The organism is Paenibacillus sp. P32E (assembly GCF_001909085.1).
GTDB classification, from domain to species: Bacteria; Bacillota; Bacilli; order Paenibacillales; family Paenibacillaceae; genus Paenibacillus_AQ; species Paenibacillus_AQ helianthi.
Genome location: NZ_LVYY01000011.1, coordinates 1 through 115,343, shown reverse-complemented (window position 1 = coordinate 115,343; position 115,343 = coordinate 1). Strand labels below are relative to the sequence as shown.

Below are 115,343 nucleotides of genomic sequence, written 5' to 3'. Positions count from 1 at the left end.
GATACATATAGAAGTTACGGATCGATTCCATCCGCTTATCGAGATAATAGATGGAATATAGAACTACGAGAGCCCCCATCCCTGTGATCAACAGGGCGAATACCAGACTCAGTCCATCCAGCACCAGGGTAATATCCATTCCCAGTGAAGGTATCCAGGATACCGTGGCAACCGTATTTTCTCCAGCTTGAATGCCGGATACCTTCATCAGGAAGTACACAAAAAGAGCAGCTGGAACTGGCAGTACCGCCCACCCTGTATGAAGACGCGGAATACGTTTAACGAGCGGGATCAGAACAGCCAGCAGAAATGGAATCCAGATTACAGCATGCAGCACAGCTAAGCACTCCCCCTCTTCACTTAAGTAATCTATTTGCCCGGCTTTACCCAGACACCTTGCACAATCCGCAAATACTGCGCTTCACCCGTCTCCCACCCGGAGAGATATTGCTCCTTCTCATGGTTGTACTCATTATCCTTAGACGAATCTACGGTGAGCACACATAAAGGAGCGCTGAGCAACTTAGATAACTGGCTTCCTCTTTGAATCAGCCGCTGTCCGTGCGGGCCATAGTGGACACATACCATAATGCTTTCGCTGCTCGGTCTAAGGGTCATCCCTCTTCCTCCTGGCTTAAATTTCCATAAAAAAACGCAAAAAGAGCCCGCTGTTGGCAGGCTCCTCCGGGTACATCTGTATACAATTACACTGATTATATAGGTTACAAGGATGATTGTAAAGGAACAGCGGGTCAGCTACCAGCTTTGAGATCAGGAATCACTGTCTATCCACGCCTATAATATCCCCTTTCCCCGGATAATTATGATCTATTATAGAGTTACTCAGAGATTAGAACAGAGTAGTTACCGTTTCCTCAACCTGAACCAGAATTTCATCCAGAGCAGCCTGGCCGACTGAAGGAATGCTTCCAAACAGCAGGTGCTCTACCATTTCGATGCCTGTAAACTCGAAAATCCCGGTATCGGATGTGATTTTGAGTCCCGCTGTCATTCCGATTGAGTCATAGATTTCTTTTGGCGTGCCGTGTGTATTGATAATGAGCCCTTTCTTGCCTGTCAGCAGCTTATCTATACCAGTTGCCCCATAAGCATATGCGAATCCGTAGGAAAATACCCGGTCCACGTAACCTTTGAGCATGGCAGGCAGCCCGGTCCACCAGATCGGGTAGATAAAGGTCACGACATCCGCCTCAGCAATAAACTTCTGTTCGGTAAGAATGTCAACAGGAGTGTTCCCGCTGCGTATCGCTGCAGTATCCTCAGGCTTCAGCACGGGCTGAAAGTCAAGATCGTACAAATCGCGCACAACAACTTCATGTCCCTTTTTCTTCAGTGCCTGGACAGTGGTTTCCAGAATTGCATGGTTAAAGCTCTCAGCACTAGGATGGGCATAGACAACTAGATGTTTCATTTTGATTACCTCCGGTTTATGGTTGGGTTGAACTGGTCTATCCTTATTTTGCATAGATATCTATATACTTATACAAAAAAATTTAGAATCGTCTATAGATATGCTCCAAAAGACATTCGAGATCCTCCTGCTGGGCAGGATTCAGACCTCCATACAGGGCCTCATTCAGCGTATCGGATATTTCCCGGAATGCTTGCTGCAGTGAAATACCTTTATCTGTAAGTTTAACAAAAGTTATTCGGCTATCCTCCCCGCTCTTGACTCTGCAGACATATTCCAGCCGCTCCAGCTTGTTCACCAGAACTGTTACTGTGGGCTGTGTGAGATGAACCTTAAGCGCAAGCTCCTTAATGGAGAGGCCGTCCTGCTGGTACAGATGCACCAGAACATCTCCGTGGGAGGGGACGATATCTTCGATGCCGCGCTTCTCAAGCTCTGAGGCGATCAGCTTGTGGGCCTCGGAGCGGATCTTGCTGATAAGTGACAGTGCATTATAGTTAGGCATGGCCCTATTATACATAGATATCTATATGTTTTCAACTAAAAAATAAGCCGAAGAACTTCCCGTCTTCCTCAGCGGGGGAGTCCTTCAGCTTACTATCACATTAAATTCGGCAATTAAATATTTTTGACCACTTCATAAGCATCCCAGACCGCATACATAATATTCTGCACCTGCTTGGCATCTCCCAGCAGATACGTTTCCGGAAGCTCTTGACTCAGCTCGTCATACAATTTCTTCTGTGGGGCATAACCTACGGCCAGAATCGCTGAATCCGCAGCAACTACTCTTTCCTCGCCTGCTTTATTTCTCAGTACAAAGCCCCCGGCATCCGCGCCGGCTACCACGGTATCTGTAAGCAATTCGATGTCTTTAAAAGCCACCAGATCGCGAAGCATATCTTCATTGGCATGGCATAGCGGGCCGCCAATGGTCAGAATGTCATCCTGCATTTCTACGAGAGTGACTTTCTTTCCTTGCTCTTCGAGCCATAATGCCGTTTCGCAGCCAACCAGTCCACCACCGATGATGATCGTGGAATCTCCCGCATCCTTTTGACCCAGCAGAACCTCTTCCGCAGTATACACGTTGGAGGAATCTCCGATGGTGAAGCTTTTGGGCGTTGAGCCTGTGGCAAAGATCACAGCATCCGCTCCGCTGGCTGCGATGATGTCCGAAGTAACCTCACTGTTCAGACGAAGGTCAATACCCAGCGCTTTCAGTTCAACTCCATACCAGTCGGCCAGCAAATGGTCATCTTCCTTGAACCCGGGTACTCCGCCGGGGATCAGATTACCTCCCAGACGATTACTCTTCTCATGCAAAGTGACCTGATGCCCGCGAATAGCAGCCACACGCGCTGCTTCGCAGCCCGCCGGACCCCCACCGATGATGAGCACACGCTTCGGCTGCTCAGCCTTACCGATGGCATAATCCTTCTCGCGTCCGCAGGCCGGATTGACGGCACAGGAGATAGCAGCATAGGAAGCGAGCCGGCCCATGCAGCCCTCCTGGCAGGACAGACACGGACGAATCCGCTCGATTTGACCCGCCCAGATCTTGTTTGGAATATCGGCATCCGCCAGCAGCGGACGGCCCAGCGCGATCATATCGGTTGCTCCGTCACGAATGGCATCGCTGGCCCGGTCCGGATCATCCAGTCTTCCGGCGGTGATCACAGGAACCTTAAGAATGCTTTTTAGAATTTTATTGTATGGCAGATAGAGTCCCTTCTCCTGATACATAGGCGGATGCGCCCAATACCAGGAATCATAGGAGCCCACATCCCCGTTAAATGCATCGTATCCGGCTTCTTCCAGGATCAGTGCCGCTTCAATCCCTTCTTCAATATCCCGGCCCTGTTCCGTGAATTCCTCACCGGGAAGCCCGCCCTGCCGCCAGTCCTTAATGAAGCTCTTGATGCTGTAGCGCAGCGAGACCGGATAATCCTGACCGCATTCCGCTTTGATCGCCTGGACAACTTGGGTGGCGAACCGCAGACGGTTGCGCAGGCTTCCACCATATTCATCGGTCCGCTGGTTGAAGAAGGAAATGGCAAATTGGTCGAGCAGGTAGCCTTCATGCACCGCGTGAATCTCTATTCCGTCGAACCCGGCTTTTTTGGCAATCGCAGCAGATTCGGCAAATTTTCTTACATAGGTATGGATTTCCTCAATCGTGAGCTCACGGCAGGTCACATCCGGCAGCCAACGGTGAGGAATCGGCGAAGGTGCTACAGCAGTCTTGCCTACAATCGAAGGAATGCTTACACGCCCGAAGCCTGCGGACAGCTGCAGAAAGATTTTTGCCCCATAGGCATGAATCCGTTCGGTCATCATCTTGCCGGTTTTGATGAAATGGTACGGGTTGAGCGTTGGACAAGGCATGGACGGCAATGCGCATTTCTCAATCTCATTCTCGACCATCGTAACGCCTGTCATCAGCAGGCCGGTGCCGCCTTTGGCACGTTCCACATAATATTCCACGCCGCGCTCATTGAATGTTCCATCCGCATTGCAGAGTCCGCCGGGTCCCATCGGGGCCATCACGAATCTGTTTTTCAACTCCAGCTTGCCGATTTTGAACGGTTCAAATAAAAGTCTGTGGCTGTCCTTCACTGTAAGTCCTCCCAGAAATCATATCAGGTTATTTTCGGTGAATACATTCACTGAATATATTCATTATAGATCCATAACACACTAAATAATGTGATTATTTTCACTAATTTGAATTGACAAAAGAAAGTCAAACCCCTACATTTAAAATAGATTATCCAGGACGGAGTGTACCAAATGCTTAAGAATAAACCTTTAACCTCCAGGCAGCTGCAGAGTATCCAGACCAAAAGCAACTTGTTCGAAAGTGCCGTTAAGCTGATGAAGCAGCACTCCCTGGAGGACATTACGATCGCTGAGATTTGCCGTGGTGCCGGTGTTTCCGTAGGTTCCTTCTACAACTACTTCTCCACCAAAAGTGACATTCTCGTGGAAATGTACGAGCAGGCTGACGGATTTTTTGACCAGAAATTCAGAGGACTTGAGCCTTCGGCTTCGATACAGAATGATATTGTGGACTATTTCAAAATCTATGCGGAATACAATCTAAATGTGGGCATCGCAACGATAAAGCAGCTGTACACCTGCAACAATAAGTTGTTCATCGCCAAGGGACGCTACATGCAGAATGTTCTGCAGGCGCTGCTGGAGAAAGGGCAAGCAAATAGACAGCTCATAGACAGTATGTCTGCTGAGGAAATGACGGAGTATCTATTCATCGCTGCACGCGGCGTCATCTACAATTGGTGTCTGCACGAAGGCGGCTACGATCTGGAGCGGAAAATGGAAGAATATATGGCCCGGCTGGTAGTAGTTTTGTTAAAAGTCCCTACTCTCCCCTGACCAATGAGCGGTAGGCTGCCGGTGTCAGCTGCTCGTGTTTTTTGAAGATTTTGATAAAATATCCGGCATCGCAAAAGCTGAGCTGATCACTGATCTGATTGATTGACAGCTCCGTCGTTTCCAGAAGCTGCTTGGCCCAATTCATTTTGAGCCGGGAGATGTAGACTGAGAAGTTCTCTCCGCTCTCTCTAACGAATAACCGGCTAAAATAACTCGGACTGATATGGCAGAGCTGCGCCATCTTCTCCAGCGTGAAATTCTCGTGCTTGTGGCTGTAGATATAATCGAAGGCCGGTTGCAGGACTGGATTGGAACAGCTTGCCATGGGAACGGCTGGAGTCATTAATGATGGAACTCCGCTTCCGGTAAGTACACCTGCACCGCTCTGCTTCTTATCCCCCGCTTGAACAGCTATATACCTCGAATCTGCCAGTGCCTTATTGGACATAATATGAGCTGATGGTGCAGCTTGGGTCTGCTGGTACAAATCCATAATTTCATTCTTCCGGCTCGCTTCTTCAACAATATAATTGCACAGATGGGACAGCATCCCGGCAATAGACTCCACTTGTGAATATGGCATCACGGGCAGCTGAGCATATTCCTCTCTTAAGGCTGCGAATGTGCCAGTGCTCCCCGGCGTATCCGGACGGGATACAATTTGCTCAAGCTGCGAGTCATCGTTCCCGGCCAGCCTAACCTGCCCCGCCATCACAGCTCCAACATACTGATTGTCAACCGTTATGGGAATCGCTATATCCAGAATGTTGAAGTGGCATAAATACACATAAGGCTCGTTCAGCCGGACAGCCTCCAGTCCCCCGCGCGCATCACATTTCTGGCAGTAAGAGGATAGCTCCGCATCCTGTCGCACCGCCTGACAGAAGGATTGGCAGCGGCTGTGCCGGGAGACCGGAACCCCTTTATAATCCACTGTGATTATAGCCATTTGTGTGACAAGGGACAGGGAATCCTGAAGCGCATTCCATTTCTCGAGATCAATAATCGACTTTAGATCATATTTCGACTGCATCATCATCCGGTCCCCATCTCTGGCAGAATAACACCTGTTCTATTCTTGAATTATATCGAATCCTGCCGCCTTAGGACAAGATAATTATATTTTCATGGAAAATAACAAGAATTTACGATCTGAAAACGCTTAAACTCGCTAGTTTCCTTCCATGCATCTGTCACAGCCCCTGTCTATAATGTAGATATACGAAAGCGTACGCTTCCTAAGCCAGCTTTGTACAAAGCCTATTCAAGGAAGCGTTGCTCACAAAACTAAGCATAGGCTTCCGAGGCCTGTTTTGTACGAAATCTGGTCAAGGAAGCGATGCTCACAAAACTTTAGGAGGAACAAGTCATGAGAAAAGTGTTCATCAGCCCAACCAAATATATCCAGGGGGAAGACGAGCTACTTAACCTGGGGTATTTTGTGAAAACCTTCGGAGACTCGGCCCTGCTGATTGCCCACCCGGACGATGTGCAGCGGGTCAAAGCCAAGCTGGATGCCACTAGCAGTAAGTTCGGGATCACTTTGATTACGGGCAATTTCCACGGAGAATGCTCCCGCCAGGAAGTTGCCAGGCTGCAGGCACTGGCCCGTGAACATGCTTGTGCCTGTACGATTGGCCTTGGCGGAGGCAAAGCAATTGATACGGCCAAATGCGTAGCCGAAGGCGATGCCTTAATCATCGTTCCCACCATTGCTGCAACTGACGCTCCAACCAGCCATTCTGCTGTCCTATACACACCGGAAGGCGCATTTGACGAATATGCATATTTCAAACAAAGCCCATCCGTAGTTATGATCGATACAACCATCATCGCGGAAGCCCCTACGAGGTTCCTGGTATCCGGAATGGGAGATGCTTTATCCACTTATTTTGAAGCCAGAGCTACTTCGCGGTCCTTCTCCAATGTAAATGCCGGGCTCCCCTGCGGTGTGCGCGAAGGCGTGAGTACAAAGGGCAAAGGAACCAAAGCCGCTCTTGCCCTGGCCCGGGTATGCTATGAAACTCTGCTGGAGGACGGCGTTCAGGCCAAGCTCGCTTGTGATCAGAATGTGGTTACGCCTGCACTGGAAAATATTATTGAGACCAACATCCTGTTGTCCGGTCTCGGCTTTGAGAGCAGTGGACTTGCAGCAGCGCATGCCATCCACAATGGTCTGACGGTGCTGGAAGGCAGCCATCATTATTACCATGGCGAGAAAGTAGCCTTCAGTACCCTGGCCCAGCTGGTGCTGGAGAATGCCGACAGCCGCGAAATCCAGGAAGTACTCGCTTTCTGCGTTTCGGTAGGTCTTCCTGTGTGCCTTGCAGACATCGGCGTTCAATCCATTACAAAAGAAGAACTGCTGGACGTCGCACGCAAAGCCTGTATCCCGGAAGAATCGATCCATTCCATGCCATTCCCGGTCACACCGGAAGCGGTAGCTGCGGCGATTACGGTTGCCGATCAGCTGGGTCAGGCCTTCAAGAAAGGCAGGGTGTAGACGCGCATGAAAAAGATAATCAATCAGCCGGAAACCTTAGTCCGCGAAATGGGTAATGGGCTGGTGATGGCCCATCCAGAGCTGGCTTTTGACAGCAAACACAAGGTCATTTCCAAAAAAGCGCTCAACGAACAGAAGGTTACCCTGATCAGCGGCGGAGGCAGTGGACATGAGCCTGCCCATGCGGGCTTTGTGGGTCAAGGGATGCTGGACGCTGCAGTCTGTGGAGATGTATTTGCCTCCCCCTCCCAGATCCAGGTGTATCAAGCTATCCGCAGTACCGCAGGCAGCAAGGGTACTCTCCTGATCATCAAAAATTACAGCGGCGATATGATGAACTTCCAAAATGCGGCGCAGCTGGCCATTGAAGACGGCATTCAGGTCGACTATGTGAAGGTGGAAGATGACATCGCGGTGGAGGATAGTCTGTATACCGTCGGCAGAAGAGGTGTGGCCGGAACCATTTTTGTGCACAAAGTCGCTGGTGCCGCGGCGGAGGCCGGCCTGTCCCTGGAGGAAGTGAAGCGGGCAGCCCAGCATGCAGCGGATAAGATTCGCAGCATTGGCTTCGCTTTTACCTCCTGCACCGTTCCAGCCAAGGGAACACCTACCTTCCAGCTGGCGGAGGATGAAATGGAATATGGTGTCGGCATCCACGGTGAGCCGGGTATCCGTAAGGAAAAGGTGGTCAGTGCCGATGAGCTTGCCGGACGCATGATTTCCTCCCTACTGGCAAATCTGCAGCTTGAGGGTAAGACCGGTCAGGAAGTAGCTGTTCTTATCAATGGCTTCGGAGCCACGCCGCTGCAGGAATTGTATGTTCTGAACAATGCTGTCATGCGGGAGCTGTCCGAACGCGGCATTACGGTTCGGCGGACGCTCGTTGGCAGCTATATGACCAGTATCGATATGGCCGGTGCTTCAGTGACCCTGATGCATCTTGACGATGAGCTGAACCAATGGCTGGCCGCCCCCTGCGATACACCTGCCTTGAGAATCACCGGCCCCTCAGAACCTGTTTTGTATACCGATCCGCTGGAACAGCAGTCTGAGTCCAGAGAAGTAAGCTATACCAATGAAACAGATCCTGCGCACGCAGTCATCCAGAACGAAAGCCTGTCGCTGTATAACATCATCTATCTCATCGACCAGATGAGCCAAATTATCATCGAGAACGAAGTACCGTTCTGCGAGTTGGATGCCCATGCAGGAGACGGCGATTTCGGTATGAGTGTAGCCAAGGGCTTCAAGCAGCTGAAAAAGGAATGGCCTGATCTCCTGGAGAATCACTCCAAGGACATCGGCAGCTTCCTCAAGGCCTGTTCCTTGATTATTATGGAGCACTGCGGAGGCGCTTCCGGTCCGATCTGGGGCTCTGCGTTCCGTGCGGCAGGGAAAACTGCTGACAGCAAGACCTCCCTGTCCATTCATGAAGTGGCTGAACTGCTTGCCGCCTCTGTCAAGGGCATTCAGGATACCGGCAAGCGCTCCTTCGGCCGGGGAGCCGTAGTCGGCGACAAAACCCTGATTGATGCTCTGGTTCCCTGCGCTGAATCGTGGCAGAGCAGCGCCGGGCAGGGCGACACACTGCATGACGCTTTCACCAAGGCCGCCGAAGCCGCCGTTCAAGGCGCCAAAAGCACAGAGGCCATCGTGGCCCGGATGGGCAGAGCCGGCACCGTCGGCGAACGCAGCATTGGCTACCCGGATGCCGGAGCCTACGCACTCGGTGTAATCTTCACGGCGCTTGCAGAAAGCGTGAAATAAATTTCAGTTAACATTGTAAATAAACAGCGCGGCCGTCCACTTGGGACGGCCGCGCTGTTTATTTACTTATTTCATGAATGGACGCCGATTTGCAGGTTTTTTTTGGATACTCCGCTTTTGAATGCCGCTTCAGCAACGGCCACGCGGATTCTCTCCACCACCCGCGGGTCAAAGGCATCCGGGATAATATATTCCTCATGAAGATCCGCAGGATCAATAACCGAGGAAATCGCCTCAGCCGCCGCCAGCTTCATCTCGTCATTAATGTCTGTAGCTTCACAATCCAGTGCCCCTCTAAAAATACCGGGAAAGCACAGCACGTTATTAATCTGATTCGGATAATCTGAACGGCCCGTTGCCATCACTCTTACATGCGGCGCAGCGATCGCGGGATCAATCTCCGGCATAGGATTCGCCATGGCGAACACGATGGGGTCCTTAGCCATGTTCAGCACATCTTCCAGCTTCAGCACATCCGGTGCAGAAACTCCGACAAAGACGTCCGCACCTTTGATTACATCCGACAGCTGGCCGCTCTCAAGGTTGGGATTCGTCAATTGGGCAAATTCGCTCCAATGTGTCCGGCTATAGGAAACCGTCCGGCTGATGGCACCTTCCCGGTCCACACCGATCAGGTTCACAGCCCCGGCTTGCAGCAGCATTTTGGAAACAGAGATGCCGGCTGCGCCTACGCCATTCACCACGATTTTGACATCCTTGATCTGCTTGCCGCATACCTTCAGAGCGTTCAGCAGCCCGGCAAGCACAACGATGGCTGTACCGTGCTGATCATCATGAAATACCGGGATATCCAGTTCATTCCGCAGTCTCTTTTCGATTTCAAAACAACGGGGCGAGGAAATATCCTCCAGATTAATGCCTCCGAATGTAGGGGCGAGTGCTTTTACAATCGTAATAATTTCTTCCGTATCTTTCGAATCAAGGCAGATCGGTACAGCATCCACATTGGCGAACTGCTTGAACAGCGCCGCTTTGCCTTCCATAACGGGCATGGCCGCTCTCGGGCCTATATCTCCCAGACCGAGCACTGCGGTTCCATCGGATATCACGGCTACCGTGTTTTTCTTTGTCGTCAATTCATAAGCCTGAGCCTGATCCGCAGCAATCGCCTGACAAACCTTCGCTACACCTGGGGTATACACCTTGGACAAATCCTCTTTCGTCCGGATCGGATTCTTTAAGGTTGTTTCAAGCTTCCCTCCCTTGTGCAGGAACATGATTTCTTCCAATAATTCCACAATATCTCCCCCCATTAATCCACTGATTCTCCATCCCGTTATTGAGCCTCTGTATGTATACCTAATAGTTATCGGTAGTACCCACCAGATTCACAAGATAATCGTTCTAATCTATTGGAGTTTTGATAGCTTAACTTCTTCACTCTACATCGCTCGTTCATTCTTTTCGCTGAAGTACATCACACTCTTAACTTCTTTCGCTTTTTTTCGACAATAATAATGGCTATCAGCAATTCAAGTTAGACACATGCCCAAATAACCCCACGGGGTGGGGTTATGGCTTGGGATTCTTATAGAGCCAATTCAAGCGGCAGGTCGATCCAGGGTGACAGCTTTATTTTTTCATGCCAAACCGCCGGTACCTCATTACTTTTCTGTACATGGATTTATCCTTAAGCTGATTGAAGATATAGGGGTCCGGATTCATGTTCACTTCAATAATCCATGGCGTCAGGGACCGGTCCAGACCAACATCCACGCCGATTTGGCGGATACGGGGATAGGTTTTCTGCATATGAGCAGCCATCCGGGTACCCAGTCTATTCAGTTCCTCTGTCAGCAGCCCCAGCCGGTGCGAAGTCAGATGAGTGGAGAGCAGGGTTTCTATAGCCATTGGTTTGCCTCCGCTGTGGTAGTTCGTAACAATTTTCTGCGGATGTCCCAGTCTTCCGATGATTCCCGTGGCTTCCCAGACCCCCTTCGGGCTTAGCTGAACCATTACCCGGATATCGAAACGGCGCCGGTTATGCTTAAGCAGATGAATACCTTTTTGAATCAAATAGCTTCTCCCGCCTGTCTTCTTCGCCAGACTCTTGTGAAAGGCTTCAAAGGTGTCAAAGTGACGGACCTTCTCCTCATATTGGTACGTGAATCCTTTCTTTCCGCCCCGCTCAGCCCGAATGACCCCGATTCCATAGGTGCCCCGTTCCGGCTTCACATAGATCATTCCGTAGCTGTGAATCATCTGCTCCAGATTTCCTTTGTTGAATTTTCGGGTATCGGGGATAAAAGGTTTGATCGAAGCATTACGGAGCAGCAATTTGGTCTTAATCCATTTGCTTTGTACAGCGTTCACCGGTTTTGTCTTCACTCTTTCACTCTCCTGTCTGAGAGGGGTTTCGCCCTCGCTGAGTTACATAGTCACTGCATTGTATGCAGGATCAGCTCCGGCTGAATGAAGCAAATATCCCATTCAGAAAGATAAACTTTACAGGGGTCTTTGCCCGGTCATGCAGTACGTATGAAGCATACATTAGTTCAGACGCCCTAAGTGTCAATACGTGCACGGAGATGAAGCTATGTCAGCAATTACAGGTTTAACGACCAGTGGTCCCGCGATTGATGTCCTTATCCCGGCCATTGAAAAGGATCTGGCGACCCTCCCCTATGTCATCGATAGTCTTCGCCGTTATGTACGGCATCCCATCAGCCATATCTACATTGTCTCGCCGAACAGCAGCAGAATCAGGAATCTGTGTGCACGCAAAGGCTGTATTTTTGTTAATGAAACTACCGTTCTTCCCTTTACCAAAAAGGATATTCACTATTCCTCCTCCCGTTGGAACCGTTCCGGCTGGCTGTATCAGCAGCTGCTGAAGATGAACGGCGATCAGATCTGCCGGGAGAACTTTTTCCTGGTCATTGATGCCGACACGGTGCTAATCGGTCCCCACCGTTTCCGTTCCGGGGGCAAAAGCATCTTTTACTGCCGAAGCTGGAGCCAGCCGGAGTATTTCCGCACGTACCGGAAGCTGCTGGGCGTTGCCGCACCTTCTCCCAAATCCTTTGTCACCCATTACATGCTGTTTGAAAGGGCAAAGCTTGCGGGGTTAAAACGAAAAATCGAAGCCCGGCACGGGGTATCGTGGCATGCCGCCATTCTACGCAGTATCGACAGGAAGAAACAGTTCGGCTTCTCCGAATTTGAAACCTATGCCAATTATGTTTACAGCAGGGATAGCACCTCAGTCCTGCTCAAGAAGGCCAATAATAAATCTCTGTCAACATCTGCAGCCGCCCTGGGTACCGCGCGGCTTCAAAAACTGGCCCGCACCTACCGCTCGCTTTCCTTCCATCATCGAAAGGGTTATTCCATTCCAGCCAAGCGCTAAGGAGGCAGACAGCCTTGCATACCATTTTTTTATGCGGCGGTTCCGGACAGCGTCTATGGCCACTGTCCGGAAGCATCCGTTCCAAGATGTTCCTAGAGCTGCTTCCTGCTCCGGCTGGAGGTACGGAGTCCATGATCGGGCGGGTATGCCGCCAGCTCCACCAAGCCGGACTGGATCAATCGTCCTTATTCGTCACGCATAAGGATCAGCTGGGTCTGATGCAGCGGCATACCCGTGGTGAATATCCGGTGATTGGGGAGCCCTTTAAACGTGGTACATTCACGGCTGCCGCACTGGGGGCCCTCTATTTATATTCCTCAGGGACAGCTAAACCGGAAGACACCTTGTGCGTGGCTCCGGCGGATATGTATGCGGATGACGGATTCTTCCGGTTATTTCATCAATTTTCGGATGTTTTAGCTGAATCTAAGGCCGACCTTGTGTTGCTTGGGACAAGGCCCGCCCACCCCACAGACCAGTATGGCTATATTGTCCCGGGAAACGCCGCTGGCAAGCGGTATTCTCCGGTGATCTCTTTTGCAGAAAAACCGGATACCGCCAAGGCTGAAGAGCTGATCGGGAGAAACGCCTTATGGAACTGTGGTGTTTTTGCTTTTCCGTTACGTTTCATGCTCGCCCATTTGCAGCAGATGGGTCTGCCCGTGGAACTGGCTGCATTTACAGAACGGTATCCCGGATTCCCGGTCCGCAGCTTTGACAAGGAGATTGCTGAACGCAGCAGCAAAGCCGTCGTACTGCGGCATGAAGGTGAATGGCTGGATCTGGGAAGCTGGGGATCGCTCACCGCCCAGCTTGCTGAGCCGGTTGTTGGAGCAGGCGGAATCTGGGGGGAATGCCGGAATACCCACATTGTTAACGAACTGGACATTCCGCTGCATGTAATCGGTTTATCCGGCGTAGTTGCTGTAAGTGGTCCGGAGGGGATCCTGCTTGCCCGAAAAGAGGACGCAAACGGGATAAAAGAAATCATCCAGGACGCTTCAGCAGAACCCAGATATGGCGAAACCAAATGGGGAAGCTATACTGTCCTCGACCGGACCCCAAGTCGTGCCGGCCTTATTCTTACGCTCAAATTATCCCTGCTGCCTGGCCAGACCCTGCCAGAACAGCTCTGCCATCATTCCAGCAAGAGCTGGATGATCTTGTCCGGAGACGGAGCCGTCATTCTGAACGGCTTGACCACTGAAGCACAGTCAGGCAGAATATTTACAATCTCCAGGGGAGACAGCCATGGAATCACAGCTGTTACCGCTATGAAGCTGATTGAGATACGGGTACTTGAAGAAGAGGATGATCAGCCGATCTACAGCTCATCAGTTCATTTATAACATTAAATCTTACTTTATTGTGGCGATGATCCACCATTTGAATCCAGCACTTCCTCCATCTTCTTTAACTTTCTGTAGATAACCGAACGGTCCACACCCAGTTTTTTAGCCGCCTCGGTGCCGTTACCCTTACATGCTTTCAGTACTTGTCTGATGTAACGACCCTCTACAACTGCTGTGAAGTCTTTTAGATTCGAGAGGTTATGTTGATTTTTATCTATAAAGTGGTCGATTGAAAACCAATCTGCCACATTCTCCTCAGGCTGCGGGTTGAAATCTATAGGTTCCGTTACAACAAGTCTCTCCACATAATTTCTTAACTCTCTTGCATTTCCTTGCCAAGGCTGTACTAACATGTTCTGGAATTCTTCTGCACTTAACTTGAATTTTTTCCCGTACATTTGATTGAAGTTAGCGATAAAACTTGAGATTAATCCCACAAGGTCTAATTTCCGGTTGCGAAGCGGTGGAATATGAATCGGAATCACATTAATCCGGTAATACAGATCTTCCCGAAACAGGCCTTTTTTCACCAATGCCCATAAATCCCGGTTCGTCGCTGAGATGATTCGGCAATTGATGGGAATATTACTAATCCCGCCGACTCTTCTCACTTCATTGTTCTCCAGAACACGCAACAATTTGACTTGCATATCCAATGGCATTTCAGCAATTTCATCCAGAAAAAGAACCCCGTCATTGGCGATTTCGATCATGCCCTTTTTCTCTTCTGCCTGGCCTGCAAAAGCTCCCTTTTCATAGCCAAATAATTCATACTCAAAAACAGCAGAAGGAATGGCCGCACAGTTAATGGCAATAAAGGGCCCTTTCCACTTTTCACTCTTCCGGTGGATATATTTCGCTATGACCTCTTTACCCGTTCCGGATTCACCATAAATTAACACCTTACTGTCGTAGGAGGCGATTTGATTGCAGACTTTAATAATTTGCTTCATGGCTAAGCTCTCAGCAATAATTCCTGTCGCTTTCCCCGCAGCTGCTTCTTCTAATTTCTTGCTGATTTGGGGGGCAGTAAGCGTGTCTGCTTCTAAATTTATATTTTCCTGCTTAAATTCATTGGAAGAGGTCACAACAAGCTGTACCTCCCCATCCTTGTCCAAAATAGGAATAGCTGTAGAAAATACATGAAACCCTCTGGCTGTATTCACATTCCGCGACACTTTTTGTTTCGTTTGAATGGCTTCCATCGTAATGGAAGGATTATAAAAGCCTGCCTTCACCAAATCCTGAACATTGGCTTTGAGCAGCTCTTCCAGCGGAACCCCAATGGTCAATGCCGTAAATTCATTTGAAATTAATATATTTCCATTGGCATCAGTGACAAATAAAGTAGAGGGCAATTCCTGATTCATTTCGTCTACAGGACGTTTAGCTGTCTTTTTGTTTTTTTTAGTCAAAGTTATCAGTCCCATATCGTTATATTAAATGCTTACTCCATTATAAAATACCGCTTTCATATATGATACCGCTTAGAAAAAAAGCCGAGGGGTATCATCATGTACAGATACCGCTCAGCTTCTTTTATACAGAAATTAATTATGCGCCAATAACAGATATTTTACTCAGGTTCTGCAGAACGGCTTGAGCTTCTTCAAACATCGTGGTAATCATTTCTTCAACCGTTGTAATTTCATTACACATCCCGCAGATTTGTCCGGCCATTACTGAACCATGTTCAGTATCGCCCTCAAAAACGGCTTTTCGCAAAGATCCCAAGCTTAATTTCTCTAACTCTTCACGGGAAGCATTTTCGTTTTCAAGTTTAAGAAATTCCGCAATCATACTATTTTTAATGCTTCTTACAGGCCCGCCTAGACTGCGTCCAGTAACCGTTGTGCTGGTATCATCCGCTGCAATTACGGCTTGCTTGAAGTTCTCGTGAGTAGGGCATTCAACGGTAGCCAAGAAACGGGTACCCACTTGAACTCCCTGAGCTCCCAGAGCAAAGGCTGCTGCAACTCCACGGCCATCTGCAATCCCCCCGGCGCCGACAACCGGAATGGAAACCGCACTAACCACTTGAGGGAGCAGGGCCATCGTCGTTGTTTCACCTACATGTCCGCCAGCTTCAGTCCCCTCAGCTACAATTGCGTCCACCCCTAAGGCTTCCATCTTCTTAGCGATTTTTACAGATGGCACTACTGGAATAACGATAATTCCATTTTCTTTAAAGGTTTGCATGTATGGGGCAGGAGTGCCTGCGCCTGTGGTAACAATTTTCACGCCTTCTTCAATAATGACTTCAATCAGTTCCGGGATATTGTTCATCATTAACATCAAGTTAACAGCAAAGGGTTTGTCCGTACTGGCTTTGGCCTTGCGGATCTCATCACGAAGACGTTCCGCTGTAAATCCGCCTGAGCCGATGACGCCGAGTCCTCCCGCATTCGAAACAGCGCCCACTAGAGGAGAGACGGCAATTTGAGCCATACCTCCTTGGAATATTGGATATTTAATCCCTAATAATTTGGTAATAGACATGTTTGAAATCCTCCATTTTTTTAAATATGAACCTATTGAAGCGTACTATGCTGCTTTTGTTGACTCCTGTTTGGGCTGTTGTTTTTCCATTGCTTTGAAAACAAAGGTTAAGGCAAAACCAACCAAGGAGATCACCAAAGCGATGTAAAAAGCATTCGTGAACATTCCATCGTTCGCTGCTGCAACCTTATTGGCAATTCTCGGTCCGAAGAACGCAGCCCCTGAATACCCGATAAACGTTACACCATAGTTCACACCGTAGTATTTCATACCAAATTTCTCACCAACAATAGACGGGAAGATCCCCATCGTTCCTCCAAAGCATAGGCCAATTCCTACGATTGCAATCCCAAATCCGGCTACTGAATTAGACAAAGCTATGGTCAACATCATGCCGGCAATGACCAGATAGATCATGAGCAGACATTTTACACGTCCGATTTTGTCTGACACGGCCCCCCAGAAGATACGGCCCATGCAGTTACTGAAAGCATATAAACTTACATAGAGGGCTGCAGCTGCGGCTGAAAGACCAAACATTTTCTGGCCGATTACGGAAGCATTTGCGGTTACCATCATTCCTGACAATGCACCGATCAGGAATAGACAGGCGATTACATAAAATATCGGCTTCTTGATCATTTCGTACCATGGGATATTAACCCCGCCCTTAGAAGCTCCAGCAGTTGAAGGTGTCCAACCCTGAGGGATATAACCGACCGGGGTTGGTTTAACCAACAGACCCAGGCTTAAAATAAGAGCTAAAAAGGCAATACCGAGTGTAATGAGTGCAGACTGGACACCATTGCTGGAAATTAACGCATTAGCTATGGGAGCAATAACGATGGTTCCACCGCCATATCCCGCTGTTACAATCCCTGTAGCCAGCCCTCTTTTATCCGGGAATAGCTTAACTGTGTTACCAATGGTAGCAGAATACACAATCCCCTGGCCCACTCCGGTAATTACTCCATAGGTGATATACAGCATCCATGGTGCGGTTGCCAAACCGGATAGGATAAATCCAAGCCCAAACATGGCACCGCCAATGAATATGGCTCTTTTGGCTCCCCCTTTGTCCACCAATTTCCCGCCCAAAATCATTGGAATAGGAGCGATTGCTGCGTTAATGGTAAATGCCAACATAATATCCGGCATTGTAACATCGAATACTTTGGTTAAAGGCAATGCAAAGATACTAAAGGCGTACACTGCACCCACACAGATATTAATGATCACTGACGCGATCAGGATCCTCCACCGGTTCAACACTACGTTCATATCATCTTCCCTCTCTATTGTACATTTTAGTTTTTCCCGTTAATAATAGACTTCAGTTTTCCCCAATGTTCCTCGAACATGGCAGAGTCCATTTCTTTGAGGTCTGGTGAGATAACCGGTTCAAATTCCATTTGGTCTAAAATATGCTTTTGAAGGTCAATCCCTGGTGCGATTTCAGTTAACGTAACTTTTCCGTCCAGCAGTTCGAACACTGCCCGTTCAGTCACATATACAACCGGTTGTTTTACTTTCGCGGCATAGGAACCACTAAACGTAATTTGCTGCACCTTTTTAATAAACTTCTTTGCTTTTCCTTCTTGAACGATTTGCAGTTTTCCATTCTCCACCTTGATCTCAAGACCACCCGCGGTAAATGTACCGGCAAAAACAAGTTTTTTGGCTGCCTGGGAAATGTTGATAAACCCACCGCAACCCGCTACACGAGTGCCAAACTTGCTCACATTCACATTGCCATATTCGTCGGTCTGAGCTAGGCCAAGCACGGATAAATCAATCCCGCCGCCATCATAAAAATCAAACTGCGCATCATGATCTACAATGGCCTCGGAGTTAAAGGCATGTCCGAAGTCCTTCAGACTGGCAGGCACACCGCCTATGGATCCAGCCTCTGTGGTAAGAATAAGCTGTTCGCTTACTCCCTCTTCCGCTGCTATTGTGGCAACATTAACCGGAATCCCAACGCCAAGGTTCAAGATCGTGTTCGGTACCAGTTCAACTGCTGTCCGGCGGGAAATGATTTTACGCTCATCTAAAGGTATGGTATCTATGTTCTCAATAGGTACCTTTACATGACCGGAGAATGCCGGATTATAATAGGTGTTTTCAGTCTGGAAGTGATTTTCCGGTTTAGAAACCACAATATAATCCACTAAAATTCCTGGCACCTTAACATCTTTCGGATTCAGTGTGCCATTCTTGGCAACCGTCTCCACTTGAGCGATGACGATGCCTCCGGAGTTCCGCACAGCCTGGGCAATAGGAAGAACCTCCATATGAAGACCTTCCTTTTCAAGCGTTAAGTTCCCCTTTTCATCAGCCACGGTTCCGCGGATCAATCCAACCTGAATCGGAAAAGATTTATAGAATAGCCACTCTTCACCTTCGAGTTCAATGACCTTTACAATGTCTTCCTTTGTAGATGGAGACATTTTACCGCCCTCTACCCGGGGATCCACAAACGTCTCCATACCCACTTTTGTAATGACCCCCGGACGTTTACCTGCGATTTCACGGTACAACTGAGTGATTACGCCTTGGGGCAAATTGTATGCCTCACATTTGTCTTCTTCGATCAGTTTCGCCATGCCAGGGGAAGCGATTGCAATCCCGCCGATCCAGCGTTTAATTAACCCCTCATGACCCAGGTGGGTCATTCCCTTATCACGGCGGTTGCCTACTGCACTAGCGTGCATCACCGTCAAGTTCTTCGGATGTCCGGTTTGTAAGAACCGCTCTTCAATCGCAATACCCATTTCTTCTGCCCAACAGGATAATCCAAAACCGCTTGCTGCGACTGTACTTCCATCTTGAATCAGTTCTGCAGCTTTTGCGGCTGAAATTACTTTTGTCATTTCCCCACTCCCTCTTTCGTGAACATTTTCACATTCATAACAAAGTCAATAAATCCGTAGTATGCCTAAGGTCAAAAGTGATTGTGAAACATTTCACACCGTCATAGTATTACAGAAAATATATAGGGTCAAGGCTCCTAAAACCGCTTAAAATCCTTGCTTTTTTCTGTAGATAAATTGCGACTCCCCTTGTTGAAAGCAACCTTTTGAGGAGCATTCCCCCCCTAATCATATCTACCCCAGGCAGTATAGACAGGTAATATGAATCCCGCTTTTCCCGCTATCGCTTTCAGCAACAGTCGCAAATTTGCAACACCCGGACATCCTATAATGGGCAGAGATAAAAATAACCGGGAAAGTGATCCTTCACATTCAGTAAATCTTACAGATCCCGCCAGAATGAACACCGGTTATTTAATAAATCTAACAATAAAAAATAAAATATTTTTCTTATTCTGCTGAATTTGCATTTTCACAACAGCTGATCACACTACCAAATTACATTATTATCCATTTTTCCATCGTTCACATACACAGGGGGAATCATCAAAAATAACGCTTGTAGTGTAAAAACACAAAGATATAATTGATTTAACGGCGCCGTAATAAACTAAATAGGAGTTTTACTTATGGAGTTATTTACAGTTAAATCAATTGGAAAAGTTTGCGTAGATAAAAAGGGAACTCGCTTAGAACTGGATAAAGAATATATCCTGGCTCTTACCAATCTTGAGGGATTCAGCTATATCAATATTCTCTGGTGGTTTGATCAATGTGACCATTCAGACTCTCGCTCAAAACTAATTGAAAAAAGCCCATACAAAGACTCACCGGAGATGTTGGGAACATTTGCAACACGCTCTCCAGAACGTCCCAACCCTATTGCACTAACTTGTGCTAATATTACGTACATTGAGGCAGAAAATGGTGTGATCGGGTTAGCCTATATGGATGCCGAGCATGGAACCCCCATTTTGGATATTAAGCCCTACACACCAAGTCTTGACCGAGTAGAAAATCCTTCTATGCCTCAGTGGTGTGCTAGCTGGCCAAAAAACGTGGAGACTTCAGGAGATTATGACTGGAGTAAAGTCTTTAACTTCTAGCTATAATAAGGTCTGGGCGATTTGATACTTACCTTTATGAATGCATTTCAGATACATCTCTCATCATGCAAAAAAACGGGGGCGTCCCAAAAGCCATGAATGGCTTCTTGGGACGCCCCTTGGTTTTGGAGTAGGATGTATGTTTTCGCTTGGGTGGACGCTGCGCGAACGGACCGTTGTTCCAATCGCTGCGCTCTCCAGATTTTTCCATTCCCCTTAGCGGTGAAAATCCGGAGACCAAGGCGACCGCTGCCGCTTTTCCACAATCAGTCCGTCCTCTGCTGAAGTATGAGCAATATCAACACCCGCTTGGGGACCGAAACAGCTTCAGTAAGACAGACCCTCCCCTACACTAGCTCGCTCCCAATCCCTTTTTCCTTTGCAATCTTTACGTAATATACCGCTATAGCGATGTCGAAGACGGCCATACCCATCGGGCAGAAAAGAACCGGCTCATCTGCGGAGAAATCCGCAAAGCAGCGGCGGCTGACGACATCGGTAATCGTTCGTGTGCCTTCACGAGTCAGCCCCTGCTCCAGATGGAGCCGCTCGATATCCGTATTCTCGCGGCACACTTCATCCCAATCGTCGACGATGATGGCTTTTACCGAAGTCAGCGCCTCTGGATGGTAATCACGCAGCGAAACATTCAGCAGAAGGCTGCCCTTGGCCGGGGGAATATCAATATACCGGTGTTCTGACACGGTACATGTGATGAAGATATTGGAATGCCGGTAGACGTCCGCCCAAGTCTTTGCTACTTCAATCCTGTCCCTGTATCTAGGCAGGATTCCTGACAAATCTGCTCCCCTTATGTCAAAGATACGGATAGATTCGATCCGGTCCCCATACAATGCTGCAGCCATTTGAAAATGATACTGTCCAATCGGCCCCCAGCCGATAATGCCGAGATGAATCCGGTCCAGCGGGCGTGCCTCCATAAAATAACGAATCATCAGCCCGCTGATGGAGGCCGTCCTTACAATGCTGGGGATCGGCGAGTTGAGGATCGCTGAAGGTTCGCCCGTAGCGGGATTATTGATTACGATAATGCTATGCGCGCGGGGAAGACCAGCCTGGATATTATCCGGGAAGCTGGAAATCCACTTGATCCCTGCTGCATTCACCTCTCCCCCGGCGTATGCGGGCATGGCAATAATGCGGTTCCGGGCATTGTTATACCTTAGATAAGGCTTTACCGGCTGGGCGTAATCACCGGAATCCATAATGCGCACTGCAGACTCTACGGACTCCACAAGGGCAGGCCAATCCAGGCCAACTTCCCGAAGGTCCCGGTCGTTTAAGTACAGCATCCTGCTTCCTCCTCATATCCTGTCTTATCTTCCAAGGTCGGTTCTGTCCTCAGCTGAAAGCTCCCGGCCGAATTGGCCCTGAATCCAGGTGTCTGAATATACAGTATCGAGGTAACGTTCTCCCTTGTCATGCAGAATGACCGCACAGACCGATCCTGGTGTCAATTCCGGCTCCATCTTCTTAACGGCTGCAATAATTCCCCCGGAGGATGCGCCAGCCAGAACCGATTCGCTCCGGGCAAGTGCCCGGCAGCCTTTGACAATATCCGAGTCCGAGACATGGATGATACGGTCGATCAGACCAGTTCTGCAGAAGGGCGGTACGATACCGGCACCGAGTCCCGGGAAGCGCCGCTGCCCCTTATTTCCGCCAAAAATAGCGCTCCCCTCTGCGTCAACAGCCACGATTTGGGTCCTAAGCCCGTGATCCCTTGCATATTCCGCGAGGCCCCGAATCGTGCCGCAGGTACTGACACTGCAGAACAAATAATCCACCCGCCCAAGCTCTGCCACAATTTCCTTCATGGTCGTATGGTAGTGGGACAGATAATTATGGGGATTTGCATACTGATTCGGCCAGTAACTGCCCGGTATTTCCACCAGCAGCTGCTGCACACGGTTCAGCCTGGCAGGCAAAAACTCGCCTGTTTCGGGGTCAGGACCCCGGACCAGATCTATTTTTGCATCCAATGCCTTCAGAATTTGCAGATTCGTGTCTGTTGTTCTGGGGTCGACCACGCTGATAAAACGCATCCCCAAAACCTTGCAAATCATCGCCAGGCTGATTGCCATATTTCCCGAGCTCGATTCAATGACGGAAGTTCCCGGCCCGATGATCCCTTCCTTCCAGGCTTCCCGGATCATCCGCAGAGCCGGACGGTCCTTCGCACTTCCGCCCGGGTTCAGCAGCTCCATTTTCGCGTAAACCTCAAATCCGCTTTTCTGGAACAAGTGATTCAGCTTGATTAAGGGCGTGTTTCCGATGGCCGACAAAATTCCGCCATTCAGGTATATATCAGGCCCGCTATTATCTTTGTCTTTCTGGTAATACAGTTTTTTGTTCTTCACCTGCCCGCGTTCCAGCGGCTCCTCCGCAGCTACGATGATGACCTCAATCGCATCAAGCAGATGGTTACGAATCATTCTGCCGATTTCGGGAATGCACTCCCCGATTTCCTCCCGTATGGCAGGAATAACCGAGTTTTCCGCAGATTTGCTCTGAATATACACAGTCAGTGCATTGTCCTCTACGCTAACGCGGATGATCGCATCCTCAAGATGACGGTATACAACCCGTTCAATATCGTACAGGCTGATTTTTTCCCCGTGCTTCAATTCCCGGCCCACCCGTTTGACAATAGACGCAAAGCTCTGCCTCTCTACACCGCCATCCATCACAGGCCTGAAGTCTCTTACAACGTCATAGGTAACAAAACGGATGGCAGGCAGCATCTTGCGGACGCTTGAGGTAAGCACCAGGATACTCTCGTCCTTTGCCAGCGGTCTCCATTCCCCGTCTAACCTCTCTGTCCCGATCCCTTCCGCATAAATGCCGTCAGCGAGAATATACCGGCCAAGGTCATGGGAGTAATAAGCAATCGTCCCGATTTCAATGGAGCCGTACGTATCGATGATGTCACGCGGCTCCAGACCGAACAGGCGGGCCATGTTGCACTGCCACTCAGGTGTGGCGATTTCCCCGACCAGAATGATCTTGCGAATTCCGAAGGCAAGCGGATTGTCCGTAGCATATACGATATGGTCAAGGATAGAAGGCATCGTATACAGCAGGTCCGGCTGGAACGCCTCAAGCTGTTCAATATGCTGCTGAATCGGCAGTTCAAAGGGGATCGAGCTATTTTCCAGGCCCAGCCGTTCGAATATGGTTAGCGCAGTGTTCGCTGCATGTCCGGTACCCATGTCTGCCAAGGCTCTTGTGCACCCGCTCCCTGCGATAAGCTCACCGAACAGCTTTGTTTTGATATCTATGTAGTGCTGGTCATCTTCCTCAGAGTAGAGAATCGCCTTCCGGTCGCCAGTGCTTGTGCCCGATGTCCTGTACACGGCAAGAGAAGGGTCAGCTGGCTCTGTATAATAATAGGTTTCAAGAATCTCCGTCGTCAGCAGCGGAAGCTTCTGAAGGCTATAATTGGTTTGTCCGCCGCCGATCAGCCCCTTGTACCAAGGAAATACCCCGATAACCTCATGCACCTTATCCTGTAATTTGTCCAGCAGCATCTTCGCCGCCTCCCGCTCTGCTGCAACCTGCAGCCTCTTTAGATAAACACCTTCAATTATCATATGTAGCACGCTCCGGGTGTGTTCTTTTATCGTCTGCTGCCCAATCAAAAGTTCAACGATCCCCGTAAGATAGCCTATAGGCTTATTGCAACGGAGGGACATAATGAAGGAACAAATCACACGTATATCCAACAAGCTGACGAAGACAAAGGTGCTCGCTGGAAGCCAAGAATTAAGGATGCATATCCCGGTAACGAGAAAAATGAATCCTAGCGTGCTAAAAGAGATGCTGCAAAAATATCAAATGGTGTATATTAAGCCATGCTGCGGTTCATTGGGGCAGGGCGTGATTCGGGTTGACAAATTTCCGGTCAGCCGCTTAAATCGCAGCAGCAGAAGAGATCATGACCCGAGGGATGAGATGTCCTACCGCTATCAATCCGGTACGCAAGTGCATAGATTCTCCGATTACGACACCGCCTATCGCGCAATCTATAGGGAAATCAAGGAAAGATCCTATTTAGTCCAAAAGGGAATCCGGCTGCTTACCTATAATGGCCGGCCCTTCGATATCCGGGTGATGGTGCAGCGGAATCTCAAGAGGGAGTGGGAAGCTACGGGGATTGCAGGACGCGTAGCGCATCCTCACAAGGTGGTGACCAACGGCAGTCAAGGAGGGACCATATATCCGGTTGAGGTGTTGTTGAACGCCTACACAAACCTAGAAAAGCGTGCAGCATTGATCGCGGCAATGAAGGAAATTGGAGTAAAGTCTGCCCATCAGTTAAGCACTGCCTTCCCCGGCCTTCAGGAAATCGGTGCAGATATTGCCTTGGATCGGCATCTGAAGCCCTGGATTCTGGAAGTGAATACAGCCCCCGATCCCTGCCCGTTCACCAAGCTGCAGGACCGTAATATGATCAACCGAATCGTAAGGTACGGCAAGGCCTATGGGCGGACTTACAATCTGAAATGTATGAAGGCGAAGCAAGGTGTGGTGTGACTCCGAGCGAAGAGGCAGGGGATCGATTTTCAGATTCGTATGAAAAAATAGAGGTTGGAACAACTAATAGACCGCCCCGGAGGAGCGGTCTACTGATTACGTTATAATCCCATCGCGGAAGAACCGGACACAGGCTCTTCTGTATACAACCTTATACACATCACGATATTATGCCTCTTGTGCAACATGTGAGTGATCCGGCGCTTTTTGGTTCATAATCGGCACCATGACCAATGCGCCAAGAAAAAATAATAATCCTGCTCCGCTATAGATCGTACCTAGCGAAAAGGCATCCTTTAACGCGCCAGCGAAAGACATGGAAATGACCATCATGCCTACGAACATCGGATTCAGAACCCCATTTACGCGGCCGACAATGGAGCTATGTGACCATTTCAGGATCATTGTGCTGATCCCGATATGAATGCAAGGGAACACAAGCCCATTCAGAAATTGAACGGTCAGCGTGAGCGGAACACTAGTCGAATACCCGACAATGACAGTGCATATTGCGCCTGCCAGCATACCTATTGCCAGCAGAAGCTGCGGCGGAACCCGCTTGGCGAAGACGGCTACGATCCCGCCACCGATCAGCATGGCTGCGCCATTCACCATCAACAGATATTGCAGGAACTCCTTACTTTTGCCTAGCCGCTCCGTTACGATAAACAGGTTGAGCGCTTGGGCAACCCCAACTGCGAGTCCGGCGAGAATAAATGCGAGTCCGAGCATACGCAGCACTTGGCTGTGCCAGACATAACGGAAGCCTTCATTGAAATCTTTACGGAACTGCCCTTTTCCAGCGGTCGTTTGAGGTTTCAAATGATCCTCAGGCAGGCGAATAAGGACGAGTGCGGACAGCAGAAAGACCACGCCCATTATAGCAATCGACGTTTCAAGGCCAAACGTGCTGTACACGAAGGTGCCGAGCATAGGGCCGAGCACCATGAAGATAGCCATGAGTGATTGGAATAGAGCCATCCCTTGCTGCAACTGTTCTTCCGGTACATGATACTTAAACAACCGCATGCTTGAAGGCTGTGAGAACTGCGATAGAATCGCTGAGATGAATGCTACAAGATAGACAGAATGCCATGAACCGAAATGTATGGTCAAAAGTACTGCGAATACAGATACCGCAGATAATAAATCGCACCAGATCATCGTTCGCTTCGGCTTCCAGCGGTCGGCAAATGTACCTCCGATGAACGAAAAAACAAAAATAGGTGCGAACTCTGCTACGCTGATCAGCGAAATGGCGTAGGGATCATTGTTTGTTTTTTCTGCAACATACAGGAGAATAGCGAAATTACGGACCCAAATGCCGATCTGCAGCAGCACGCTTGATAATAGAATGGTCTGCAGGAACCGATTGCGAAGCAGGCTTGGTGCATTGCTGCTTTTTTCATGCCTATTCAATCTTATTCAACCTCCAATTGTTTGCAAAGATGCCCATTTGGATTAAATGGTATAACTCTCTTTTCATTAGTCTCACCTTTTCATATAATCTAAGTCGTATTTGTCAATTATAATATACTTAAATAATCTATATTTCTTTTTTTTTGCTAAGTTGAGTAACTTTTTTATTTGCTGGCCCATTATATATAAAAACGCAAAACAGCGCTTCTCCATTAACGGTAGAAACGCTGTTTTGTATACTATTACAGCCCCTTGACTTCAAACTCATAGATTCGCGCGGCTGTATCGGCACCCTGCGAGGGCTTAGTGATGATTAGTTTTACATAGCGGGCTTTAACTAGCGCAATCGCCTCAGTCGTCTCCGCTGCCGTGTTTCCTTGGACCTTGACGGCATCGGTCCAGTTCGTACCGTCGCTGCTCACCTGAATGGTATAATCGCTGGTATTAAACCCGGACCACTCTCCTCCGCTCTCAGCATGCTTGATGACAAAGGCACTGATTGGATGCTCGGCGCCCAGATCGACTTGAAGCCAGTGAGGCAGATTGCCAAGCGCGCACCATTTGCTGTTGTCCGTCACTTTACCGTCTACGGCATTCGGTGCTCCTTCCTTATCCCCGCAGGCCTGATCGGCTGTTACAGCTTTGCCAAGTGCCAGATTCTTCACTGAACCGGCTTCCTTGCTTACTGTGATTAGTGCCTTTTTCGACATTGTGTCTTGGCCCGAGCTGTTAGTTGCAGTCAGTGTCACGCTATATACACCTTCCTGATTGAACATTACCACCGGGTTCTTCGTGGTGCTGACAGCCGGGCTTCCGCCGTCGAAGGTCCATGACCAGCCTTCTGTCACTTCAGTCGACAGGTCGGTGAAGTTTACACTCTCACCCGGAGCCACCAGCGTCCGGTCGGCCTTGAAATCCGCAGTCGGCTTCGGATAAGCCGGCCAGCTGATCTTCACGCTGGAGGCCTGACCTTGCCCGTATCTTCCATTGACCGCAACGACCTTCAATACCGTTACCGCTTCCTTGTCAATTCTTCTCATCTCAGGGACGTAAAACACATGATTCGGCGTTGCCCCCATTAGCACCTCATTGCCATCGGGCAATACACGGTAGATTTCATACTGCTTCACCTGCTGATCAAGTGGTTTCCACTGCAATCTGGCATCTCCATAGATTCCATTGCGGAAGTCAGATGAAGTGGCTTTCAGCCCACTAACCGCCGGGAGCGGCTGAATCGGGTCGTTGGCATTTTGGATGGCGAGCTGGCCAATGTGTATGGCATAATCACTTATCGTATCCGTGGTGTCAAAATACAGTGACAACGCCACGATCCGTTTCCCTTTATACGGGGTCAAATTCAGTGTTTCTGTAGTCCAGCCTGGTGATGTTTTATCCTTCACGTTAAGAAAGACAAATTGGTCGGGATGGTCTGCAAAAGCAAGGCCAACCTTCAGGCTAGGCTTGTTCTGCGTTTTGTACGTAACCGACAGCTTCGTACTTGCTTCGATCTTTAGATCTGTCTTATAGAGCTTCAGATGTGTCGCATTGTCATGGCTCAGCACACCTGATACCTTCAGCGAGCTGCCACCGTAATACGCATCGGACCAATCCAGCACCGGTGTGAGCGGTGTTCCTTTGCTGTCTGCGATCCAGCGCCATGTCGGCAGGATATCCTGCAGGCTCCGGTTATTCCATCCCTTATCCCGTACCTGCTTCCCGAGAACATAATATTTCTGTCCGCTTCCAGTGTTGAAACTGGTGATGAAGGGCAGTTCATTTACAGGGGATGCTTCGACCACATCGTTCGCGATTCCTTTCCAGGTCTGGCTGCTCGCGGTATTGCCCGGATTTCCGTTAGGACCCACCCAGAACTTGTTCTCGCGGCTGAAGAAATCCTCCATACTCTCTGCACTGTTAAAAGCCCAGTCCGGGCGGTAAATCCCCAGAGATGTGACTGCAGGCTTCCCTTCCGGGAACAACAGATTCCAGTTCACCTTCGTATCGTAACCTTTGGCTTCAACGTCAATGCCTGCATACAGGTCAAATGGACTTCTGCCCAAGCTTTTGGCCTTTTCCGCCGAGCTTCCAAGATCCTTCCACCAGAAGTTCAGGAACATACTGTCTGTTATCTGCTTTCCATTGTCCTGCAGGAACATCGCATTCTTATCATTTAGTGCGTTCTGCCAGCTGATACTGCCTTCTTTGGTCATGGAATCGTACCATACGAAGTGCATAGATGCAGATTTGTGCACTTCAAGATAACGCAGGAAAGCTTTCATTTGCTGTGCGTCAGCCGGCGTCCCACCCTCTGTCTCCTGGTTAATGAACCAGCCGTCAAATCCGTAATACTCCGCAACCTGGATCAGCTTGTCAGCGGCAGGAAAGGAGCCGTCACTCTTCTGCTCTAGCATCTGCTTCACCCATTCATATTTACCGCCATACACGGCTGGCGGGAAGAACACCGTTCCGAGGATCGGCACGCCATTCTTATGGGCAGCGTCGATCGTATCGGCACTTGGAGGCACGATGATCCCTTCGCCGGCCGAGCCGCCCCAATAGACCAGTTGGTCAACATATTGCCAATAGGTAAACGTGTTTGCCCCGAATTTGTCCGAGCCCTGCGAGGGTACTCCGCTTGTTCCCGGATTCAGTGCTGATAAAGCCATGACTTTCGGCGCTTTAGTCGCATGAGAGTTGACTCCTGCTCCCACAAAACGGTCCTGCAGCGGGACAGTACTACGGTTGAAAGCCGCGTCCGGGTCTGATGCCGGACTCCACTGAAGCAATTGCTCTGGAAACCAATAGGATGAATAAGGCTGTTTGGCTAACGCAGAAGTGGATAATGCAGCACATATCACAATTAAGAAGATAAAACCTGCACCTATCTTTTTCATGCCATCCTCCTCCAATGGATCAATTGATGTGAATGTCAGCCTATTTATGGGCCGCTTTCCACTCGTCATATTGCTTCTGTGCTTCCGCAATGACTTTATCCAGTCCGGCATCCTTCATCTTGGCGATTGCCTTCGGCAGATGTTCATCCGGGTCGACTGCACCTGTCATGATAGGTGGATAAAATTCTTTTACGATCGCCGAGATAGACGCCACTTCTGTCTTCACTGGATCGGGGTTGAAGTTGAAGCCAAAGCTTGGTGCCACCTTGGCGGAATTGTTGAACTCCTTGAACGCTTCCCATTTATCTGCAGGATCTTCCTTGTGGCTGTAGGTCAGGAACAGATTGCCTAGTGCGAATCCCGGCATCTGGTAACCGTCTTTCATAGCCGGCAGATCTTCAATGACGTCTTCAGAGATCTTCTTGTAATGTGTGCCTTCGATACCGTAGTTGATCAGATTGCGCAAATATTTGTCCGAATTGAGCAGGTTCAAGAACATCATCGCACGCTCCGGATTTTTGGAATTCGCCGAGATTGCGTGCATAGAACCGGTAGCGGAGCCTGTGAAGATAACCGGATCCTGCATAGGTGAGGTCACGATGTCATAGCCCGCACTTCTCGACCAGCCCAATTCTGCATAAGGCTGCGTTTGCTCGCGGTCCGCGAACCATTTGCCTGTCTTGATGTTATCAATGCCTTCCAGAGTTGCGACATCTTTGCGCAGATAACCGGCTTGATAGTATTTCCGAATGGTTTTGAGCGAGCTTTTCAGTTCGTCGGATTCAAGGATATTGACGTACTTCCCATCCGTTGAGTTCATATTTATCCCAACCGGGAATTCATCGCCCAGGAGGAAATCGAACGGCATATAAGGCTTGAAGCCTTTCGGTACAGCCAGTGGTGTGATGTCAGCCGGCTCGCCTTCCTTGATTTGTTTCAAATAAGGTTCGAGATCCTCTAGGGTACGGATTTTTGTAATATCCATCTTATACTTATCAACATACTGTTTGTTGAATCGCCATACCCACTGCGAGGCCAACTCCTTGTTGACCGGCACAGCATAATTTTTACCATTCACCTGCGATCCAGTCAGGAAACGCGGGTCGAGCTCTTTTATGATATCCTGACCGTATTTTTCCAGCAAATCATTGATTGGCAAAAACGCACCCCGAGTCGCGTTCGGCAGGTAGTCAAAAGCCCAGGAGGAGGTAAACGCAATATCGTAATTCTCCCCGGAAGCAGTGATTACCGGCAACCGTTTCGAGTAGTCGCCCCAGTCAATCATTGTGATATCAACGGTTGCGTTGATTTTGTCCGTCAAATATTTATTCATTTCCTCTTGAACCATTGGCAGGTCACGCTGTGGACCACCAATCAGGTATACCTTAAGCTTCACCGGGTCCAGCTTATCCCCAGCCTGATCGCCGGATTCCGTTGGACTAGCCGATTGGGTCCCGGACGGGGTGTTCCCATCACTGCTCTCTTTCGTGTTATTGCTGCCACAGCCAGCCAACCCGGAAGCGAGTGCAAACAGAAACACAACCATCAGCAATACCATTTTCTTGGACTTCATATGTCTCCCCCTAATCAATATAAATATCTATTGTTACTGCCCTGGATCAGGCAGATACAACTTATCCAACTTATTCTTTAACCGAACCAATCGTAAGCCCTTGGATAAAATACTTTTGGAAAAAAGGATACGCCAGCGCAATTGGCAGCGTAGCCAGCACAACCATAGCCATACGTACGGTCTCTGTCGGCAAGGTCGCAGCAATATCGTAAGATACTACCTGGCTGCTGTTCTGTACGATGAAGTCCATATTGTTCTGAATCCGGATTAAAAGTGTCTGCAGTGGTATTAAATTGGGATTATCAATATACAGAAGCGCATTGAACCAGTCATTCCAGAAGCCAAGTGTACTGAAAAGCCCGATAGTCGCAATACCCGGCAGCGAGATTGGCAGCACAATACGTGTGTAAATGCCGAATTCGGTTGCTCCGTCGATCTTGGCCGATTCGATAATCGCATCCGGTACAGTCGTCGTAAAAAAGGTACGCATGACGATAATATAGAATGCGTTCAGAATAGATGGGAAGATCAGCGCCCAAAGGGTATCCCGCAAATGAAGTACTTGCGTAACGACGATATATCCCGGGACCAGCCCCCCGGAGAACAGCATGGTGAAGAAAGCGAGAAAGCTGAAGAACCGGCGCTGGTCAAAGTTCTTGCGTGAAATTGCGTACGCATATGTAGAAACGAGATACAGCGTCAGAACAGTTCCAATCACCGTTACGGCTAAGGTCACACCCAAGGATTGCACCATTTGCTCGCCGGACCGCATCAGAAACCGGTAGGCGTCCAGACTGAGCACCTCGGGCAGAATGCTGAAGCCGTTGAGAGCCAATGTCTTCTCGTCCGTAAACGAAATGACAATGATAAAAATAAACGGGAAGATACAGGATAGGGCGAATAAGCCCACACCCACATTAAATATAAAATTCCATAATGGACTAATCGCATTGATGTCCCTGGTTTTCTTTTTCCCGGGAGCAGAGAGCACTGTTCTCTCTATAGATTTGCTTAAGTCATTCATTGCAGCACCCCCTTGCCGATTTTTTAGAATACGGCATAATCCTTTTCAATTTTGCGTACCGCATAATTCGCGAGCAGAACGAGAATCAGACCAACAACGGATTGATATAGACCCGTAGCCGTACTCATACCTGTATCGCCCATGATCGTCAGTCCCCGATACACGAATGTGTCAATAACGTTAGTGACCGGATACAGTGCGCCGGAATCCCGCGGAACCTGGTAGAACAACCCGAAATCCGACCGGAAGATGCCGCCGAGTGCCAGAACTGTCAAAATGATCATAAGCGGCTTCAGCATCGGCAGTGTAATAAACCGGATCTGATTCCATTTGGTAGCACCGTCGATCATTGCCGCCTCATAATAAGAGCGGTCGATGCCAGCGATTGCTGCAAGATAGACGACGCTCCCGTATCCGGCATTTTTCCAGAGACCCAGAAAGATAAGAAAATACGGCCAAAATTTCGTCTCACTATACCAGCTGACCGGGTCTTCGCCAAAGAAGACAAGGAGCTGGTTGAACACGCCCTTTTCTACATTGAGGAACGAGAACACAAAATAGCTAATAATAACCCATGAGAGGAAATACGGCATAAACATCGCGGTTTGGTAAAATTTCGCCAGCCGTTTGTTTAACAGCTCATTCATAATGATGGCAAGCGTAACCGCGAGCACCAGTCCAAGCATGATCAAACCGACGTTATACAGAATGGTATTGCGCGTTATGATATAAGCATCATCTGTCGAGAACAGGAACTCGAAATTTTTGAAACCGACCCACTCACTTTTTAAAACGCTTTCAAAAAACCCCCCCGGATGAATCCGGAAATCCTTAAAGGCAATAATCGTCCCAAACATCGGCAAATATGCAAAAATAATAAACCACGCTGCTCCCGGTAATACCAGCAGAAGAAACGCCCTATTCTTTATCAGTTTCTTCAAGATGCCTAGCACGGCTGTCCCTCCTTTGATTCACTTGCAGCTGAGTTCATCCACTGTTCATCCCCTATAATCAACAATGGTTAGCTTCAGCTCATTTGGTGTTTTGGATCTTCCCGTTCACCCCTGTCTTTATTATGAAAGCCGGGCAGCCGCCGTGAAAGTTGAAAAATACAATAAAATGATGGATTAATTAAAGATAGCGCCTTCATTTCACAAAAAAACACACCTCTGCAAGGTGTGTTTTGTTAGAAGACAGGTCGCCGCCTATTTTTTCATATACATCGAACGCAGCTCCGTAGGGGAAACGCCGGCATATTTCTTGAACTGCCTGTAAAAGTAAGAAGTATCCCAATAGCCTACCTCCGCCGCCACTTCCGCCGTCTTTTTGTCCGAGTACAGCAGCAGATGGGTGGCACGTTCAATCCGGTACTGATTGACATAATCGGAAAAGCTCGTACCCGCCTCCTGTTGAAACAACTGCCCCAGATAGTTGGGATGAAGGTCCAATTTCTGGCTGAGCGTCTTCAGCGAAAGCTCCTCTTTGTAGGTGTTTTTTACGAAATCCAGTACAGCCATCACATGGGGGCTATAGTCTCTTTCTGCCGCATGGTAAGTATCAAGTGTTTGATGGACCACACTTTTCACCAGTTGCTTCAGCCCGCTGCGAGTATGAATTCTGGATAAGGGACCGAAAACCCCGCCGTAGTCCGGTGTCTTTTCCAAAGTCTTGGCCGCCAGCATAAGCTGAATTGCGGAGTTGAAGAACGGCATTCTTGCGGAGTGCCCGGCCTCTGCCTGAACATCAAAGAAGTCGTCGATGAACCCGTCAACCTCAAGACGCTGCCCGTCCCGGAGCAACTTATGGAATTGATCCATAGCGGGCTCCCTATTTTCATACGTATGAGCAGCTTCATTTCTGTCGTCCAATGACTCTAAGAGAGTCTCTGAGTCGCCTAACAAATGATTCTGAAACCACAGCTTCACTTGTCTGCAGCTTTGCGGAAATCCCAGATAGGATTGCTCGGACTGTCCCTTCACCCCCCATACACAGGCTCCTGTATCAGAGACGATCCACTGCTTCATCCCGTAAAGCGCATGATATTTCCATTCTTCTCCTTCCCTCCCGGTTGAAGCGAACAGCACAATGATATCTCCTTCCTGATCAGGGAAACAGATGATCTCACAGCCGTCCGGTACATATTTCCCGCCTATGATTTCACATTGCTCAGCGATAATGGGTCTGTACAACTGCGGTTCCTCCATATCGTGACCGGTTACAATCCGCAGCGCAGCAGCACTGTAACGTGACTTGGTCAAGGGGATGTCCAGCAGCTGTGCGCGCTCCCGGAACTCTTGGGCATTAATGGTTTCGTTCGCCCACCGTTGCAATATATTGGTTCTCAGAATCCTCCAGCTCTGATCCATATGGATTTGTCTGACTTCCTCCCGCTCCCAATCGTGCTGCATATGCTTAATCGTCGCTTCTAATTCGCCGATATTGACCGGCTTGAGCAAATAGTTCTCGACACCCAGCGTGATGCCTTCCCGTACGTAGTTGAATTCCTCGTAACCACTCAGAATGATGAACTTAGTGAGGGGACTGCGTACTTTGACTTCCCGGATCAGCTCAAGTCCTGTCATCCGGGGCATCATGATGTCCGTGATAATTAAATCTACGGATAAGCCGTCCAGCGTTGCTAGCGCTTCCACGCCATTTCGCGCTGTACCTGCAATTTGCATTTGATTCGCATTCCAATCGATGATGGACTGCATTCCTTCGACAATGAGTGGCTCATCATCCACCAGCAATACGTTCCTCATTCAGTTAGTCCTCCCTTGTGAATGGTATTTCGATGATGACTTCACAACCTTTACCCTGCTCGCTGATCACACTTATTCCGTACTCGCTGCCATAATTCAAACGGATACGTTCATGTACATTTTTTAGACCCAGAGAATCACTGGATAGCAAAGGTGCTCCCCCCTCACTTTGCAGTGCCTTGTGCAGCTCGGTCATTTTCTCAGGCGCAATGCCCTTGCCGTTATCCTTCACACGAATAATGATGTGTCTCCCCTGTTCTGCAGCCGTTATGGAAATCCGGTTATCGTCGTCATCCGCCTGAAAGCCGTGAACGATGTAATTTTCGATAATCGGCTGTATCAGCAATTTCACTACGATGCTGCCGGCGACCGCCATCTCGATGTTCGTTTCCACCTGCAGCTTATTCTCGTACCGGTATTGGATTAAGGCCAAATACATCCCGCACAGTTCGATTTCTTCGGCCAATGTGACATGGGTCTGTTTTTTGACCAAATGCCTGAACATTGTGGCGAGAATATATATCATTTGACCGACATCCCTGGCCCCTGAACTGATGGCCTTCATGCGTATACTCTCGAGCGTATTGTACAGGAAATGCGGATTAATCTGCGCCTGCAAAGCCACGAGCTGTGCATTCTTCTGCTTGATCTCAGAGATGTAGACGGTCTGGATATAGGACTCCAGCCGGTCACACATATGGTTAAAGCTTTGCGAGATCTGCTGCAGTTCGTCCTCCCCTTCCATTTTGATCCGCTTGCTCAAATCACCCTCCTGCCAGCGCCGCATGTAGACGATAATTCTGTGGATTTTTTTGGAATAGCGGCGGATAACGGTGAACGTCACGGAGATGCTGATCATGATGCATAAGATCACAATCCCTGTAAGACTAAAACGTAAGGTTTGAAGACTCTGTACGATTTGAGACTGCGGAATAATGGCAGCAGCGACCATCCCTGTGTTCCCGATATTCAGCAATTGTACTTTTGAACGTTCCTCCAGATTCACCCAATCTCCAGGCTTCGTTATCTGCTTCCAGTAGGGATAGACAGTATTATCGTATCGCCCCTGCGAGTCAAAAATCACTTGCCCCTGCGACGTGATCAGCATGATACGGCTGCTCGTATTTTTCAACTTTTCCTGCAGCAGCCCTTTAATACGGTCGGTGTTGAGTTCGAACAGAATGGCACCGTATTCTTTCAGCGTCACAGGATCTTTGAGCACATTCACGTAACTGTAAGGTGTTGATTCCCCGATGGCTTTTCCCTTGAATAGCGGCTCGTTGCCCATATACTGCCAAGGCTGATTCCTGAACCGTTCGTACCAGTACTGGTGCTCAGAGGATAACGGCGGTTGATCGTAAAAATGCTGTGTTTCCCGGTTCAGAACGTAAAAAAAGTCCTGATCTGAGCTGTACAGGACAATGTTCGAGATGGATGCCTCCTCCTTCAGCAGCTGTCGTAAATGATAGTCAAAGCTGTTACGTTCTGTCCTGTAGCTGTTTGCATATTGATTCAGACGCCACTTGAGGAAGTTCTCATATTCATGAGTCAAAAAATACTTCAGATCGTCTCCAATCATCGCATCCGTATAAATCTGCTGCACCGCACCATACATCCGTTCGTTCTGCTGATTCAGACTGATGCTGATGATGTCCAGTTCCTGAAGACTCGCATCCATCTGCTCCCGTACGAGCCGCTGCTCGTAATAGCGGTAAGCCAGGATAGAGACACTTATAAACAAGAGAACCATGACCATGGAGTAGAACAGGAGGATCTTGTTAAACATTTTTTTCTTCAGATGATTTTGATAAAAAATCCGTATCTTGGACATTCGCGCCTGACCGCCTCCTTCGGAGCCAATTTTCAACTCAGTGTATCACCGTTCGTTAAATTTAGGCAATAAAGAGAACATGCAGTGCCTTCCACTCAACTTTCAATTGTCAAAAGGAAAGGAAACCGCTATAATGAGCGCATTCCCCTAAGTTATTCACTTTTACCCCATTTGGATCTATCCCTATAAACTATTCACCCTCCGATTATATGAATTGGAGGTCCACACGATGTTCCTTACCGAAAACAAGCTGCAGGCACGTATTCATGAATTATCCGCACTCCGTTACCGGGACCGGAAGACGCTGAGCGTATTTCTTGCTTGCGAAGACCACCGGGAAGATATTAATCCTACGGTGCCAGGTGCCGAAGCCCATTGGCAGACAATGCATATTAACGAGACCTGGAGTGGCCGGGATCTCTATTTGTGGCTACATACTCATGCTGAAATCCCTTTATCATGGGAACATAAGCGCATCGTCGGGTTGTTTGATTTTGGCGATACCGGGGGTGGAAACAACTCCGGATTTGAATCCCTTTTCTATTGGGAAGGCAAACCATTTCAAGGCGTCGATTCCAATCACAAGGAAGTGTTTCTTCCGGCTTCGGCGGCAGGCCACTCTGCTGAGCTGGTCTTCCGTTTATGGTCGGGTCTTGAAGGAGGCGGACAACCGCGCAATCAGACCCATACCCTCAAACAGGCGGAGTTATGTTGGCTGGATGAGAAAATAGATGATCTTGTGTTCACCGGGACGGCCATTCTCGAAACCGTAAAAATCCTGGACCCCAATGCGCCGGAGCGGACCAAGCTGCTGCAAGTGCTCCAGCAATCCTTCCGTATGATCGACTGGGCAGACCCTGAATCAGAGGCGTTTTTCATCTCTGTCTACGAAGCCAGAGACCATCTTACCGCCTGCCTGGAAGCTATGGACAAACTATCCGATGTAAGCATCACCTGTATTGGCCATACCCATATAGACGTTGCCTGGTTGTGGCGGCTTAAGCATACGCGAGAGAAATGTGCACGGTCCTTCTCTACGGTGATGCGGCTGATGGAAATGTTCCCGGAGTATGTTTTTTTGCAGACACAGCCTCAGCTATATGAATATGTGAAAGAAGATTACCCGGAGCTCTATGAATCCATTAAAGAGCGCATTGCGGAAGGACGCTGGGAAGCTGGTGGCGGCATGTGGCTTGAAGCGGACTGCAATCTGACCTCTGGCGAATCGCTAGTTCGGCAATTGCTGATCGGTACACGTTTCCTTAAGGAGGAGTTCGGTTCCGAATGCAGATACTTATGGTTGCCGGACGTGTTCGGTTACAGCTGGTCCCTGCCGCAAATTTTGAAAAAATCGGGCATTCATACCTTCATGACCACGAAAATCAGCTGGAACCAGTATAACCGGATGCCTTTCGATACGTTCCATTGGCGCGGCATTGACGGCTCGGAGGTATTGACCCATTTCATCACAACACCTGAACCGTGGTCGGAGCCAGGGTCATGGTTCTACACCTATAACGGGAAAATCATCCCCAAGACGGTCAAAGGAATATGGGATGCCTACCGCGACAAGGAGATGAATCAGGAACTGCTGCTGTCCTATGGCTATGGTGACGGCGGTGGCGGCGTGAACCGTGAAATGCTCGAGATGCGGCGGCGCCTGGATCAGTTGCCCGGGCTCCCAAAGGTAACTACCGGACGTGCGGATGCCTATTTCGACAAGCTGCAGCAGACGGTGGCGGATACCGATTCATACATTCATACCTGGGACGGCGAATTGTATCTGGAGTATCACCGCGGAACGTATACCAGCCAAGCTTATAACAAACAGATGAACCGTAAGCTCGAACTAGCCTATCGTGAAGCCGAGTGGCTGAACGCTCTGCAAAGCATTTTGCAGGAAGACTGGAATCTGTACCAAGCCAAACCGCTGACTTCAGGCTGGAAAATCATTCTGCGCAATCAGTTCCATGACATCATTCCCGGCTCTTCCATCCAAGAGGTGTACGAAGACAGCAGAGTCGAATACGGAGAAGCGTGGCAGATCGGCAGTCAGATCGACACACAAGCCCGGGCTGCGATCGCAACAGGGATAACAGCAGGAAGCTTTTCGGTGTGGAATTCCTCACCATGGAGTATCACAGAGCTTGTGGCTATTCCCGCTTCTACGGAGATAAAACAAGGATACTGGTTAAGCGATGCAGGGATACGCTTGAATGCCCAGATGGATACAGGCATTTGGTATATTGAAGTGAAAGATATACCTTCGCTCGGGTATACAACGATTCATTTCCAAAGCGATGCCGAATCCGTCCATTCCGGGCTGGCACCATTCAGCCATACAGAACGTGGAATTGAAACCCCTTTTTATCAATTGGCGTGGAACGAAGCCGGGCAGTTAACCCGCATTTACGATAAAGCAGCACGGCGGGAAGTACTGGCTAAAGGAGCTAACGGTAATCTGTTGCAGGTGTTTGAGGATAAGCCTCTGGCACATGAAGCTTGGGATATTGATATCTTCTATCAGGAAAAAATGACTGAGATTCGAGATTGTTCGTCAATCGAAGTCATTGAGACCGGTTCGCTTCGGGCCGTCATCCGGTTCCATTGGCAGTACCGGAATTCCACAATTACGCAGAACCTGATTGTCTATGCCGCGAACCGGCGTATTGATTATGTGACCGAAGTCGATTGGCACGAGAAGCAGCAATTGCTGAAGGCAGCTTTTCCGGTTGGCATCCGGTCTACAGAGGCAACCTATGACATTCAGTTCGGCAACGTGAAACGGCCGACTCATTGGAATACGAGCTGGGATTGGGCGCGCTTCGAATCGGTCGGGCATCAATGGGCTGATCTGTCTGACAAAGGGTATGGTGTCAGCCTGTTGAACGACTCCAAGTACGGTTATGATATTAAAAACAATGTCCTGCGGCTGTCGCTGATCAAAAGCGCTACACATCCTGATCCGCATGCGGATCAGGGGCTGCACCGCTTCACCTATGCCCTTCTACCGCATCAGGGGGATTGGCTGGCCGGACAGACCGTCAAGCAAGCCTGGTTCCTGAATGCCCCAATTCGCTATACGAAGGGGCATGCAGAACAGCCAAGCCGCTCCATGTTCGCCTTGTCGGGCGATACTGCTATGATCTCGGCAGTCAAAAAAGCAGAGGATTCAGACTGCATCATCGTGCGTATTCACGATTACTCCGGAAGCTCCAACACGCTGGAGCTGACGAGCGGTCTGCAGATTCATGGATGGCGAGAAACGAACCTGATGGAACAATCAGCTGGCGAAATGCATAACGATGCTGGTATCTGCTTTGTCCTTGAACCTTATGAGATTAAGACTTTTGAAATCGACTTGCGGCGTTAACTGTCAAGCCTGTAACGAACTTTCACCGCCAGGTTATCGCCCGTGCAGGGCGCACCACACGCCAAAAAGCCCGCGTTTGTGCGGGCTTTTTGGCGTACAAATCAAACCTTACGGTGCTACAAAGAAGAATAGCTGATTGTCCGCTCCGAAATAGGACCACTGCTGGATTTTGGTACCGTTCATGGTTGAAGAGCTTGGAATATCCAGCACTTTGCCGCTTTGTCTGTTCACAACCTTATAATAGCCGCCGCCAACTGCTTCAAGCTTCCACTGCTGATTATATCCTCCTGTACCCGTAAGCGCCCACTGCTGAACGCCCGCACGATCCGCGGTGGAGCCATCTATCACATCCAGGCCTTTACCGCTGGCTGTGTTAACGATGTTGACATACCCGCTTCCTGCATCGCTGATCGTCCACCGCTGGTTATTTCCGCCTGCATATTCCCATTGCTGGACAAGCGCGCCATTCTCCGTAGAACCATCAGTCACATCCAGGGCCATTTCGCTTGCTTTGCTCAAAATCTTATAGGTGCCGCCGGTCACCGGGGCCGAGTTGGACCACCATTTGAATGTGATCGCACCACCGGCAGGAACCGTGTACGTGAATGACTGGGAATTCCACTGAATCTTGACGGTTTTAGTGCTGGAGAGCCGGTTGGACAACACAAGCGCAATGGAGCCGTCCGGATTTTTATAGGCTACGTCCTCCATGCTGTTCTCAAACGTATTCGAATCAATACGGGACGCATTCAGGTCGACAAATTTACTGCTGTGCCCCAAACCGTAAAATTGCGGATTGTAGGTTACTGAGTCCGTAGTGTCAGAGCGGATGGTCAGCAGGCCGCGGTTGGCCGTATCAATTCCGGCGAGCGCAGGGCCGCCATTCTGATCCAGCGCGACATTCCACATGATATAGGACTTTGCCCAGTTTCTGGGGAAGCGGATCATATGCATCATCAGATCCTGGAACATTCCTGCGTTCGTCCCGCCGCCAATCCACGTTCCGCTGCCGCCTTCCGTGAACCAGATCCGTTTGGTCGGAAACAGGTTATGCAGCGTGGTCAGGTTGGGATGGCTGAGGGCTGAATAATAATGAAAAGCACTGCCCTGCGTATAGACAGATGCGTCAGATTCCAGCACTGACTTGGCATAGCTAATATCGTCATAGTTATGGTCATAAGCCATAATTTGAGTGTTAAGTCCGTTCTGTGCAAGCTTCGGTCCCAGCACTTTGATCAGATTGCTTTGTTCACCGGCAGACATTAGAAGTCCGGGATAGTGTGGGGCATTTTTCGGTTCATTCTGCAGGGAGAGGGCATAGATAGGCGTTCCAAGTGCGGCATACTGCTGCAGATATTTCACCAGATAATTGGCATAGGCATCATAGCATTCCTCACGCAAGGTGCCGCCCATATCACCGTAGAGGCTTTTTGGTGTCTTCTTCATCCAGGCGGGAGGACTCCATGGGGCGGCGAACAGCTTGATGCGGCCCGGATTAATGTTATAGGCCTGATTAAGCATAGGGCGGATATAGGCTTCATCCCTCCAGAGGGAGAAAGCGCTCAGGTTCATATCATCACTATTCCCGTACGTATCATCATAAGTCCACATTTCCCAGTTGAAGTCAGTAGCGCCGATCGGCTGGCGGAGGGCGCTGATGTTGATTCCGCCAGCGCTGAACAGCTGGTTCATGACCTCGGTTCTTTTGGCTGCAGACAGTTTATTTTGCAGCAGCCAGCTGGATGAATCTGTGAGTGAAGCTCCGAAACCGTCCATCGTCTGATACGTTCTTCCCTCATTGACACCAATCGAATAGTCGGCACCTGCGCTGGATGCAGAGAAGCTGACATCCGATTGTCTTGCCAACCAAGTATTTGTATTGGGATTGGACAACCATACCTGTACGTTTTCACCTGCAGCCTGCGCCTGCTGCGGTGAGGACACCGCCCCCATGGGCACGGAAATAGCCAGAACAACTGCCAGAGTCAGCATTTTTTTGATTGCCATAACAGTTCACTCTCCCTGAATAATATGAACTTCTCAAAATGCCCTTATAGTGCTAACAGTTTGGATGACTTGACCCTTTCTTCTCTGATTATGAACGGAACAGCGGCGAAATTGCCTCCGCCGCTGTTCCTCATCATTCCAAGTTTTATTTAATTCCTTTTTCGTCAAAATACTGATACGATTGTTCCTTCACATAAGCCAAGAGTTTATCGATCCCGGCTTTTTTCAGCTTGTCGCGGTAGGTCTTGAGTGCAGCATCCACATCAGGTATCAGTCCGAGCATCAGCGGTTTGCCGTATTGCTCAAACACCTGGTTAACTGCTGCAAGCTCGGTTTTGACCGGATCATAATCCATATAAATAGGTCCGAAAATATCCGGCTTGCTGATTGGCTTGAATTCTTCCTTCAGCTTATCGAGACCGTCCCAGCCTCCTTCTTCTTTCAGCATGTTGGGCTCATAGCGCCAGCCCCAGCTTGCGATATCGAAACGAGGCGTCACATTAAGATCGACACCCGGTGCCGGAATGACAATCGATTTGGGATCTTTGCCCTTGGCCCAGTGCTTGCCTTCGATCCCGTAGGTCATCAGATCAAAGTAAGCAGGGTCGTTGCGAAGCTTGTCGAGCACCATCAGCGAGCGTTCCGGATTCTCCGAGCTCTTCGGAATAGCCATCGCGTTCGAGCTTGGCAGTGTCGGCATTACATAATTGTGGAACCGGGTGAATGGGAAGTAGCCGATATCCATATTCAGTTTTTTGGCCTTCACCTCATTAATAAAGCCTCCGGCACTGGACGGGTTGCGCCAGTAGATCGCACCTTGTCCGGTCTTGATGAAATCGCCGGCTTCCTGCTTCGAGGACAGCGAGTTTTTGTTCCAGTAGCCCTTGTCTGCCCACTCCTTCATCTTCTTGACCCAGGCTTCGTACTTGTCGGTAAACGGTACGATTTGAATGTCACGCGGAGTATCGTAAGAAGTGGCTCCGATCAGCTCGGTTCCGCCAATCATCTGGAAATCATTCCAGGATTTGAACAGGACGTTCACGTTATCATAGACCAAGCCATTGATCGGGGTAACATGCTTCTTCGTCTTCACGGCATCCATGTAAGCCTCAATCGAATTCAGGTCGCTGAACTCCGGCAGACCCAATTCCTTGCGCCAGTCCTCCCGGTAGACGTAGCCGGATGGCGTATATTCCGGATTCGTATTCGGCACTGCGTAAATACCGCCGCCGACCGTGACGGAGCCCCAGTCATCCTTCGGCACATTGCCCCAGGTTACCGGCGCATATTCAGGGAGCAGCTTCGTCAGATCCAGGAACGCTCCCTGCTTGGACAACTTGTAGAAATCTGCCCAGCTTGATGCGAAGATCATGTCAATCTTCTCACCCGAGGTTAGCAGCAGATTATATTTAGTCTGCCAGTCGTTCCAGGTAGTAAACTTGAGATCGACCGTAGTGTTCAGATCCTTTTCCAGCATCTTGTTCCATTTGGCCATCACCTCGTCCATATCCTTATGCGTATCGCCGACCAGATACCAGGTCAGTTTTACCTTTTTTGCTGTAGCCTCACTTGCCGATGGGCTGGCATTGCTTCCAGACGGATCCGGATTGTTCTTTCCCGCCGCATTGTCATTCGATCCGCCACAGCCTGCCAGCAGCGATGCCAGCATGGAGAGCGAGACGAGCAGCGTCCATCTTTTTTTGATTTTTCCCAACTTGATTCCTCCTCAATTAATGTTCTAGATGCTTCGAGCCTGTCTGACCTGCCCTTTACTGCTTAAAAAAATACTATGTTAGCCGGCAAGCCGGTTCTAACCTTTGACCGCTCCAACCGTAAGCCCTTTCACGAAGTAGCGCTGAACGAAAGGATACAGCAGGATAATTGGCCCTGTCGCCACTACAGCAACGGCCATTTTGAGTGTTTCTGTCGGCGGCACGACATTAGCGGCCAGGTAGGCCCCGTTATTCGACCGCAGCACCGCTGCGCTGGACAGGATTTTATAGAGCAGGAATTGTAGCGGATATTTACTATCCGTTGTAATGAACATATTGGCATTGAACCAATCGTTCCAGTAGCCGAGTGCTAGAAACAGCCCGATTGTGGCCAGTCCCGGCGTCGACAGCGGCAAAATCAGCCTCTGGTAGATTTTGAAGTCACCGGCGCCATCAATTTTGGCGGACTCTACAATGGATTCAGGGATCGACTTCATGAAGCTGCGCATCAGGATAATGTTCCAGGCACTCAGCAGCGGAGGCAGAATTAGCGCCCAATAGCTGTCTTTGAGCCCCAGATTTTTGGTCATGAGAATATACCAGGGAATCAGGCCGCCGCTGAACAGCGTTGTGAAGTAAATAAAGAACGAAATACTGTTGCGCATCGCGAAATCCTTGCGGGAAAGGACATACCCTGCCATCGAGGTCAGGAAAATGCCCAGCAGCGAACCGGCGATGGTCACACCGATTGTTACACCATAAGCCCGGTATATTTGCGCCGGCGTACTGAATAAGGACTTGTACGCCTCGAACGAGACCGTGTCCGGGAACAATTGAAAGCCTTTTGAGATAATCTCCATCTCATCGGTAAAAGAACCGGCGACGATTAGCCAGAAGGGGATGAGACAGATCAGGGAAACGAGTGTTAACAGCATGTAGCCGATGATATTAAAAAAGATGGTCTCCTTGTCCTGCTTGATCCGGCTGCCTTTGGAGGCATCCGCCTTGGCTAGTTGTTTGACTTGGGTACTCATGCGTATACCTCCTTTCTAAAACAAAGAGTAGTCCTTGTTCGTCTTACGGATGATGTAATTGACAATCATAATTAAAGCGAAGCCGAAGAATGATTGATACAGGCCGGCTGCCGTACCCATACCGATGTCAAAATTGACTGTCAGGGAACGGAACACAAACGTATCGATAATATCTGTGGCATCGTAGAGCATACCATTGCTGCCGATAATCTGATAGAACAGGTCGAATTGCCCCTTCATAATGCCGCCTAGACTGAACAGAATCAGCAGAATGAATGTAGGCTTCAGCAACGGCAGCGTAATATTGCGGATTTGCTGAAAGATAGTCGCCCCGTCGATTTTCGCTGCTTCGTAATATTCATCGCTGATCGCCATAATGGCTGCCAAATAAATGACAGTACCATAGCCAAGTCCTTTCCAGACACTAAAGAACACAATAATGAACTTCCATGGTGCCGTATGCAGGTAGAAATCATAGGAATGAAGTCCAAGCTGCTTAAGTACACTGTTGACTACCCCAAGATCTGAGAACAGGTTATAGACGAACGCGCCTACCAGCACCCAGGACAGAAAATAGGGAAGAAACATCAGCGACTGGGCTGTCTTCTTAAACAGCTTGCCGGACAGCTGAGCAAGGAATACGGCACAAATAATCTGCATGATATTACCCAGTAAAATGAACGCCAGATTATACAGCACGGTATTCTTGGTCAGATTCCACAACACTCCAGTATTAAATAAGAACTTAAAATTCTCCATCCCGACAAATTGGCTTCCAAACAGCCCTCCGTCAAAATCAAACTTCGTAAAGGCGTAATACACGCCTATCATCGGGATGTAACTAAACACAATGAAAAACACAATGGTTGGTGCAATCATTAGCAGAAGCGTCTTGCTCTGACGCAGCTCCCGGATGATCCCGCCCTTTCCGGACATCGAATCGGCCTCCTTCTCCTTCTGTTTGTATGTTCCGCCGGTACTCCCGGCTACAAACTCTATACTAGGATAGAGACTATTTCCGGGCAACTTACCATATGCGATATGACTCACTTTCCGCTTAAAAAGCAGACTAATTTTTTCCGAACTGACTGCTTAATTGCTACTTCTATCCGTTAAAAAAGGCGTTCCTATGCGGTTTTCCCGCCACGGAACGCCTCCGTCTATTCAGCAGCAATGCCTGACTCTACACCATCCTCATCCGTTCGGTCCCGGCCCGTTCTGCGGTATTCCGCAGGCGTTACACCGTTATACTTCTTGAACGCTTTAAAAAAGTACGGGCTGTTCGAGAAGCCGGCGCGTTCTGCGATTTCTCCGACAGGGGCATCCGTATGCAGGAGCAGCTCGCGCACTCTGCTCATCCGCACCTCCTGGATATAACCGAGTATCGTCTGCAGCGTATGCTGTTTGAACACGCGCCCGAGATAGGTGGCGGACATGCCGAGCTCGTCTGCCAGCATGTCCAGAGACAGATTCGGATCGGCATACCGTTCATCGAGAATTTTTTTGATCCGGCACGGCAATTCATCATGCCGGCTCTTTTTCCGTTCATTCATCTGATTCTCCAGCTGATCAAACAGGGACATACAACGTTCAATGAACTGCCCCATCGTCTCTGCCCGGGAATGAGGCATATACAGGTGCAGGTTAATGAACTCCCAGTCCTCGTTCGACGGAGAATGCTGCCGGATAATCCGCAGTGCGTTCTGCAGCGCAAAGGTCAGGTGTGAAACGGCAAACTGGTAGGATATATAGGTATAATCAGCCGTATCTATAATGATCTCACGGAACAGCTGCCTTACATCAGCTATCCGCCCCAGCATCAGCTCATCAATCATCTGCTTTTCTTTCTGCAGCGGATATTCATAACGTTTGGTCTTGTTCTGTTCCACTTCTTCGGCTTCGATATGGCTGCCGGCTCCGCTGAATACCCAGCTGTATGAGGCTTCCACTGCTTGCTGATACAAGGCATGCACCGCTTCGATCCCCGGACCGCTTAGGCTTGAGGATACAGTGACCGATAGCTTTAAATATTCGCTGACCGCAGTTTGAATCCAAGCGGCATAATCTCTGCACCGCTCCCGGTCACCTTCGGCTTCGCCGGACATCTGAAGCAGCACCGCCGCCTGTTCATCCCCGATATCCGCCGCAGCGGCTGGAATGCCAGCGGCGGCGAAGAGCTCCTGGGCAATGTTGAGCACTCCGTAGAGCAGCAGCTTGCGGTCCTCCGCTTTGTACCGGTTCACGAACAGGAGGTGATCGTCCACCAAAATCAGCAGGACACGGACCGGCTGTGCAGGATCCAGCGGAATGCCGTACCGTTCAAACCGCGCGGCTGCATGCCCGGCGTTCATCTGTGTATACCCGTTCAACAGGCTGCGGAGATATTCCGAGCGCATCGCCTGGACGCTCTCCCGCTGTTCTGTTTCCAGCTTACCCAGCCGGGAGAGCTTATGGTTCAGCCCGCTGAAGATCCGCTGGGACAGCAGTGAGGAGATTGCGAGTCCGGCGAACAGGATAGCCCCCGCAACGATCAGCGTTTTGATCCGCATACTATCGATATTCCGGCTGATCACTGAATAAGGCACAATGCGGATATATCTCCAGCCCAGATAGTCCGGACTGCTGTAGGTGACTAGACTTTTGACATGATCCACCTCAGCGGCAAAATACCCGGAATCGTCCGGTCCGCGCAAGATCCGGTCAATATACGGCGTTCCCTTAAGGTTGGTCAGCATCGGTGTCTTCCAGCTGTTTGTAACAAGCGTGCCGTTCTCGTCGATCAGAAAGGTATTCGTCGGATCATTCGTCAGCGAACCGTCGATATGTTTTTGCAGCTGCGTCTCCTTGATGTTGACGACAACCGCATTCTTCCGCGGCTTCTTGCTGAGCGTGTCATATAGCAAAAATGTATACGTATCCCTTTCCCGCTCCGCGATATTTCCAACGAGCCCGTCGATCTTCAGCTTACGGGGAATCGGCATCAGTGTTTTGTAATCATTCACATGCTGGAGCATGCTGCTCAGTTCCTGGTCGTAAAATTCCGCCTCGCTGAACACCGAGGGCACGCTCATATCCGAAGTGATATAGAAGGTGCGTGACTCGGCATTATAAACATAGATGGAATCGATAAACGGCGAGGTTTCACGGTAATTGGTTAACTGGCGGATGGAACTATCGATGTCCTGAGCGCTGAGGTCGGGAAAATTAAGCAGATTGGCGATATTCTGGTCGCTATGAATCTGCTTGGCGAACGTGGCGGCGGTCACAGCCATCACGGAGGCTTCCTGAGTCGTCTGCGCCAGATTGTCCATCGTCTGATCGTAGGACTGGCTGAGCGCGATTTTCTCAAAATTCATATACAGAATGATGGACAGTATGGAAATAGTCAGAAATATCGTAACTACCATTACAGAAAAAAACTTCCCGAAGTAGCGATCTACTTTTCTGTGCGGCATTTTCATGTATGATCCCCCCTCAAAAGATAGTGTTGTTCTTAGCCGCGTGAGTAGGCATTCATATCGAATCAGCTCCTTTTTGCGAAGAACCTTTGACAATTAGCCTGGAATTGATCACAAAATCCTTTTGACCCGGCTGGAGATCACCGTTGATTTGATCAATAACCTTGTCCGCCAGCAGCCCCCCCAACTCGTACAGCGGCTGTTCAACGGAGCTAATCTTAGGCGAAACATAGTTGGTAATCCGGATATTGTCGACACCCACCACCGCCATGCGGTCTGGAATTGCAATCCCATACTCAGAGCAAGCTTTGTATACTCCGAGTGCCATCTCGTCATTGGCGGCAAATACCGCTGTAAAATCGCTGCTCTCTTCCCATAAACGACGGAAAGCCGCGTATCCTCCATCTTCGGAAAAATCTCCTTTGTCAACTAGAGTTGGCAGAAAAGGTAGTCCCGCTTCAGCCAGCCCCTCCTTGAATCCTTGCAGCCGCTCGATGCTGTCCAGCGCCTCCTCGTAGCCGTTCAGATAAGCAATCCGCCGGTGCCCGTTTGCCACCAGGTGAGTGACCACATCATGGCCGATTTTCCAGTTATCCGTAGTGGAACAAGGAATGTTAAGATGTCCAAGGCGCCGTCCGATAACCCCAATGGCATAGCCTTCACCTGCGAAGGATGCGATCTCCCCGTCGCTCAGCATTGGCGACACCAGGATAATGCCGTCCACAGTCCGGTTCTGAAGCAGCGACAAATACTCCAGTTCCTTCATCTTCTCATTTTGTGAGTTGCAGATGAGGATTTTGTAATTCATTGCGTTTGCCTTTTGTTCTATGCCCTTGATAATCTCGGCATGATAAGATATCCCGATATCGAGTACGACGACGCCGAGCGTCATGGTCTTTCGGGATCGGAGTTGCTTGCCCATGGCGTTCGGTGTGTAATTCAATTCCTGAATGGCCTTCAATACCTTATTTTGCGTTTCCTTGGTTACCAGCGGACTGTCGTTCAATACACGGGATACCGTCGCGGGCGAGACATTGGCAATCCGGGCAACATCGATAATTTTGCTATCCTTCATTTGTTCACATACTTTCAAGGTTTGATAAACCCATTATAACATCAATGAAATCGATTTCAATAACCTTTCGTTCCCTTCTTTCAGCCCTTATCTATACATATGAGATTCGTAAGCTACTTGGGTCGACGCACCGTGAACGGACCGTTGTTCCAATCGCTGTGGTCCCCAGATTTTATGTATTCTCCTTCGCGGTGAAAATCCGGGGATAAAGGCGACCGCTGCCGCTTTTACGCGGGTCGTTCCGTCCTCTCCGCTGTTTAAGCGGGAAATGGAGCTACAATCTTTAAAAAACGCAAAAAAGAAACCATCCTTTGGTAAAATGAAGTACTGGACGTGCCCAGCCGGGAAAATGCTGCATTTCCACTGGGAAAGCAAGGAGACCTTAGAGAGCGGCTATGAAATTCGTAGACGTCATTACCGAAGCAGTTCTTGTGACGGCTGCCCCCTAAAGGAGCGTTTCACGAAAGCGGCAGGAAATCGGGAGGTGGCCATCCGTCTGGAATGGCTACGATACCAGTACCAAGCGCGGGAACAGTTGCGGAGTGAAGCAGGAGCTGTACGTTGAATGACGGAGCCGGAAAGTGTATTTGGACCACTGAAAAATAACCGGAGCTTCCGGCGTTTTCTGCTTCGGGGCATCGGCAAAATGACGCTAGAAGTCGGTTGGCTTTCACTAGCCCACAATCTATTGAAGCGAGAAGCCATGGACCAAAAAATGGAGCAGCGCTCCTCCAATAACAGGAGGAGCGCTGCTCTTATTAACTTTTATGCTTTTAAACTTGATGGTGGCCTGTCACCGCAAAACATTCGCAGAAACGGCCCGCCAATTCAACTAATACATGATTCCATACAACCGGTAAAGCGTGACAGCAGCTTCCGCTCTTGTGATCGGCGAAACGGGCTGCAAGTAACCGTTATAGCCCTGGAACAAACCAGCCGAAACCGCACGGGCTACACTTTCCCTGGCATAAGCGGATACCTTAGAAGCATCCCTGAATTCCGGCAATGCCTCCCCGCTGCCCACGGAGTGCTCCTTGCCTGCCGCAAGCATGGCGTTGTCCATCATCATTATCATTTCCTGACGGGTTACCGGCTGCTTCGGCCGGAACTCATCACTGCCCGTACCGCGAACAATGCCCAGCGTCCGGGCAGCATTCACATCTTCATAGTAATAATCAGCCTGCGCTATATCCGTAAAGGAATTGGAGGCTTGCGCCTGCAGATCAAACAGCCGCATAATCATGACCACCGCATCTGCGCGGGTAATAGTCTGCGCAGGCGAATACGATTGCTCCGAGACTCCCTGGATAGCTCCCTTAGAGGCAAGAGCTTCCACCGCTGCCTGCGCCCAGCCGTAGCGGCCCAGATCGCCGAAACTCTTGGCTACAGAGACAACGGCATAGCGGCTGAAGTGATGTGTGGTGAATTGCATCTCTCTGCCTGTGCTGTCATATCGTCCGCTGACTACCGGCTGTCCCTTGCCGTTTGCCCCGATCTGCCAGAACGTCAGTTGAGACGGGTTGAGCGCTTCGGCGGAGGAAAGCTGGTAAGGCGTGCGGAACGTAACCGTCGCTAGATTGTTCTTCCAGCTGACAGGGTTGCCGTCCACGGCTGCGCCAAGCTCGACAACCGGACGACTGCCCGCAGCCTGCTTAACGTCTCCATCCGCACCGGACAGATCCGCGAGCTTAACGGACACTGCAATCTGCTTCGCGTCTTTAGCCATGCCCGCAAACATATCCCCCGGAAGTAGCAGACTTCCTGCAGAGGTAACGAATTGGATCCGCACCTGCTTCATCGAGGCCAGATATGAGGCAGGCAGCTGCAATTCGAATGTTGTTTTACCCGCAGCTGATCCAGCCTTAAACGTAAGCGTCCGCACTCCATTGGCATCTGCCTTAGCGGCAGCGAGCGCCTTCGTAAGCTCCTCTGTGCCGGGAGCAAGAACAGACTTCGTACTGTCTGTTGCGCCTACGGTAACGGAAGGGGTCGCTGTTGGTGTTCCGGCATCAGGAGTGGGAGCCGGAGTCGGAGTCGGAGTCGGAGTGTCCGTTCCCTTCTTACTGATAACCAGCATTTGCGTTCCAGGCACGGCTTCGTAATAGACGAATGCACCTTCACCTTCCCGGACCGGCTTCAGGTTATAAGAAGTAGCTCCCCGTGTGAGAGTAACCTCGTTCCACTCTGCCGGAACCTTCGTTCTCAGGGTTAACGGCTCATTGTATACTGCCGGGTCCAGTGTACCCTCCAGCTTAACCTCGATTGCACCGGAAGGGGCTTTCGTAACCTTTGCTGTAGCGTTCTGTCTTTCACGCAAATATTTGCCCACCTCGGCAAAGGTACCGTTCCAAAGAGCATCTTTCCGCTGGGCTACATATCCGTAATGGTTGTCATACAGGCTGAGCGGAGGTGAGGACCAGCCTTCACCATCATTGCCATGGCCGGTCAGAATCAGCCAGTTGCCCTTGGCAATACCAAAGTCGGTCCAATCATCCAGTTGAACAGCTGTTGTCGTACTTTCAACCATTGTACTGCTCAGATTGTAATACTGCTCTGTGCTGCTGGCGTTGCCGGCATTGTTACCCCCCTGGCGTGCAGCAACGAAATACTTGGCTGCTTCTGCCGCAACCGCTGCATTGCCCGTATTGTACGGGAGCGCCAGCGATTCCGGCTTATAACCAGTCTTCTCCTTGATCCGGGCGACAGAATCCTTTAACTCGGAGGACATCTCTGACGCGCTGAGCGTGGTCAGATTGCGGTGAGTAACCGTATGGCTGGCTACATCGAAAATCCCTTTATCCAACAGCGCTTTCCACTGCTCCCATGTACCCGTGGAAGCGCCAGTGTCATTATAGGCATTGTCGATCCAGCCGCTGATCAGCGCGAGCGTTCCTTTCAGCTTGTATTTTTCATGCAATCCGGCAAACCGTAAATCAGATTCGTAGATACCATCATCATACATAATCGAATACGCGCCGGCCTTGCCGTCTTTCCAGGTAGTGACCTCCGTATCCCCGATGTTGTAAAGTTTGCCCCGGATAGCTTTGGCCACTGTATCGGCTAAAGTCCAGGCTCCTTTCGGATTCGGATGAATCTTATCCGGGAAGTCGCTGCTGCTTCCGGTTGTGGCCGCGTTCACGTCGATCAGGGTTGCGCCTGTCGCTTCAGCCGCCTTCCGAATCAGAGGAATGACCCCGTTTTGCAGGACGGAGTTGACAATGCCATAAGCCTGGTTCGGATCGTCGTTGAATATTGCCGGAGGCAGATTGACAAAGACCTTCGGATGACTTGGCAGCGCCTGATACAATTGAATCAGCTCTTTATAGTCGCTCAGGAAGTGGTTCTGCCCCTCCTTCCAGTTCCAGGCTTTCGTATCATTGGTACCCAGCTGGATAACCACGACGTCAGGAGCATAGGTCTTGCTGGCCGCAAATGCGGCTTCATTCCAGTACGGATCGTCGCCGTCCTTTTGCAGCGTGCGGCCGCTGACGCCGAAGTTCTTGACGGCAAAGTTGCTGCCGAGCAGCGACTGGAGCTGTGCCGGATAACTCGTTACCCCGGCATATTTCAGCCCGGCTCCCGCTGTGATACTATCTCCGACCGCTGCTACCTTGATTTGACCTTCCGGGCGGTTCTTCTCTGGAATCTTTTCCGTATATGTGGCGGGAATTTCATCCGACGGATACTCAGCGAAGTACAGATCGTCAAAATAATAGGTGCCGGGATTCCACTCCGACAACCGGATTTCCTTCAGACTGCTGATATCCGCAGAGGTCTTCATCAGCGGAAGATACACTTTCGTCCACTGCCCCTTGACGGAACTGACATCGGTCCAGTTGTTCACGGAGACCGTGCCGTCCGTATCCACAAAGGTAACGTGGACGGTGTTCGATCCCTGCATATCCTTTACATAGAAGGCCAGATAATTGAAGCCGGAAGCATCTATGGAAGCTGCACCGCCCTGTGGCTTAATGATGACAGATTGCTTATCCGCTCCCGGTGAGCCGGCGTCTCCAGTGACTTCCAGCTTCACACTTCCCGTTCCTCCAGGATTGACCCCGAATGTCCGGTCCACCGTCGCGGTGGCATTCACACCCTGGCCGACCTGCACATCTGGCTCCTCAAAAGATTGGAACCAGCCGCTGGAACCAACAGGATACGAAGCGGGCTCCACGCCGGTCTTGTAGGTTGCCGCGAAGAAGTTGTCGACCCATAACTGCTCAGAAGCGTTCATGCCGATCCTGATCTGGGTAATCGCCAGCGTATTCAACTGCCGGCTGGACAGTGGAACGCCCTGCGACTTCAGAAGCGGAACACTCAGCCGTGTCCAAGCGTTTTTCACCGTCTTCCCATCCGTCTCCGTTGTCCAGGAATGCCCCTCGGCATCCACGAGCGTCACGGAAAGAGGTCTGTCCCCCACGCTGTCCTTGGCGTAGAAGTTCAGGTAATTGTAACCTGTCAGATCACTGTTGATCGCGCCGCCCTGCGGAACAAATGCGGCATAAGTCCCGTCGGCGCCGGAGCCCGCTGTGATCTTAAGACTCTTCGTGCCGTTGCCGGCCGCACTGTCTGCTGCTGATTCCAGCTGCAGCTGAGGGGAGGAAGCTAAATACCCCCGGCCTGACTCAAAACTCTGGAACCAAGCCGAGATACCGGCCGGGTTCGGCTGCGTTCCGGCTGAAATCCGGTTATACCGGTTATACCGCTCGGCCAGAATATCCTTCACTTGCTTCGGCGTTGTACGGTCCATATGATACAAGCCCATCGTCTGCAGGCCTGTAATATTGGTATACCAGTTATATGCAGTCCACCAGGCTGCACCGCTCAACAGTCCACCCGGGTTCGGCGTTCCGTCCTCCGCCCGTGTAGCTGTCCGGGCAAATGCATTGAAGGTACCGGTGAACAGCGTCGTCTGCCTTGTGTCCGAGGCGGTTTCATCCCCTGACCAGTAGCCGTACTCTGTAGCAATGATCGGCTTACCTGGATGCAGTGCATGGATGGCCTCAATTTCCTCCTGTGTCTCTAAATCTGGATTTGCACCATAAAAGGCGCCGAAATACATGGTCATTCCGATGATATCGGCCGGGGAATGCGAATGGTCGCTCACCCCTTTGTACGGATTCGCCACGGCGGACTGGCCGACCAGTCTTGTTCCATCGATGGCATGTGCAGCATCCCGCATCTCTTGGATAAAGTTGACACGCTCCAGCTGCCCGCCTGACTCATTGCTGACCCCGTCGAACCAGACGGAAGGTCGGTTGTAATTACTGAAGATCATTTCCTCCATCATTTGCTTGGCCTGGCCCCGCTGACGCTGCAGGTCAAAGGCTTCTCCGCTGAACCAATAGGCCGGAATTTCCTGCCAGATGGCCAGACCGATCCGGTCGGCAAATTGATAGGTCGGCAGGCTGTGCGGAAAATGCCCGGTCCGGACGAAATTAGCCTTCAGCTCCTCCTTGATCTTCAGCAGGTCGCTGTACCGGGTTGCATCATTCAGTGAAGGTCCTTTGTCGCTGCTGTCCTCCGTATAACCGACCCCGGTGAGGAACGGGGCCAACTCTCCGTTCAGCTTAAGCTGTACACCATCCGCTTCCAGTGTACGGATACCGAACTGGGTATAGAAGGTGTCCGTTACTGCTCCGCCGGTCTTCTGCTCTACCTTTAAAATATACAGATTCGGTTCAGACGGACTCCACAGCTTCGGTTTAGGTACTTTTACCTTGAGTGTTTGTACCGCCTGCCCGCTGGCTGGAACCGTTAATGCGCTTCCTTGGGCCGCTGCCGCTTCCGTACCCGTCAGATCCTGCGCATATTCGCTGAGCCGGTTACTCTCTCCGATCTTCGCTTCATAGATTGTATAGGACAGCTGAACCTGTTCAGCTGTTTTACCCGTATGATTCAGAAAGGTTCGGACTGACAGATCTCCATCCGTACCCAGCGTACGCACATCACTGCGCACCACATAGGTGTCCGGCATAAATTCAACGTAGGCGTCCCGCAGGATTCCTGTGTAGTTGAACCAGTCGGACGTCGCGTACGGCACGATTTCCCCGTTATTGAACTTATCCCATTTCGGATTGTCAACACGCACAGCGATCACATTGTCGCCGCCATAATTGAGTAGATTGGATGCGTCCAGTGCGAACGGCGTGTAGCCGCCCTGATGCCCGCCCGCATATTTGCCATTGATCCATACATCCGCGAAATAGTTGACGCCGAGGAAAGTAAGCTGTGCAGGCTGCCCCGCAAGAGAGCTATTCACCTCAAAATGCTTGCGGTACCATACCCCGCCCTGATAACCCGACTTGTCACTCTTGTTCTCCGGTCCGCTCAGCGATTCGTAAGCTGTGCTCTCATCCTCCGGGAGAGGCAGTGTCTTACCAGCCCAGCCGGAATCGTTGTAGCCAGTCTCCTGTCTGCCGCCCGCCTCATCTTCAAGGCCGGCAGTTCTGGCACTGTCCCGTGGTGCTGCTGACAGATTGGAATCCAGCGTGGTTCTTTCTTTTTTCCAGTCTCCGTTTAAGGAAAGGTACGTTCTGTCCTTCTGCTTCTCGAAAGAACCCAACGGCAGACTGCCTGAATAAGGCATCGCTTCGCCGTCCACATCCTTCAACACCAATTGCGTAAAGCCGGCATTCGGGAAGCCTGCACTTTCTTTTTTAGCGAAATAAAACTCATCCAGATAATAGGTCCCCGCTTTCGCAGGCGTCACCGTCACCGTGCTTAGGCGTGCAAATTGGAAGTTCAGACTCTTGTCCAAAGGCATGGCGATCCGGTTCCAGCCGGCTGTTGTCGTCTTTCCGGTCTGCCAGTCTACCGTTTTTCCGCCAGCATCCTTCAACTGTACGGACAGCGTCTGACCGCCCTGCTCATCCCACACATAAAAGATCAGATGGCTGAAATTTGTGGCGTCGAACTCCGCCTTATAGTCGTAAGGCTGGTTCTTGTCCGGAGACTCTTCGAGCGCCTGCGGCTTGACGTTTATGCCATTCGTGGCAGGGTTGGTTGAATCCTGGGACAGCACTGCCCGAATGCTCGCAGAGTTGTATGGATTGGCTGACTTATCCATACTGAGTGTGGTACTCACCCCTGTACCTGCCGTAATCCCGTATTGTCCGTCCTGCCCTTTCGTCTCGAAATTCTGATACCAGACCGCTCCGATATTCTGGTTTCCGCTGATGAAGCCGGCCAGTACATCGTCTTCGGCCATGGCAAAATACATATCATCGAGATAATACACTCCGGCATTGTAAAAGCCGATATCGACGGATACGATTTTTGTCAGGTCAATCTTCGAGGCTTCTTTCAGCGAAAGCTGCATATTGACCCATTTATTCTTGGTCGATTTGGCGGTTCCCCACGTGTCCCAGACGCCCCCATTGGCATCCTTGATACGGAATTCCACACCATTGCTGCCCTGGGTGTCCTTCAGATAGAAAGCAAGATATGAATAAGCTGACGCATCGAACGTCCCGCCTGCTTTGGGCTGTACGCTCAAGTAACTCCCAGCCGCATAAGGCCAGTCATTTTTGACAGTCGTGACCTTGACACCGGCCATGCCCGCTGCGTTGGCTATATCTGCTGAGGTCTCGGCGGTAGTAGCGCTGCCTGCAGAGTAGCCGGTTCGGCTCTCAAAATCATTGAACAAGGCCGTGCGCTCTGGCTTAATGGCAGGCGAAGCATCCGTTTCCTTCTGGGCCAGATAAAGATCATCGTAGTAATATACATTACCGTAACCCCAGTACGATCCAAGCTCAATCTGCTGCAATCTGGACAAATTAATTTTTGATTTGTCCAACTTTACGGTCATTTTCACCCATTGCTTCGACTGCGTCTTGACCGCTGCGCTTGTTTCCGTATCCCAGACCCCGCCTTCGGTATCCTTGAATACAACATGTATACTGGATCCGGCGGCGGCTGTCGTATCCTTGACGTAGAACAACAGATAACTGAAAGGGGAAGCATCCATATACGTTACACCGGATACGGTCGAGTTGCCTTCAGGTTTAATTCCGGCTCCATAAACGCCGGTGTTCCAGGCTTCGTTCCGTTCCTTCCCGTCCCCGTCCGTATAGGTATTCTGCACCATTTTTAGACTGCCGGAGCTTGAGGAGTAAGCAGCATCAGCAGTGACACGCTGGGCAATCGTCGCGGTTCCCTGACCTGCCAAGCCATAGCTGCCATCACTACCGGGTTGTTCGAAGCTCTGGTACATAACTGGCGCCGACGGCACATTGCCATCATCCGGATAAGCCGGCGGCAGAGCGGCAGCAGATTTGGAAAAGTACATCTCATCAAAATAATAGATGTTGCCCCAGCCCCAATACTCGCCCAGCGAAATGGAGACAATCCGCGAAAAATCGAGTTTTGTCTTATCGAGCGGAATCGAAAGCCTCGTCCACTGATCCTTCACGGACAGATTCTGATCCGTATTGGCATTCCATTCTTTCCCATCTGCATCCCGGATAACAACATTCGGGTTATGAACATCGGTGTCCAGAACGTAAAAATTTAAATAGTCATAGGCAGAAGCATCATAATAGGTCCCTTCTGTAACTGTATCCTTCTGTGGCGATACCGTGAATCCGTAAATATCGGTGTTCCAGGCTCCGCCGCTGGGATTATTGTCGTTCGTCTGGGTCAGGCGCACACTTCCCCGACTTCCGCCTCCCGGTGTCAGGTCTGTAATCGAAGCTGTTGATGAGGTACCGACGGCAGAAATCCCATAGGTCTTCCCCTCTCCGGCCTGCTCAAAGTTCTGATACCACTTGCTGTCTGTCTGTGTCTGCGGCGGTGTCTGTGGTGGTGTCTCCTGCGCGTAAGCGGTATCTCGTGCCATTCCCCCGAATACTCCCGGCAACAGCAAAACCAGTGCCATGACGGCCGCGAAATATTTGTTATGCCCCCGCTTGCGCTTTACCGATTTGCTTATGGACTGCATACATGACTCCTTTCGACTCTCTTTATTTGAAATCGATTTCATTAAGATAAAAGAACACAGAATTATTTTTTCATTCCTCCCTCTCTCAACCGTATAAAAAGTTTGAGTACCTAAGTCATCCAATGTAGTATGACTCCATTCGACTCCATTTTCTTGAAATCGATTTCATTTTGATATAAAAAAACAGATTCCCCCCTGTTCATTCCTTCCACTCTCAAAACCTTATAAACCAGCTGAAGCGAATAAGGCTACAAATGAAATCGATTTCAAATCTATTATATGAATACTCTATTCAAGATGTCAACGCTTTCTTTGATGTTTTTATTCTCCACTTTCCGAGTCGAGTCGACTGGTTTCGATAAGATTCTCCCTTCACGCAATAGGTACACTAATATGTGTGTGTTCAAAAGGCGGCCGAACACCTTAAGTGTTTGTTTTATCAAAGTTTAAGGGACATGACCTTTTAAGAGCATTGGATCAAATCGCTGCTTCTATTGACGCTGCCTGCCATTACAATCAATAGTATATACGCCGAAAAGCCCCGCTTCATGTTCAGAAGTGGGGCTTCCTTGTTTGTTATCCTTCTAAGTCTTTTACTCGCTCTGATCTGCTAAAAAAGAGAGTACCGCAGTTTCAGCTTCATTTATGTTATTCACCTTAAATACAACCTTTTCTACGTCCTCATACTGATGGGATGAAAATACGTACTTGGGATCATAGTAATGCTCTAAAAGCAGTGCCACAGCCTCTCCGAACCTATCTGCAAGCAGGTTCCGCTCAATTTCTGCAGCCACTGGAATATGGATACGGGATTTAATATTCCGAAAAGCAGCAATATACTCTCCTTTAAATTGCTCCGGCTTATAATCCTCCAGAATTTGGTTCACTCTCGAATGCAACGGCATCTCGATCCAAAGCTGTGTAGCCGAATCTTTGTGCTGAGCCAGGAACTGAGGCATAACAACCTTTCCTATTCTCTTGCTCTCTCCTTCAAACAGAATGTAAGGTGATTGCTCCAGTGCCATCAAATCCTCCAGCAGAAGACTATCGAAGGTTCGCTGGTTATTCGCATGAAGTCCGATTTGTCCAAATATAGAGCCGCGATGCCCCGCCAGCCCCTCTAAATCCAAAACAGGATGACCTGATTTCTTCAACTTATTTAGGAGGTTCGTTTTACCTGTGCCGGTATTGCCGTGAATCACGTACGACTTGAACTTGAAATCATAGGTTTCCAGCTCGTCTATCACCCATTTACGGTATGCCTTGTAGCCGCCGAGCAGCCTGTAGGCATGAATATCCATTAAAGAAAGTACGGTTGCTGTGGTACGGCTTCGCATCCCTCCCCGCCAGCAGAACACCGCCTTATCTCCCTGTATGGCTCCAAACGATTTGATGAAGGCAGGCAGCTTGGCCGAGACAATCTCCAAACCGCGTTCTTTAGCGGCCTGAACGCTTACCTGCTTGTATAGCGTCCCCACTTCCGCCCTTTCCTGATCATCAAATAAAGGGATATTAAGACTACCCGGGAGCGTTGAATCTTTATATTCAGAAGGAGAACGGACGTCGATAACCGTAATTGGTTTCCTTGTTTGTAACAATCTTAATTCTTCCAATGAAATATCCTGAAACAATTGCTCTCTCTCCTCTTGTAGCTTGCTGTCAAGAATGAACGAGGCTCAAATCAGATTCTATGGTGCTGAAATCACTGCAATCTGACCGGGATGCTCTTCTGTTACTTCTCCAATAAGCGCTGCTTCAACTCCGGCATCTATCAGCTCATTAAGCAGCTGCTCACTCTGTTCAGGCGCGACAGAAATCAACAGCCCGCCAGATGTAACGGCATCGCAAAGGATGTACCGGTCAAGCTGATCCATGGCTTCCGGATACAGAATACTGCCTTCCAGATGCGCAAAGTTGTTCTTAGTCCCGCCAGGGACAAACCCCTTTTCGGCAAGCTCTCTGACTCTTGGCAGCATAGGTACAGATCCTTGACGTATAATTAGCCCTAATCCGCTCCCTTTTGCCATTTCTGAAGCATGACCGAGCAGTCCAAAGCCCGTAACATCGGTACAGGCATGCACTTCGTAAGAGGACATAATTTCAGCCGCTGTTTTGTTCAAGGTAGACATTACAGAAGTCAGGCGCTTGGTTTCTTCAAGGGACAACTGATCCTTTTTAATCGATGTCGTTAAGATCCCTACACCAATTGGTTTGGTCAAAATAAGTTTATCCCCTGCTTGTGAAGCTGCGTTCGTTCTTACCTTGCCGGGATGAATAAGTCCCGTTACCGCCAAACCAAACTTAGGTTCTTTATCGTCAATGGAGTGCCCTCCTACAAGCGTAGCTCCAGCTTCCTGCACCTTGTCTGCAGCTCCCCGCAATATATCTGCTAGAATACTCTTGTCCAGAACGGAAATAGGAAACGCTACAATATTCAGTACGGTAAGCGGTTTGCCGCCCATCGCATAGATATCACTTAGTGCGTTAGCGGCAGCAATTTGTCCAAAGGAATACGGGTCATCTACAATCGGTGTGAAAAAATCGACGGTCTGCACTAAAGCCAGCTCATCACTAAGCCGGTATACCCCCGCATCGTCACTTGTATCCAGTCCCACGAGCAGATCCGGGTTAGGGACCGCAGGCGGCAGACTGCGTATTACCTGCATGAGATCGGCAGGGCCAATTTTACAACCGCATCCTCCTTTTGAGGACAATGAAGTCAGTTTTATGGTATCCGCTTGTGACATTGAGACACAGCTCCTTAGACTGAAATGAACAACTTCTATAATTTTACACGATGTAAGGATTAATGTACAAAAAACAAAGGCTCACAAAAAAACGGCAGCAATTAGGCTATGCTGCCGTGTAAAAGTTGATATTGTAATGATCTTTGTGATGGATCACGAATACTGCTAATTCCTGCTATGAAATCCCTTGATAAACAAGCTCTCAACGTTACCGATCTGCTATTAGCTGCCCCCCAACTCCAATATTCTCCAGGTCATTCTCCTTAACCAATACGATAAACGCTGACTCGGGTACATTCATGATGGTTGCAGCTGATGTGGTGAGTTCTATGACCAATAGCTTTTTCTGTTCTTTATTTAATTTGGCTGCTTCAATGGTGATTACTGGCATGATCATTCCTCCTTATTTCTTCACATTCTTATTTATTAATGCATCGGTTTTTCCCATGAGCCTCTGACTTCAACATGGGTTTCTTTCGCTGCAATTTCAAGCTCACGGATTTCTTCCACAGTCAGCTCGACCTCAGCAGCTTTTATGACATCCTCAATATGAGCTAATTTTGTAACACCGATTATCGGTACTGTTCCTTTAGCTATGGCCCAAGCTGTTGCAATCTGAGCCGTAGAAGCATTGTACTTGCTTCCAATTCTTCTCATAACGTGAATTAAGCTCTCCAGCTTGCCAAGTGTATCTGGCTTAAAGGCTTCTCCTCTTCTCGTGCCGCTAGGGAAAGGCTGTTGCGCACTGTATTTGTCAGTTAATGCACCTTGCTCCAATAACATGTACGAAAAGAACACGATATCATTCTCATTGCAGTAATCAATAATCCCTGCTTCTTCGGAAGAACGGTACAGTAGACTGTAATGGTTTTGTACCGCTGAAATTTTCAGGCCTTCTTCTGCCAAAATACTTGCTGCCAGTTTAATCTCTTCCAAGTTATGATTTGAGACACCTGCGTACTTTACTTTTCCATTTTTCATTAGCGGGATCAGTTTTGGTGTCCATTTATTCACATCATCCGGGTTGTGTATCCAATAAATGTCTGCATGATCTGCTCCCAGGCTGCTTAGACTTCCCGCAAGCAGTTCCTCGACAGCATTATCGTTTCCCCCAGCCATTTGGGGAGTGAACTTCGCTGAAATTAATACATCATTACGGGCATTTGTGAAACTTCCGAGTATACTTTCGGAGGCGCCCATTCCATAGACAGCTGCTGTATCCCATAGATTGAATCCTGCGTTCATCGCCGCTTCAAACACCGGCTTCAAGTCTGCATCACTAAGATGATTTCCAAAAATGGCATCTCCGCCACTTGCACCAATGCCCCATGACCATGTGCCAAGAGCGATGGATGGAATATTGATATTCTGCATTTTAATCATTCTCATTACTTTTCACGCCTTTCAATATTATGAATTGCTTCCGCATAGTCAATCCTTCATCAGTAATGATGCAATTAGCGTGCGGAGAGCAGTGCAGCTTCAGGATTGAGTACATAAGCCAGATAGTCTTTCGTAGTTTGCTCTATTTGTTCATCGGATAGCTGCATAACTCCGTAGGCTGCGTAAGGCGCTAGATAGCGAGTACCGATCATATTGCTCGTTGCTTGAAATGGTCGCAGCAGTTCTACAAGTGTATAACTGAATGCACCCTCAGGAGTATAAGAAGATTCAGGGGCTCCTACGCTAACAGCGAGCAATAACTCCTTACCATGCAGCTTGCTGCCGGTGCTTCCATAGGCCCATCCATAGGTAAGAACCGCATCTTCCCATTTTTTCAGCAAAGAAGGTGTGCTGTACCAATAGAAAGGAAATTGCAGAACGATGCGGCTATGCTGTTCTAATAACTTTTGCTCCGCTGTAATGTCGATCTCCTCGTTGGGGTAAGCTTCATATACACGGTGCACAGTTACACCGGCTTGCTTGTCCATTTCTTCCGCCCAGTGGCGGTTAAGTCTGGAATTAGATAGGTTAGGATGAAATACGAGTACTAGTGTTTTCATTTAGAATCTCTCCTTTTTCTGTTTAGTAATCTCTTTTGGTCTACTGCATGAGATAAGAATAACAAGAAAAACCCTTCCTTTCTTTGCTCACAGGCTCATTTGGTTTGTTCATTTGGCCCATTTTCCACAAAAAAAACGTTCCACGGTAATTACCGCGAAACGTTAACACTTATCTTATATTCTCCACTTCATTCTCCTTGGGCTTAAACTTCAATCTAAACTCTGAAGGAGCGAGTCCAAACCGAAGCTTAAACACTTTGGAAAAATGGGTGATATTCTCGAATCCGGTGGAGTAACAAATATCGGTAACGGAAAGCGAAGTTTCCAGTAACATCTTCTCAGCCTTATCCAATCTCCGGTTACGAATCCACTTCAAGGGAGATGTATGATAGGTTGCCTGAAACTCCCGTTTGAACGTTGACAGACTTCTGCCGGACAAATAAGCCAGATCCTGAAGGGATACAGGATTCGTGAAATTCTCCTCCATAATTCTGCTGATACTGTTATTATCATTAATACCCGGTTGCAGCAGCTGATACAAAAACCGTTCATTTGAATCTGCCAGATGATGCAGTAATTCCATCAGTTTGATCTTAACGAGTCCGTCACTGACCTGTCCAGGCTTATCGAAATAAGGCTGCAACGACTCAAAATAAGTTCGGGTAAGATCATTAATCGGAATAATGGATACCGGAATAATATCACTCACGGGATATATCGGCTTCACCCCAGCGAACTGCACAAATTCCTCCAGTAATTTCTCGTTTAGGAAGAACATCATATAATCCAGTATATACTCGGAACCGGGTTCTCCCGACTTGTCATACTCAATTAGAGTTGATTTGTGAACAAACATCATTTCGTTACTCCGCACGGTATATTCCCGATCTCTGAAACGAACCTTGTAATTGCCTGATTTCACGTACAGCAGCAGATGATCCTTTAGAAAGTACGACCCTTTCCTCCCTTGAGTATGCAGGCAGAAAGTAATTACAGATAATCCGTTTTGCTGCAGGCTTCCTGTTTTATCTGGTGCATTGACCAGTTCTTGCGGTGCCTTGATTGTTTTGCCGATGCTAATGGACATGAGCAGTTCCGCCTTTTTAGCTTTTACCAATACGATAACAGAAAACTAGAAAAGAAACTTTGCTGCTTAGCTCAAATCTTTTGTCTATTTAGTCCAAAATACAAAACCTTATTCATTAATCATCTCAAGTAGTGCTTCTATCGGTTTATTATAGCTAGCCAGTTTCTTGGCATTATACTCTATACTTCCAAGCTTAATTAGTCCCGAAGCATATCCGGAGCTTTTGTAAAATATCGCAAGGTTCCCCCAGGGGGCGTAGTAAGCAAGGTCTCCTATTGATGCAGCTGTCCCTGGCGGAGAACCCTCGGCAGATAGACGTGTTGGGAGATCACTGATCTTCTCAGCACCCGCATAGTCCTGTAAGGTTAGCTTTAAAGGAAGCTGGGTGATGAATCCTTCCACTGCTTTACTATCTATTAATGTGGCTATATATTCATCCTGCCCAATTGATATTTTTAATTTCATATTAGCTTACCCCCATTTACCCTATGGATTGATTACATACTTTGAAAAACTCAATCCCCCGCTTCAAGCGCTGCAAACCATCTTCCAGACGCGTTTTTGGGCAGGCGTAGTTTATTCTTATAAACCCTTGTCCATTCCCACCAAAAATAGCTCCTTCAGAAATGTACAATCCGGTTTCTTTTCTTATACATTCGCATAGAGCTTTCGAATCATTAGTTACAGCTGTGCAATCAATCCACGCCAGGTAGGTAGCCTCTGAATGAATGACCTTAAGCTCTGGAAGCTCTGCTGCCATAAAATATTCAATCCATTGCTTATTGACCATTAAATATTCCAGCAGTGCGTCAAGCCAAGGTTCCCCTTCTGTGAAAGCAGAAATGGCCCCTTCAATGGCAAAAGCATTAGGTTCAGCCACTTCATCGGTATTGATTCCACGATTTACAAGCGCCCTCAGCTCCGGATTAGGTACGATAATAGATGACGTTTGAAGTCCTGCCAGGTTAAATGTTTTAGTTGGAGCCACACATGTGATGCTATTCAGGGCTATCTCTTCGGATACCGAAGCAAAGGGAGTATAGCGGTAGCTTGGATGCGTTAGATCACAATGAATTTCATCCGAAAGGATCAGCACATGATGTTTAATACAAAGGTTGCCGATAGTCTCAAGTGTTTGTTTGTCCCACACCTTGCCTATTGGATTATGCGGATTGCAGAAAATCAGGAGTGTTGCTTCGGGATCGGCCAATTTCTCTTCCAGATCGGTGAAATCGATGGAATACCTTTGATCCTTATAGACCAGCTCGCTCGTAAGAACCTTTCGCTGATTATTCACGATCGAGTTATAAAAGATATTATAGACTGGAGCCAGCACCAATACTTTCTCATTCACTTTGGTCATTTTACGTACAATGGAGGAAACTGCCTGGACGACACCAGTACAGAACATAATCCATTCCTGTTGTATCTGAAATTGATGCCTCCTACTCCACCACCCTGCAACTGCATTGTAGTACGTATCAGGAACCATCGTGTAGCCAAAGATCTTATGGTCTAATCTCTTCTGCAGAGCTTCAACAATTGCCGGAGACGTCTCGAAATCCATATCTGCCACCCATAGCGCAAGCTCGTCCGAATGAACATCCCATTTATAAGAGTTCGTACCCAAACGGTTGGTCATTTTATCAAAATTAAACACGGAATGTTTCACCTGCTACCTCCGAATTAAACGAGTTGCTTCGTTGGACGAATTAAAATTTCACTTACAGCAACCGTTTCAGGTGTACTAATGACATAGGCTACTGCGTCAGCAATATCACTTGGACTCAAACCCACACCTGCAATTTTTGCGTTATTTTTCAGCCATTCTCGGTTTTCACCGTCATTGACCGTTGTGTACAGCTCAGTATCCACTAATCCTGGGGAAATAATTGTGCTGCGGAGATTGTTCTCACGTTCTTCCTGACGCAATCCCTCCATGATAGCACGGACAGCAAATTTGGTTCCGCAGTATACAGCAGAACCGGGATATACAACATGTCCTGCCACGGAGTCCGTTGCAATAATGTGCCCGGATTGCTGTTTTTTCATGATAGGCAAAACTGCAGCAATCCCATTCAGAACCCCCATAATGTTGATATCAAGCATTTGACGCCATTCATCAAAACGGGTTGCTGACAGCGGTGCTGTCGGCATAACTCCAGCATTATTGTATAGAACGTCTACACGGCCATACTTCTTAACTGCTAAATCAATAACCGCTTGAACTTCTTCTTGTTTGGTTACGTCCGCAACGGCATAAGAAATTTCAGCATTAGGCAAGGATTCAACAAGAGATTTCAGGCGATCTTCACGTCTAGCCGCAATCACTAATTTTGCGCCTTCCCCGGCAAGCTTCTTCGTTGTGGCTTCGCCAATCCCGCTTGATGCCCCCATGATAATGACAACTTTCCCTTTAATATTAGTCATGTTAATTCCTCCTCAGTTTTTGATACAGGCCAAGTTTACAACTTCAAGTTAACTTGAAGTCAAATTCCTTTTTTTGATTTACGTAAGCTACACCAAAACCAGTTATGGCAATCAATAAGAGAATAATTGCATTTGTGGAAACCAATGATTGCATACTATGGACATGAGATAGTTGTCTAATCAATGTCCCTTCATAAGGTGAAAGTGTGGCTCCTAAGTTATAAGCGACCAACACGATAGTAGTGCCCAATTTTGCCATTTTCGCAATTTGCTGCGTAAAGGTATGTAGCAAATAAGGCATGATACAACGAAATGAAAATCCGATAACCATTGAACATAATGTAGTAAGATAAACACTCTGTGAAATCGTCGTTACAAACATGGATCCTCCAAGTAAAAGGATGGCTAAAGGTACAATATAGTTTCCGAGATATTTATATAATTTTCCAAAAGAGAAGCCGGCAATAAAAGCTCCTAAACCTATAAAGGCAATCATATTGCTGCCGTTCGTCGCGTTCCCAATATTCTTCTCCATTATCAAAGGAGTAATTTGGATATTGTAGTTGATAAATAGAGTTACAATTACAAACAATAAAATGCCAAAGCCAATCATCACTCGTAAGGATCTTTTATTACTTGGATGGTCTGAGGTCGTTGTTAGTTGTTCCGTCCCGCCTTTCTCTAGCTCCCTTTTATCAGCCGGAACAAAGAAAAGGAACGCAACAAAAACGGGAAGTGCCAATGCATAAACATAAAATGATGTATACCAGTTAATTTTTAATAATTGACCCACGAATAGTGTCAGACAGATACCTCCCAATTCCTCAAAGGCACTCTCGAGTCCAATTAAAGATGCCTGTTTTCCGGGATTAGTTTGGTATATGTCGCTGATCATCTGAATGATTAAGCGGTTAAATAAACCAATACCCAGACCAAACAAGCAGCGGGAAACGAATAACAATGAAAAAATATCGTGCTTAAGTGCCGGGAATATCCCTGCAATGAATACGAATCCTAATCCTGTTAAAATGGTTCTCTTCTTTCCGATCCGCAGTTCAAGCCGATTCCCGATTAGAACACCAAAAATAACAAACAGGGAAGGTATTGTAGTCAGTAACCCTACCTGGGTCAGAGAAATAGCAGGAAAATCTTTCGCTATCGCCGGAATATTAGCGGCGATTATTGGTCCTGAAGATATTAATACCGCTACTGACAATAAGGAGTACGTCTTTAGTTTTTCCTTAGGTTTAATATGAATCCCACTCCTTTAGCTACCGAATTCTGATTTATTCATGCTTCGCTTCTATTACGAGTGTGCCTTTGAGCTTCCCCTCTCGTTCAAGCAATTTTCCGTCGTAGTCCTTAATTTTCACGGCCAATCTGCTGATAGATTCGTCAAGTTCTTTCCGTTTCTGTATCAGCTTCTCCCTCTCATTGACCAAGATCTGCTTGCGTGCTTCTAAAGAGTGATCACCGCTAGCGAATAATGACGTATATTCAATTAATGCCTCTATCGTCAAACCTGAATCCCGCATACATTTTATAAAATCAATCCATTTGATATCTTCCTCGTTGTAATCACGCACACCGCTTTCTTTCCGGTTAACCGGCGGAAACAAACCAATGCTCTCGTAGTATCTTAATGTGGCTGCCGAAAGATCAAACAGCTTAGCAACCTGGGTAATATTCATACCTTCACCTCAATATCAATTTTTGTTCTAACTTATCACTTAAAGTTAACTTTAAGTCAAGTGAAGCTGGTCTATTATTTATAAAGCAATAACGCACCGAGTCCATGACTCAATGCGTTATTACGTCTTCATTCATTAGCAGACTACAGTTCTATACCATTGCTGTGAATTACTTTTTTGTACCACTCAAAAGATTTTTTCTTTCTGCGCTCCAATGTGCCATTTCCAGTGTCATCTTTATCCACATAAACGAAGCCGTATCTTTTGCTCATTTCTCCGGAACTGGAGCTTACCAGATCTATACAGCCCCAAGTAGTGTATCCTAGCAAGTCGACTCCATCCTCTTCCACTGCTGATATGAACGCTTTTATGTGTTCACGCAGGTACCCGATTCTGTAATCATCTGCGATATATCCCGTTTCATCAGGTGTATCCAGCGCTCCCAATCCATTTTCTACAATGAATAACGGCTTTTGATAGCGATCATATAATGCATTTAATGTAATTCTTAGCCCCAGCGGATCAATCTGCCATCCCCATTCACTTGTCGTTAGATGTGGATTACGCAGGGTCGGAAACAGATTTGCGGCGGTTTGCGTATTTACCTCCGGGTCCGCACTGGTTAACCGTGAGCCATAGTAACTGAACGAAATAAAGTCAACGGTATTATTTCTTAAGCATTCCTCATCTCCGTCTTCCATTTCCAAGTGAATATCCATTCGTTCAAGCATTTTCTTGGCATAGCTTGGGTATTCTCCACGGGACTGTACATCAACGAAAAAGTAGTGTTCCCGGTCTCTTGTCATTGCTTTCCAAACGTCATCTGGTGCACATGTATACGGATACGTGCTTGCACCCGCCAGCATACAGCCTATCTTAAATTCCGGATTGATTCTGCGCGCAATTTCAGTTGCTTTCGCACTTGCGATCAGTTGATGATGTGCTGCCTGATATTTTACTGCATCTTCATTTTCACCCTCTTCAAATACCAGGCCAGAGCTTCCAAAGGGCAAATGCAATAACATATTGATTTCGTTAAAGGTTAACCAATACTTCACTTTATCTTTGTACCGGGTGAAGATGGTTTCACATAGTCTCTCATAATATTCAACCATTTTGCGGTTTCTCCATGAGCCGATTGTTTTCACCAAATAGATAGGGACATCAAAATGGGTAATCGTTACTAATGGTTCAATGCCATATTTTAAACATTCATCAAAAACACGTTCATAGAATTTCAATCCCTCTTCATTCGGGAGTTCGTCATCTCCATTAGGGTAGATCCGCGTCCATGCCAAAGATAAACGGAAGCACTTAAAACCCATTTCCGCTAATAAGGCAATGTCTTCTTTATAGTGATGATAGAAATCAATGGCTTCATGACTTGGATAAAAATGTTTCTCGTCACATTCCAGCATGCTGACTTTCCCTTTCATAACAGGAACCCGATCCTTCCCCGCTGGAATTACATCGACTGTTGACAGCCCTTTATTACCTTCTGCATATCCGCCTTCACATTGGTTGGCAGCAACCGCCCCACCCCAGAGAAAATCTTTTCTTAAGGTCATCTAAAATACACTCCTAAGTTTGAGTATTGTTATGCTTTTACTATCAGCAATGCATTGTTGAAATCAATATAATCATGACTACTCTCTGATACCACATCAGAATAATTATAGGTGTTGGTTACAATAACAGGAGTTTGAGTAATATATCCCTCTTGTTTGATTTTCTCCAGATCGAAGGTCAGTAAGGTCTGTCCTTTTGTAATTCTTTGACCCTCTACAACATGGGCTTCGAAATATTTCCCATTCAGTTTAACGGTGTTGAGCCCTATATGGATGAGGATTTCTACTCCGTCATCGGATAAAAGACCCATTGCATGCTTCTTAGGAAACAGTGAAACGATAACTCCGTCAAAAGGTGCAACTACTTTCCCCTCGCTAGGCTCTATGGCAATTCCCTTTCCCATTGCTTCAGAAGAAAAGGCAGCGTCCTGTACATCTTTTAGCGGAATTATCGCCCCTTTGATCGGGCTCATAATCACGGAGTCTTTAATAGTAATCATTTCGTCTGCACTACCAATTGTTTCCTGAGTGGTCAATCCTTTTTCATATTTCAGACTTAAGAAGTAAGTAATAACCGCTGTTACAACAGCTGTAATTACTAATGCAATCAAAATATTATACAGATTCCAAATATTCTCTCCGATGTATAGCGGAATGGCTGGAATTCCTGAAGCACCTGTCGCATAACGAGAAACATTCATTAGTCCTGCATACAGCCCTCCACTGGCAGCACCAATCATAGCAGCAATCAGTGGATATTTTTTAGGTAAGTTCACGCCATACAGAACGGGTTCTGTAATTCCCATAAAAGCTGTTATCCCGCTAGAAGTTGAAATTTGCTTTAATGCTTTGTCCTTTGTTCTCATCCCTACCACTAATGCAGCGACGCCTTGAGAAATACAATTTATCATCGCTCCAGGGCCGATAATGTTCTCGTACCCGAGTGTGGTGATTTGAGCCAACGATAAGGGAACGATATTATGGTGTAGTCCAAACATAACCAGTATGGGCCAGAAGGTTGCGATGACGAATATAATCATCCAAGATCCGTGTGACCCCAGGAAATCAAATCCCATAGCTAAATACGTTCCGAAAAATGACCCTAGAGGTCCTAATACCGTTAAGCTAAGGAGCCCGACTACCAAAATCGTAAACATCGGAACAAAAATAACTTTGACTGCGTTTGGAATGATTCTTTTGAATATCGCTTCAATGTAAGATTGTGCCCAAACAGTTAAGAGGATTGGAACGACAGAAGAGCTGTAAGCAACCAGGGTCAAGGGGATACCGAAGACGCTAACGTCATTCCCGTCTGTCCGCAATTGGGTCAAGTTTGGATGGAGTAAAATACCCGCCAGTACTAAAGCTAAGACAGGACTGCACTTTAACTTATTAGCAGCAGAGTACGCCAATAGAAACGGCAGGAAGTAGAAAATGGCATCCGACATAAAACTTAATACATAATAGGTCTGGGACTCCTTTGAAATCCAACCAAATAAAATAAGTAGAGCGAGCAGCGCTTTTATCATACCTGCGCCAGCAATAGCTGGAACGATCGGACTAAATGTACCGGAAACGAAATCGATTAATTTGCCGATGAACCCTGCCTTTCTCTCTTTAGCTAGTTCACGACCTGAACCTTCTACGGATTTCAGATGCTTAATAGCCTCCGTGTAAACGTCTTCAACATGAGTACCAATAACTACCTGAAATTGTCCGCCGCTCTCGATAACATCAAGAACGCCGGCCAAGGCTTTCACGGCTGGTTGATCTGCCTTATTATTATCATTCAGCGCAAATCTGAGTCTGGTCATGCAATGAGTTAATGTAGATACATTTTCACTGCCTCCGACTTTCTCTACTATTTCCCGAGCTAATTCCTCATACTTCTGGCTCATGCAATTATGCCCCCTCTTAATAAATGCTGCATAATATGAACGAATACGGAAGCGCTTTACAAACATAAAAAGCTATTTATAAGCGATAAGTAAAGGCTTCTTTCACATTACACCTTTAAAATATCACTATATAAACAGCTATAGCCAATGCCTATATTTCATTATTGATTATGCCTGTAGGGCATGCTTGATGTACTGTAAAAACCTGGTCGCAGTCTGATTGAAAATTTTATGTTTTTTCCAGACGATCACACACCCGAATTGAAGTTCAGGATAAAAGGGCCTAAAGCATAAATGATCAGAATGCTTCATTGCAAAAGCACCCTCAATACAAATTGCCGTGCCCATTCCCTGCTCCACGAGATTAACCACATTGGAAATTAAGTTATAGGTAGCTACAAAGCGTAACTGTGAATGCTCATCTGCAAACCAGCTGGCAATTTCATTTTGTAATACCGATCGGCTGGGTATAAGCAAGGGCACTCCGGCCAAGTCTTTGGAGGTTACATATTCCTTCTGTGCCAGCGTTGACGAGGTTTTGGTAAGAATTCCCCAGCGTTCCTTTTGCGGCAGTCTGATAAAATCATATTTTTCAATATGAATAGGCTCTAACAAAATGCCAACCTCGAGTAATCCCTTATCTATTTTCTCCTTTATGTCATCGCCGGTCCCGCTGAAAATATGATAAGTGACCTGCGGATATTCAACATTAAACCCTTTTAATAACTCGAAAATAACATTTGTTGTTAATGATTCAACACTTCCAATGGATATTGTTCCTCCAACCAGATTGCTCTGATCTTTAAACTCTTTCTCTGTTTTATCCGCAAGGGTAAGGATTTCTTCTGCTCTTTGACGCAAAAGCATCCCCGCTTCGGTTAGTGTTATCTTACTTTTTCCACGTGTGAACAATTGAGTTCCTAAGTCTTTTTCAAGATCGGCCAGCTGTCTGCTTAACGTAGGCTGTGTAACATGCAGGATAGTAGCAGCATGCGTAATATTTTCAACACGGGCTACTGTTAGAAAATACCGAAGTACTCTTAATTCCATGGTTCCTCCTGATTGCATTTATTTTAAAATTTCAATGGTACGGTGAAGTCACCATTCATGCCTGTGAATGCCTCCATTCCTGAGTCTATCTTACCTAATGGAACGAGACCACTGGAATAGCCAAAATCCTTATAAAAGACAGCTAAATTTCCCCATGGTGCATATAAGGTCAGATCACCTACTGAAGGATTGAAGCCATCCGGCGCTTCCTCCGTCGTGAGAGTATTCGGGAGGTAACTGATTTTTTCTGTTCTGTTGTAATCCTCAAAGGTCAACGTCAAGGGAAGCCCGCTTAAAAAGTCCCGGCTGGTAGGATTGTCGTACATTGTGGCTATGATTTCTTCGCCATTTACAGTCATCTTAATTTTCGCACTCTGTACTTCGGACACTTCAGCGACTGGTTCCCGTTCTCTACAAGCTGTGAGCAATATTGCAAAAATAATTCTCCCAGTTTCAAGAATTTGATACAAATCCACATAATCGGTACCTAATCGCATGAGGCTCTTGTCAATCTCACTCATGATCGCTTTTCGGGAGAGTCCTGCACCATTAGGACCTTCATCATTCGGAAATGCACCTTCGTCGCAAGGACAATTTCATCACGATTCGCATATTGTTTTAGAGCCCGTCCTACAAATTCCTCACTTGTACCTGCATAAACATTCGCCGTATCAAAAAAAATTAATTCCAAGCTCTAAGGCTTTTTTTATGACTGTCCGTGTATGCTCTCCATCAAGCACCCATGGGTGCTGCCCCCGCCCTGCGTCTCCAAATCCCATACAACCAAGGCAAATCCTAGATACATCCATACCGGTATTTCCAAGCTTTACATATTGCATCAAAGAATATCAGAAATATAAATATCCGCTTTGCTGAGAAGCTCATTTTATTTGATCATTCAGCTCAACTCATATTTAGTATTTGAAATAACTACTTCTTCATCGTCCAGTATTAATTCACCAATCCCATTCGCTTTAATGATTCCGGAGATTGGATTTTTGACACTGTCAATCATTGTAGTTGTTGTCACATTAATAGAGGAATATTCAAAGGCCAAATCCGTATTGATTATGCTCCCATCTTCAATTACCACGTTCTCCATGTAACACATTCCCTGATTACTCTCAATAGTGCAGTTAATAAACGTAATGTTTTTGGAATTCCAGCCTAAATATTCTCCGGTGATCAACGAATCATATACCGTGACATTTTCACAGTTCCAAAATGCATCTTTTGAGAGTAGCCGCGAATTACGGATTTCTATGTTTTTCGCACCATCAAAAGCATAGTTTCCTGTCAAAGTTAAATCATCCACTCTGATATTTTCGCTGTTCATCCCAAAATAATCTCCTCTTGCAGTTACATGTAACAATTCAATATCCTTGCAGTTCCATAGCGTCTCCTCTGCATTAGGCATATCCACATGATTCAGACAGATATCACTTGCCCTGCGAAATGTCTTGGGTGCTTCAATGATACTGTCATTCATATAAATATGATGACTGTACCAGATTCCTGAGCGTGCCATTTCCTGAAGAGTTGTTCTCTTTAAGCTAATGTTCTGGCAATACCATAGCGGATACTTCCATTTAAAAAAACTGTTGTGGATAGTAATATCTGCACTTTCCTTCAGCGGTGATTCACCTTCCGCAAAAGTAGAGTTTTTAATCAAAAGATTCTTGCTCTTAAATAGTGCGCGTTCTCCTGTTAGCTTTTGTTGATCAATAGTTTGCATGGCTAATCCCCCTGTCTCAGATCAGCTTACAACTTAAAGTTAACTTGAAGTCAAATATTTTCGGGCACGAATAGATCGATAATTATTGATCCCTACTTGCGGTAAAGTCCACTTGAAGGTATACACTAGATGATGTTGCAGCAAATACTTGAATGGAGGATGGTAAAAATGGCAGAGAAACAAACTGCAGGAAGAGACAAGCTGGGAGAATTTGCACCTAAATTTGCTGAACTGAACGATGATGTATTGTTTGGTGAGGTTTGGTCAAGGGAGGAAGAACTTTCTCCCCGCGATCGCAGCATGATTACAGTAGCAGCTCTAATCTCAGGAGGAAACTTTGAACAGTTAACTCCACATCTTCATAAAGCGAAAGCAAATGGAATCACCCAAGAAGAAATTGCAGAGATCATTACACACCTTTCGTTCTATGCCGGTTGGCCCAAAGCTTGGTCCGCTTTTAATATCGCTAAGGAAATCTATAAAGAATAAAAATAGAGAGGATGTCCATGATGTCAAATGAACAATTATAGAGCAGCACCATTTTTCCATTAGGAAAAAAAGTTGAAGCTAATTTTAAAGGCGATCGGAAACGTGACCTTTGCCCCCGGCGCCCGTAATAACTAGCATTCACATAAAGTTGGGCGGGTTTTATTAGTTACAGGTGGTGAGGGTTGGTATCAGGAAAAAGGAAAACCTGCAAAGTTGCTTAAAACTGGTGACGGCGAAACCGAATGGTTGGAGCCTGTCGATGACGCTTGGTATGGTAGTTTATAAACATTATTTATCACAAAATAAAAGTCCCGATATAGGAAATTCCTAATCGGGACTTTTATTTTGCATTATATTGAATGTATTATCATCTTTCATGATCCACTTTTATCATCATTTGTGGTCGTTTTTGCAGCTTTGGTGATCCCTCACACACACTAAGAATATCTCCTAAACCCCTATCCTTACCCGCACCGGCTATACCCGCAATTGCTGCAGGTCTTGCAGCCTTCAATGTTAATCAGCGAGGCGCTGCCGCAGGATGGGCAGAGGTCGCGGGAGGCGGTGGCGTGGCTATGTGTACCGTGGCCGCCGTGACCGTCATCCGTGGAGGTTGCCGCTGGCACGCTTGAGTTCAATTCTGCATTCAAAGCTTCATTGAAATCAAGCTCCAGAGTAGCCGCGATTGGAGCAGGTGCATCGTCTTCATGGGCGTTGTTCTGCACATGGGTTTCCAGGGCTTTGGCTACTGCGTCTGCGATGGACTCGACACGGTTCGCGCCAAAGCCGATGGCGCCGGAGCCGCCGATGCCCTTGAGATGCTTGATGAGCAGCTCAACCTTCTCGCCATGGTCGCCATAGCGGAGGAACAGCGAGCAGACACGGCCCAGCGCTTCGGCCATGGCGAAGACGTCGGAGCCGGCCTTGCCGACATTCAGGAAGATTTCGGCCGGAATGCCATCCAGGTCGTTAATGGTGATATACGCCATACCGAATGGCGTGTTGATCTTATAGGTAGCGCCGCGCAGGACCTGCGGGCGTTTTTTGTATTGCTTGTCTCCGCTGCCTGCGGTGCTGGCTTGCGGTGCTGGAGCTGCCGATACAACTGCGCTGGCTGTTACAGCCGGTGCAGCAGGTTCAGCGGCTGGAGCTGCGGCTTCCACTGCCGGAGTTTCCTTCTTGTCTTCCTTCTTCGACGTCTCCAGAATCTGTACGTCACGGCTGCCGTCACGGTAGATCGTTACGCCTTTGCAACCCAGATCGAAGGCCATTTCGTACAATTCTGCCGTTTCCTCAACGGTGAAATCGGACGGGCAGTTCGCCGTCTTGGAGATCGAGCTGTCCACCCAGCGCTGGATCGCTGCTTGTGCGCGGATATGATCCTTCGCTGACAGATCCATCGAAGTTACGAAGTAGTCAGGAAGCTCCTCACCCGGATGGGCTTCCAGCCATTCCTGGGCAATCGGCACGAACTGCTCGTCGTAGCCGAGACGGCTCTGGCGGAAATATTTGAAGGCGAAATACGGCTCGATGCCGGTCGATGTGCCTACCATCGTACCTGTGCTGCCTGTAGGTGCCTGGGTGATCACGGTAACATTGCGCATGCCGTGCTTGCGGATGGACTCGCCGACTTCCGGGTAGGTTTCGGTGATATTTTTCATGAATCCGCTGAGCAGATATTTCTCTGTGTCAAAGGCCTGGAACGAACCCTTCTCGCCGGCAATTCCGGACGAGGCCAGGTAAGCTTCACGTGCCATGAAACCGTAGAGCTTGTCCAGGAACTCCAAGGATTCCGGGCTGCCATAACGGATGTTCAGCTTAATCATCAGCTCGGCCAGACCCATGGTGCCCAGACCTACACGGCGTTCCAGCTTCTGGTTCGCTTCATTTTCCGGGAAGTGGTAAGGAGTCTTGTCGATAACATTGTCCAGAAAACGTACAGAATAGCGGGTGGTTGTCGCCAGATCGGCCCAATCCACATCATGATTCTCCGCATCATAGAACTTGGAGAGGTTGATGGCGGACAGATTACATACGCCCCAGCCCGGAAGACCCTGCTCGCCGCATGGATTGGTGCAAATAATCGGGTTGAAATACCAGCTGTTGGACATCTGGTTGTAGTACTCCATGAATACAACACCCGGCTCCGCCGATTTCCATGCCGATTCAATAATGGTATGCCATACCTCACGCGCCTTGACTGTGCGGTAAGGAATCACGGCCCGGCCGTCGGCCTTCCATTTATCCAGATCGCCGTCCCAAATGGTATCGTAATCCGGATCTGTCGTATCCGGGAATACCAGCTCCCAGTCCAGATCTTCCTTCACTGCCTTCATAAAAGCGTTGCTCACGCATACCGACAGGTTGGCGTTCGTCACCTGACCCATCGTCTGCTTCACGGTAATGAAATCAACCACATCGGGGTGCCAGTCATTGATCATCAGCATCAGCGCGCCGCGTCGGCTTCCGCCTTGTTCAATTAGTCCAGTGGTGTAGCTGAACAATCCGCCCCAGGATACGGATCCGCTGGACGAACCATTGACACCTCTTACGATAGCGCGGCGCGGGCGAAGCGAGGACAGGTTAATGCCTACGCCGCCGCCGCGGGCCATGATCTCAGTCATTTCAGACAGCGTCTGCATAATGCCCCCACGGCTGTCTTTTGGCGAAGGAACGACATAACAGTTGAACAGGGTCAGTTCTTCACTTGCCCCGGCACCTGCTGCAATGCGTCCGCCCGGAACAAGCTTCCAGTCATCCAGAATAGACCGGAATTTGCCTGTCCATTCTTCCTGAAGCTCAGGGGTTTTCTCTACTGAAGCCATGGCGGATGCGAGCCGGTCCCACATTTCCTCCGGGGTCTTTTCTATGTTAAGTGTAAGCTTCTCCACATCTGACTGTACAAGCTCGCCACTGCGCGTTTTTACAGTTACCGTACGGCCGCTCCGTTCAACAATTTCCCCGACTTCCTTGGTAGGGAACTTCGGATCGTCTTTCGTCAGCACGAGCACAACATCGCCTACCTTGGCATTGTTGTTGTCTGCATCCTTCCAGGCATAACGGTCCAAAAATATTTTTTCGCTCAGACCTTCAAGACGCTGTTTGCGTTCCACTGTACTCAATAGAAAAACCTCCCGGATATTGTGATATGTAAAACTCTCCAAGTGGAAACGGCTTCGCCGTCCTTTTAAGGGACAGAATCCGTTTCAGCGTGAAATATAAGGATGATTTATAGCGTGAAACATATAAATCCTTATATTTCAAGAAATATAAGGATCGGCCGGCCTCACGGAGCGGTATAACCCTCATATTCCAACCGGAACTCGGCGGATTGTGACTGCACCCGGCTTGGACGCAGAAAGATCCTCTTGTCAATAAAAAATAACCGAAAATTGCCCGGTGTAATCAAAATTTCAAGCATTTGTAACAATATATTGTGTCAGTCAGCTTTTAAACTATACCACATATTGTGTGGAAGGTCTTTTTCGAAAATAGGAGCCTCTCAGCGAAATTTCGGCAAAAGATGGCACATTTACTCCCTCTTGCTCGCTATTTTACAACATCGGACCGAAAATAGCAGGTTATGAAACCTTTCTTTTAAGAGCATACTACTGCTACACATTCCCATATGAACCAAGCGCCGGAGGAGGCTGCAACATGACGCAATTATTCCGTAATCCATTACCGGAAGAGGACCCGACCAACGATAGCGTGCTGCCTGTACCTCTGTCATTCGAGCGAAAATGGCTGGATGAATTAGAGTCAAGTCTGGAGAAGGGCGGCCCTTGGGGCAATTGGAGACTATCCCGGTTGGCCATTCAAGGTGAGAAATCCGGGCTCGTAACCAGCTTTGATGAGCTGCAGTGTATGAAGCATTTGTCCGGGCTCTCCCCGCTCCCCCACCAGCTCGATACCGCTCACAAGGTACTATTCCAAATGTCCGGGCGCGCCATCCTCGCCGATGAGGTAGGGCTTGGCAAGACGATTGAAGCCGGGCTGGTGCTCAAGGAATATCTGGTACGGGGGCTTGTGACAAGGGTCCTCATTCTCGTTCCTGCATCACTGGTGCTTCAATGGGTACGCGAGCTGAACACCAAATTTGGCATTTCTGCAGTAGCCCAGAAGAAAGCCTACTCATGGGATAACTCTATTGTAGTCGCCTCCATGGATACCGCTAAGCGGGATCCGCATAAGGAAATACTGCTGAATCATGAATACGACATGCTGATTATTGACGAAGCCCATAAACTCAAGAACAAGAAATCAACTAATTATCTCTTCGTCCAGCAGCTGCGCAAAAAATATTGTCTCCTGCTCACCGCCACGCCGGTTCAGAATGATCTGGGTGAGCTGTTCAATCTAATCACGCTGCTGAAGCCGGGTCAGCTCGGAAATCAGGGGGACTTCGCCACTAATTTCGTGGTAGACAAGCGCCAGCCGAAGAATGAGGTTCAGCTGCGGGGCGAGCTATCCAAGGTCATGATCCGCAACCGCCGCGGCGAAGGTCCGGTCAACTTCACAAAGCGCAAAGTGCGCAATATTCCGCTCACGCTCTCACCGGAGGAGAAAGTATTATATGACGGGGTTACCGCCTTTGTCAAAGACCAGTATCAGGAAGCGGGCGGCAATCTCAGCAGCATGCTCTCCCTGGTCACGCTTCAGCGCGAGGTGTGCAGTAGCCGTGATGCCGTATTTATCACCCTGGTCAACCTGATCAAAAAGCTTCCGGCCGACTCGCCAAAACGCGAGCGGATGATGGAGCTGCTCCAGACCCTCCGGACGGTCAAGACGAACACAAAAGCTGAGAAAACCATGGAGCTGATCCGGGGGATGAACGAAAAAGTAATTGTCTTCACCGAATATCGGGCTACTCAGGAGTACCTGCTCCAGTACTTCCGCGATCACGGTCTCCAGTGCGTAACCTACTCCGGCGGCATGAACCGGGGCAAAAAAGACTGGATGATGGATCTCTTCCGCGGCCGCGCCCAGGTGATGATTGCCACCGAAGCCGGAGGCGAAGGCATCAACCTGCAATTCTGCCACCATATGATCAATTTTGATCTGCCCTGGAATCCGATGCGGGTGGAGCAGCGGATTGGCCGTGTACACCGGCTGGGACAGGAGAATGATGTGGTGATCTACAATCTTTCGACGGAAGGCACCATTGAGGAGCATATCCTTCATCTGCTGCATGAGAAGATCAATATGTTTGAGATGGTCATCGGCGGACTGGATGTTATTCTGGAACGTTTTGAGAAGAAGGAATCTTTGGAGAAAAGCCTGTACAAGATCATGCTCGAAGCCCGCAGCGACGAGGAGCTGCGCAGTGGACTGGACCATATCGGCGAATCGCTGAGCGAGCTGACACACGGAGTACGGGACGAAAGCGAGGCTGGAGCATGACACTTACGCCACAGGAAGTGCGAAAGCAAGTCATGGATTATCTGGAGGCCACAGAGTGCTCGATTATCGAAGTGTCGCCACTGCATGTGACGGTGAAGCTCTCGCCGCGCGCGGACCGGATGCTCACAGACCGGCCTTATTATTGGGGGTTTGTCGAGCGGACGGGCACCCCGCCGGAAACGCTGTCGTTCACCTTCGTCTTCGATCCGGAGAAATACGATCATTTGGCGGCAGCCGCTCAGGCGGCCCCGACCTCCAGACAGCCGCGCGGAGCGGGGGACCGCACAGCCGCGGCTGGACTGCCGGCCGGAGCTGGCGCGGCCGGGATGGAAGCCGGGGCGGACACCGGCGGCACCACTACCGGCGGGCCTCTAGCCGGGACGGCACCACCGGAGGGCTCGGCTGATCCGCAGGACAGCATCCTTGCCCGCTTCTTCGGGTTCGTTCCGCCACTCCCCCGGATCGGTCCCGGCATGATCAGACGCGAGGACGTCACCTACGGCAGCAAGCGGCTGGGGCAGATCTGGTCAGCCGCCCGGGAGGAAGGCAAATGCCTGCAGCTCTTCGAGGATCCGGGAAGCAGACAGCGGATGACCTTATTCTCGGCAGCCTATGAGCCTTGGCTCGCCGTCTGCTACAAAGTGGAAATGAGCTGTGACCTGAAGCGGGAGGAGCTGCATTTCATCGGCGTCTCGCTCACCTCCGGCCTGATTGTCCCGGACTTCGAAGCGAAGCTGGGGTCACGTGAATTGACGCCGCGCTTACCCGAAAATATTCACATAGAGCCCTCCGGGCTGAGCCTTGCTGCCGGAGCCGACAAGCTGGAGGGCTATCTTACTTCCAAGCTGGCTCTGCTGGACTACACCTGGGCCGAGGAAGCGCGTGAACGGCTGCGGCTGGAGCTGAGCATTGTAGATATCTATTATGAGGAGCTGCTTAAGGAGCAGGATGAGGAGAAACGGCTGGCGATCCTTGAGCAGTACAACCGCCGCCGCAAGGAGACAGCCTGGCAGTATGAGCCGCAGATTGCAGTTTCTGCCGTCACCTACGGCTTGTTCCATCTGCGGAGCACATAAGATGCGACCCGGCTCGCTAAAAGCAGGCAAAAAAACAGCGGAATTCCTGCACCGCCGCGGACAGCAAGCAACAGCCTTTTCAGAGCTTGTCCTCTACAATACAATCAGTACTTCCGACAAGTGGAAACGGCTTCGCCATCCTTTTATGGACGGTATTCGATTCAGCGAGAAATAGAAGGATGATTTATAGCGTGAAACATATTAATCCTTATATTTTAAGAAAGGTGAACGCCAAATGAAGATAAAAACTAGGCAGAAGGACGCTCTCGGATACCGTGCACGCCTCCTTCTCTGCCTGTGTCTGGGTCTGATGCTGTTCTCAGCCAGCTCTGCATTCCCTGCGGAGCTGTCAGCCACAGGGACCCGGGTGACCGTCACACAAGCGGTCTCCAAAGCCTATTTGCCTTTACTTGAGATGACACCCGTTGCCTCACCGGAATCCTTGCAGGATTTCGCCAGTCAAACGATTAGCAAGCTGTCGGCCAATCCTCCCTTCACGGGCTGGAAACATGCCAGCACCGAGTATTTCCCCCTCGGTCCTGGAACCCATAGCTGGCTGGTTAATGTGATGAACGGAGAGCAACGGATCGGCTATTTGATTATCACCGCTGCAGAACAAGGCGGTTATGTGCTTAGTGAGTATGGAGCCGGCAGCTACGGCCTCCCCTACAGCATGCAGGATCTGCGCCAGTTTCTGGTGCAGCAGGAACTTATCCCCTCCCATTTTTCCGGAAAGCTTGAACTTGACGCGCTCTATGCTCCAATGCTGCCCGTATGGAAATTAACGATCGACAGCAAGACATTCTATATTAATGCATCCCTATTACAGGTTCTGCCTTGGAGTCCCAGCCAAGCGGATGATGTTCTGCATGGCAAATCTGCCGGAAGCGGCACCCTATCCAGCCTGGATACAGCTTTTTCTCCCCTTCCCGTCTACCTGACGGAGGGGCAGGATGATCCCTATGCCGATTTGATCTGGCTGTCGGCACCGCCACTGGCCAATCTCAGCACCGACAAACTCGCCCTGACGCTAGCCTCAGGCGGCAGTTTGGCCTTCCAATCCCGAGGCCGAAATGATGCATTGGGGGCTCCCTTTATGATTACCGGTTTTCAGAGCTGGCGGACAGCTGACTCTGGCATCGGCACGGCTAGCGCTAGCTCCAGCATCCTGTACGCCGCTTCCGGACCGGAAGGCAGACGGTATCTTCCCTTCGGGGCGCTTCAGCATAGCGGTACCTTGCACAAGCTTCCTTCTTCTGGCAATGCCGCACTAGGCTTCACTTCTGGAGCAGTATCGGCAGGTTCTGGCCCTAAATGAGGTAATGCTAACATGTCCATATGTACACACAAAGAACCTTCCCGATGCCAGAAGTAGAGGCATGGGAAGGTTCTTTACTTAAGATGTGTTGTATAAGGCTGAACCGTGTATGCCTGCGGTGAACCTTCTAGGCTTGACGCGTTACAGCGAAGCGAGTCAGTACTGCTCTATTTCTTACTGTTTCGCGACCAATTGCTGCGCCATATGGACCAGCCTAGCGGGAGCATGCCGAACCATTTTTCCGACCAGGGCTGCTTTTCAGCCTTTCTCCGTTCCCTGCTGGCCTTCGGGTCTTCCATATAGACGACTACCTTCTCCGTGATGTACTTCACCAGATCATCTCCCCCGGAAGCCATACGGATCACCTCCTGTTTCCCTGATTCAGAAGTCCCATTACGCTTGCTTCAAGCATCATATTTCTAGTCTGCTCCAAAATCCCTTATGCTAAACCTTTGCACTTTGTTCCGTATAGCTTGGACAGCTATGGCACAATCTAACAAAGAATCCATCCAATTGACCCGCCCAGACAAGGAGGTTATTCACTTGAGGAGCTCGTATCACTTGAAAATACTGCTGAGAGCAAGCCCCTGCCTGAGACTGACAAGGCCTTTATGGTTGCTACTCGCAGTTGCAGGACTGCTGCTCTCGTTATTGTCAGGAACGGCTGCGGGAGCACAACCGCTTCCTGTATCTCCAAAAGCAGACGGGAAGCCGGAACGCCAACAAATACTCGGCCACGATCAGCGGATCATTCTGATTGATGCGGGACATGGGGGCATTGACGGCGGCACCTCGCATGGCAGCATTCTGGAAAAAGATATTACGCTGGCGATATCCCGCCGCCTGTTTCTGCTGCTGCGCAGTGACGGTTTTGACGTCATTCTGAACCGGACCGGGGATTACGCTCCCAGTGATGATAACCGCTGGCTGCGCAGCTCCTCCCGTCATTTGCGTGATCTGGCTCAGCGCAAAGAGCTGGCCGAGACCCTGCCTGCGAACCTGGTGGTCAGCATTCATATCAACTGGGCGCCTTCTCCGGCGAAACATGGGCCATTGGTGCTGTACCGCCAGGAGGGCCGCAGCTTCCTGCTCGCCAGGTCTATTCAAGATCAGCTGAACCAGCTCTACGATGTAAATGAATCACCCAGACCCGGCAAACCCTTTTATCTGCTCAACAAAATAACCGCCACAACGGTTATCGTTGAGGCGGGATTCATTAGCAGTGCAGCAGACCGGGACAAACTGTGTACCCCGAAAGGCCAGGAGGAAATTGCCGAAGCCATCGCGGGCGGCATCGCTGCCTACCTTATGGAAGTGTGAGACTGGAATTCCATTTCCACTGGTCCTTGACCAGATCCGAAATCCCTACAAATTCAACACTGTCTTTCAATTCTGCAATACCGCTGCGGATGCCTGCGGCGGTCTCTTTTCCCTGAACGCCGACATGTCCGATCGTCACACAATATGTTTGACTCTTCGCCCTTTCCTGCACTAGCCGCATTTGCTTCATCACATGGCCTGAGGTATGGACATCATCCAGAAAAATGTGATTCTCCACCGGAGGAAGTCCCATCTCCCTAGCCATCCTTCCGGCAATCGAGCGGTAGTTGGTATGACTGTCGACAAAGAACAAGCCACGCTCCTTGCATACGCTCAGAATAATGCCCATGACCCGCTCATCCCCGGTCACTTTGGAACCCATGTGATTGTTGATCCCGATGGCGAACGGAATATTATCCAGTGCAGCCTCCACCCGCTGGCGTACCTCTGTATCGCTCATCCGTGTCAGGACGGCTCCAGGCCCCAGCCATTCCGGTCTGCCTTTATTCGGCTCCATGGGCAAATGCACCAGCACATCCAGGCCCTGCTCATGTGCACGCCTTGCATCCTTCTCCGAAGTCGGGAGGAATGGCATGACCGCCACCGTGAATTTCACAGGCAGCGCGAACATCTCATCCGTCCCCCGCATCCCGTTGCCAAAATCATCAATGATCATGGCTACACGGCTGTGACCCGAAATGTTCTCCGCTGGCTGTACACGTGTGCTTCGGCCGCCACTGGGCGGAACGGGCTCCGCCAGCAGTACGCCAGGATGTTTCTGCATTCCGCCAGGGTCTTGTGCAATCTCCTTCCCTTGAGCGGGTGGTACAGCAATGCACAGTGTGGTTAGTATAACTACTAACGCAATAAGACACATCATGGTACGTTTAACCAAACGATAGCCCTTATTCATAAGGAATCCTCCTTCGAGTTCTACAACCATAGTTCTCATTGTTTGGAACCCAAAGGATAAATATGTACAGGACGGCTACGTAATTATTAACAATCGCCCTCCAAGACCTGCTGTCCCCGCCGATCTGCGGCAAGAATAGCATCCAGCACCTGCTGTGGAGTCACAGTAAAAGGCATATTCCCCATCGGATTGTCTTCTGCACAGCTCGCTTCAGCAGCGGTCATAAGGCGCTCCTCCGGAGTGCCGGACAACCCCAGTTGACTTAAGGTGAACGGCAGGCCAGCCATCCGGCAAAATGAGATTACCTCTACGATCTCCTCTTGCGGTGCCTGCTCAAGCATCAGCTGCACAAGTGTCGTGAACGCGACCTTCTCCCCATGAAGCACATGCCGGCATTCCTCGAGCACCGTAAGCCCATTATGGATGGCGTGAGCTGCAGCTAATCCGCCACTCTCAAAACCAATACCGCTGAGATAAATGTTGGCTTCGACAATGCGCCCAACCGCATCTGAGCCGATACCTTCCCGGCAATCCCGCAGCGCCTCGGCTCCATAGGCAAGCAGAGTGTCACGGCAAGCACCGGCCAGAGCGAAGGCGGCAATGGAGCCGGTTCCTCCGGCCTCAGTAACCGCACCCGAGCGGCGGCAGGCTCTAGCCTCATAATAGGTTGATAAGGCATCGCCCATTCCGGCAGCGAGCAGTCTGGCCGGAGCCTTGGCGATGATATCCACATCGGCAACCACCACATCCGGACTACGCCGCAAGTGCAGGTAACGGTCCAATTGACCATCCTCCGTGTATAGTACGGACAGGGCACTGCAGGGTGCGTCGGTGGAAGCCACCGTTGGCACGAGGACCACAGGCAACTCCGCGAAGTGGCTGACCGCTTTTGCCGTATCCAGAGTTTTCCCGCCACCGATACCGACAATCACACCAATGCCCAAATCAAGTCCGCCAATAAGTTGTTCTACTTGCTCCATCGAACACTCCCCCCGGAATTCATGCTGAACCACAGGGAGAGCCGCACGCTCAAAGCTATCAGCAACCTCTTGCCCATATACAGAGAGGATATAGGGATCTACGATCGCATAGGCTCCTTTCGCTCCGAGCAGTGCGCAATAGCGTCCAAGCTGCGAGAGCTCGCCTTTCCCCTGAATATATTTTGACGGAGAGCAAATCATTTGTGTCATCTGTAACTCCTCCCAAATGCATAGTCTTACGAATTTCTTTCATTCTAAGCAGACTGTCCGGATCCGGCAATGAAAAAAGCCCCAACCTATGGGCTGGAGCCTACTGCCTATTATCGGATTGTCCGGCGCACAGGCATTTTCTTCCGATCTCCGGTCAGCTCACATTCCTGCGGCCCAAGAAAGTTCTGGTCTATTTTGCTATCAATCAAATCTACAATTTGTTGCAAGGATGCGATCTGATCCAGTATTTTTTGCTTATGGTTTAATATCATCTCATGCAGTTCCGGATATTCAGACAAATTGGAATCCAGTGACAAGTCCAGGTAAGGGCGCATATCATCCAGTGACATCCCTGTTTTTTTGAGGCAGGTGATCAGCTTCATGGTCTCAATATCGTGGCCGCTGTAGATACGGTGGCTGTTTTCCTTACGCTGCGCCCGGGGCAGCAACCCAATCTTCTCATAATACCGTATCGTATCCTCTGTAATCCCCGTAATCTCCGAGGTTTGTTTAATGGAATAACCATGCAGCATATCAACACCGGTGTTGACACCAGCTTCGCTCATAGGATCACCTTCCGCGATTATTTTGAACTGTGTCTATTCATTATATAACCTGGAGTCAGCTCCAAGTCAATCTTGAGTTTGTTTAAAAATCCTCTGCTTGACTTGGAGTCGGCTCCAAGTTATACACTGAGCGCATTAACCGCCAGGCCTTCAGCTTATTTCAGCAGCCTGCGACTCACTCCAAAGGAGAAATGACAAATGACTACAGGACAACAGTACCGCGGAACAGCGCTGATTACAGGTGCGAACAACGGCATAGGACTTGAATTGACCCGCAAAATGCTGGCAGAAGGCTGGCAGATTATTGCCTTGATCCGTTCTGGCTTTCCTATTGAAGATCCATTCTTCACCGGGGCCGCGAAAAGCGGGCAGCTACGGATCTACAAAGCCGACCTTAGTGACTTCACCACACTGAGACGTGCCTTGAATGAGATTAAAAGTAAAGAACAGAGGATCGATCTGCTGTTCAACAATGCGGGCGGCAGCTTCCATGAACTGAGCAACTCTAAGCAAGGACGTGAAATGCATTTCGATCTCCAGACCGTCGCGCCGTATTTGATTACCATGGAGCTCAAAGCGCTTCTCCAGAAAGGACAATTAAAAACCGTAGTCAACACCTCGTCCAATGCATTTATGACCATGAAGCGATTTAACCCGGACTCGCTGGAGCATCCCACTGAATTTAAAAAGCTTTTCGGTCCGTATGCAGCCTCCAAGCTGGCCCTCTCGCTCTGGACCCATGAGCTTGCCCCTCAGCTGGCTGCGGAAGGCATCCTGATCCGCAGCGCCGATCCGGGAGGTAATAATACCATCAGAAGCGGCAAAAACTCAGGATTGCCCTTCTGGCTGAAGCCGATCATCAAGCTCTTCTTCCCTCACCCGAGCCATGGTGCCGGACTACTGTACAATGCAGCCTTAGGCCAGCACAGCAAGCAGCCCGGTGTTTTTCTGATGAAGGACCGGATCACCGAGCTGAAGTTCCCTGACCACAGCGCTGCTGTCCTTGCGAAGGTGCGGGCCATTTATGAGCAGGAATTCCTAAAAGACGGCGAATAACGGCCAAACGCGCGCAGCAGCAGCACATTCTCAATCACGATATGCGTTTTCCACCAGTTTTCGCTGATGGCGAACTCCCGCTCAAAGGCGTCCCAGTTCCAGGTCAAATTCCAGACGCCTTCCTCATTTCTTGTCTGAAGAAGATAGTCCAGCTCCTTATGAAGAAGAGCAGCATTGTCTGCATAACCCGGGCTTTCCGGTGATTGGATAAATACCGAGGGTCTGCAGCTGTAGCCGCTCCACTCCCCGGCTTCCCGCTTAATTAATGCTGTAATTTGCTCCACAGCAGCTGCCTGAAGCCGGGCATAGGGCAATTGTTCCTGCAACCCCGCCTCCGAGATGCACTCGATGAGAGTAACGATACATTTAAGCGGATGCATCTCAATCCCAGGGTCTGTGAGGAAAAACACACTCAATTCTCTGGCAATCTCCATCCCTCGTGGATAGAGTCTGCTGCTTCTATCCGCATACTTCAGGATAAATCCGGCCAGAATGGCTGTAGGATTGAACATACTGTGGGCTGTGCTGTTCGAGTTTGTGTTCCACCATGGCGCATGCGGATAAATGTTATTTGATTCAACAACATTCTTCCACGCCTTCCCCTCCACCTCAGCTCCACTGTCAAGATACTTCAGAATCCCTTGAATCACTGGATGTGATCCATCCTCCCAATGTATCTCCAGCAGTTTCTCTACTGCGTTAGCAGTCTGAATCGGAGCCGAACAAGGGTTCCACGAATCCGCCTCGAGGGCATGAGCGAACCCGCCATCCTCATTCTGATAGGCCGATAGGGCAGAAAGTACAGCATCTGCTGGTCCCTTCTCGAAGTGAAACTTCCATCGCGCCAGGTCAACCGGCCGGGCATTGCGGTACACCCAATTTCGGATTCTTTTCAAATCCTGTTCCGATAAATCCATCTGCATTCTCCTTTGGGCACAAGCTATAGACATGAACATTCTCTGCACCTGCCTGTATTTAACCCGACTCTCCCCTCAAATACTATGATATCCTTCATTACAGGGATCATAAATTAAAAATAGAATATAAAGGAAAACAGAGAATGGCAAGGAGGATTCATTTTGAAGCCCTTTTATCCCGTTCATATTGTCGCCGTTCCCAAGAAACATATTTCTTCTTTGCTCACGCTGCAGGAAAGCGACAATGAGACATTGCTTGAGATGATACGAGTGATCCAACAAGTGGCCGCACGTGTGACCGAACAATACGGAGCTTGCAAAGTCACTACCAATCTGGGAAAGTATCAGGATTCCAAACATCTGCACTGGCATATTTGTTTTGGCGAACCCCTGCGATAGATCCCGAGTCTGGCACTTTACTTTCATCTGCCCGGCCTAGAATAGCGGTTTTTATTTCCTCCGAACGCGCTTTCCCGCTCCACCCACTGATTCCAACCTGGGAAGTTGAGTTAAATATATGCGATAAGCATATTATAGGATAAGCAGAGGAGGGACTTATGAAGAAGACTGCCGCCAGACGAGCCATTTCCTTTTCCAAAGAGCTGTATCAAAAGATTAAACTTGATGATGTTCAAGGGATCAGCGCACAGCTTACTTACTACTTAATCCTGTCTTTATTCCCTTTTCTGATCTTCATTATGACGCTGATTGGTTATGCCCATATTTCGGTGGAGGATAAGATCCGTGATCTGGAGCAGATCATGCCTGCCGAGGCGATCTCGATTATCCAGGAAATTCTGAAGGATGTTGCGGAGGGCCGTAGCCAGGCCTTGCTGTCCTTCGGGATGCTGGCAACCTTATGGGCCGCCTCCAAAGGAATCAATGCGATCATCAAAGGCCTCAACCGTGCCTACGATATTGAGGAGAGCAGGGTTTTCTGGAAAATACGCGGTATTGCCTTTTTGGCCACTCTCTTCATCGGATTAGTGGTGCTGCTCAGTATTTTACTGCTGGTGCTTGGCTCCTGGCTGAAAACACAGGTCTTCCTGCTGGTCGATCTGCCTTATGGCTTCCAGAAAATTTGGGACTTGCTGCAATATGCTGTTCCGCTGTTCATCATGTTCATCGTCTTCACTCTGCTGTACTGGATTGCCCCCAGCCGCAGGCTAAGACTGAAAGAGGTTATGCCCGGCGCGATGTTTGCAACCCTCGGCTGGATCATAACCTCTACCCTGTTCTCCATCTATGTCAATCAGTTCAGTAGTTTCACTGAGACCTACGGCAGCCTCGGCGGGGTCACGGTGCTGCTGATCTGGCTGTACATCAGCTCCATCATCATCCTGGCCGGCGGTGAGATCAACGCCATCCTTAGGAACCGGACGCTCAAGCGATCCATCAAGTGAATGTAAGCTTAATGGTAAAGGTTCCCTCCGCTGCTTTCCCCACCCTTGGTCGTTGCAGCGGCTGATGCCTCTGCCTCGGCTTCCGTAAGCGGCAGATATGCGCCTTCCTCCCGCAGCCGTCTGCGAAGGGATATCGTATCTACCGCATGGACATCAGGCAGGGGCTGTATGGCAGCCATGGCAGCGGCAATCCCGGCGGCCTCACCCATTGCCAGACAGACAGGCATAACTCTGACGCTGCCCTGCACTTCACGTACACAGGAAATGGAGCGCCCGGCAACCAGCACATTTTTGAGCGAACGGGGGGTCAGGCAACGGTAGGGAATCCCATGGGATTCTCCCGGACCATAGCGCTTAATCACTTCCTGCTTGCCTCCAGCCTGCTTCTCCTCCTTCTCTGTTCCATGAATATCAATGAAATAGCTGTTACGGCAAATTTCATCGGCGAAGCTGCGGCGGCTGACGTAATCATCCACACTGAGCACATAATCTCCAGTAATTCTCCGTGTCTCCCGCACGCCCATCAATGATCCCGTATTGGCTACGAACGAGTTCCCGAAGGAGGCAGGCTGATATTCAGCAAGAGCATCCCTGTAGGCCGCGGCCAGCTTGCGTCCCTGTATCAGCGCCTCCGATATGGATAGAACATCCGTATTATCCACTTCCCACAAATGTCCTGCATTGAAGCCAACCGTTCGGGGAGCAATAATATTGTTGCAGATATGCGCATCCGGGATCAGGGGATAGCGGCCGGAACCGAGAATATCATATATCGGACTGGTCTTGTTGTTGTTATGGAGCATCGGGCCATGGAGGTACGCATACTCATCCACATTGCCCAGCGTGAAACAGTGTGTGGCCGGCATCAGCTCACCGGTATCCGCATCTCCTTTCAGATATTCCGCTCCCGCCCAAGCGGCAACATCCGCATCACCCGTACAGTCAATATACACCTTGGCCTTCAGGGCTTGAAGCCCGCTTTTACTGGCTGTAATCAGTGCTGTCACATTACCATCCTCATCTGTATCTACCGCACCCAGCTGTGTCATGAACTGAACCTTGGCCCCCGCTCCTTGGACCAGCTCATCATAGACCACCTTCAGCTTCTCAGGCTCAATGGGCACCCAGTCCATAGCGTCCTTGCTTACATGCGGCATCTTCGCCTTCAGAGTTTCAAATACCTTCATCGCCAGCCCTCTGTAGATCATCGACTCCATGTCAGAGAAGGGACACCACGCCGGCACCAGTCCCGAGGTTCCCATTCCGCCAAGGCTGCTTGTGGCTTCAATCAGCAGCGTTTTTGCCCCTTCCCGAGCTGCCGCGGCCGCCGCAGTACACCCGGACGGACCTCCGCCCACTACAATAACATCCCAGGAATCCTGAAGCGGAATTTCGTTTTTCCGCATTCTGTAGCTGTTCATGCGTTTCCCTCCCGACTATTTCTTCACTGACGCATACCACTCATTGACTTCCTTGGCGCTGGCTTCACCACCGGCGGCATTGTATTTCTCAACGAATGCGGCCACTGCATCGGTAGATTCCTCGCCAACAATCACTTTTACAGCAAAATCATTGATCATCTGATTCAGCGAAGCGTTGTTCTTGGAATACTCCGGTAAAGATGGAGCCAATGCCAGCGGATCAGAGATTCGGAATTCCGCCGGAATTTCCTTGTTCAGGAAGGTGAAGCCTGCGAACAAACGCGGGTCTTTCTGCACACGGGCCTGCCAGTAGACGGGATACAGCTTCTCATCAATTCCGGTCACATAGTTGCTCGCCAGTCCGCGCTCATCGGTAAACAGGGGCAAAATCGGACTGTACACACCGTCTTTGTAAGTGAAATGCTTGCCTTCCTCGCCAATGGCGATCAGCTTGAAGGTCTCTTTGTCCAGCTTGGCATTGATCCACTTGATCGCGTCCTCCGGGTGCTTCGAGGACTTTGGAATAAAGGTCAGCCGGTCAAAGCCGCCGCTCATCCCTATACCCGCCTGCCCATCCTTACCCTTCAAGGCTGGAACATAAGCATATTTGGCATCCGGAAAGTTCTTGGTCAGGGCATCTGCAATGCCCGGGATATCATACCAGGCAAGCGGAATCACACCGACCCGGCCGCTCGTGAACTTTTCCTTTAGTGTAGCATCTTTATTCACTGCAAATTCTTTGTCCAGCAGCCCCTGCTTATACAGGTCAGCCATATAGCTCAGATATTCCTTGAACCCCGGATGCACCGGTGCCGCAACCAGCTTCCCGTCCACAATATTCCAGCTAGTGGCAATGCCGAAAGCGCCGGTCACATTAACCATCGTGGCCATTGCGCCGTCTATGGAGAGCGGTGCGCCTTTATCGCCGTTACCGCCCGGATCTTTTTCCTTAAAGGCTTTCAGGACTGAGGTTAATTCATCCAGGGTTGCGGGCATCTTAAGGCCAAGCTTATCCAGCCAATCTGTGCGGATCATCAGACTACTACCTGCAAACTCGGAGGCCCGGTTCGGAATGGCGTAGATCTTGCCGTCTACCTTCATCGCCTCGAAGGATTCGGGAGAGATAGAGGCTTTGATATTCCCGCCATATTTGTCAATCAGCGGGGTCAGATCCACAAGTGCACCCATTTTGGCATAATCGGTATAGACCGCTTTCTCTCCATTGATGGTAATGACATCGTAAGGCTCCGCGGAGGAGATCAGCAGATTCAGCTTATCCATGGCCTTGTCGGCCGGCAGCATCTCATATTTGACCTTATAGCCGGTTTTCTCCTCCACCACTTTGGCCAGTGTGTATGTGTTGTAATCATCCTTCGACCATAAATTAAGCGTCTTCAGCTCCGGTTTGGAGCCGCTTTCCGTTTGCGTGCCAGCCGTTTGCTCCGCTGAACTTCCCGCTGCCCCCTCCTTGTTCGTATTGCCAGATGAACCACAGCCGGCTATCGATGCCACAAGCCCTGCAGACAGCATAAGTGTCAGCCATTTTCTATTTATCATATGAAATAAACCTCCCCTTAAGTTCTGAAATCTTAGGTCAGCCCTTAACCGAGCCAATCAGCACCCCTTTGATAAAATACTTCTGCATAAACGGATATACGAGCAGTATCGGCACTGTAGACGCGACGACTGTAGCTGCGCGGATGCCTTCGGGGGACATATTCATGAGATCGTCTACACTTTTATTCGTCAGATTTGCACTGTTTGCATCCATCACCACATCCTGCAGATACAATTGCAGTGTCTTCAGTGCGGTTTCATTGATGTAAATCATCGGGCCAAAATAATCATTCCAATAGCCCACAGCATAGAACAGCGCAATCGTGGCGATCACCGGCATACTAAGCGGGAGGATGATCCGGAATAAAATAGTGTAAGTCTTCGCTCCGTCGATCCGTGCAGATTCCTCCAGTGCTTCAGGGAGGCTTTCGTAATAGCTTTTGATCACCAGCATGTTGAACACGCTAATCATTCCCGGGAGAATCAGCACCCATAGATTATTGATCAGATGCAGCTGGCGCATCAGCAGATAATTGGGAATCAGCCCGCCGCTGAACAGCATCGTGAAGATGAACAGCACCATAATGAAGGAAATGCCGGGCAGATTGCGTTTAGATAGCGGATAGGCTGTAAGTGCCGTCATGAGAATGGAGAGTAGCGTCCCGATAGCGGTAACACCGACGGAGATACAGAAGGCCCGAATGAACAGGGATGAGGAAATGACCTGTATCAGCGTATCGAGTTGGAACCCTACAGGCAGAATGCCGACTTTGCCGGAGGTGATCGCCCACTCTTCGCTGACCGATTTGGAGAAGACACTTGCCAGGGGCATCAGCATCATTAGTCCGAGAGCAATCAGGAAAAGATACACACCGGTATCCAGTAAAAGATCCCCTTTCGTCCGTTTTGTCATGGTTGTCCTGCTCCTTTCCTCCTCACCAGATCCCGCGCTTCAGCAGCTTGCGGCTGAGATAATTGCCGGAGACAATGAGAATAAAACCTACGACTGAGTTGAATAATCCGACTGCCGTACTGAAGCTGTAGTCCATTTTGCCAAGACCGATCCGGTATACAAAAGTTCCGATGACATCAGCCGTCTCGTAGACCACCGGATTGTACATCGTGAGAATCTGTTCGGTCCCGGCATCCAGCACGGAGCCCAGGCGGAGAATGAACATCAGCACTACAGTAGGCAGAATCCCCGGGAGCGAGATATGCAGCATTCTGCGGATGCGGCCCGCCCCGTCGATGGAAGCGGCTTCATATTGTTCCTGATCAATCCCGGCGATAGCAGCAATGAAGACGATGGCATTCCAGCCTACCTCCTTCCACCCGGCAGTGAAGACCACCAGACTGCGGAAATACTGGTTACTGACAAAAAAACTGACCGGCTCTCCGCCGAACCACTGAATAATATTGTTGACGAGCCCCCCGGAAGTAGAGAGTATCGTTACGAACAATCCGGATATAATGACCCAAGACAGAAAGTGTGGAAGATAGATAATCGTCTGAATGGTTCGTTTGAAAAACATCAGCCGGACCTCGTTCAGCACCAGCGCTATGATAATCGGAACGGGGAACAGCAGCACGATCTTATATACGCTGATCAGCAGCGTGTTCATGAATACCTGTCCGAACTCCTCGGACTGGACCAGCTTGTGGAACTGCTCCAGCCCCACCCATTCACTACCTCTGATGCCGTCAAAAATATTAAAGTCCTGAAAGGCGATCAGCACGCCATACAAAGGCGTATATTTGAAGAGCAGCAGAAACAAAAGTCCGGGGATCAGCAGCATATAATAGTCCCTGTTCCTCCAGGCTAGTCTCCACTTGCCGGCAGCCCTGCTTCTGGCTGCGGCTGCTCTGCTCTTCGGGTTCAACTCCGTGGCACCTGCGCCCAACTTCAATCACCTCCGTATGTTTGTGAGTTGATTATACTGAGGAACGTGGCACGGCTAGTAGAGGGTAATCTGATTATTTCTGGTCTCTGGCGACTGTAAATGCGGATGGGTTATTCCGCCAGGGTCGCTTTCACGGTAACTCTTACGGCAGTGCCCTTTCCGGGCTGCGTATCAATGGACAGACCGTAACGGTTCCCGGCAAAATAACGGATTCTTTCATTTACATTGTATAATCCGAACGAACCGTCCAATCCATCCGCATGCTGCCCGGCGGCAGGTTCGAGCAGCAGCCGGTTAGCCTGCTCCGGTTCCATACCGATTCCATCATCCGCAACTGTCAGCACAACATCACCATTCTCCAGACGCGCCGAGATCTCAATCGTTCCCTGCTTGTTTTTCGTCTTGCGGATACCATGCAGCAACGCATTCTCTACCAGCGGCTGCAATGTCAGCTTGGGAATGATATATGCCGAGAGCCCAGGCTCCGCCTGAATGGAGAACGTGAATGTAGACGGAAAACGGTTCTGCTGAATCTCCAGGAATACCCGCGCCAGCTCTAATTCATCGGCAATGCTGACATTATCGCGGCCCTTGTTCAGACTTAACCGGAAATATTGTGCCAGCGCCTCGATCATTTCACTGGTGTCCTCCGCATCATGGGAGATGGCCGACCAGTTGATCATATCCAGGGCATTATAGAGAAAATGCGGATTGATCTGTGCCTGCAGCGTCCTCAGCTGGGCTTCCCGTTCCTGTATCTTCGCCTGATAAGACTCTTCCATCAGGGTATTGACCTTATGAATCAGGTGGTCAACACTGCGTTCCAGCAGCCGGAAATCCCCGTCCGGCATCGACCGGCGATCCTCCAGCCACCCGATGCCTTCTTTGCGGATCATCCGAAGGATCATCTGCACCCGGCGCTGCATGCCTTGGATCATGAACATTAGGAGCACAAATACCAGAACAAGAAACATTACCGTAATTCCTGCCAGGGTAGCAATACTGGTGAACTGGCCCTGCGCCGTGGCGCGGTGCGAGATCTCCGATTCAGATACCTGTGCCACCAGCTTCCAGCCTGTTGTCCCAATAGTGGTGTATACTACATTCACGTGATCACGGCCAATGATTCTTTTTACAATGCCTTCTTCCGTATGGCTGATCTCGTTAAGCAGTTCTTCAGGAAGGTGGTTCACAGTCTGTCCCGAACCTGCCTCTGCCTTTGTATTAGGAACCGCACCTTGATCCGGTCCATCTGTTCCATAGATCAGCTTCCCTCCTCCGTCAAGGAGGAACGGTGCATATTTGTCCGAGAAATGAAGCTCTGACACAATCTCCTGAACCATAGTTTCGGATATATCCATCACCAGAATGCCAACAATTTCCTCGTAGTCCTGCGGGTTACGCAGCAGACGGGCGGCAGAGAAAATATTTTTTTCTCCATAATCGTTATAAATTTCAGGATAAACCCCCGTCCAGACGATCCCACCGCCAGCTTCCTTTACAGCTTCATACCAGGGGTATTGATCCATATCCGTTAAGGGATACAGATTAATCCGGTCACCGCCATATATCCGGGAAGCATCGGCAAAAAAACGCAGACGGAAGATATCCTGATTCTCCTGGGCGGTTTCGGCCAAGTTCCGCAGCTCCTTGATCTGCCCCAGCTGGTCGGTAATGTTGTCTTTTTGCAGCAAATTGTCGTACAGAATCTGGTTCATGAAGACGGAATTGCTGCTGTCGCGGATATGGTTCAGCTTATAGGACAGATTCATGCCCGCCTGCTTCAGAGTGAGCTGCATCGTGCGGGTTACTTCCTTCTCCAGAATGTCATTGGAACGCTGATAAAAGGAGCCCAGCATAATTGAAACCGGCAGCAGGATGAGCAGTACATAGGCAAACAGCCATTTTCTTGCAGCAAGTATCCCCTGACCCAAACCGGTCAGATAGGCCCAGGCTTTTTTCATCGTACAGCCCTCCCGGTCTTCCTGGATCGTACCCGTAAGACTTCAGACGCCTTACTCATTTATGCAGCTCTCTGAATGCGCTTGGTGTACTTCCGGTTATTTTCTTGAACAGCTTGCTGAAGTGGCTGGGATCGGTATAGCCCACCGCATAACAGACCTCATATAATTTATTCTGCGGATTTCTGAGCATGTGTTTGGCCTGCTCAATGCGCACCTTGGTCAGATATTCAAATAGGGTTTCTCCGGTTTCCTGCTTGAACAACAGCCGGACGTAGGTAGGGCTGAGATATACACCTTCGGCGATGTCGGATGCGCTCAAATTCTCCGCATATCTCTGCCCGATCAGCAGGCGTACCCGTTCAATAACCTCACTGGACTTTCCACTGCGTTTCAAAAGAGAGTACTCACATACCTCCTGCAGATATTCAGCGGTATAATGCAGCAAATCCCGCATCGTTTCCTGGCGCATGACCTGTTTCCAGGCTTCCATTTCCTTCTGCTCCCACTCTTCTGTCATACCGTTCAGTTCAAGCATGACCTGCCCGGACTGTAAGATCAGGTGCAGACTTACGTTCTGTGCATAACGTGAGCCATGCCGCCGGTTCTGCTCCAGCCTTGCAAAAATCTGCTCCAGCTCGTTCAACGTTCGCTCCCAGTCCCCGGATCTCAATGCCGAGAGCACCCGTTCACCCCACTCTGCTTCGTACCGGTACTGCAGATAATCTCCAGACTCCAGCTTATCCATTGTCAGGATACGATTTTTGCCCAGATACCATTTCTGGTCAGCTGCACCTCTCGCCTGCTTATAGGACGACGGCAGCTCCGACAGACTGTTCACCCCTTCACCTACTCCGATGGTTACACTGAGCTTCAGCCATTGCCGCAGATTGCCGCGGATGGATTCCGCCAGTAACAGCAGCTCCTGCTCTGGAGATTGAACCTCCTCAGCTTCTTCTGTAGCTCCATCCTCCAGCTGCGGGGTCAGCAGAATACCCACATATTCTCCAGGCTGCTTCTCAAAGGTAACGCCCCGCATCTGCTTGTCGATTAACTCCTGTATAATATTCAGCACAGTATAAGACAGCAGCTGCTTGTCCTGTTCACTCCGGCTATCCAGCACCTGTGGCACATCATCAATCATAATAACCACAACCATGTAATCGCTTGCAGATAATAGCGGCAAATCCAGGAACTCCAGCTTCTCCCGGATATGTGCCGGATGGATGCTGTCACTGATGACGGACAGGAGAAACCTCTCGCGCAGCAGCGGCAGGCTCTGGGCCAGCTTCACCTGCATCTCCTTCACCCGGCTTCGTTCCCGGTCCTCCGCATCAAGCGACTCTGTAACCTTGCTCAGGACAGAGACCAGCTCTTTGCGGCGGATAGGCTTCAGAAGGTAATCTACCGCATGGATCTGAAGAGCAGACCGCAAATAATCGGCATCGTTATGCCCGCTGATGAACACAATTTTGGCAAAAGGCAGCACCTCACGCACTTCCGCCGCCATCCGGATTCCGTCCATCGCTGGCATCTGCACATCCGTCAGCACGATATCCGGCTTCAGCTCCTTGATCAGCTCGAGTCCCGTATCCCCATCATCCGCTGTTCCAATCAACTCGATCCCCTGCTCTGTCCAGTTCACATAGTTCCGCAGTCCGTTCAGCACCGCCGGCTCATCATCCACTATGATTAGTGTTTTCATGGGCATGTTCCTTTCTGAACCCGTTAGTTATCCTGTCGTCTTCTACACACAAAGTGGTTCTCCTTCCTCAAAGGTAAATGTTGAAACGAAGAATTTTATAGGTTCAGCTTATAAAAAAGGAAAAGAAAAAAGAAAACGCCCGGTTTCCCAGGCGCTTCATCTTTTCTGCTATTTAGCTGTCAAATCGTAGGCGAAGCAAGCCGCAGCCTCCACCTGCTTGAAGCCCTCTCCAATATACAGGGCCTTGGCACGTTCATTTTCCGCGTTTACACACAGCACTGTTTGCGTATAGGCCTGTTCCTTGGCGAACCGCAATGCCGCTCTCAGCAGAATTCTCCCCAGCCCTTTACCTTGATACTCCGGAAGTATAGCCAGTGGTCCAATGTTCATGATCGGAGATCCTTCATATTCATCGTCTGCTCCACGGACAACGCCGACCGCTTGACCATTATGGCGAAGAATCATGAGACCGCCTTCAATGTAGTCCTTGCGGGAAATCATATTCGTCACCATTTCCGGAGTGGCCGGTGTTTCGCTCCCTTTCAGTTTGGCAAAGCCGGCATTTCTCACCCCGCACCAGTCAGGCTCATCGGTTCCAGGCCGAAAAGGCTTAATTTCGTATCCGGTGGGCAAGCTGAGGTCAGGAACAAATGCTTCATTACGGACAAGCAAATAGGAATAGCGCTCCACAGCAAAGCCGGCAGCAAGCATATTGTGCGTCTCTCTTGCATTCACCGTTGGTACAAATATATCCAGCTTATCCAAACCTGCCGTATGCCGTAGTATGGCTTGCAGCAGCTCCCGGTAAATGTCAGGTTCAGCGGTATCCGCCTGAAAAATCCGAAAACGGCCTTTTCGTCCTCTGCGGTTATAGTCATTCAAAATCAGCGAAGCGGCCGCAACCAGTGCACCCTGCTCATTTATCGCCACATAGGTGGGATTCTCTTCCGACAGTTCAAACTCAGCAAGCTGCTCTTCATATAAAAAGGAATCGTCAATATCCGGCCGGTGCTTCCGGCAAAAATCCAAAAACTCGTCTCTCCTATGCTCACTTAACGCTTCAATCTTCATTTGCTTATCATCCTTCCAGCCTGTTATACTGCTGTTCTAAAAGTATCAGAAGTTCAATCAACCGAAAAGGGTAAAAACAACTATGAACCATTGTATCATTGCTGCCATTACCAAAAGTCCGCTGAGAGCCTCCCTGTATCATTTTACCAGAGCAAGCAACCTGCAGGGTATGGCTGCCTTGGATGGGATCTTCGCATCGGCCTTGCTGTACCCCGAATATGCCAACGGCATACGCCGGAATGAAGCCCGGAAGGCAGTCTATAACGGCCAGCATGCAGTGCTGAACTCCCATCTTCGAATCACCCCCGAGGCTATGGAAGCAGGAACAACGGCTGAACAGTTCCGCGCCTGTCTGGACAGCCATGTCTTCCTGTGGCCAACTGAACGCGACTGTATGTCCATGGCAGCTATGTACTCTCGCAGAGAACCAGGAGAGACCTTTGCCATTCTGAAATTTGATGCCCTTAAGCTCTTAACGGATCACTTCGATCATATCCGGTTGTCCAAATATGACTCCGGGAGCTCTCCCCGATACCCGCACCGGATGTCCTACCGCAAGAGCTGTGAGATGCTGCTGCCCATCGGACAGTTCATGACAGAGAATAGGCCGTCGATTCCGGCAAAGCCCTCCGAGATCAAAGAGGTGCTTGTTGAGTATTCGCTCACTCCGTTAAGCCGCTATCTTCAGACAATCTACTGTTCCGGTCAGGAGCTGGTGCCAGCAGCTTGGAGGGCCATCCATGAACCGCTGGTTTTGCCTTCGACTCCGCATTCCTAAATAATGTGAGAGCATTCGAGCATAAAAAACAAGCATCCCTTCAAAAGAAGGGATGCTTGTGTAAACCGTAGTGCGGTCAAGAGGACTCGAACCTCCACGATATTGCTATCACTGGCACCTGAAGCCAGCGCGTCTGCCAATTCCGCCATGACCGCATATTCAATGACTTAATTTCGCAGTCACAAGATAGATCATACCATTCGAAGATGTCTGAGTCAATATTTTTATGCAATTATTTTTAATACATTAATTTCTGTATAAATATTGCTTTTATTTGCGAATACGGGGTATAATGAGAACAAAGGTTCGCATACTATAAATGAGGTGATTTATATGGCGACTACCAAGAGAAATCCACTAACTACACCAACAATCCCCGAAGATATAACCAAAGACGAAAAGTCCCTTGTCAGAAGCTATTTGCTGCTTACGTTCATTCATAAAGTATTTGAACGCGATTGCCGGGTCATCGGCAAGAGCGGGTTATTCAAGACACCACAGCTCTACATGGAGCTGGTATCCGGTGCAACGAAGAAGACCTCACTGATGCTCCAGGAGGTCACTCGTGAGCTTACCTCGCATCATCTGAAGATCACAACCATCCGTCAAGATCAACGGGGTGTAGAGGCCCAATATTCCTGCCGGGGATACACCGGCGAGATGAATATCCCTTGGCCCGGATTCCGTAATGAAATGATGCTGCGGATGCGTGCTTACCTCGGCCTGACACCCGAGCTAACCGTTCTCCCCCGGGAAGAAGCTGTGGAGCAGATGGCTTTATCCATTTAAGATCTACACCGCCAATAGCAACAGCCCCGTCCATAACCGGACGGGGCTGTTGCTGCGTCTTATATATTCTCCGGCTCTTGTCTGGGTTCGGCAAAGGGCTGGTACACATAGTTGCGGTCAAGCTTCACTATCCGCTTATTGGGACGGCGTATCATCACCTGAGACTCGTCCCAGGCAAGAACAATACCCTTTACATCATTGCTCTCCAGTGCATCGCGTACAACACGGATCTTCTCACCGGAAATCCGGTAGGCATCCAGCTGTTCGTCACTAATCATGAAGTTCAAGTCTCCTTTCAACACATTGCTAGCCTTATCCACCCGTGAAAAAGACCCCAATGAGTAGTCATTCGGGTCTAGTTACTTGCAGTTCTAACCTTATATCTTATGAAGTTCTATATCAGCGCTTCATTCTTCTCAAACCAGAAGTCAAGAACTTTAGCGGACATCACACGTTGTTCCAGATATTCCACTTGATGATCAGTGAATTTCTGTCTCCAATTGAAGGACAATTCTTCACACAAGCTTGTGATCGTCAAAAGTTCAGACCAAGCGACGTAACGTTTGTACCAGAAAAACTGAGGATGTTCAATCATATAGGGATACAGGTCGTCGAATTCCGTATGTTTGCAATCCAGCGCACGCTCGAAATGATCCTTGGCCTCGGTTAGTTTATCAATAAAAAATTGCTCTGTCACCGGTTCTTTCCCCATTGTGACGCCTCCTCTCTCATGTCTAATTTTTATTATAAAGGAAAACTTATAGAGTGAAAAGCAGTTGTTAAAAAAATAGGCTATGTTCCTCTAATTGTCATCCTTTATTCGTCAAAGACAATCGTTCCTTCACTAAGAGACATAATCCGGACAAGCGACTCCAGACGGATACCCTGTTCTCTAATGGTTCTGGCTCCGGCCTGGAAGCTTTTCTCCACAACTACACCGAGTCCGACCAGTTCTGCGCCGGAGCGCTGAATGATTTTGATGAGACCGCGTGCGGCGTCGCCATTTGCGATAATATCGTCAATGAACAGCACCTTGTCATCCGCAGAGATAAATTGACGGGAGAGCATGATGTCTGTAACAATGCCTTTGGTGAATGAAGGCACTCTCTCGCACAGCGCATCCGGATCAGCTAACAGTGTTTTTTTGCGGCGGGCAAACACCAGTGGTACCTTCATTTCGTAAGCGGTGGCAAATGCCACGGCAATACCCGAGGATTCCACGGTAACCACCCGTGTAACTCCAGCATCAGCAAATCTCCCGGCAAACTCCCGTCCCATTTCCATCGTCAGCATAGGATCAACCTGGTGGTTGAGCAGCGCATCCAGCTTCAGCACCTGATCGGAAAGGACGACCCCTTCCTGCAAAATCCGTTGTTTCAATAATTCCATGATTTTGAACCTCCATTACCCTTTATAATTCCAGACGTCCACCGTAATAACCTTATTTAAGCATTAGGCGGAAGTCATGTCCTTCTGCTCATCATCATAACCTGTACTATATGGACTGCACAAGGCTATCCTTTGGCACAGCCATTTTTTATCTTTGCAGTACAATGAAGGAGGGGAGCCATGAAATCCCATGTCCGTACTCTGCAAATCGCTTTCACCTATATTGGCACCATTGTAGGTGCCGGATTCGCCACCGGCCAGGAGATCCTTCGGTTCTTTACAAGATATGGGCACTGGGCCGTGCTGACCATCCTGCTCTCCACGGCCTTGTTCATCTGGCTCGGCACCAAAATGATGATTATCGGCCAGCGCATCGGAGCAGACTCTTATGAAGATTTCAACCGCCATCTCTTCGGTGAGCGTGTCGGCAAAAGCATCAGCCTGTTCACGATGATCATCCTGATCGGTGTCAACAGCATTATGCTGGCCGGGGCAGGAGCTATTTTTCAGGAGCATCTCGGAATGCCCTATCAGGCAGGCCTCCTGCTGACAATTCTCGGGTCCTATCTGCTGCTGAAGCGCGGGATTTCAGGCATCCTGCAAATCAATAGTCTGGTTGTGCCGTTAATGCTTACTCTGTCGCTAATTATAATTTTTAATACGCTGAACGTCCCTGGTGCAGATCGGTTCTTGTTTCTACCGACGGATCACAGCCCCTTTAGCGCCTGGATGTCGCCGCTTCTCTACACTGCCTTTAATCTGGGCATGGCACAAGCCGTACTGGTACCTCTGGCCCGGCATACGAATGATGAGAGAGCACTGCGGAGAGGCGGGATTCTCGGGGGGGTAGGCATCGGCTTCATGCTACTTGCTGCACATTTTGCCATGAGCTCACAGATGCCGGGCATTCTTCAGTTCGAGATTCCGATGGGCAGCATCGCGGTCCGCCTTGGTCCAGTGGTGCAGGGGATCTATCTGATGCTAATATTCATGGAGATCTTCAGTACCTTTGTGGCTGATATTTATGGCGTCGGTACACAGCTTGAGCAGCGTCTGCCCATCGCCCCCGCCCTGGTGACCCCGATCCTCATGCTAATCTGCTATGTGTTCAGCCAGTTTGGTTTCAGCTCGCTGCTTTCTATTTTCTATCCCATCTTCGGCGCCGTCTCGCTGGTGTGGGTCGTAATGTTGCTCCGCGCTCCGATGTCACCGCCTCCACAAAAAGGTGATCCCCCTGCCACTAACGTCAAAGGGATCACGATTGTTGCGGTAAAACCAGTGATCCGGATTACACGGAAATAGCTGCTGCCTGTGGATAACGGCAGGTGGTACATTGGGAATGAGCGGTAATATTGTAATGCTGAACCTTTGGATCAATGAACCGGACGGGCCGCCCAATACGGCAGGTAATGCGGATTGGGGATGCCCGCGGGTGGAGCTCATTCAAAGGTATTTTTACTTTTGATTGCTCCGAGCGTCGCCACCGCAAGACCCTCACAGGCATATTTTCGCTTGCCTGACGGTAAAATCCGCATTGCTGTGCTCTAGACCGAAATTACCGAGGCGGCGGGAATGATCCGGGATGCCGCTTCAGTCACATGTCTATGACAGGTCATCATGATGATCTGCCGGGTTGCTGACAGTTCTCCAAGCAGGCTAAGCGCCGCATGCAGCCGGCGTTCATCGAAATTAACAAACAAGTCATCGAACAGCAGTGGAAGATTTGCCTGATGTGTCATCGTCTCCGCAAGAGCAAGCCGGATGGCCAGATACAGCTGCTCCGCCGTACCACGGCTAAGCAAGCCGCTGTCCAGCAGTCCAAGGTTCTTATGCTCCGCCTTTAGCTCTTTGTTGCCGAGCGTCATTACTACCCGATGGTACTCCCCTTCGGTAAGTTTGGCAAAATATTCAGAGGCCAGCCGCAGCACCTGCGGCTGCTTTTCCTGTTCATAGATACGGCGCGTTCTCCCCATCAACTCGGCAGTAAGTGCAGTCACCGCATATTGGCCTGCTATTCCTCTCAGCGCCGCCCGTTGTTCTTCCAGCTGCTGGGGGACTGAATCCTCCATCCCCCGCTCCTTCAAGTATTCCCGCTCTTGCAGGAGCTTCCCGCGATGCTGAAGCAAGGCATTACGATCTTCCTCAATGCGTACCGCAGCCTCTTCCGCAGCATTCCTTTCCTGTTCCAGAGTGTACGAATCGTAATGCTCCAGGAGGGCCAACAGCTCAGCCTTGGATCGATTCTCCCAGCCTCCGAACATGGCCAGCTCCCATTGACGGATCAATTTCGTCAGCTCGATGCGCCGCTGTACAGCAGATGACCGCCGCAGAAAATCCTCTGCGTCCGAAGCACCGCCCTCGCCCAGGAGCCCGCCGGAGCGCCGTGACAAATCCTCCAGGCCCCTGGTGCTCAGCGCCAGCTCTTCCTGCAGCTCGAGCAGCCGTGCATTCATCCCTTCCCGGCGAAGGACTTCCTTCTGCAGCAGATCCCAATCCCGCTTTCTCAGTTCCAGCCAGCTGAGGAGGGATAATCCGCCTGCTTCAAACGGTTGTGATAGCGAAAGAGCAGGAATGTCGCGAGCTGCACTATCCATGTCTGAATGCGTAAATTCAGCCGATACAGGCGTAAGGGCCATATGTGGCCGGTTCGAGCCAGCCCAATCCACTCCAGCCCCTTTCGTCAGCATAGCTCCGGCCTCAGTCATCAGCGCCAGCACGTCCTGCTCAAAGGCCGAGCACTCCGATTCCAATGTCCTGAAGCGCATTGAAAGTTTGTGCTCCTGACGCAGCAGCTCATTGCCCTGATCCACCATCGCAAAGATATCCGGCAGTCCTTCGGGCGACAGCACTTCAGGCAGCTTGCGTTCTTGCAGCCACTCTTCATAACGTCCGGCCAGCTTGGTGAAATCAGCCTCGGCCTGTTCCAATTCGGCAGCAAGTGCACGCTCCTGACCCGACAGCGAATCCACCTCTATCCGGCAGGCCTCCCGTTCGGAAGCCAACCGTTCGATACGCTGCCGCCAGGTGTTCCAGGCCTCCATGAGTCTGCGAAGCTCCTTCATTCCAGCCTCCAGCCCGCTTGCATCAGGGCTGGCGCTTTCCGCCGGCCGCCGTCCCGGCCGGCCAAGCCCGCTCTCCGGCTCCGCGCCGGAGAGCAACAGCCCGCGCAGCCGCCGCATCTCGGCTGCAGCGGCACTGCCCGCCCCGCCGCCATGCTCCGGCGGGGCAACGTCCGCCCTGCGCTCCGCGCGCAGGGCAGCCCACAGGGCCAGGTCCGCTGCGGCCAGCAGGCCGAGCGCGGCCCAGGCACTGACCGGCGGGGCGCCGGTCAGCCACAGCGCTGGCGGCAGCAGCAGCGTAAGCGCTGTGCCCGCCAGCAGAAAGCGCCGGTAGCGCTGCGCCCGGCGCCCGTCTGCGCCGCTGCCTGCGGTGCCGCGGCCGCGCAGCGGCTCCCCGCCGAGCTGCGCTTCGCGCCAGCGCTCGGCAGCCAGCTGCAGCTCGTCCCAGAGCTGCAGCAGTTCACGCGGGCTGCGCGCAGCAAGGCCCGCAAAATCGGCGGCACCGGCGGCGTGCTCGCGCGCCAGGGCCCGTTCTGCCGCCTGCAGCGAAGCAGCGGCAGCGGCCAGGCGGGAGCGCAGCGTCTGCCGCTCCGCTTCCCGGGCTTCCATGCGGCGGTCATACGCGCTGAACCCCGCCGCGAAGCGCCGTGCGGCCTCACGATCCGCCGCCGTTCCAGAGAATCCGGCCAGTTCGGCTGTGCCCCAGCCTGCACCGATCCCGCGCAGAACCCGTTCCAGATGGTCCTCCAGTGCTTCCATTTCAGCTGCAAGACGTTCCGCTTCTGCTTTCTTGTCCTCATAACTGCTGCGCCGGCGGTCCAGCGCTTCAAGACGCGGACCCTGCGACTGAAGAAGTGCATCTGGAAGATTCTTCGTCAGTTCTGCGGCAAGCTCGCTGTACTGCCGCTGAAGACGGAATACCGTAGCTTCAGCACCGCGCAATTCCAGTTGCAGCGACTGCCAGCGGGAAGCGCCATTCTCCGGAAAAGAAAGGATAACCGGAAGCTCCGCAAGCTCGAGCCGGGCTTCGCTCCACTTCAGCCACAGCTCACGAATCTCCTGGGCTTTGCGTGTCAGGGTCAGTCTGCCCGCTGCCGACCGGCGGTGCTCTTCCAGCTGCGCCAGTTGCAGCTCCGCGGCTTCCAGCGCCGCTGTGTTCTGATTATAGCGCGACAGATAGGAACGGCTTTCAGCCGCTTCCCTCTCCAGCTTCTCAATCGACTGCAGGATTTTGGCTGCCTCCTGCACCTTGCCTCGCGGCTTGTACAGCTTATCGGCATCCTGCTGCAGGCGCCGCTCAGCCCGCATTATTTCTCCGCCGCCTCCCATCCCGGCATGGAAGAGATAGCTGCTCATTTCCTCAGATTGCAATGCACCTAGCTCCTGCAGCTCATCTAGTGAGACAGCAAACAGCTGACGGAACATGCTCCGGGAGATGCCCCCGAGAAGTCGCCGCTCCATTTCTGCCTGGCTCCGTTCTTCGGTTGTTCCGTCCAGGTGGCTGACGGTGATGTGCAGCTTTTCACTTCTGCCTTGTACCTCTCCACCTGCCATATACCGGCGGATCCTCCAAAGTGAGCCTTCCCCGTCACGTGCAGCCAGTATTCCGCCATGCTGTCCCCCTTGAGCAGGCTCATAACGTTCAAGTAGATTGGCTCTCCCCGGAATGCCGAAGAGCATGGCACGGATGAACTGCAGGGTAGTACTTTTACCAGCTTCATTGCGCCCGTAGAGCAAGCTTATACCGCTATCCAGCTTCAACTCCCGGTTATGCAGACGGCCGTAACCGCCAATCTGCAGCTCCTCAATCCTCATCCGGCATTCCCCCGATCTCCCTGATAAGTGCTCTCCGCTCCAGCCCCTTCTTCCCGAATCTCGATTTCGCTGAGAATCCCAGCTTCTGCATGATCATCCATTCCGGCAAGAAGGGTAATTCCGAGCTCCGCCGCACTTCTCAGCCAGCCCAGCTTCTCTTCTCGAGAGGCAGAAGCGAGCATCCGGCGCATTTCCCGGTTCTCCATTAGCGGCTTAAGCGCACAGTCCATCAGTTCATCCAGCATGCTTGAGGACTGTTCGCTCTGCCTTGCCAGCCGCAGCATTTCGCCAAGGAAGCTGTCCTCCTGAGCCAGACGCTCCCGGTCGATAGCAAGGCCTGTTTCCAGCGCGAACCCTTCCGTCCACACCAGACCAGCGTACTCATTGCGTTCTGCACGCACAACCTCCCGCCGCTGCAGCTCAGCAAGCAGATCCTCCGCAGCGCCTTTCTCCGCCAGCACTCTGTGTACAGCACCTCTTCCTGTCAGCCGGAAGCGCACCACTGACATCCGTTCCGGAAGCTCATCCCTGATCTCCTCAACTATCTTTTCCACGGCCTCAGCCCACTGCGCTTCATCTGCCAGTCCTTCAATGGAGAGCTCACGGACATGCCAGCGGACAGCATCCAATTCGTGAAACTGGAGGGATGCCTGACCCTCCTGATTCACATCTACGACATAACATCCTTTAGGTCCAGTCTCTTTGACACTGCGTCCCTGGATATTTCCGGGATATACGATCGGCGGCTGCTCATGCAGAATACTGCGTTTATGTATATGTCCCAGTGCCCAATAATCGTAACCCCGGCCAATCAAATCTTTACGGCTGCAGGGAGAATAGGTCTCATGCTGTAAATCTCCATCAACATTTCCGTGCAAAAGAGCGATGTGGAACAACTCGCTTCCCGGCAGGCGTTGAAACTGCAGGGACGTATTCTCCGTCACTTTGGCCGTAGGGTACGATATTCCACTGACTACAGCCACCTCTTGGCCGTCACTGCGTCTTAAGGCTATCGCTTGTCCCGGTTCCCCGCTGCCAAATACGGTCACATGAGCCGGAGGCTCCGACGAGAGACGCGGCCCATCGAGCGGATCATGATTGCCATGAATCAGGAATACAGCGATACCGTGTCTGCCCAGCTCCTGAAGCGCCTCCTGAAAGCGCAGCTGGCCCTGCAGTGAAGCGTCTGAGATATCGTAGACATCTCCGCTGATGACCACAAAATCAACTTTTTTCTGAACGGCTACGCCAACAAGCCGCCCGAGGGCGGCGAAGGTGGACTCCCTTAAGTAGGAGCGGATCGTCTGCGGAAGCTGTGCCAGACCGGCAAAACGGCTGTCCAGATGCAGGTCTGCAGCATGCAGGAAACGAAAAGGAATCATAACCTCACCCTTTCAATCCCGGCTGATACTGCAGATACGTTTTTTTGAGCTCATTGGCTACACGTGTCAAGGAATACAAGCTTTTGGCTTTATCCCAGGCCGAACGCGACAGCTCGTAACGATAGCCGGGATCGGTGATCACCTTTTCCAGCGCATCTGCCAGGGCCAGCTCATCATCGGGATCAACCAGCAGTCCGTTTACCCCGTCTTCAATCTGTTCCGGAATTCCGCCTACATTGGTACCTACCAGTGCCAGACAGCTAAGTGCTGCCTCTGCAAACACCGAGCCGAATGCTTCTGCCCGTGACGGCAGTACAAAAATATCAAAAAACGGCATGAATTCTTCGGGGTGCAGGGTATATCCGTAAAAAATAGTTTCATTATATATACCGAGATTCTGTGCCAGCAGCTCTAGTTCTGCGCGGCAAGGGCCGTCTCCGATAATATGCAGCACATATTCATGATTGCGTTTTTTCAGCTCAGCACAAGCCTTGAATAACGTGTCGATTCCTTTGGCCGGTACAAGACGGGTTACGGTCACCAACTGCGGAATGTCGTTGTCATGCGGCACCGGCTTGAATCTTTTCTCATCAAAACCGTTCGGAATGACTCCGATGCCGTCCGGCCGGTCAATATAGGGAGCCAAGTAGTCAGCAAATGAGCGTGACACAGTCATCAACCGTTCGCTGACATGCTCCAGCTCACGGTAAATCGAGACGAGAAATTGATGCTCCAAGCCACCTTCAATAATCGCTCCATTCAAGATCAGCTCGCGTTCGTAGCTGGAATGCAAAGTTTGAATAAGCGGAACCTCAGGATAAATCTTTTTCATTGCCAACCCTGCAATCGGATGATGGGCATGAATCAGGTCGTACTTTTTGGTCATACGCAGCTTGGTCCACCATAAATAATCCCTGTAGGTTTGAATATATTTTTGCACAACCGGGCTTTCGCCATAGAGAGTCCAGTCAAAAGTTTCAAAACTAATATCTTCGCGGCCTTTGCCCCGGATACGCTTAGGCAGCCAGAACAAATCCATTTCCCATCGGCTGGAACGAAACCGTTCCTGTAAATAAGGGATCATGGAAGATACACCACCGGGTTGCTCCGGAGGGAAGAATAGCGCTTGCAGCAAGTTCATAAGGCACATCCCCTTTACAATTGCCCTGTATACGGTGAGACCCGGCAATTATGATATAGTTATATATGTAGATTTACAGGTACGCTTAAGGTCCCATACCTTGATTTTATCGGTATCCACCTGAAACAGCAACTAAGAAGAACCCGAAACTATTCTTATATTTTTTAACAAGAGGAGAAATGATGTATGAATGAAGAACGGCTGCCCGCTGCTTTTACTGCCGGCATTAGAGAGATGCTGGGACAGGAAGCGGACGCTTTTCTGGAGAGCTACACTGCGCGGCGGACCCAGGGTCTGCGGTTTAACACGCTAAAAAGCACCTCAGGCACAGGCCACGTAGCTGCGGAGCTCGCACGGATCCAATTTGGCCTGACCCCCGTACCCTGGTGCGCTTCGGGATATTATTACGAGGAGCCGTCCCGGCCGGGCCGGCATGCTTATCATGCCGCCGGATTATATTATATTCAAGAGCCCTCCGCAATGTCCGCAGCCGAGCTGCTGGCACCTCGGCCCGGTGAAATTGTACTTGACCTAGCCGCTGCGCCAGGAGGAAAGACCACCCATATCGCTGCTCTCATGAAGGGACAAGGCCTGCTCATCTCCAATGAGATTCACCCGGAGCGGGCCAAAATACTTGCAGAAAATGTGGAACGCCTCGGCATTCCCCACGCTGTTGTAACTAGCGCTACCCCGGGAGAACTCTCCCGCCGATTCCCGGAGGCTTTTGACCGGATTATGCTGGATGCCCCCTGCTCAGGAGAAGGCATGTTCCGTAAAGATCCTGCCGCGATCGGCGAATGGTCCCCGGAGCATGTAGAGATGTGCGCAGCCAGACAATGGGATATCCTGCAGGATGCCTACATTATGCTGAAGCCGGGGGGGAGTCTGGCTTACTCTACCTGCACCTTCAACCACAAGGAGAATGAGGATACCATATCACGGTTTCTGGATCACTATCCTGATATGGAACTCATCGAAATGAAACGTCTTTGGCCTCATCTGGAAAAAGGCGAAGGCCATTTCGTCGCCTTGCTCCGTAAGGCAGCCTCCGAAGAAGCTGCGCCAATCCGTAATAAACGCGGTAGTGGCCGAAGCAACACCGGACCCAAGCTGCCTTCCTCCGTCCGCGATGCCTATCAGCAGTTTATGAACTGGGCGGCTGGCGAGCTGCCGGGGTTTACCGGGCAGGGTGTACCTCTGCTCTTCGGAGAATCACTGTATCTGCTCCCGGAAGCGTTCAATACCAGCTTGCATACAGGTCTCTTGGACGGCCTGAAGGTGCCGCGTGCAGGACTGCACATTGCGCATCTGAAAAAAAACCGCATTGAACCGGCACATGCCCTGGCCATGGCTCTTCAGCCCCTACAGGCAGCACGCAGCTACGATCTGGCAGCCGATAGTCTGGATCTTCAGGCCTGGCTGCGCGGCGAAAGTCTTCCTGTTCCTCCTGAGCTGCACGGATGGACGTTGGTAACCGTGGACGGATTGCCTGTTAGTTGGGGCAAAGCCAGCTCCGGGCAGTTGAAGAACCATCTACCCAAGGGGCTGCGTATACTAAAATCCCAGAACGACGAGCAATAGTCAGCTGACCCATTCACCGTACCTTACTTCGCATAAGCAGTTACTAATCGTATGAAAAAAGCCGCCACATAGAAAAGGATCTCAGAGCGGAATATTAGGCCGCCTGAGATCCTGCTATTAAATGTATATTAATATGAATTAGTATACCTCGTAATTATGACCATAGTTATTATCCCAATACGTTTGTCCGCCAGTTGTATACGAAATCGAATATTTAATATTTGTAGCACCCGGAACATTGAAACTGTAGCTCCAGTTTTCAACACTATTGAAATTATTCAAGGAGCCAGAATAAGTGGCAAAGCCCTCACGAGTCGTTGCCCAATTGTCCGTTGTGTACAGTATTTTTACTGTTTTCGTCGGATTCAGGTTTTTCACATAAATATTTCCGGTAAATTCACCATTACTCAGAGTACTATTAGCGTTAAGCACGTTTGGTGCTCCCAAAATTACAGATCTCAGGGGAACTGTATGATTCACTTCATTGTAATAGTTCGCTCCCTCGTTGTTATCCCAATAGGTCTGGTTATTCACTTCGTATTTAATCGCAAATTTGATGAAGCTCAGATTCTTTAACTCTAAATGATCTGTTGAAGCATCCGTTCTGGAAATAGCAAAATGCCATTTCTCACGATTTACATCCCCCGGCCCTGCATAAGATGCAGTCGTATCATACCAATTTGTGTTATCTGTCGTGTAATGGACACTCACATTCTTCACGGGTCCCAGATTAGCAACTTCAATATTGCCGCTGAACCCGACATATCCAGGCTTATACATAACGCCTACTTCCGAGTCAATAAGCTTGACCTCATTACCGCTGGCAAATGCCGATCCGGCAAAAGATACACCAAAAATCAGAGTAAGCATCATCAATCCAGCAAAAAGTTTTTTCATTGCTTTCACAGTTCTCTCTCCTCGAATTTTAAATTTTTACACCTGAGTCTGAGCCGACAAGGAAGACATACATTTGTATGCGTTATTGTTCTTTCATCCCTCCTTTAACGATTTCTGAAAATAAATTGTAAATTACGGAATTACATTCATTTCCTTTTAATACAATAACTTTTATTGAGGTTGCTGTAAATAGTAAATAAGTAACATATTTTATATATAAAGTAATGATGCATTTTGTCATAAAAAGTCTAAATAACAGGAATGAAGCATAAAAAAATCCCTTGAAGGACAATTGACATTCTCCTCAAGGGATTTTATGTAAAAGCAATATAAATGGGCCCACATAAAGCTTAATCTTGTAGATTATTCAAAGAAAACGTTATTGACCACATCGGCAGTGGCCGGTTCCCGGCTGCCTGACAGCTGCTTGCTCTCGCCGTCCTTGAGGTTCGCTTCCTGCAACAGTGCCGGATCCATCTCATCCGCTTCGACCGACTCCATTTCGATGTCGTCTGCGGTGAGCTTCTCGTCCGCTTGAGGCTGACCGGTGTCCTGCGTATGCTCCGCCGCTCCTGCCCCCATAGGCTTGGAGATGTCTACTCCCAGCAGATACTCCCACATCTTGCCTTCCAAGTGGCTGAGCGAACGCTTTGCCGCCTTGCCGAGCGCCCCAATCCGGGCCAGTACATCCAAAAACGTAGCAATGAGCAGGTTGCCCAGGGTTGAGATTAACTGGGTATAGAAGTTCTGCACCGCTGCCAGCGCCTGATCCACCTTCGCGGCCAGGAAGTCCATGACCTATGTGACTTTGGTTTTGAGCTTCTGCGCCAACTGGTTGACCGCCTTAACGGCCTTGTTGACGACTCCGTCAATTTTGCTGCATATTTTGGCAGACCAGCCTTTTGAGCAGCGTGCCCAGCCCCTTGATGAGGGTGGTGATCAGCTTGTGGCCCAGTTCAATAATGCCCAGCACGGCTTGTTTGGCTTTTTCAAAAATAAACTTCACTGCTTTGCCGAGACCCTCAAAAATGAAGTTGGCGGCCTTTTTGACGACCTCGACCACGGCTTCGAGCTTGTCCTTCACCCAGCCGAGGAAGCCGCCTTTCTTTTCTTCCTTTGCCTTTTCCTCTGCATGCTTCCAGTCCGCATCCTTCTTGGCTTTGCTATACGCCTGGGTGGCTTCCCGCTCCGCTTCGGACTGCTTTTTCTGTGCTTCGCGTTCTTTTACGGTCCGGACGCTACTGATCTCGCCCTTTTTCTGCTGCACAGCCGCTCCTGCCTGTCCGGCATAGTCGGCTTCGGCTGCATCCAGCTCGTTTTTCCATTCGCCGAGCAGGTTACATGCTAATGCCTGGCGGCTGAGCCGCAGCAGAACGGATTTCGCCCATAATGGCTTCTGGATTACCCTCCGACCCGGAAGATCCGATGTTCATTCGCTCCAGGTTCCCTGTAGCTGCGGTCCCGCCGGCGCTCTTATACCCCTCCGGCGCGGTGTTTAAGTTGCGCTGGCTTCTTCCGGGCTTGAAAGACTTTGCCCTTCAGCCCTGTCGGTGCCGGAATTGCCGGAAGCCCCTGACGGGATCGGCGAATGGTCCCCGGAGCATGTAGAAATGTGCGCGGCCAGACAATGGGATATCCTGCAGGATGCCTACATTATGCTGAAGCCGGGAGGCAGTCTGGCTTACTCCACCTGCACTTTCAACCGTAAGGAGAATGAGGATACGATATCACGGTTTCTAGACAGCTAACCTGATATGGAACTCATCGAAACGAAACGTCTTTGGCCTCATCTGGAAAAAGGCGAAGGCCATTTCGTCGCCTTGCTCCGTAAGGCGTCCTCCGGAGAAGCTGCGCCAATCCGCAATAAACGCGGTAGTGGCCGAAGCAAAACCGGACCCAAGCTGCCTTCCTCCGTCCGCGATGCCTATCAGCAGTTTATGAACTGGGCGGCTGACGAGCTTCCGGGGTTTACCGGACAGGGTATACCTCTGCTCTTCGGAGAATCGCTATATCTGCTCCCGGAAGCGTTCAACACCAGCTTGCATACAGGTCTCTTGGATGGCCTGAAGGTGCCGCGTGCAGGACTGCACATTGCGCATCTAAAAAAAAAAAACCGCATTGAACCGGCACATGCCCTGGCCATGGCTCTTCAGCCCCAACAGGCGACACGCAGCTACGATCTGGCAGCCGACAGTCTGGATCTTCAGGCCTGGCTGCGCATCGAAGGTCTTCCTGTTCCTCCTGAACTGCACGGATGGACGTTGGTAACTGTGGATGGATTGCCTGTTAGTTGGGGCAAAGCCAGCTCCGGGCAGTTGAAGAACCATTTACCCAAGGGGCTTCGTATACTAAAATCCCAGAACGACTAGCATTAGTCGGCTGAATAGCGATAGGGACCTCCCTGCGCATGTGCTGTTCATTATCCCGATAATGCCACACCTACAAGCGCGGCAGCGGGTACCAGACATGATCCAGGGGAGAATCAGGAATGGGTGCAGTTCCATATTCACTTTGACCAGCACAGCGCGATTTTGGTGCTCTTCAGCTTGCTTGTCATCAATTCCCGCTCGTTGTTTGTCTAATTCCTGTAGTCTGCTACACGTATAAAAACGAAGGGGCTGTCCCATAAGTGGATTTTCTATGACTTAGACAGCTTTCTTCATTCTTAAGACCTCAAAAAGTGAGCAAAGCAGCGATTCTCCCGTTATTGGAGGATCGCTGATCTGTGTTTTTGGTCATTGGCAGCTTGCTTCAGCAGATTATGAGCAAGTGAAAGCCACCCGACTTCAAGCGTCACTTTTCCCATGCCGCGAAGCAGAAACCTCCGGAAGCCCCGGTTGTTCTTCAGTTGTCCAAACACGCTTTCTGGTTCTGTCATTCGGCGGACGGCCAAGGCATAACCTTCTTCACTCCGTAGAATCTCCCGAGCCTGACTCTGGTACCGCAATCGTTCCAAACTGACGACCACTTCTCGATTTCCTTCGGCTTTCGTACATTGTTCCTTCAGTGGGCAGCCCTCGCAGCTCTGGCTACGGTAATGACGTTTTCGAATTTCATATCCACTCCCCAGCGTTT

General features: G+C 49.7%; 90 protein-coding genes, 1 tRNA gene and 3 pseudogenes (1 of these 94 running past the window's edge). 25 read left to right on the top strand and 69 right to left on the bottom strand.

Annotation, left to right across the window (positions count from 1 at the left end; translation table 11 throughout):
• The 5 genes from A3848_RS11995 to A3848_RS11975 all read right to left on the bottom strand — a co-directional run.
• Nucleotides 1-337, bottom strand: the start of a protein-coding gene (locus A3848_RS11995; protein ID WP_083612096.1) for a Na+/H+ antiporter subunit A. The gene continues 2,522 nt to the left of window position 1, outside the view; only the first 337 of its 2,859 coding nucleotides appear in the window; it begins with the start codon at nt 335-337; its stop codon lies off the left edge, out of view.
• Between the two features lie 32 nt (nt 338-369).
• Nucleotides 370-618 (bottom strand): adenine nucleotide alpha hydrolase family protein, encoded by a 249-nt coding sequence (locus tag A3848_RS11990; protein WP_074085167.1) that lies wholly within the window; start codon nt 616-618, stop codon nt 370-372.
• 232 nt (nt 619-850) lie between these two features.
• Entirely contained in the window at nt 851-1,432 is a 582-nt protein-coding gene (locus tag A3848_RS11985) for an NAD(P)H-dependent oxidoreductase (protein WP_074085166.1), read from the bottom strand.
• Nucleotides 1,433-1,514: 82 nt separating this feature from the next.
• Entirely contained in the window at nt 1,515-1,937 is a 423-nt protein-coding gene (locus A3848_RS11980; RefSeq protein WP_074085165.1) for a MarR family winged helix-turn-helix transcriptional regulator, read from the bottom strand.
• Nucleotides 1,938-2,050: 113 nt separating this feature from the next.
• Nucleotides 2,051-4,051 (bottom strand): oxidoreductase, encoded by a 2,001-nt coding sequence (locus A3848_RS11975; protein WP_074085164.1) that lies wholly within the window; start codon nt 4,049-4,051, stop codon nt 2,051-2,053.
• Between the two features lie 174 nt (nt 4,052-4,225).
• Between A3848_RS11975 and A3848_RS11970 the strand changes: the two genes are divergently transcribed.
• Entirely contained in the window at nt 4,226-4,831 is a 606-nt protein-coding gene (locus A3848_RS11970) for a TetR/AcrR family transcriptional regulator (protein WP_074085163.1), read from the top strand.
• Here the strand turns inward: A3848_RS11970 and A3848_RS11965 are convergent.
• The gene (locus A3848_RS11965) at nt 4,818-5,864 is read right to left on the bottom strand and encodes a PocR ligand-binding domain-containing protein (protein ID WP_074085240.1); all 1,047 of its coding nucleotides are present in this window, start codon (nt 5,862-5,864) and stop codon (nt 4,818-4,820) included. The genes A3848_RS11970 and A3848_RS11965 overlap by 14 nt on opposite strands.
• Nucleotides 5,865-6,200: 336 nt before the next feature.
• On the opposite strand from A3848_RS11965, the gene A3848_RS11960 reads away from it, so the two are divergent.
• Nucleotides 6,201-7,334: a glycerol dehydrogenase gene (locus A3848_RS11960; protein WP_074085162.1), complete on the top strand. Its 1,134-nt coding sequence runs from the start codon at nt 6,201-6,203 to the stop codon at nt 7,332-7,334.
• Between the two features lie 6 nt (nt 7,335-7,340).
• Nucleotides 7,341-9,101 (top strand): dihydroxyacetone kinase subunit DhaK, encoded by a 1,761-nt coding sequence (dhaK, locus tag A3848_RS11955; RefSeq protein WP_074085161.1) that lies wholly within the window; start codon nt 7,341-7,343, stop codon nt 9,099-9,101.
• A 71-nt stretch (nt 9,102-9,172) separates the two neighbouring features.
• On the opposite strand, the gene A3848_RS11950 is transcribed toward dhaK, so the two are convergent.
• Both A3848_RS11950 and A3848_RS11945 read right to left on the bottom strand, forming a co-directional pair.
• Complete coding sequence (locus A3848_RS11950) at nt 9,173-10,375, bottom strand: NAD(P)-dependent malic enzyme (RefSeq protein WP_244169700.1); 1,203 nt, start codon at nt 10,373-10,375, stop codon at nt 9,173-9,175.
• A gap of 319 nt (nt 10,376-10,694) precedes the next feature.
• Nucleotides 10,695-11,450, bottom strand: a complete 756-nt coding sequence (locus A3848_RS11945) for a YheC/YheD family protein (RefSeq protein WP_074085160.1) — start codon at nt 11,448-11,450, stop codon at nt 10,695-10,697.
• A 208-nt stretch (nt 11,451-11,658) separates the two neighbouring features.
• On the opposite strand from A3848_RS11945, the gene A3848_RS11940 reads away from it, so the two are divergent.
• Both A3848_RS11940 and A3848_RS11935 read left to right on the top strand, forming a co-directional pair.
• The gene (locus A3848_RS11940) at nt 11,659-12,471 is read left to right on the top strand and encodes a DUF6492 family protein (RefSeq protein ID WP_074085159.1); all 813 of its coding nucleotides are present in this window, start codon (nt 11,659-11,661) and stop codon (nt 12,469-12,471) included.
• Between the two features lie 14 nt (nt 12,472-12,485).
• The gene (locus A3848_RS11935; protein WP_074085158.1) at nt 12,486-13,820 is read left to right on the top strand and encodes a sugar phosphate nucleotidyltransferase; all 1,335 of its coding nucleotides are present in this window, start codon (nt 12,486-12,488) and stop codon (nt 13,818-13,820) included.
• A gap of 14 nt (nt 13,821-13,834) precedes the next feature.
• Here A3848_RS11935 and A3848_RS11930 read toward each other — a convergent pair whose 3' ends face one another.
• From A3848_RS11930 to A3848_RS11915, 4 genes are all read right to left on the bottom strand, one after another.
• Nucleotides 13,835-15,193 (bottom strand): sigma-54 interaction domain-containing protein, encoded by a 1,359-nt coding sequence (locus tag A3848_RS11930; protein WP_244169706.1) that lies wholly within the window; start codon nt 15,191-15,193, stop codon nt 13,835-13,837.
• Nucleotides 15,194-15,377: 184 nt separating this feature from the next.
• Nucleotides 15,378-16,322 carry a DUF561 domain-containing protein gene (locus A3848_RS11925; RefSeq protein WP_074085156.1) on the bottom strand — a complete coding sequence of 315 codons (945 nt, stop codon included), beginning with the start codon at nt 16,320-16,322 and terminating at the stop codon, nt 15,378-15,380.
• A gap of 45 nt (nt 16,323-16,367) precedes the next feature.
• Entirely contained in the window at nt 16,368-17,603 is a 1,236-nt protein-coding gene (locus A3848_RS11920) for an L-lactate MFS transporter (RefSeq protein ID WP_074085155.1), read from the bottom strand.
• Nucleotides 17,604-17,629: 26 nt separating this feature from the next.
• A complete protein-coding gene (locus A3848_RS11915; protein WP_074085154.1) occupies nt 17,630-19,195 on the bottom strand; it encodes an acyl CoA:acetate/3-ketoacid CoA transferase in 1,566 nt (521 codons plus the stop codon).
• Nucleotides 19,196-19,824: 629 nt separating this feature from the next.
• On the opposite strand from A3848_RS11915, the gene A3848_RS11910 reads away from it, so the two are divergent.
• Nucleotides 19,825-20,301, top strand: a complete 477-nt coding sequence (locus A3848_RS11910; RefSeq protein WP_074085153.1) for an SAM-dependent methyltransferase — start codon at nt 19,825-19,827, stop codon at nt 20,299-20,301.
• 347 nt (nt 20,302-20,648) lie between these two features.
• Here the strand turns inward: A3848_RS11910 and A3848_RS11900 are convergent, their stop codons facing one another.
• Both A3848_RS11900 and sbnA read right to left on the bottom strand, forming a co-directional pair.
• The gene (locus A3848_RS11900; RefSeq protein WP_074085151.1) at nt 20,649-21,614 is read right to left on the bottom strand and encodes a 2,3-diaminopropionate biosynthesis protein SbnB; all 966 of its coding nucleotides are present in this window, start codon (nt 21,612-21,614) and stop codon (nt 20,649-20,651) included.
• A 24-nt stretch (nt 21,615-21,638) separates the two neighbouring features.
• The gene (sbnA, locus tag A3848_RS33295) at nt 21,639-23,915 is read right to left on the bottom strand and encodes a 2,3-diaminopropionate biosynthesis protein SbnA (protein ID WP_305953427.1); all 2,277 of its coding nucleotides are present in this window, start codon (nt 23,913-23,915) and stop codon (nt 21,639-21,641) included.
• 103 nt (nt 23,916-24,018) lie between these two features.
• On the opposite strand from sbnA, the gene A3848_RS11890 reads away from it, so the two are divergent.
• Nucleotides 24,019-24,858, top strand: coding sequence for a YheC/YheD family protein (locus A3848_RS11890; RefSeq protein WP_083612094.1), 840 nt, complete (start codon nt 24,019-24,021; stop codon nt 24,856-24,858).
• Between the two features lie 168 nt (nt 24,859-25,026).
• On the opposite strand, the gene A3848_RS11885 is transcribed toward A3848_RS11890, so the two are convergent.
• The 7 genes from A3848_RS11885 to A3848_RS11855 all read right to left on the bottom strand — a co-directional run bounded on the left by A3848_RS11885 (nt 25,027) and on the right by A3848_RS11855 (nt 36,361).
• On the bottom strand, nt 25,027-26,277 hold the full coding sequence (locus A3848_RS11885) for an MFS transporter (RefSeq protein WP_074085150.1): 1,251 nt from the start codon (nt 26,275-26,277) through the stop codon (nt 25,027-25,029).
• Between the two features lie 242 nt (nt 26,278-26,519).
• Entirely contained in the window at nt 26,520-29,171 is a 2,652-nt protein-coding gene (locus A3848_RS11880; protein ID WP_074085149.1) for an endo-beta-N-acetylglucosaminidase, read from the bottom strand.
• Nucleotides 29,172-29,211: 40 nt separating this feature from the next.
• Nucleotides 29,212-30,744: an ABC transporter substrate-binding protein gene (locus A3848_RS11875; RefSeq protein ID WP_074085148.1), complete on the bottom strand. Its 1,533-nt coding sequence runs from the start codon at nt 30,742-30,744 to the stop codon at nt 29,212-29,214.
• 70 nt (nt 30,745-30,814) lie between these two features.
• The gene (locus tag A3848_RS11870) at nt 30,815-31,768 is read right to left on the bottom strand and encodes a carbohydrate ABC transporter permease (protein ID WP_074085147.1); all 954 of its coding nucleotides are present in this window, start codon (nt 31,766-31,768) and stop codon (nt 30,815-30,817) included.
• Between the two features lie 23 nt (nt 31,769-31,791).
• Nucleotides 31,792-32,721, bottom strand: a complete 930-nt coding sequence (locus A3848_RS11865) for an ABC transporter permease (RefSeq protein ID WP_074085146.1) — start codon at nt 32,719-32,721, stop codon at nt 31,792-31,794.
• A gap of 252 nt (nt 32,722-32,973) precedes the next feature.
• Nucleotides 32,974-34,530 (bottom strand): response regulator transcription factor, encoded by a 1,557-nt coding sequence (locus tag A3848_RS11860; RefSeq protein ID WP_074085145.1) that lies wholly within the window; start codon nt 34,528-34,530, stop codon nt 32,974-32,976.
• 4 nt (nt 34,531-34,534) lie between these two features.
• Nucleotides 34,535-36,361: a sensor histidine kinase gene (locus A3848_RS11855; protein ID WP_074085144.1), complete on the bottom strand. Its 1,827-nt coding sequence runs from the start codon at nt 36,359-36,361 to the stop codon at nt 34,535-34,537.
• Between the two features lie 229 nt (nt 36,362-36,590).
• On the opposite strand from A3848_RS11855, the gene A3848_RS11850 reads away from it, so the two are divergent.
• Entirely contained in the window at nt 36,591-39,734 is a 3,144-nt protein-coding gene (locus A3848_RS11850) for an alpha-mannosidase (protein WP_074085143.1), read from the top strand.
• A gap of 108 nt (nt 39,735-39,842) precedes the next feature.
• Here A3848_RS11850 and A3848_RS11845 read toward each other — a convergent pair whose 3' ends face one another.
• The 6 genes from A3848_RS11845 to A3848_RS11820 form a co-directional block, all read right to left on the bottom strand.
• Complete coding sequence (locus A3848_RS11845; RefSeq protein ID WP_074085142.1) at nt 39,843-41,741, bottom strand: RICIN domain-containing protein; 1,899 nt, start codon at nt 41,739-41,741, stop codon at nt 39,843-39,845.
• A gap of 145 nt (nt 41,742-41,886) precedes the next feature.
• Nucleotides 41,887-43,455, bottom strand: coding sequence for an extracellular solute-binding protein (locus tag A3848_RS11840; RefSeq protein ID WP_083612093.1), 1,569 nt, complete (start codon nt 43,453-43,455; stop codon nt 41,887-41,889).
• 96 nt (nt 43,456-43,551) lie between these two features.
• On the bottom strand, nt 43,552-44,487 hold the full coding sequence (locus A3848_RS11835; RefSeq protein ID WP_074085141.1) for a carbohydrate ABC transporter permease: 936 nt from the start codon (nt 44,485-44,487) through the stop codon (nt 43,552-43,554).
• A gap of 15 nt (nt 44,488-44,502) precedes the next feature.
• On the bottom strand, nt 44,503-45,423 hold the full coding sequence (locus A3848_RS11830) for an ABC transporter permease (protein ID WP_038599402.1): 921 nt from the start codon (nt 45,421-45,423) through the stop codon (nt 44,503-44,505).
• Nucleotides 45,424-45,647: 224 nt separating this feature from the next.
• Nucleotides 45,648-47,948, bottom strand: a complete 2,301-nt coding sequence (locus tag A3848_RS11825) for an AraC family transcriptional regulator (RefSeq protein ID WP_074085140.1) — start codon at nt 47,946-47,948, stop codon at nt 45,648-45,650.
• A 52-nt stretch (nt 47,949-48,000) separates the two neighbouring features.
• Nucleotides 48,001-49,020 (bottom strand): LacI family DNA-binding transcriptional regulator, encoded by a 1,020-nt coding sequence (locus A3848_RS11820; RefSeq protein WP_074085139.1) that lies wholly within the window; start codon nt 49,018-49,020, stop codon nt 48,001-48,003.
• Nucleotides 49,021-49,348: 328 nt separating this feature from the next.
• Between A3848_RS11820 and A3848_RS31310 the strand changes: the two are divergent.
• A pseudogene (locus A3848_RS31310) lies at nt 49,349-49,735 on the top strand (transposase); the annotation flags it as partial.
• Between the two features lie 117 nt (nt 49,736-49,852).
• On the opposite strand, the gene A3848_RS11805 reads toward A3848_RS31310, so the two are convergent.
• The 18 genes and pseudogenes from A3848_RS11805 to A3848_RS11725 all read right to left on the bottom strand — a co-directional run bounded on the left by A3848_RS11805 (nt 49,853) and on the right by A3848_RS11725 (nt 74,170).
• Nucleotides 49,853-57,898, bottom strand: coding sequence for an S-layer homology domain-containing protein (locus A3848_RS11805; RefSeq protein ID WP_178381982.1), 8,046 nt, complete (start codon nt 57,896-57,898; stop codon nt 49,853-49,855).
• Between the two features lie 656 nt (nt 57,899-58,554).
• The gene (gene mnmH, locus A3848_RS11800; protein ID WP_074085136.1) at nt 58,555-59,592 is read right to left on the bottom strand and encodes a tRNA 2-selenouridine(34) synthase MnmH; all 1,038 of its coding nucleotides are present in this window, start codon (nt 59,590-59,592) and stop codon (nt 58,555-58,557) included.
• 57 nt (nt 59,593-59,649) lie between these two features.
• The gene (selD, locus tag A3848_RS11795) at nt 59,650-60,708 is read right to left on the bottom strand and encodes a selenide, water dikinase SelD (RefSeq protein WP_074085135.1); all 1,059 of its coding nucleotides are present in this window, start codon (nt 60,706-60,708) and stop codon (nt 59,650-59,652) included.
• A 208-nt stretch (nt 60,709-60,916) separates the two neighbouring features.
• Nucleotides 60,917-61,099, bottom strand: coding sequence for a 4-oxalocrotonate tautomerase DmpI (dmpI, locus tag A3848_RS11790; protein ID WP_074085134.1), 183 nt, complete (start codon nt 61,097-61,099; stop codon nt 60,917-60,919).
• Between the two features lie 35 nt (nt 61,100-61,134).
• Complete coding sequence (locus A3848_RS11785) at nt 61,135-62,097, bottom strand: aldo/keto reductase (protein ID WP_178381981.1); 963 nt, start codon at nt 62,095-62,097, stop codon at nt 61,135-61,137.
• A gap of 68 nt (nt 62,098-62,165) precedes the next feature.
• The gene (locus A3848_RS11780) at nt 62,166-62,711 is read right to left on the bottom strand and encodes an NAD(P)H-dependent oxidoreductase (RefSeq protein ID WP_074085132.1); all 546 of its coding nucleotides are present in this window, start codon (nt 62,709-62,711) and stop codon (nt 62,166-62,168) included.
• A 169-nt stretch (nt 62,712-62,880) separates the two neighbouring features.
• Nucleotides 62,881-63,798, bottom strand: a complete 918-nt coding sequence (locus A3848_RS11775) for a helix-turn-helix domain-containing protein (RefSeq protein WP_074085131.1) — start codon at nt 63,796-63,798, stop codon at nt 62,881-62,883.
• Nucleotides 63,799-63,906: 108 nt separating this feature from the next.
• Nucleotides 63,907-64,263: a cyclophilin-like fold protein gene (locus A3848_RS11770; RefSeq protein WP_074085130.1), complete on the bottom strand. Its 357-nt coding sequence runs from the start codon at nt 64,261-64,263 to the stop codon at nt 63,907-63,909.
• A 16-nt stretch (nt 64,264-64,279) separates the two neighbouring features.
• Nucleotides 64,280-65,470, bottom strand: a complete 1,191-nt coding sequence (locus tag A3848_RS11765) for a MalY/PatB family protein (protein WP_256702317.1) — start codon at nt 65,468-65,470, stop codon at nt 64,280-64,282.
• Nucleotides 65,471-65,484: 14 nt separating this feature from the next.
• Nucleotides 65,485-66,228 carry an SDR family oxidoreductase gene (locus A3848_RS11760; protein WP_074085129.1) on the bottom strand — a complete coding sequence of 248 codons (744 nt, stop codon included), beginning with the start codon at nt 66,226-66,228 and terminating at the stop codon, nt 65,485-65,487.
• Nucleotides 66,229-66,271: 43 nt separating this feature from the next.
• Entirely contained in the window at nt 66,272-67,444 is a 1,173-nt protein-coding gene (locus A3848_RS11755) for an MFS transporter (protein ID WP_178381980.1), read from the bottom strand.
• A gap of 70 nt (nt 67,445-67,514) precedes the next feature.
• Complete coding sequence (locus A3848_RS11750) at nt 67,515-67,919, bottom strand: MerR family transcriptional regulator (protein WP_074085127.1); 405 nt, start codon at nt 67,917-67,919, stop codon at nt 67,515-67,517.
• Nucleotides 67,920-68,062: 143 nt separating this feature from the next.
• On the bottom strand, nt 68,063-69,487 hold the full coding sequence (locus A3848_RS11745) for a 6-phospho-beta-glucosidase (protein ID WP_074085126.1): 1,425 nt from the start codon (nt 69,485-69,487) through the stop codon (nt 68,063-68,065).
• 29 nt (nt 69,488-69,516) lie between these two features.
• Nucleotides 69,517-71,385 (bottom strand): beta-glucoside-specific PTS transporter subunit IIABC, encoded by a 1,869-nt coding sequence (locus A3848_RS11740; RefSeq protein WP_074085125.1) that lies wholly within the window; start codon nt 71,383-71,385, stop codon nt 69,517-69,519.
• 168 nt (nt 71,386-71,553) lie between these two features.
• Entirely contained in the window at nt 71,554-72,435 is an 882-nt protein-coding gene (locus A3848_RS11735; protein ID WP_074085124.1) for a LysR family transcriptional regulator, read from the bottom strand.
• 23 nt (nt 72,436-72,458) lie between these two features.
• A complete protein-coding gene (locus A3848_RS32665; protein WP_256702334.1) occupies nt 72,459-72,911 on the bottom strand; it encodes a cyclophilin-like fold protein in 453 nt (150 codons plus the stop codon).
• Nucleotides 72,894-73,274: pseudogene (locus A3848_RS32915) on the bottom strand (aldo/keto reductase); the annotation flags it as partial. The gene A3848_RS32665 and the pseudogene A3848_RS32915, both read right to left, overlap by 18 nt.
• Nucleotides 73,275-73,333: 59 nt before the next feature.
• The gene (locus A3848_RS11725) at nt 73,334-74,170 is read right to left on the bottom strand and encodes a DUF3737 family protein (protein ID WP_074085123.1); all 837 of its coding nucleotides are present in this window, start codon (nt 74,168-74,170) and stop codon (nt 73,334-73,336) included.
• A gap of 168 nt (nt 74,171-74,338) precedes the next feature.
• On the opposite strand from A3848_RS11725, the gene A3848_RS11720 reads away from it, so the two are divergent.
• Nucleotides 74,339-74,659 (top strand): carboxymuconolactone decarboxylase family protein, encoded by a 321-nt coding sequence (locus A3848_RS11720; RefSeq protein ID WP_074085122.1) that lies wholly within the window; start codon nt 74,339-74,341, stop codon nt 74,657-74,659.
• Between the two features lie 464 nt (nt 74,660-75,123).
• Here the strand turns inward: A3848_RS11720 and A3848_RS11710 are convergent, their stop codons facing one another.
• The gene (locus A3848_RS11710; RefSeq protein ID WP_074085121.1) at nt 75,124-77,781 is read right to left on the bottom strand and encodes an adenosylcobalamin-dependent ribonucleoside-diphosphate reductase; all 2,658 of its coding nucleotides are present in this window, start codon (nt 77,779-77,781) and stop codon (nt 75,124-75,126) included.
• A gap of 535 nt (nt 77,782-78,316) precedes the next feature.
• Here A3848_RS11710 and A3848_RS11705 point away from each other — a divergent pair.
• The 4 genes from A3848_RS11705 to A3848_RS32910 are packed head-to-tail and all read left to right on the top strand — an operon-like array spanning nt 78,317 to nt 82,456.
• Entirely contained in the window at nt 78,317-80,062 is a 1,746-nt protein-coding gene (locus tag A3848_RS11705) for a DEAD/DEAH box helicase (protein WP_074085120.1), read from the top strand.
• Nucleotides 80,059-81,138 carry a YqhG family protein gene (locus tag A3848_RS11700; protein WP_074085119.1) on the top strand — a complete coding sequence of 360 codons (1,080 nt, stop codon included), beginning with the start codon at nt 80,059-80,061 and terminating at the stop codon, nt 81,136-81,138. The genes A3848_RS11705 and A3848_RS11700 overlap by 4 nt, the downstream gene beginning before the upstream one ends.
• Before the next feature lies 1 nt (nt 81,139).
• Nucleotides 81,140-81,313, top strand: coding sequence for a hypothetical protein (locus A3848_RS31700; protein WP_178381979.1), 174 nt, complete (start codon nt 81,140-81,142; stop codon nt 81,311-81,313).
• 60 nt (nt 81,314-81,373) lie between these two features.
• Complete coding sequence (locus A3848_RS32910; protein WP_074085118.1) at nt 81,374-82,456, top strand: hypothetical protein; 1,083 nt, start codon at nt 81,374-81,376, stop codon at nt 82,454-82,456.
• Nucleotides 82,457-82,623: 167 nt separating this feature from the next.
• Here the strand turns inward: A3848_RS32910 and A3848_RS11690 are convergent, their stop codons facing one another.
• Nucleotides 82,624-82,812: a YqzE family protein gene (locus A3848_RS11690; RefSeq protein ID WP_074085117.1), complete on the bottom strand. Its 189-nt coding sequence runs from the start codon at nt 82,810-82,812 to the stop codon at nt 82,624-82,626.
• A 205-nt stretch (nt 82,813-83,017) separates the two neighbouring features.
• On the opposite strand from A3848_RS11690, the gene A3848_RS11685 reads away from it, so the two are divergent.
• Nucleotides 83,018-83,776, top strand: coding sequence for an N-acetylmuramoyl-L-alanine amidase (locus tag A3848_RS11685; RefSeq protein WP_074085116.1), 759 nt, complete (start codon nt 83,018-83,020; stop codon nt 83,774-83,776).
• Here A3848_RS11685 and A3848_RS11680 read toward each other — a convergent pair.
• From A3848_RS11680 to A3848_RS11670, 3 genes are all read right to left on the bottom strand, one after another.
• Nucleotides 83,763-84,689, bottom strand: coding sequence for a divergent polysaccharide deacetylase family protein (locus A3848_RS11680; RefSeq protein ID WP_256702314.1), 927 nt, complete (start codon nt 84,687-84,689; stop codon nt 83,763-83,765). The two genes, A3848_RS11685 and A3848_RS11680, sit on opposite strands and share 14 nt — an antisense overlap.
• An 86-nt stretch (nt 84,690-84,775) precedes the next feature.
• Nucleotides 84,776-85,879, bottom strand: a complete 1,104-nt coding sequence (locus tag A3848_RS11675) for a glycerol dehydrogenase (protein WP_074085114.1) — start codon at nt 85,877-85,879, stop codon at nt 84,776-84,778.
• Nucleotides 85,880-85,989: 110 nt separating this feature from the next.
• Complete coding sequence (locus A3848_RS11670) at nt 85,990-86,445, bottom strand: MerR family transcriptional regulator (RefSeq protein ID WP_256701834.1); 456 nt, start codon at nt 86,443-86,445, stop codon at nt 85,990-85,992.
• Nucleotides 86,446-86,643: 198 nt separating this feature from the next.
• On the opposite strand from A3848_RS11670, the gene A3848_RS11665 reads away from it, so the two are divergent.
• Complete coding sequence (locus A3848_RS11665; protein ID WP_074085113.1) at nt 86,644-87,501, top strand: SDR family NAD(P)-dependent oxidoreductase; 858 nt, start codon at nt 86,644-86,646, stop codon at nt 87,499-87,501.
• Here A3848_RS11665 and A3848_RS11660 read toward each other — a convergent pair.
• A complete protein-coding gene (locus A3848_RS11660) occupies nt 87,468-88,418 on the bottom strand; it encodes a hypothetical protein (protein ID WP_074085112.1) in 951 nt (316 codons plus the stop codon). The genes A3848_RS11665 and A3848_RS11660 overlap by 34 nt on opposite strands.
• Nucleotides 88,419-88,583: 165 nt before the next feature.
• On the opposite strand from A3848_RS11660, the pseudogene A3848_RS11655 reads away from it, so the two are divergent.
• Nucleotides 88,584-88,817: pseudogene (locus A3848_RS11655) on the top strand (HIT family protein); the annotation flags it as partial.
• Nucleotides 88,818-88,975: 158 nt separating this feature from the next.
• The gene (locus A3848_RS11650; RefSeq protein ID WP_074085110.1) at nt 88,976-89,821 is read left to right on the top strand and encodes a YihY/virulence factor BrkB family protein; all 846 of its coding nucleotides are present in this window, start codon (nt 88,976-88,978) and stop codon (nt 89,819-89,821) included.
• Between the two features lie 8 nt (nt 89,822-89,829).
• Here the strand turns inward: A3848_RS11650 and A3848_RS11645 are convergent, their stop codons facing one another.
• The 7 genes from A3848_RS11645 to A3848_RS11615 all read right to left on the bottom strand — a co-directional run bounded on the left by A3848_RS11645 (nt 89,830) and on the right by A3848_RS11615 (nt 99,437).
• The gene (locus A3848_RS11645; protein ID WP_083612087.1) at nt 89,830-91,242 is read right to left on the bottom strand and encodes an FAD-dependent oxidoreductase; all 1,413 of its coding nucleotides are present in this window, start codon (nt 91,240-91,242) and stop codon (nt 89,830-89,832) included.
• A 15-nt stretch (nt 91,243-91,257) separates the two neighbouring features.
• Complete coding sequence (locus A3848_RS11640; RefSeq protein WP_074085109.1) at nt 91,258-92,799, bottom strand: extracellular solute-binding protein; 1,542 nt, start codon at nt 92,797-92,799, stop codon at nt 91,258-91,260.
• 37 nt (nt 92,800-92,836) lie between these two features.
• Nucleotides 92,837-93,712 (bottom strand): carbohydrate ABC transporter permease, encoded by an 876-nt coding sequence (locus tag A3848_RS11635; protein ID WP_074085108.1) that lies wholly within the window; start codon nt 93,710-93,712, stop codon nt 92,837-92,839.
• Between the two features lie 22 nt (nt 93,713-93,734).
• Entirely contained in the window at nt 93,735-94,595 is an 861-nt protein-coding gene (locus tag A3848_RS11630; protein ID WP_083607059.1) for an ABC transporter permease, read from the bottom strand.
• A gap of 215 nt (nt 94,596-94,810) precedes the next feature.
• Nucleotides 94,811-96,664, bottom strand: coding sequence for a cache domain-containing sensor histidine kinase (locus A3848_RS11625; protein ID WP_074085106.1), 1,854 nt, complete (start codon nt 96,662-96,664; stop codon nt 94,811-94,813).
• A 55-nt stretch (nt 96,665-96,719) separates the two neighbouring features.
• Nucleotides 96,720-98,366: a response regulator transcription factor gene (locus A3848_RS11620; RefSeq protein ID WP_074085105.1), complete on the bottom strand. Its 1,647-nt coding sequence runs from the start codon at nt 98,364-98,366 to the stop codon at nt 96,720-96,722.
• A 168-nt stretch (nt 98,367-98,534) separates the two neighbouring features.
• Nucleotides 98,535-99,437, bottom strand: coding sequence for a GNAT family N-acetyltransferase (locus A3848_RS11615; protein WP_083612083.1), 903 nt, complete (start codon nt 99,435-99,437; stop codon nt 98,535-98,537).
• Between the two features lie 82 nt (nt 99,438-99,519).
• Here A3848_RS11615 and A3848_RS11610 point away from each other — a divergent pair, with 82 nt between their 5' ends.
• The gene (locus tag A3848_RS11610) at nt 99,520-100,215 is read left to right on the top strand and encodes a DUF7002 family protein (RefSeq protein ID WP_074085103.1); all 696 of its coding nucleotides are present in this window, start codon (nt 99,520-99,522) and stop codon (nt 100,213-100,215) included.
• 71 nt (nt 100,216-100,286) lie between these two features.
• Here A3848_RS11610 and A3848_RS11605 read toward each other — a convergent pair.
• Nucleotides 100,287-100,370: transfer RNA gene (locus tag A3848_RS11605), tRNA-Leu, on the bottom strand.
• Nucleotides 100,371-100,548: 178 nt separating this feature from the next.
• Here A3848_RS11605 and A3848_RS11600 point away from each other — a divergent pair.
• Nucleotides 100,549-101,004 carry a YhjD family protein gene (locus A3848_RS11600; protein ID WP_074085102.1) on the top strand — a complete coding sequence of 152 codons (456 nt, stop codon included), beginning with the start codon at nt 100,549-100,551 and terminating at the stop codon, nt 101,002-101,004.
• Nucleotides 101,005-101,063: 59 nt separating this feature from the next.
• On the opposite strand, the gene A3848_RS11595 is transcribed toward A3848_RS11600, so the two are convergent.
• From A3848_RS11595 to A3848_RS11585, 3 genes are all read right to left on the bottom strand, one after another.
• Complete coding sequence (locus A3848_RS11595) at nt 101,064-101,282, bottom strand: hypothetical protein (protein ID WP_074085101.1); 219 nt, start codon at nt 101,280-101,282, stop codon at nt 101,064-101,066.
• A gap of 116 nt (nt 101,283-101,398) precedes the next feature.
• Nucleotides 101,399-101,716 (bottom strand): hypothetical protein, encoded by a 318-nt coding sequence (locus tag A3848_RS11590; protein ID WP_039309077.1) that lies wholly within the window; start codon nt 101,714-101,716, stop codon nt 101,399-101,401.
• A 104-nt stretch (nt 101,717-101,820) separates the two neighbouring features.
• Complete coding sequence (locus tag A3848_RS11585; RefSeq protein ID WP_074085100.1) at nt 101,821-102,393, bottom strand: xanthine phosphoribosyltransferase; 573 nt, start codon at nt 102,391-102,393, stop codon at nt 101,821-101,823.
• 180 nt (nt 102,394-102,573) lie between these two features.
• Here A3848_RS11585 and A3848_RS11580 point away from each other — a divergent pair, with 180 nt between their 5' ends.
• Nucleotides 102,574-103,695 carry a YkvI family membrane protein gene (locus A3848_RS11580; RefSeq protein ID WP_074085099.1) on the top strand — a complete coding sequence of 374 codons (1,122 nt, stop codon included), beginning with the start codon at nt 102,574-102,576 and terminating at the stop codon, nt 103,693-103,695.
• A gap of 37 nt (nt 103,696-103,732) precedes the next feature.
• On the top strand, nt 103,733-103,858 hold the full coding sequence (locus tag A3848_RS32905) for a hypothetical protein (RefSeq protein WP_256702312.1): 126 nt from the start codon (nt 103,733-103,735) through the stop codon (nt 103,856-103,858).
• Between the two features lie 79 nt (nt 103,859-103,937).
• Here A3848_RS32905 and A3848_RS11575 read toward each other — a convergent pair whose 3' ends face one another.
• The 3 genes from A3848_RS11575 to A3848_RS11565 are packed head-to-tail and all read right to left on the bottom strand — an operon-like array spanning nt 103,938 to nt 109,790.
• On the bottom strand, nt 103,938-107,267 hold the full coding sequence (locus tag A3848_RS11575; RefSeq protein WP_074085098.1) for an AAA family ATPase: 3,330 nt from the start codon (nt 107,265-107,267) through the stop codon (nt 103,938-103,940).
• On the bottom strand, nt 107,264-108,649 hold the full coding sequence (locus A3848_RS11570; RefSeq protein ID WP_074085097.1) for a metallophosphoesterase family protein: 1,386 nt from the start codon (nt 108,647-108,649) through the stop codon (nt 107,264-107,266). Before A3848_RS11570 ends, A3848_RS11575 begins: the two co-directional genes overlap by 4 nt.
• Before the next feature lie 4 nt (nt 108,650-108,653).
• The gene (locus A3848_RS11565) at nt 108,654-109,790 is read right to left on the bottom strand and encodes a glycosyltransferase family 4 protein (RefSeq protein WP_074085096.1); all 1,137 of its coding nucleotides are present in this window, start codon (nt 109,788-109,790) and stop codon (nt 108,654-108,656) included.
• A gap of 186 nt (nt 109,791-109,976) precedes the next feature.
• Between A3848_RS11565 and A3848_RS11560 the strand changes: the two genes are divergently transcribed.
• The gene (locus tag A3848_RS11560) at nt 109,977-111,371 is read left to right on the top strand and encodes an RsmB/NOP family class I SAM-dependent RNA methyltransferase (protein WP_074085095.1); all 1,395 of its coding nucleotides are present in this window, start codon (nt 109,977-109,979) and stop codon (nt 111,369-111,371) included.
• A gap of 138 nt (nt 111,372-111,509) precedes the next feature.
• On the opposite strand, the gene A3848_RS11555 is transcribed toward A3848_RS11560, so the two are convergent.
• The 3 genes from A3848_RS11555 to A3848_RS32895 all read right to left on the bottom strand — a co-directional run bounded on the left by A3848_RS11555 (nt 111,510) and on the right by A3848_RS32895 (nt 113,535).
• Nucleotides 111,510-112,268 carry a carbohydrate-binding protein gene (locus A3848_RS11555; RefSeq protein WP_256702333.1) on the bottom strand — a complete coding sequence of 253 codons (759 nt, stop codon included), beginning with the start codon at nt 112,266-112,268 and terminating at the stop codon, nt 111,510-111,512.
• 363 nt (nt 112,269-112,631) lie between these two features.
• A complete protein-coding gene (locus tag A3848_RS32900; RefSeq protein ID WP_074085092.1) occupies nt 112,632-113,063 on the bottom strand; it encodes a hypothetical protein in 432 nt (143 codons plus the stop codon).
• Nucleotides 113,064-113,136: 73 nt separating this feature from the next.
• A complete protein-coding gene (locus A3848_RS32895; RefSeq protein ID WP_074085091.1) occupies nt 113,137-113,535 on the bottom strand; it encodes a hypothetical protein in 399 nt (132 codons plus the stop codon).
• 283 nt (nt 113,536-113,818) lie between these two features.
• On the opposite strand from A3848_RS32895, the gene A3848_RS32890 reads away from it, so the two are divergent.
• Together A3848_RS32890 and A3848_RS11530 are read left to right on the top strand one after the other, a co-directional pair.
• Nucleotides 113,819-114,016, top strand: a complete 198-nt coding sequence (locus A3848_RS32890; protein ID WP_256702310.1) for a hypothetical protein — start codon at nt 113,819-113,821, stop codon at nt 114,014-114,016.
• Between the two features lie 6 nt (nt 114,017-114,022).
• On the top strand, nt 114,023-114,637 hold the full coding sequence (locus tag A3848_RS11530) for an RsmF rRNA methyltransferase first C-terminal domain-containing protein (RefSeq protein WP_074085090.1): 615 nt from the start codon (nt 114,023-114,025) through the stop codon (nt 114,635-114,637).
• A gap of 335 nt (nt 114,638-114,972) precedes the next feature.
• Here A3848_RS11530 and A3848_RS11525 read toward each other — a convergent pair.
• On the bottom strand, nt 114,973-115,343 hold a 371-nt coding region (locus A3848_RS11525), incomplete at its 5' end, for a transposase (protein WP_178381978.1).

What these genes read in the sequence shown, in the direction of transcription:
- A3848_RS11850 (WP_074085143.1), top strand. Translation starts at nt 36,591, where the DNA reads ATGTTCCTTACCGAAAACAAGCTGCAGGCACGTATTCATGAATTATCC.
- A3848_RS11720 (WP_074085122.1), top strand. Translation starts at nt 74,339, where the DNA reads ATGGCAGAGAAACAAACTGCAGGAAGAGACAAGCTGGGAGAATTTGCA.
- A3848_RS11555 (WP_256702333.1), bottom strand. Translation starts at nt 112,268, where the DNA reads ATGAAAAAACTTTTTGCTGGATTGATGATGCTTACTCTGATTTTTGGT.
- A3848_RS11580 (WP_074085099.1), top strand. Translation starts at nt 102,574, where the DNA reads ATGAAATCCCATGTCCGTACTCTGCAAATCGCTTTCACCTATATTGGC.
- A3848_RS11675 (WP_074085114.1), bottom strand. Translation starts at nt 85,879, where the DNA reads ATGACACAAATGATTTGCTCTCCGTCAAAATATATTCAGGGGAAAGGC.
- A3848_RS11700 (WP_074085119.1), top strand. Translation starts at nt 80,059, where the DNA reads ATGACACTTACGCCACAGGAAGTGCGAAAGCAAGTCATGGATTATCTG.
- dmpI (WP_074085134.1), bottom strand. Translation starts at nt 61,099, where the DNA reads ATGCCAGTAATCACCATTGAAGCAGCCAAATTAAATAAAGAACAGAAA.
- A3848_RS11650 (WP_074085110.1), top strand. Translation starts at nt 88,976, where the DNA reads ATGAAGAAGACTGCCGCCAGACGAGCCATTTCCTTTTCCAAAGAGCTG.
- A3848_RS11855 (WP_074085144.1), bottom strand. Translation starts at nt 36,361, where the DNA reads ATGTCCAAGATACGGATTTTTTATCAAAATCATCTGAAGAAAAAAATG.
- A3848_RS11610 (WP_074085103.1), top strand. Translation starts at nt 99,520, where the DNA reads ATGAACCATTGTATCATTGCTGCCATTACCAAAAGTCCGCTGAGAGCC.
- A3848_RS11600 (WP_074085102.1), top strand. Translation starts at nt 100,549, where the DNA reads ATGGCGACTACCAAGAGAAATCCACTAACTACACCAACAATCCCCGAA.
- A3848_RS11990 (WP_074085167.1), bottom strand. Translation starts at nt 618, where the DNA reads ATGACCCTTAGACCGAGCAGCGAAAGCATTATGGTATGTGTCCACTAT.
- A3848_RS11775 (WP_074085131.1), bottom strand. Translation starts at nt 63,798, where the DNA reads ATGTCCATTAGCATCGGCAAAACAATCAAGGCACCGCAAGAACTGGTC.
- A3848_RS11645 (WP_083612087.1), bottom strand. Translation starts at nt 91,242, where the DNA reads ATGAACAGCTACAGAATGCGGAAAAACGAAATTCCGCTTCAGGATTCC.
- A3848_RS11970 (WP_074085163.1), top strand. Translation starts at nt 4,226, where the DNA reads ATGCTTAAGAATAAACCTTTAACCTCCAGGCAGCTGCAGAGTATCCAG.
- A3848_RS11965 (WP_074085240.1), bottom strand. Translation starts at nt 5,864, where the DNA reads ATGCAGTCGAAATATGATCTAAAGTCGATTATTGATCTCGAGAAATGG.
- A3848_RS11845 (WP_074085142.1), bottom strand. Translation starts at nt 41,741, where the DNA reads ATGGCAATCAAAAAAATGCTGACTCTGGCAGTTGTTCTGGCTATTTCC.
- A3848_RS11915 (WP_074085154.1), bottom strand. Translation starts at nt 19,195, where the DNA reads ATGACAAAAGTAATTTCAGCCGCAAAAGCTGCAGAACTGATTCAAGAT.
- A3848_RS31700 (WP_178381979.1), top strand. Translation starts at nt 81,140, where the DNA reads ATGCGACCCGGCTCGCTAAAAGCAGGCAAAAAAACAGCGGAATTCCTG.
- A3848_RS11770 (WP_074085130.1), bottom strand. Translation starts at nt 64,263, where the DNA reads ATGAAATTAAAAATATCAATTGGGCAGGATGAATATATAGCCACATTA.
- A3848_RS11760 (WP_074085129.1), bottom strand. Translation starts at nt 66,228, where the DNA reads ATGACTAATATTAAAGGGAAAGTTGTCATTATCATGGGGGCATCAAGC.
- A3848_RS11835 (WP_074085141.1), bottom strand. Translation starts at nt 44,487, where the DNA reads ATGAGTACCCAAGTCAAACAACTAGCCAAGGCGGATGCCTCCAAAGGC.
- A3848_RS11960 (WP_074085162.1), top strand. Translation starts at nt 6,201, where the DNA reads ATGAGAAAAGTGTTCATCAGCCCAACCAAATATATCCAGGGGGAAGAC.
- A3848_RS11940 (WP_074085159.1), top strand. Translation starts at nt 11,659, where the DNA reads ATGTCAGCAATTACAGGTTTAACGACCAGTGGTCCCGCGATTGATGTC.
- A3848_RS11630 (WP_083607059.1), bottom strand. Translation starts at nt 94,595, where the DNA reads ATGCTGCTGATCCCCGGACTTTTGTTTCTGCTGCTCTTCAAATATACG.
- A3848_RS11660 (WP_074085112.1), bottom strand. Translation starts at nt 88,418, where the DNA reads ATGGATTTATCGGAACAGGATTTGAAAAGAATCCGAAATTGGGTGTAC.
- A3848_RS11985 (WP_074085166.1), bottom strand. Translation starts at nt 1,432, where the DNA reads ATGAAACATCTAGTTGTCTATGCCCATCCTAGTGCTGAGAGCTTTAAC.
- dhaK (WP_074085161.1), top strand. Translation starts at nt 7,341, where the DNA reads ATGAAAAAGATAATCAATCAGCCGGAAACCTTAGTCCGCGAAATGGGT.
- A3848_RS11735 (WP_074085124.1), bottom strand. Translation starts at nt 72,435, where the DNA reads ATGGAATTAAGAGTACTTCGGTATTTTCTAACAGTAGCCCGTGTTGAA.
- sbnA (WP_305953427.1), bottom strand. Translation starts at nt 23,915, where the DNA reads ATGATAATTGAAGGTGTTTATCTAAAGAGGCTGCAGGTTGCAGCAGAG.
- A3848_RS32910 (WP_074085118.1), top strand. Translation starts at nt 81,374, where the DNA reads ATGAAGATAAAAACTAGGCAGAAGGACGCTCTCGGATACCGTGCACGC.
- A3848_RS11625 (WP_074085106.1), bottom strand. Translation starts at nt 96,664, where the DNA reads ATGAAAAAAGCCTGGGCCTATCTGACCGGTTTGGGTCAGGGGATACTT.
- A3848_RS11565 (WP_074085096.1), bottom strand. Translation starts at nt 109,790, where the DNA reads ATGAACTTGCTGCAAGCGCTATTCTTCCCTCCGGAGCAACCCGGTGGT.
- A3848_RS11745 (WP_074085126.1), bottom strand. Translation starts at nt 69,487, where the DNA reads ATGACCTTAAGAAAAGATTTTCTCTGGGGTGGGGCGGTTGCTGCCAAC.
- A3848_RS11785 (WP_178381981.1), bottom strand. Translation starts at nt 62,097, where the DNA reads ATGAGAATGATTAAAATGCAGAATATCAATATTCCATCCATCGCTCTT.
- A3848_RS32905 (WP_256702312.1), top strand. Translation starts at nt 103,733, where the DNA reads ATGAGCGGTAATATTGTAATGCTGAACCTTTGGATCAATGAACCGGAC.
- A3848_RS11830 (WP_038599402.1), bottom strand. Translation starts at nt 45,423, where the DNA reads ATGTCCGGAAAGGGCGGGATCATCCGGGAGCTGCGTCAGAGCAAGACG.
- A3848_RS11900 (WP_074085151.1), bottom strand. Translation starts at nt 21,614, where the DNA reads ATGCTGTACTTAAACGACCGGGACCTTCGGGAAGTTGGCCTGGATTGG.
- A3848_RS11725 (WP_074085123.1), bottom strand. Translation starts at nt 74,170, where the DNA reads ATGCAAACTATTGATCAACAAAAGCTAACAGGAGAACGCGCACTATTT.
- A3848_RS11880 (WP_074085149.1), bottom strand. Translation starts at nt 29,171, where the DNA reads ATGAAAAAGATAGGTGCAGGTTTTATCTTCTTAATTGTGATATGTGCT.
- A3848_RS11705 (WP_074085120.1), top strand. Translation starts at nt 78,317, where the DNA reads ATGACGCAATTATTCCGTAATCCATTACCGGAAGAGGACCCGACCAAC.
- A3848_RS11875 (WP_074085148.1), bottom strand. Translation starts at nt 30,744, where the DNA reads ATGAAGTCCAAGAAAATGGTATTGCTGATGGTTGTGTTTCTGTTTGCA.
- A3848_RS11680 (WP_256702314.1), bottom strand. Translation starts at nt 84,689, where the DNA reads ATGAATAAGGGCTATCGTTTGGTTAAACGTACCATGATGTGTCTTATT.
- A3848_RS11925 (WP_074085156.1), bottom strand. Translation starts at nt 16,322, where the DNA reads ATGTCTATTACCAAATTATTAGGGATTAAATATCCAATATTCCAAGGA.
- A3848_RS11890 (WP_083612094.1), top strand. Translation starts at nt 24,019, where the DNA reads ATGAAGGAACAAATCACACGTATATCCAACAAGCTGACGAAGACAAAG.
- A3848_RS11530 (WP_074085090.1), top strand. Translation starts at nt 114,023, where the DNA reads ATGGAACTCATCGAAACGAAACGTCTTTGGCCTCATCTGGAAAAAGGC.
- A3848_RS11920 (WP_074085155.1), bottom strand. Translation starts at nt 17,603, where the DNA reads ATGAACGTAGTGTTGAACCGGTGGAGGATCCTGATCGCGTCAGTGATC.
- A3848_RS11665 (WP_074085113.1), top strand. Translation starts at nt 86,644, where the DNA reads ATGACTACAGGACAACAGTACCGCGGAACAGCGCTGATTACAGGTGCG.
- A3848_RS11805 (WP_178381982.1), bottom strand. Translation starts at nt 57,898, where the DNA reads ATGGCACTGGTTTTGCTGTTGCCGGGAGTATTCGGGGGAATGGCACGA.
- A3848_RS11825 (WP_074085140.1), bottom strand. Translation starts at nt 47,948, where the DNA reads ATGAAAATGCCGCACAGAAAAGTAGATCGCTACTTCGGGAAGTTTTTT.
- A3848_RS11750 (WP_074085127.1), bottom strand. Translation starts at nt 67,919, where the DNA reads ATGAATATTACCCAGGTTGCTAAGCTGTTTGATCTTTCGGCAGCCACA.
- A3848_RS11820 (WP_074085139.1), bottom strand. Translation starts at nt 49,020, where the DNA reads ATGAAGGATAGCAAAATTATCGATGTTGCCCGGATTGCCAATGTCTCG.
- A3848_RS32900 (WP_074085092.1), bottom strand. Translation starts at nt 113,063, where the DNA reads ATGGACTTCCTGGCCGCGAAGGTGGATCAGGCGCTGGCAGCGGTGCAG.
- A3848_RS11560 (WP_074085095.1), top strand. Translation starts at nt 109,977, where the DNA reads ATGAATGAAGAACGGCTGCCCGCTGCTTTTACTGCCGGCATTAGAGAG.
- A3848_RS11595 (WP_074085101.1), bottom strand. Translation starts at nt 101,282, where the DNA reads ATGATTAGTGACGAACAGCTGGATGCCTACCGGATTTCCGGTGAGAAG.
- A3848_RS11590 (WP_039309077.1), bottom strand. Translation starts at nt 101,716, where the DNA reads ATGGGGAAAGAACCGGTGACAGAGCAATTTTTTATTGATAAACTAACC.
- A3848_RS11950 (WP_244169700.1), bottom strand. Translation starts at nt 10,375, where the DNA reads ATGGGGGGAGATATTGTGGAATTATTGGAAGAAATCATGTTCCTGCAC.
- A3848_RS11860 (WP_074085145.1), bottom strand. Translation starts at nt 34,530, where the DNA reads ATGAGGAACGTATTGCTGGTGGATGATGAGCCACTCATTGTCGAAGGA.
- A3848_RS11585 (WP_074085100.1), bottom strand. Translation starts at nt 102,393, where the DNA reads ATGGAATTATTGAAACAACGGATTTTGCAGGAAGGGGTCGTCCTTTCC.
- A3848_RS11615 (WP_083612083.1), bottom strand. Translation starts at nt 99,437, where the DNA reads ATGAAGATTGAAGCGTTAAGTGAGCATAGGAGAGACGAGTTTTTGGAT.
- A3848_RS11635 (WP_074085108.1), bottom strand. Translation starts at nt 93,712, where the DNA reads ATGACAAAACGGACGAAAGGGGATCTTTTACTGGATACCGGTGTGTAT.
- A3848_RS11690 (WP_074085117.1), bottom strand. Translation starts at nt 82,812, where the DNA reads ATGGCTTCCGGGGGAGATGATCTGGTGAAGTACATCACGGAGAAGGTA.
- A3848_RS11930 (WP_244169706.1), bottom strand. Translation starts at nt 15,193, where the DNA reads ATGAATCAGGAATTGCCCTCTACTTTATTTGTCACTGATGCCAATGGA.
- A3848_RS11780 (WP_074085132.1), bottom strand. Translation starts at nt 62,711, where the DNA reads ATGAAAACACTAGTACTCGTATTTCATCCTAACCTATCTAATTCCAGA.
- A3848_RS11740 (WP_074085125.1), bottom strand. Translation starts at nt 71,385, where the DNA reads ATGAGCCAGAAGTATGAGGAATTAGCTCGGGAAATAGTAGAGAAAGTC.
- A3848_RS11575 (WP_074085098.1), bottom strand. Translation starts at nt 107,267, where the DNA reads ATGAGGATTGAGGAGCTGCAGATTGGCGGTTACGGCCGTCTGCATAAC.
- A3848_RS11980 (WP_074085165.1), bottom strand. Translation starts at nt 1,937, where the DNA reads ATGCCTAACTATAATGCACTGTCACTTATCAGCAAGATCCGCTCCGAG.
- A3848_RS11620 (WP_074085105.1), bottom strand. Translation starts at nt 98,366, where the DNA reads ATGAAAACACTAATCATAGTGGATGATGAGCCGGCGGTGCTGAACGGA.
- A3848_RS11670 (WP_256701834.1), bottom strand. Translation starts at nt 86,445, where the DNA reads ATGAGCGAAGCTGGTGTCAACACCGGTGTTGATATGCTGCATGGTTAT.
- A3848_RS11640 (WP_074085109.1), bottom strand. Translation starts at nt 92,799, where the DNA reads ATGATAAATAGAAAATGGCTGACACTTATGCTGTCTGCAGGGCTTGTG.
- A3848_RS11570 (WP_074085097.1), bottom strand. Translation starts at nt 108,649, where the DNA reads ATGATTCCTTTTCGTTTCCTGCATGCTGCAGACCTGCATCTGGACAGC.
- A3848_RS11910 (WP_074085153.1), top strand. Translation starts at nt 19,825, where the DNA reads ATGGAGTTATTTACAGTTAAATCAATTGGAAAAGTTTGCGTAGATAAA.
- A3848_RS11870 (WP_074085147.1), bottom strand. Translation starts at nt 31,768, where the DNA reads ATGAATGACTTAAGCAAATCTATAGAGAGAACAGTGCTCTCTGCTCCC.
- selD (WP_074085135.1), bottom strand. Translation starts at nt 60,708, where the DNA reads ATGTCACAAGCGGATACCATAAAACTGACTTCATTGTCCTCAAAAGGA.